At 57.1% G+C, this 115,343-nt stretch carries 93 protein-coding genes (1 of these 93 running past the window's edge); 22 read left to right on the top strand and 71 right to left on the bottom strand.

From position 1 onward, the window contains the following. Positions 1-212 precede the first annotated feature (212 nt). From leuS to DQG13_RS11205, 3 genes are all read right to left on the bottom strand, one after another. On the bottom strand, positions 213-2,666 hold the full coding sequence (gene leuS, locus DQG13_RS11195) for a leucine--tRNA ligase (protein ID WP_113019847.1): 2,454 nt from the start codon (positions 2,664-2,666) through the stop codon (positions 213-215). A gap of 490 nt (positions 2,667-3,156) precedes the next feature. After that, positions 3,157-4,047 (bottom strand): RpnC/YadD family protein, encoded by an 891-nt coding sequence (locus DQG13_RS11200; RefSeq protein ID WP_181592706.1) that lies wholly within the window; start codon positions 4,045-4,047, stop codon positions 3,157-3,159. Between the two features lie 267 nt (positions 4,048-4,314). After that, positions 4,315-5,352, bottom strand: a complete 1,038-nt coding sequence (locus DQG13_RS11205) for a helix-turn-helix transcriptional regulator (protein WP_113019849.1) — start codon at positions 5,350-5,352, stop codon at positions 4,315-4,317. Positions 5,353-5,498: 146 nt separating this feature from the next. Between DQG13_RS11205 and DQG13_RS11210 the strand changes: the two genes are divergently transcribed. Further along, positions 5,499-6,389, top strand: coding sequence for an SDR family oxidoreductase (locus tag DQG13_RS11210; RefSeq protein ID WP_113019965.1), 891 nt, complete (start codon positions 5,499-5,501; stop codon positions 6,387-6,389). Between the two features lie 116 nt (positions 6,390-6,505). On the opposite strand, the gene DQG13_RS11215 is transcribed toward DQG13_RS11210, so the two are convergent. The 25 genes from DQG13_RS11215 to DQG13_RS11340 all read right to left on the bottom strand — a co-directional run bounded on the left by DQG13_RS11215 (position 6,506) and on the right by DQG13_RS11340 (position 31,007). Further along, complete coding sequence (locus tag DQG13_RS11215; protein WP_113019850.1) at positions 6,506-7,306, bottom strand: class I SAM-dependent DNA methyltransferase; 801 nt, start codon at positions 7,304-7,306, stop codon at positions 6,506-6,508. Then, entirely contained in the window at positions 7,303-8,235 is a 933-nt protein-coding gene (locus DQG13_RS11220) for a CvfB family protein (protein ID WP_113019966.1), read from the bottom strand. Before DQG13_RS11220 ends, DQG13_RS11215 begins: the two co-directional genes overlap by 4 nt. Before the next feature lie 2 nt (positions 8,236-8,237). Continuing rightward, the gene (rsfS, locus tag DQG13_RS11225) at positions 8,238-8,585 is read right to left on the bottom strand and encodes a ribosome silencing factor (RefSeq protein ID WP_113019851.1); all 348 of its coding nucleotides are present in this window, start codon (positions 8,583-8,585) and stop codon (positions 8,238-8,240) included. Between the two features lie 22 nt (positions 8,586-8,607). Then, positions 8,608-9,183: a bis(5'-nucleosyl)-tetraphosphatase (symmetrical) YqeK gene (gene yqeK / locus DQG13_RS11230; RefSeq protein ID WP_113019852.1), complete on the bottom strand. Its 576-nt coding sequence runs from the start codon at positions 9,181-9,183 to the stop codon at positions 8,608-8,610. Then, the gene (locus DQG13_RS11235) at positions 9,176-9,760 is read right to left on the bottom strand and encodes a nicotinate-nucleotide adenylyltransferase (protein ID WP_113019853.1); all 585 of its coding nucleotides are present in this window, start codon (positions 9,758-9,760) and stop codon (positions 9,176-9,178) included. The genes yqeK and DQG13_RS11235 overlap by 8 nt, the downstream gene beginning before the upstream one ends. Before the next feature lie 18 nt (positions 9,761-9,778). Further along, entirely contained in the window at positions 9,779-10,072 is a 294-nt protein-coding gene (yhbY, locus tag DQG13_RS11240) for a ribosome assembly RNA-binding protein YhbY (protein ID WP_113019854.1), read from the bottom strand. A 39-nt stretch (positions 10,073-10,111) separates the two neighbouring features. After that, positions 10,112-10,996 carry a shikimate dehydrogenase gene (gene aroE, locus DQG13_RS11245; RefSeq protein ID WP_113019855.1) on the bottom strand — a complete coding sequence of 295 codons (885 nt, stop codon included), beginning with the start codon at positions 10,994-10,996 and terminating at the stop codon, positions 10,112-10,114. Positions 10,997-11,022: 26 nt separating this feature from the next. Then, positions 11,023-12,141: a ribosome biogenesis GTPase YqeH gene (gene yqeH / locus DQG13_RS11250; protein WP_113019856.1), complete on the bottom strand. Its 1,119-nt coding sequence runs from the start codon at positions 12,139-12,141 to the stop codon at positions 11,023-11,025. Positions 12,142-12,159: 18 nt separating this feature from the next. Then, the gene (locus tag DQG13_RS11255) at positions 12,160-12,654 is read right to left on the bottom strand and encodes a YqeG family HAD IIIA-type phosphatase (protein ID WP_113019857.1); all 495 of its coding nucleotides are present in this window, start codon (positions 12,652-12,654) and stop codon (positions 12,160-12,162) included. A 174-nt stretch (positions 12,655-12,828) separates the two neighbouring features. Next, positions 12,829-15,114 (bottom strand): DUF4129 domain-containing transglutaminase family protein, encoded by a 2,286-nt coding sequence (locus tag DQG13_RS11260; RefSeq protein ID WP_113019858.1) that lies wholly within the window; start codon positions 15,112-15,114, stop codon positions 12,829-12,831. After that, positions 15,107-16,354, bottom strand: a complete 1,248-nt coding sequence (locus tag DQG13_RS11265) for a DUF58 domain-containing protein (protein ID WP_113019859.1) — start codon at positions 16,352-16,354, stop codon at positions 15,107-15,109. Before DQG13_RS11265 ends, DQG13_RS11260 begins: the two co-directional genes overlap by 8 nt. 2 nt (positions 16,355-16,356) lie before the next feature. Then, on the bottom strand, positions 16,357-17,316 hold the full coding sequence (locus DQG13_RS11270) for an AAA family ATPase (protein ID WP_113019860.1): 960 nt from the start codon (positions 17,314-17,316) through the stop codon (positions 16,357-16,359). A 269-nt stretch (positions 17,317-17,585) separates the two neighbouring features. Beyond that, complete coding sequence (locus tag DQG13_RS11280; RefSeq protein WP_113019862.1) at positions 17,586-18,968, bottom strand: ABC transporter substrate-binding protein; 1,383 nt, start codon at positions 18,966-18,968, stop codon at positions 17,586-17,588. 126 nt (positions 18,969-19,094) lie between these two features. Continuing rightward, positions 19,095-20,711, bottom strand: a complete 1,617-nt coding sequence (locus tag DQG13_RS11285) for a response regulator (RefSeq protein WP_113019863.1) — start codon at positions 20,709-20,711, stop codon at positions 19,095-19,097. Next, positions 20,704-22,542: a sensor histidine kinase gene (locus DQG13_RS11290; RefSeq protein ID WP_113019864.1), complete on the bottom strand. Its 1,839-nt coding sequence runs from the start codon at positions 22,540-22,542 to the stop codon at positions 20,704-20,706. The genes DQG13_RS11285 and DQG13_RS11290 overlap by 8 nt, the downstream gene beginning before the upstream one ends. A 136-nt stretch (positions 22,543-22,678) precedes the next feature. After that, entirely contained in the window at positions 22,679-23,515 is an 837-nt protein-coding gene (locus tag DQG13_RS11295) for a carbohydrate ABC transporter permease (RefSeq protein ID WP_220094362.1), read from the bottom strand. 28 nt (positions 23,516-23,543) lie between these two features. After that, positions 23,544-24,494, bottom strand: coding sequence for a carbohydrate ABC transporter permease (locus DQG13_RS11300; protein ID WP_258525626.1), 951 nt, complete (start codon positions 24,492-24,494; stop codon positions 23,544-23,546). 184 nt (positions 24,495-24,678) lie between these two features. After that, complete coding sequence (locus DQG13_RS11305) at positions 24,679-24,879, bottom strand: hypothetical protein (protein WP_113019866.1); 201 nt, start codon at positions 24,877-24,879, stop codon at positions 24,679-24,681. Between the two features lie 218 nt (positions 24,880-25,097). Next, the gene (gene spoVAE / locus DQG13_RS11310) at positions 25,098-25,448 is read right to left on the bottom strand and encodes a stage V sporulation protein AE (protein ID WP_113019968.1); all 351 of its coding nucleotides are present in this window, start codon (positions 25,446-25,448) and stop codon (positions 25,098-25,100) included. A 10-nt stretch (positions 25,449-25,458) separates the two neighbouring features. Further along, positions 25,459-26,475, bottom strand: coding sequence for a stage V sporulation protein AD (spoVAD, locus tag DQG13_RS11315; RefSeq protein ID WP_113019867.1), 1,017 nt, complete (start codon positions 26,473-26,475; stop codon positions 25,459-25,461). Between the two features lie 5 nt (positions 26,476-26,480). Then, entirely contained in the window at positions 26,481-26,960 is a 480-nt protein-coding gene (gene spoVAC, locus DQG13_RS11320) for a stage V sporulation protein AC (RefSeq protein WP_113019868.1), read from the bottom strand. 94 nt (positions 26,961-27,054) lie between these two features. Next, positions 27,055-27,783, bottom strand: coding sequence for a DUF421 domain-containing protein (locus DQG13_RS11325; protein ID WP_113019869.1), 729 nt, complete (start codon positions 27,781-27,783; stop codon positions 27,055-27,057). A gap of 283 nt (positions 27,784-28,066) precedes the next feature. Beyond that, positions 28,067-28,264 (bottom strand): aspartyl-phosphate phosphatase Spo0E family protein, encoded by a 198-nt coding sequence (locus DQG13_RS11330; protein ID WP_113019870.1) that lies wholly within the window; start codon positions 28,262-28,264, stop codon positions 28,067-28,069. Positions 28,265-28,522: 258 nt separating this feature from the next. Then, entirely contained in the window at positions 28,523-29,185 is a 663-nt protein-coding gene (locus DQG13_RS11335) for a class II aldolase/adducin family protein (protein WP_113019871.1), read from the bottom strand. A gap of 34 nt (positions 29,186-29,219) precedes the next feature. Next, a complete protein-coding gene (locus DQG13_RS11340; protein WP_113019872.1) occupies positions 29,220-31,007 on the bottom strand; it encodes an L-fucose isomerase in 1,788 nt (595 codons plus the stop codon). Positions 31,008-31,139: 132 nt separating this feature from the next. Here DQG13_RS11340 and DQG13_RS11345 point away from each other — a divergent pair, with 132 nt between their 5' ends. Beyond that, on the top strand, positions 31,140-32,162 hold the full coding sequence (locus DQG13_RS11345; RefSeq protein ID WP_113019873.1) for a LacI family DNA-binding transcriptional regulator: 1,023 nt from the start codon (positions 31,140-31,142) through the stop codon (positions 32,160-32,162). Positions 32,163-33,177: 1,015 nt separating this feature from the next. After that, on the top strand, positions 33,178-34,368 hold the full coding sequence (locus tag DQG13_RS11350) for a MalY/PatB family protein (RefSeq protein ID WP_113019874.1): 1,191 nt from the start codon (positions 33,178-33,180) through the stop codon (positions 34,366-34,368). 374 nt (positions 34,369-34,742) lie between these two features. Here the strand turns inward: DQG13_RS11350 and DQG13_RS11355 are convergent, their stop codons facing one another. The 16 genes from DQG13_RS11355 to DQG13_RS11430 form a co-directional block, all read right to left on the bottom strand. After that, positions 34,743-35,981, bottom strand: coding sequence for a metallophosphoesterase family protein (locus tag DQG13_RS11355; protein ID WP_258525627.1), 1,239 nt, complete (start codon positions 35,979-35,981; stop codon positions 34,743-34,745). A 273-nt stretch (positions 35,982-36,254) separates the two neighbouring features. Beyond that, on the bottom strand, positions 36,255-37,214 hold the full coding sequence (locus DQG13_RS11360) for an acetylxylan esterase (RefSeq protein ID WP_113019970.1): 960 nt from the start codon (positions 37,212-37,214) through the stop codon (positions 36,255-36,257). Between the two features lie 116 nt (positions 37,215-37,330). Beyond that, positions 37,331-38,710, bottom strand: coding sequence for an FAD-dependent oxidoreductase (locus tag DQG13_RS11365; protein ID WP_113019875.1), 1,380 nt, complete (start codon positions 38,708-38,710; stop codon positions 37,331-37,333). Between the two features lie 108 nt (positions 38,711-38,818). Continuing rightward, entirely contained in the window at positions 38,819-40,357 is a 1,539-nt protein-coding gene (locus tag DQG13_RS11370) for an FAD-dependent oxidoreductase (RefSeq protein ID WP_258525628.1), read from the bottom strand. Between the two features lie 110 nt (positions 40,358-40,467). Continuing rightward, positions 40,468-42,279 (bottom strand): sensor histidine kinase, encoded by a 1,812-nt coding sequence (locus DQG13_RS11375; protein ID WP_113019877.1) that lies wholly within the window; start codon positions 42,277-42,279, stop codon positions 40,468-40,470. 30 nt (positions 42,280-42,309) lie between these two features. Beyond that, the gene (locus DQG13_RS11380) at positions 42,310-43,938 is read right to left on the bottom strand and encodes a response regulator (protein WP_113019878.1); all 1,629 of its coding nucleotides are present in this window, start codon (positions 43,936-43,938) and stop codon (positions 42,310-42,312) included. A 140-nt stretch (positions 43,939-44,078) separates the two neighbouring features. Next, entirely contained in the window at positions 44,079-45,617 is a 1,539-nt protein-coding gene (locus tag DQG13_RS11385; RefSeq protein ID WP_113019879.1) for an extracellular solute-binding protein, read from the bottom strand. Between the two features lie 121 nt (positions 45,618-45,738). Continuing rightward, positions 45,739-49,530: an S-layer homology domain-containing protein gene (locus DQG13_RS11390; protein ID WP_113019880.1), complete on the bottom strand. Its 3,792-nt coding sequence runs from the start codon at positions 49,528-49,530 to the stop codon at positions 45,739-45,741. Next, on the bottom strand, positions 49,527-54,122 hold the full coding sequence (locus DQG13_RS11395) for a cadherin-like beta sandwich domain-containing protein (protein ID WP_113019881.1): 4,596 nt from the start codon (positions 54,120-54,122) through the stop codon (positions 49,527-49,529). The genes DQG13_RS11390 and DQG13_RS11395 overlap by 4 nt, the downstream gene beginning before the upstream one ends. A 115-nt stretch (positions 54,123-54,237) precedes the next feature. Continuing rightward, positions 54,238-55,110, bottom strand: a complete 873-nt coding sequence (locus DQG13_RS11400; protein WP_113019882.1) for a carbohydrate ABC transporter permease — start codon at positions 55,108-55,110, stop codon at positions 54,238-54,240. A 19-nt stretch (positions 55,111-55,129) separates the two neighbouring features. Further along, positions 55,130-56,101, bottom strand: a complete 972-nt coding sequence (locus tag DQG13_RS11405) for an ABC transporter permease (RefSeq protein WP_113019883.1) — start codon at positions 56,099-56,101, stop codon at positions 55,130-55,132. 30 nt (positions 56,102-56,131) lie between these two features. Continuing rightward, positions 56,132-57,346 (bottom strand): glycoside hydrolase family 130 protein, encoded by a 1,215-nt coding sequence (locus tag DQG13_RS11410; protein ID WP_113019884.1) that lies wholly within the window; start codon positions 57,344-57,346, stop codon positions 56,132-56,134. A 189-nt stretch (positions 57,347-57,535) separates the two neighbouring features. Further along, the gene (araA, locus tag DQG13_RS11415; protein WP_113019885.1) at positions 57,536-59,026 is read right to left on the bottom strand and encodes an L-arabinose isomerase; all 1,491 of its coding nucleotides are present in this window, start codon (positions 59,024-59,026) and stop codon (positions 57,536-57,538) included. Between the two features lie 49 nt (positions 59,027-59,075). Continuing rightward, positions 59,076-60,674, bottom strand: a complete 1,599-nt coding sequence (locus DQG13_RS11420) for a xylulokinase (RefSeq protein ID WP_113019886.1) — start codon at positions 60,672-60,674, stop codon at positions 59,076-59,078. 17 nt (positions 60,675-60,691) lie between these two features. Beyond that, positions 60,692-61,384 (bottom strand): L-ribulose-5-phosphate 4-epimerase, encoded by a 693-nt coding sequence (gene araD, locus DQG13_RS11425; RefSeq protein WP_113019887.1) that lies wholly within the window; start codon positions 61,382-61,384, stop codon positions 60,692-60,694. 74 nt (positions 61,385-61,458) lie between these two features. Then, positions 61,459-62,544: a GntR family transcriptional regulator gene (locus DQG13_RS11430; protein WP_113019888.1), complete on the bottom strand. Its 1,086-nt coding sequence runs from the start codon at positions 62,542-62,544 to the stop codon at positions 61,459-61,461. A gap of 223 nt (positions 62,545-62,767) precedes the next feature. Here DQG13_RS11430 and DQG13_RS11435 point away from each other — a divergent pair, with 223 nt between their 5' ends. From DQG13_RS11435 to DQG13_RS11455, 5 genes are all read left to right on the top strand, one after another. Then, positions 62,768-63,097, top strand: a complete 330-nt coding sequence (locus DQG13_RS11435) for a hypothetical protein (protein ID WP_113019889.1) — start codon at positions 62,768-62,770, stop codon at positions 63,095-63,097. Between the two features lie 157 nt (positions 63,098-63,254). Then, positions 63,255-64,070, top strand: a complete 816-nt coding sequence (locus tag DQG13_RS11440) for an alpha/beta hydrolase family protein (protein ID WP_113019890.1) — start codon at positions 63,255-63,257, stop codon at positions 64,068-64,070. 188 nt (positions 64,071-64,258) lie between these two features. Next, complete coding sequence (locus DQG13_RS11445) at positions 64,259-65,011, top strand: DeoR/GlpR family DNA-binding transcription regulator (protein ID WP_113019891.1); 753 nt, start codon at positions 64,259-64,261, stop codon at positions 65,009-65,011. Positions 65,012-65,061: 50 nt separating this feature from the next. After that, on the top strand, positions 65,062-65,817 hold the full coding sequence (kduD, locus tag DQG13_RS11450; RefSeq protein WP_113019892.1) for a 2-dehydro-3-deoxy-D-gluconate 5-dehydrogenase KduD: 756 nt from the start codon (positions 65,062-65,064) through the stop codon (positions 65,815-65,817). Between the two features lie 666 nt (positions 65,818-66,483). After that, complete coding sequence (locus DQG13_RS11455) at positions 66,484-67,332, top strand: hypothetical protein (protein ID WP_113019893.1); 849 nt, start codon at positions 66,484-66,486, stop codon at positions 67,330-67,332. A gap of 95 nt (positions 67,333-67,427) precedes the next feature. Here DQG13_RS11455 and DQG13_RS11460 read toward each other — a convergent pair whose 3' ends face one another. Genes DQG13_RS11460 through DQG13_RS11470 form a run of 3 tightly spaced genes read right to left on the bottom strand, consistent with a single transcriptional unit; the run spans position 67,428 to position 70,022 of the window. Beyond that, on the bottom strand, positions 67,428-68,567 hold the full coding sequence (locus DQG13_RS11460; RefSeq protein WP_113019894.1) for a response regulator: 1,140 nt from the start codon (positions 68,565-68,567) through the stop codon (positions 67,428-67,430). Beyond that, positions 68,564-69,376 (bottom strand): pyruvate, water dikinase regulatory protein, encoded by an 813-nt coding sequence (locus DQG13_RS11465; RefSeq protein WP_113019895.1) that lies wholly within the window; start codon positions 69,374-69,376, stop codon positions 68,564-68,566. Before DQG13_RS11465 ends, DQG13_RS11460 begins: the two co-directional genes overlap by 4 nt. 1 nt (position 69,377) lies before the next feature. Then, positions 69,378-70,022, bottom strand: a complete 645-nt coding sequence (locus DQG13_RS11470) for a CBS domain-containing protein (protein ID WP_113019896.1) — start codon at positions 70,020-70,022, stop codon at positions 69,378-69,380. A gap of 182 nt (positions 70,023-70,204) precedes the next feature. Here DQG13_RS11470 and glpX point away from each other — a divergent pair, with 182 nt between their 5' ends. Then, entirely contained in the window at positions 70,205-71,215 is a 1,011-nt protein-coding gene (gene glpX / locus DQG13_RS11475; RefSeq protein ID WP_113019897.1) for a class II fructose-bisphosphatase, read from the top strand. A 797-nt stretch (positions 71,216-72,012) separates the two neighbouring features. On the opposite strand, the gene DQG13_RS11485 is transcribed toward glpX, so the two are convergent. The 7 genes from DQG13_RS11485 to DQG13_RS11515 all read right to left on the bottom strand — a co-directional run bounded on the left by DQG13_RS11485 (position 72,013) and on the right by DQG13_RS11515 (position 82,002). Beyond that, a complete protein-coding gene (locus DQG13_RS11485) occupies positions 72,013-72,771 on the bottom strand; it encodes an RBBP9/YdeN family alpha/beta hydrolase (RefSeq protein ID WP_181592707.1) in 759 nt (252 codons plus the stop codon). Then, positions 72,737-74,008 (bottom strand): M48 family metallopeptidase, encoded by a 1,272-nt coding sequence (locus DQG13_RS11490; protein WP_258525629.1) that lies wholly within the window; start codon positions 74,006-74,008, stop codon positions 72,737-72,739. Before DQG13_RS11490 ends, DQG13_RS11485 begins: the two co-directional genes overlap by 35 nt. A 307-nt stretch (positions 74,009-74,315) precedes the next feature. Continuing rightward, on the bottom strand, positions 74,316-75,920 hold the full coding sequence (locus DQG13_RS11495) for an ABC transporter substrate-binding protein (RefSeq protein ID WP_113019901.1): 1,605 nt from the start codon (positions 75,918-75,920) through the stop codon (positions 74,316-74,318). A 94-nt stretch (positions 75,921-76,014) separates the two neighbouring features. Then, positions 76,015-76,968, bottom strand: coding sequence for a carbohydrate ABC transporter permease (locus DQG13_RS11500; protein ID WP_113019971.1), 954 nt, complete (start codon positions 76,966-76,968; stop codon positions 76,015-76,017). Positions 76,969-77,008: 40 nt separating this feature from the next. Further along, positions 77,009-77,986 carry an ABC transporter permease gene (locus tag DQG13_RS11505; protein WP_258525630.1) on the bottom strand — a complete coding sequence of 326 codons (978 nt, stop codon included), beginning with the start codon at positions 77,984-77,986 and terminating at the stop codon, positions 77,009-77,011. A gap of 649 nt (positions 77,987-78,635) precedes the next feature. Further along, positions 78,636-80,267 (bottom strand): response regulator transcription factor, encoded by a 1,632-nt coding sequence (locus tag DQG13_RS11510; protein ID WP_181592708.1) that lies wholly within the window; start codon positions 80,265-80,267, stop codon positions 78,636-78,638. Next, positions 80,242-82,002 carry a sensor histidine kinase gene (locus DQG13_RS11515; protein WP_113019903.1) on the bottom strand — a complete coding sequence of 587 codons (1,761 nt, stop codon included), beginning with the start codon at positions 82,000-82,002 and terminating at the stop codon, positions 80,242-80,244. The genes DQG13_RS11510 and DQG13_RS11515 overlap by 26 nt, the downstream gene beginning before the upstream one ends. Positions 82,003-82,423: 421 nt before the next feature. On the opposite strand from DQG13_RS11515, the gene DQG13_RS11525 reads away from it, so the two are divergent. Continuing rightward, positions 82,424-83,485, top strand: a complete 1,062-nt coding sequence (locus DQG13_RS11525) for a LacI family DNA-binding transcriptional regulator (RefSeq protein ID WP_113019905.1) — start codon at positions 82,424-82,426, stop codon at positions 83,483-83,485. A gap of 617 nt (positions 83,486-84,102) precedes the next feature. After that, the gene (locus tag DQG13_RS11530; RefSeq protein WP_113019906.1) at positions 84,103-86,538 is read left to right on the top strand and encodes a glycoside hydrolase family 94 protein; all 2,436 of its coding nucleotides are present in this window, start codon (positions 84,103-84,105) and stop codon (positions 86,536-86,538) included. Positions 86,539-86,741: 203 nt separating this feature from the next. Here DQG13_RS11530 and DQG13_RS11535 read toward each other — a convergent pair whose 3' ends face one another. From DQG13_RS11535 to DQG13_RS11570, 8 genes are all read right to left on the bottom strand, one after another. Continuing rightward, a complete protein-coding gene (locus DQG13_RS11535) occupies positions 86,742-87,197 on the bottom strand; it encodes a GNAT family N-acetyltransferase (RefSeq protein ID WP_181592709.1) in 456 nt (151 codons plus the stop codon). A gap of 145 nt (positions 87,198-87,342) precedes the next feature. Further along, the gene (ptsP, locus tag DQG13_RS11540; RefSeq protein ID WP_113019908.1) at positions 87,343-89,067 is read right to left on the bottom strand and encodes a phosphoenolpyruvate--protein phosphotransferase; all 1,725 of its coding nucleotides are present in this window, start codon (positions 89,065-89,067) and stop codon (positions 87,343-87,345) included. 48 nt (positions 89,068-89,115) lie between these two features. Further along, positions 89,116-89,388, bottom strand: a complete 273-nt coding sequence (locus DQG13_RS11545; RefSeq protein ID WP_113019909.1) for an HPr family phosphocarrier protein — start codon at positions 89,386-89,388, stop codon at positions 89,116-89,118. 24 nt (positions 89,389-89,412) lie between these two features. Further along, a complete protein-coding gene (locus DQG13_RS11550) occupies positions 89,413-89,865 on the bottom strand; it encodes a PTS sugar transporter subunit IIA (RefSeq protein ID WP_113019910.1) in 453 nt (150 codons plus the stop codon). Between the two features lie 113 nt (positions 89,866-89,978). Continuing rightward, positions 89,979-91,370, bottom strand: a complete 1,392-nt coding sequence (locus DQG13_RS11555; protein WP_113019911.1) for a PTS fructose transporter subunit IIC — start codon at positions 91,368-91,370, stop codon at positions 89,979-89,981. Between the two features lie 45 nt (positions 91,371-91,415). After that, on the bottom strand, positions 91,416-92,360 hold the full coding sequence (gene pfkB, locus DQG13_RS11560; RefSeq protein WP_113019912.1) for a 1-phosphofructokinase: 945 nt from the start codon (positions 92,358-92,360) through the stop codon (positions 91,416-91,418). Between the two features lie 4 nt (positions 92,361-92,364). Beyond that, positions 92,365-93,147 carry a DeoR/GlpR family DNA-binding transcription regulator gene (locus DQG13_RS11565; RefSeq protein WP_258525631.1) on the bottom strand — a complete coding sequence of 261 codons (783 nt, stop codon included), beginning with the start codon at positions 93,145-93,147 and terminating at the stop codon, positions 92,365-92,367. 575 nt (positions 93,148-93,722) lie between these two features. After that, on the bottom strand, positions 93,723-94,658 hold the full coding sequence (locus tag DQG13_RS11570; protein WP_113019913.1) for an aminoglycoside phosphotransferase family protein: 936 nt from the start codon (positions 94,656-94,658) through the stop codon (positions 93,723-93,725). Positions 94,659-94,791: 133 nt separating this feature from the next. Between DQG13_RS11570 and DQG13_RS11575 the strand changes: the two genes are divergently transcribed. The 5 genes from DQG13_RS11575 (at position 94,792) to DQG13_RS31205 (ending at position 97,618) form a co-directional block, all read left to right on the top strand. Continuing rightward, positions 94,792-95,226 carry a NucA/NucB deoxyribonuclease domain-containing protein gene (locus tag DQG13_RS11575; protein WP_113019914.1) on the top strand — a complete coding sequence of 145 codons (435 nt, stop codon included), beginning with the start codon at positions 94,792-94,794 and terminating at the stop codon, positions 95,224-95,226. 254 nt (positions 95,227-95,480) lie between these two features. After that, on the top strand, positions 95,481-95,807 hold the full coding sequence (locus tag DQG13_RS11580) for a PadR family transcriptional regulator (RefSeq protein ID WP_113019915.1): 327 nt from the start codon (positions 95,481-95,483) through the stop codon (positions 95,805-95,807). 4 nt (positions 95,808-95,811) lie between these two features. Beyond that, positions 95,812-96,786, top strand: a complete 975-nt coding sequence (locus DQG13_RS11585) for a permease prefix domain 1-containing protein (protein ID WP_113019916.1) — start codon at positions 95,812-95,814, stop codon at positions 96,784-96,786. A gap of 207 nt (positions 96,787-96,993) precedes the next feature. After that, positions 96,994-97,107, top strand: a complete 114-nt coding sequence (locus tag DQG13_RS31200) for a putative holin-like toxin (protein ID WP_220094363.1) — start codon at positions 96,994-96,996, stop codon at positions 97,105-97,107. Between the two features lie 397 nt (positions 97,108-97,504). Further along, entirely contained in the window at positions 97,505-97,618 is a 114-nt protein-coding gene (locus DQG13_RS31205) for a putative holin-like toxin (protein ID WP_220094363.1), read from the top strand. A gap of 198 nt (positions 97,619-97,816) precedes the next feature. Here DQG13_RS31205 and DQG13_RS11590 read toward each other — a convergent pair whose 3' ends face one another. Continuing rightward, positions 97,817-98,179: a sensory rhodopsin transducer gene (locus tag DQG13_RS11590; RefSeq protein WP_113019917.1), complete on the bottom strand. Its 363-nt coding sequence runs from the start codon at positions 98,177-98,179 to the stop codon at positions 97,817-97,819. 250 nt (positions 98,180-98,429) lie between these two features. Between DQG13_RS11590 and DQG13_RS11595 the strand changes: the two genes are divergently transcribed. From DQG13_RS11595 to hisS, 3 genes are all read left to right on the top strand, one after another. Then, positions 98,430-99,914 carry an alpha-N-arabinofuranosidase gene (locus tag DQG13_RS11595; protein ID WP_113019918.1) on the top strand — a complete coding sequence of 495 codons (1,485 nt, stop codon included), beginning with the start codon at positions 98,430-98,432 and terminating at the stop codon, positions 99,912-99,914. Positions 99,915-99,946: 32 nt separating this feature from the next. Next, positions 99,947-100,207, top strand: a complete 261-nt coding sequence (locus tag DQG13_RS11600) for a DUF6171 family protein (protein ID WP_113019919.1) — start codon at positions 99,947-99,949, stop codon at positions 100,205-100,207. 290 nt (positions 100,208-100,497) lie between these two features. Further along, positions 100,498-101,802 carry a histidine--tRNA ligase gene (gene hisS, locus DQG13_RS11605; protein WP_113019920.1) on the top strand — a complete coding sequence of 435 codons (1,305 nt, stop codon included), beginning with the start codon at positions 100,498-100,500 and terminating at the stop codon, positions 101,800-101,802. A gap of 36 nt (positions 101,803-101,838) precedes the next feature. Here the strand turns inward: hisS and DQG13_RS11610 are convergent, their stop codons facing one another. Together DQG13_RS11610 and DQG13_RS11615 are read right to left on the bottom strand one after the other, a co-directional pair. Then, positions 101,839-102,474 (bottom strand): class I SAM-dependent methyltransferase, encoded by a 636-nt coding sequence (locus DQG13_RS11610; protein ID WP_113019921.1) that lies wholly within the window; start codon positions 102,472-102,474, stop codon positions 101,839-101,841. A gap of 228 nt (positions 102,475-102,702) precedes the next feature. Next, positions 102,703-103,284, bottom strand: a complete 582-nt coding sequence (locus tag DQG13_RS11615; RefSeq protein WP_146767145.1) for a GNAT family N-acetyltransferase — start codon at positions 103,282-103,284, stop codon at positions 102,703-102,705. 402 nt (positions 103,285-103,686) lie between these two features. On the opposite strand from DQG13_RS11615, the gene DQG13_RS11620 reads away from it, so the two are divergent. Beyond that, positions 103,687-105,015, top strand: a complete 1,329-nt coding sequence (locus tag DQG13_RS11620) for a hemolysin family protein (protein WP_113019923.1) — start codon at positions 103,687-103,689, stop codon at positions 105,013-105,015. Positions 105,016-105,248: 233 nt separating this feature from the next. Here DQG13_RS11620 and DQG13_RS11625 read toward each other — a convergent pair whose 3' ends face one another. Continuing rightward, a complete protein-coding gene (locus DQG13_RS11625; protein WP_113019924.1) occupies positions 105,249-106,535 on the bottom strand; it encodes a Gfo/Idh/MocA family protein in 1,287 nt (428 codons plus the stop codon). Between the two features lie 198 nt (positions 106,536-106,733). Between DQG13_RS11625 and DQG13_RS11630 the strand changes: the two genes are divergently transcribed. Beyond that, positions 106,734-107,630, top strand: a complete 897-nt coding sequence (locus DQG13_RS11630; RefSeq protein WP_113019925.1) for a helix-turn-helix transcriptional regulator — start codon at positions 106,734-106,736, stop codon at positions 107,628-107,630. A gap of 38 nt (positions 107,631-107,668) precedes the next feature. On the opposite strand, the gene DQG13_RS11635 is transcribed toward DQG13_RS11630, so the two are convergent. Further along, on the bottom strand, positions 107,669-109,504 hold the full coding sequence (locus tag DQG13_RS11635; RefSeq protein WP_113019926.1) for a hypothetical protein: 1,836 nt from the start codon (positions 109,502-109,504) through the stop codon (positions 107,669-107,671). Between the two features lie 208 nt (positions 109,505-109,712). Between DQG13_RS11635 and DQG13_RS11640 the strand changes: the two genes are divergently transcribed. After that, positions 109,713-110,864: an SLC13 family permease gene (locus tag DQG13_RS11640; RefSeq protein ID WP_220094365.1), complete on the top strand. Its 1,152-nt coding sequence runs from the start codon at positions 109,713-109,715 to the stop codon at positions 110,862-110,864. A 51-nt stretch (positions 110,865-110,915) separates the two neighbouring features. On the opposite strand, the gene DQG13_RS11645 is transcribed toward DQG13_RS11640, so the two are convergent. From DQG13_RS11645 to DQG13_RS11660, 4 genes are all read right to left on the bottom strand, one after another. Then, positions 110,916-112,871 carry an S-layer homology domain-containing protein gene (locus tag DQG13_RS11645; protein WP_258525632.1) on the bottom strand — a complete coding sequence of 652 codons (1,956 nt, stop codon included), beginning with the start codon at positions 112,869-112,871 and terminating at the stop codon, positions 110,916-110,918. Positions 112,872-113,046: 175 nt separating this feature from the next. Further along, positions 113,047-113,889, bottom strand: a complete 843-nt coding sequence (locus tag DQG13_RS11650) for a carbohydrate ABC transporter permease (protein WP_113019927.1) — start codon at positions 113,887-113,889, stop codon at positions 113,047-113,049. A 15-nt stretch (positions 113,890-113,904) separates the two neighbouring features. Further along, on the bottom strand, positions 113,905-114,846 hold the full coding sequence (locus tag DQG13_RS11655) for a carbohydrate ABC transporter permease (RefSeq protein WP_113019928.1): 942 nt from the start codon (positions 114,844-114,846) through the stop codon (positions 113,905-113,907). A 355-nt stretch (positions 114,847-115,201) separates the two neighbouring features. Next, positions 115,202-115,343 carry the 3' portion of an ABC transporter ATP-binding protein gene (locus tag DQG13_RS11660; RefSeq protein WP_113019929.1) on the bottom strand. Its footprint extends 1,643 nt past the window's final position, so 142 of the gene's 1,785 nt are visible here — the last part of the coding sequence; its start codon lies off the right edge, out of view; the stop codon is at positions 115,202-115,204.

The raw sequence follows: 115,343 nt of genomic DNA on the forward strand, positions 1-115,343 counted from the left end.
CCATTATTTCCAAATTAACCTACGTTGAAGCAAACTGGATGTCGGTTTCGTTCATTATAACTATTCCTGCCGCACAACCCTTTTCCCCGGAGATAACGGCAGGAATTTTCCGCGCCCATCTTCCCCACATCTTCCCGAAAAAAACAAACCCGGGAACCTGTCTCGTCCCCGGGCCTCCTCAGCAAGGCCGCATCGCTGCGGCCCGCGTATCCTTAATTTGCGACAATATTGACCAGCTTGCCCTTCACCCGGATCACCTTGCGCACGGTTTTGCCTGCGATGGCCGCCTGCACCTTTTCCAAAGCGCGGGCTGCTTCCTCCATGGCCTCCTCCGGCAGATCGGCTGCAATCTTCAGCCGCTCCACAATCTTGCCGTTGACCTGCACCACGATCTCCACCTCGCTGTCCACGGTCCAGGCTTCATCCGCCTGCGGCCAAGCAGCATAGGTAATGCTTTCGGCACCGCCGAGACGCTCCCACAGCTCTTCGGCAATATGCGGCGCGATCGGCGCCATCAGCTGGGCAAAATCCCGCATCGCCTGAAACGGCAGCACATCCGTCTTGTACGCTTCGTTGACAAAGATCATCATCTGGGAGATGGCGGTGTTGAAGCGCAGCGCTTCATAATCCTCGCCGATCTTCTTGATGGACTTGTGCCACACCTTTTTGAACGCGTCAGTGGTTTCGCCATCCTTCACAATCTTCTCCTGAAGCTGTCCGTTCTCGTTGATGAACAGACGCCATACCCGGTTCAGGAAGCGGTGGATGCCCTCCACGCCGGTGATGCTCCAGGGTTTGGTGGATTCCAAAGGTCCCATGAACATTTCATACATGCGCAGGGTGTCCGCGCCAAACTGGCTGACAATATCGTCGGGGTTGACCACATTGCCTCTGGACTTGGACATCTTCTCATTGTTCTCGCCCAGGATCATACCCTGGTTCACCAACTTGTAGAAGGGCTCCTTTGTGGGCACGACGCCCAGATCGTACAGCACCTTATGCCAAAAGCGGGCGTACAGAAGGTGCAGCACGGCATGCTCGGCGCCGCCGATGTAGAGATCCACCGGCAGCCATTTCTCGGCCAGCTCCTTGGAAATCAGAGCTTCGCTGTTCTTCGGGTCGATATAGCGCAGGTAATACCAGCAGCTGCCTGCCCATTGGGGCATGGTGTTGGTCTCCCGGCGGGCCTTCATACCCGTCTCGGGGTCCACAGTGTTCACCCAGTCCTCCAGATTGGCCAGCGGGGATTCCCCTGTGCCAGAGGGCCGGATGGCATCCGTGTGTGGCAATACCAAGGGCAGCTCCGACTCGGGCACCGGCTTCATGGTGCCGTCCTCCAGATGCAGGATCGGGATCGGTTCGCCCCAATACCGCTGGCGGCTGAACAGCCAGTCCCGCAGGCGGTAGGTGACCTTGCCCTTGCCTTTGCCGTTCTGCTCCAGCCATTGGATCATCTTGGCGATGGCCGCTTCGTTGTTCAGGCCGTCCAGGAAGCCGGAGTTTACATGGGCACCGTCTCCGGCGTAGGCCGCCTCCTCCAGGTTGCCCCCCTGCACCACTTCCACGATAGGCAGGCCGAACTGCTTCGCAAACGCATAGTCCCGCTCGTCATGGCCGGGCACCGCCATAATGGCGCCGGTACCGTAGCCGGCCAGCACATAATCCGCAATCCATACGGGCACCTTGCGTCCGTCTGCGGGGTTAACCGCATAAGCTCCGGTGAACACGCCGGTTTTATCCTTGGCCAGATCCGTCCGCTCCAGATCGCTTTTGCGGGCGGCCTTGTCCTGGTATTCCTTCACCGCAGCCCCCTGCTCGGGGGTGGTGATCCTGGCAACCAGCTCATGCTCGGGAGCCAGCACGCAATAGGTAGCGCCGAACAGGGTATCCGGGCGGGTCGTGAAGACGGTCAGCTCCGCGCCATCCACGCCGTCGATGGCAAACCGCACCTCGGCCCCCTTGGACTTGCCGATCCAGTTGCGCTGCATGTCCTTGATGCTTTCCGTCCAGTCCAGCTCCTCCAGATCCTCCAGGAGCCGCTCCGCGTAAGCGGTAATGCGCAGCACCCATTGACGCATGGGCTTGCGGATGACGGGGTGGCCGCCGCGCTCGCTTTTGCCGTCGATGACCTCCTCATTGGCCAGTACGGTGCCCAGAGCGGGACACCAGTTCACAGGCACTTCGTCCACATAAGCCAGGCCTTTTTTGTACAGCTGGATAAAAATCCACTGGGTCCACTTATAATAGTCCGGATCGGTTGTGCTGATTTCCCGGTCCCAATCATAGGAGAAGCCCAGGGACTTGATTTGCCGCTTAAAAGTTTCAATATTCTTCTTGGTGAAATCCCGGGGGTCATTCCCCGTATCCAGCGCATATTGCTCCGCCGGCAAGCCGAAGGCGTCCCAGCCCATGGGATGGAGCACGTTGAAGCCCTTCATCCGCTTGTAACGGGAAATAATATCGGTAGCCGTGTAGCCTTCCGGATGGCCTACATGCAGCCCGGCTCCGGACGGATACGGAAACATATCCAGCGCGTAAAATTTCGGCTTATCGCTGTTCTCCAGCACCTTAAAGGTTTTCTCCCGGTCCCACCGGTCCTGCCACTTGGGCTCCATCACCTGGGGATTGTAGCCCGTTTCCTTCATCTCTTTCACTTCTTCTGCCATACCTGCTTCCTCCCGCCTTTTCATTCCTGAATAATCCCATCGGGAACCATCCCGCACACAAGAAAAGCCCCCGCCTCCAGCATAAAAAACCTGCTAGGGACGAGAGCATCGGCTTCCCGCGGTACCACCCTGCTTGATAGGCAACCGGCCGCCGGCTAATCGCCGCATTGCCTTGCCCACCCACTTCATCGGCCCTTAACGCGGGCTTAGCTCGGTCAGACTTAAGGCTCACCGGACAGCTTGACGCCGGTGCCTCTCATCCTCCTGGCTCCAAGGCGAGTTCGCCAGAGGCGCGACATGCCGGATTCCACCGCTACCGGCTCTCTGTAATGTCTCCCCGTACGCTACTATTCCTTATCCAAGCCTCATTTAAGCAAATTGTGCATATATGGTGAAATTATATGATTGTTGGACCGTCATTGTCAAGAAAGCACGATAATGCCGCACAATCTCCTGAACCGAAAGGGAATGGATTGCCCCCGCCAGCAGCCTATTGGTCCAGCCGGTTGATTTCATCCAGGGAGAAGCCGGTGACCTTGGCGATGAGGGCCGGGTCCAGACGCTCTGCCAGCATATGCCGGACTACCTGAAGCTTGCCTTTTTCAATTCCCTGCTCAATGCCTTTCTCGATGCCTTCCCGAAGTCCTTCTTCCTTGCCCTCTTCCTTGGCATACCGTTCAAAATGCGTTTTCCATTCCATCACTTCTGTCCCTCCTACGCCATAAATTTGCTTCACCTCACGCCACACCTGCTGCTCCTCTTCCTTCGTCAGCGGCAGGTAGGTGTCGAAAAAAACAGCCAGCAGCTCCATTCTGGCAGGATCAAGCTGAAGCTGGGCCATCATCCGGATAAACTCCAGCTTCAACCGGATCTTCTCCTCCTCATTATAGCCCATACTGCTGAGCAATGCAGCAGCTACCGGATTAACCGAATGGACATAATTTCGCCAGTTCAGCTTGCGCAGCTGCAGCCGGTGATACCGGAACCGCAGCACCTCAAGGCCAGGCAGCTCCCAGCCGAAGCCCTCCGGCTCCGCAGTCTGCCGGCTGTGGCTGATAATGGCGATGGGCAGCACCCGGAGCCGATACTTCTCGTACAATCTGGCAGCATAAATAAACATCCGCTCCGGAAACTCCTCCTGGTAATAGGCCTGCGGCTCCTGGTGGACCAGGATGAAGGCTTGCTCATGCTTCAAGCGGGTCTTGACAAGCACATCCAACCGGCTTTTTTTGCCCCCGGCAATATCCACCACAACCTCCTCCGAAAGAAATTCCACTTCCGTAAAATCCATAAACACGGCAGTTTCCGGGAAAAAAAGCTCCATAAAATCCTGGAAGAAGGTTCGCAGCAATTCCTTGTACAGCGCATCATGGTCGGTCAATGATGGATCATCTCCTTGGCGATAGATAACTTGTTCACCAGGGAAAGCAAAAACACACCCGCCAATTCCCTTCATGGGAAATCGACAGGTGTGCTTCACCCGGTAACTATATGTTACAAGAAGCATAGCATATGCAATCTCTCCATGGCAAGCCAAAAGTCAAATCATGAACTCATTTCCGTTTAGAATGCGAACAGTCGGATTTTCGGCGTATAAGCGCCGCTGAATTCTGCTACGCAAAGCCGGAGGCGCAGCATTCACTCTCAATTACGTTGCCGCCTCAACATTTCCCTCAGCAGCCAGGTCCTGCCCCGGCAGACCGTGCAGCCCTGCCAACCTGGCTGCCTTGGCCGCAACATCCCGCACCAGCTCCGCGGGCTCTACGGCAGCCACAGCCCCCTGCAGCCCCAAAATGATGGATGCGGCGGATTCCATGGTGTTGAACTCCACCTGGGCCCGGACCTGGCCGCCCTCTCCCCCCTCCGTCCGGAGAAGCCGGACAAAGCGGGTCTCCCCCAACTGCCGGATTCCCTCCGGGTCGCCCTCTACTACGGCGGGATACACGGGAAGCTGCTCCCGAAACCTGACGAGGGAGGCCTCCCAATAAGCTGCCAGATCGAAACCGGGAGGGATCGCCGCCGCAGCCATTTCCGTCATACGGACATGGCGGATGCGGGACACCCGGTAGGTGCGGAGCGCTTCAGCAGCAACCACTCCCGTGTCGCCATCCCCGTCCGGCGCGGCAACCAGATACCAGACGGTGCCTTTGACCACCAGTCCGCATGGGCTGGCCGTCCGACCGGTGGCCTCCCCATCCCCCGCGCCGTATAAAAACTCCACTTTTTTGCCCGCCCACAAGGCATCCTGCAGAACGGACAGCACCGTTTCCTGTTCATCGGGCGTCCGGGCATACCAGCCGGCTCCGTCCACATAAATGCGCTGCCGGACCAGCTCCGCCTGCTCCCGCCACCCTTGAGGCAAAGCGCCCAGCAGCTTTTGCGAAACCCGCTGGAACGCCTCCCCCCACCGGGAATCCATTCCTCTTGCGGCAAGCTCCGGCATCAGCAGAACCTTAATATCGCTCCGGTTCATCCCGGTCAATAGACTCCGGTAGCCCTCCTGCAAATACCAGCCTCCGTTGGCGCCCCGGTCCGCCAATACGGGAAAGCCTGCCATGGACAATGCCTCCATATCCCGGTGGACCGTACGTTCAGAAACCTCCAGCCGCGCCGCCAATTCCTTCGCCGTCCATTTTTCCGACTGCTGAAGAAGCACCAACAGCTGGATCAGCCTGTCTGCCCGCATGGATAAACCCTCCCTGCAATCCGCTTTATATTTAATTTAAGCTTACCACAGAAATATGACAAAGGTTGTCTTAATTAACATGATAGCATAAGATCAGTCAGACATTTTACAGACAGGATAACTTACGAATGGAAGGAGCCGATGACATGAACAAAACGTTGGAAGGAAAAATCGCTGTAGTGGCAGGCGGTACCCGCGGCGCAGGCCGCGCCATTGCGTTGGCGCTGGGGGAGCAAGGAGCAACGGTCTATGTGGCAGGCCGGAGCACCAGAGGCAACCCGTCCCCCATGCAACGTCCGGAGACCATTGAGGAGACGGCGGAAGAAGTAACAGCCCGGGGAGGCCAAGGCATTCCGGTACGCGCCGATCTGACGGTTCCGGAGGACGCAGAGGCATTATTCGCCCGGGTGAAGCGAGAGCAAGGAGGGCGGCTGGATATTCTCATCAATGATATTTGGGGCGGCGATATGCTGATGGACTGGGGCAAGCCCTTTTGGCAGCAAAGTCTCAGCCAAGGCCTCCAGATGCAGAAGCAGGCGGTGTCCGCCCACTTGATTTCCGCCTACTATGCTGCTCCCCTATTAGCGTCGGGAGACAAGGGGCTGCTGATCGAAATTACCGACGGCGTCGGCTACAAATTCCGGGGCAATCTTTTCTACAGTCTCGCGAAAATTTCCGCCGTCCATATTGCAGAAGGGCTGGCTGAAGAGCTGAAGCCTCACGGCGTTACCGCTCTCTCCCTCACTCCCGGCTTTCTCCGCTCCGAGGCCATGCTGGATCACTTTGGCGTTACAGAAGCCAACTGGCGGGACGCCGCGGCCCAAGATCCCCATTTTATCGCGTCGGAAACCCCCGCTTATATCGGCAGAGCAGTAGCCGCCCTGGCTGCTGATCCTAATGTGGCCCGGAAAAACGGCCTCTCCTTAAGCACCTGGGCGTTATCCGAGGAATATGATTTTACCGACGCCGACGGCAGCCGTCCCCACTGGGGCCGCTATTTCGCCGCTACCTTCCCCGGGCAGGACGGACAGGCGTAACGCACTCCATTCCCAAAAAAAGCCGCCCCTGCAACGCGCCATCCTCCTCCCCGTCACAGGGGAGAAGAATCAGCGCGGCTGCAAGAGCGGCTTCTTTATATCCGGCTTCATCCGCATCAAGCCGGCTTCACTGCAACAAAAAACGCCCGGGCCGCCGATTCATCCGCTTCCTGCCAGGTGAAATCCGCGAACACGCGGATATCCTCAAACCCGGCGGCAGCCAGCAGCCTGCCAAGCAGCTCCAGCGGATACGCCCGCTGCTCGTGGGTCTCGTCAAAGCGGCTGTACAACCCGCCCTGCGGCTCCTTCACAAAAAACGCCAAATCATGCCGGATCAGGCAAAGCTCCTCGTCCAGCTCACACTCCCAGATGTACGACAGATCCTCTTCATTGTACACGAAGGGCTGATTTTCCGCATAATCCAACAGCGTCTTTTCCGTATGCACATCAAACAAAAACACGCCGCCCGGCTTCAGCCCTTCAAAGGTCCGGCTGAATACGGCCGCCACATCCTCTTCCTCCGTCAAATAGTTCAGACAGTCGCAAAAGGAAACCGCCGCATCCGCCTGCTCGTCCAGCTCCCATTCCCTCATATCCTGGGCCAGCCAAACCGGGCCCGGGACGGAACCCCGGGGTCCGGCCAGAAGCTCCCGGCTTTTGTCCGCGGCAATGGAAAGCATGGCCTCCGACAGGTCGATGCCGTAGACCCGGTAGCCCTGCAAAGCCAGGGGAATGGCAATGCTGCCCGTCCCGCAGCCCAAATCCGCCACCACAGGGCGGACGGCCTCCGCTCCCGCTGCTCCCGGCTTGGCCAGCCCCTTGCGTCCAAAAGCCTCCAGGGCAAAAGCAACCCAATCCTCGTACGGCATATCCTCCATCAGCCGGTCATACACCAGCGCAAATTTGCCGTAGCTCATGCCTCTTCCGGCCCCTTATCCGCCTTCGCCTCCAGCCCTTTCTCCGCCCCCGCTTCCGGCTTCAGGTAGGTCCAGTTTTCCTTCTGGTAAACCAGCCCCTCCTTCATCAGCTTGCCCAAGGCCCGCTTGAAGGCCGCCTTGCTGATGCCGAAGCGCTTCGTGATAATATCCGCCGGCGTCTGGTCCGAATACGACATGCCGCCGCCCTCACGCTGGCGGAGCACCTCCAGGAGCCGCTCCGCATCCTCGTCGCGGCCGATTTGCTTCAGCGGCTTCATGGACAGGTTCACCCGCCCGTCCTCCCGGACATGGGTTACCCGCACCTTCACCACCTCGCCAACCCGCAGGAGATGCGTCCGCTCGGAAGCATGGATCATGCCGAAGGCTCCAAAACCCAGCACCCCGCCCTCTACAATAACGAAGGTTCCGTCCTGCAAGGGCTTGTACACCCGGGCCTCCATCCACTGGTTCTTCCAGGATTCAGGCGCATGGAATACCAGCTCCGCCAGTCCCTGCTCACCCGCCAGCCGCCCCAGCATCCGGCCTTGCTTGTCATGATCCAGCAGCACATAGAGCTTGTCCCCCACCTGGGGGCGCAGCTCCGGCAGGTCGGGAAGCTCGCGGAACGGCAGCAGCAGATTCCGGCCGATGCCGATGTCCAGGAAGCAGCCGAAGCGGGGATGGATATCGGTCACCTCCAAAAGCGCCGTCTCCCCTAGCAGCAAACGAGGCCGGCGCATGGTCGCCGCCAGCCGATCCTCCGTATCATGGAACAGATACACCTCAATCTGCTCCCCCTGCTTGACGGTTCCTACAACCTCCGTGTAGTGGAGGAGCACATCCTGGCTCCCGTCGGTAAGAAAATAACCGTAAGGCGCCTTTTCTCTGGCCACCTGGAGCTTTACCGCCGTTCCGGCCTGCAAAGTCAAGGTCATACCCGCTCAACCACTTTCGCGTCGGACCACAGACGCTCAATATTGTAATATTCCCGGTCCTCCCGGTGGAACACGTGGGCTACGACATCCCCCAGATCCACAAGCACCCATCTGGCGGTGTTGACGCCTTCGATCCCCCGAACAGGAACGCCGTGCTCGTCGGCCCGCTTGCGGATCTCCGTAGCAATAGCCTGCACCTGCGTCTCCGAATTGCCGTGGCAGATAACGAAATAATCTGTCACCATGGACAATCCCTCCAGGTTCAGCGCAACCAGATTCATGGCCTTTTTATCCTCCGCGGCATCCATTACCAGGGACATCACGGCTTCCGGCTTTATACTCATTCATTTATTCCTCCCCTATTGTTTACGAATCCCTACCGTTTACAAGTCCAATCAAAGCATTGCGGGATAGAACCGTCAACGGATAGATGGGCTGCCCCTTTTCCAGCAAAAACGAAATGGTCGAATCGAACCCGGCCACAAGCGCCTTCTCGAGACTATGTTCGGCCAATTGGCGAATCTTATGCACGCCGGGGAAATCCCGGTTGGGTTCGATGTAATCCGCCAAACAGACGATTTTGTCCAAAAGAGTCATGTTTACCCGGCCCGAGGTATGCCACCGGACAGCGTCCAAAACTTCCGCATCCGTAATTCCCGTTTCGGCAGGCAGGACAGCAGCCGCGGCAGGTCCGTGCCATAAAGCGGCTTCGTAATCCAGCAAATCCTCTGCGGCATTATGGTCAAGCAAGGCCTGGCGCTGCTTGTCCACCGGCCAATATTTGCAGTAGTCATGGAGCAAGGCGGCCAGCTCGGCTTTTTCCCGGTCCGCTCCAAAGCGCTCCGCCAGCACACAGGCGGATTCCATCACACCCAGAGTATGGGACCACCGTTTGGCAGGCATTTGGCTTTTGACCTTTTCCAGCAATTGATCATTAGGCATAAAGTCCTTTTCCCTCCATATAAAGCCGCACCGGCTCCGGCACCATGTAACGGACGGTCTCGCCGCTTCCTAGCCGCCTGCGGATTTCCGTCGACGACAGCTCCACAAGGGGCATCGCGGCCAAGGTCACCCGGCTGCGGATCACTTCAGGCAGCTCCTCCAGAGCCAGCGTGTAGCCCGGCCGCGCCAAGCCCACAAAGCGGATGCGGCGGACAATATCCTCAATCCGTCGCCAGTGGGGCAAATACATTACCATATCCGCCCCGATGATAAAACAGAAGCTGTCCGCGGGATAACGCCCGGTTAACAGCTCTACCGTATCGATGGTATAAGACGTATCCTGTTTGGCAATTTCAATATCCGTTACCTTAAAATGGGGATTGCCCTCTACCGCCAGCCGGGCCATGGCCAGCCTGTCCTCCGGCCCCGCCACAGCCCCGTTCTGCTTGTGGGGAGGGACAAAGGCGGGCATAAACCAGACCTCGTCCAGCTGCTCCGCCTCTCTGGCCAGCTCCGCCGCCAGCAAATGCCCTACATGAATAGGGTCAAAGGTGCCGCCCATAATACCGATCCGCATGACCGATTCCCCCTCGGATTACCGCGGAAGCTCAATGCGTTTGTTGTCTGTGGATTCCTTGTACAAAATCACGGTTTTGCCGATAAGCTGCACCAGCTCCGCTCCCGTTCCCCGGGCCAGCTCCTCCGCCACCTCATGCTTGTCATCCGTATTGTTGGTCAGGATGGATACCTTCAGAAGCTCCCGGACCTCCAGCGCTTCGGCGATGCTTTTCAGCATATGGTCGTTAACGCCGCCCTTGCCAACCTGAAAGATCGGGTCCAAATGATGGGCTTCCGACCGCAAATACCGTTTTTGTTTCCCTGTAAGCATGCTTGCTCCTCCACATTCTCGTTCAAATAAAATCGTTGTTCAGCTTCCAAAAGCCTCTTCCACGGCCGCCCGCATGGCCTCTACCGGCGCCGGACGGCCTGTCCAATATTCGAAGGCATAAGCGCCCTGGTAAATAAACATGCCTAGCCCGCTATGAATCTGCGCGCCTGTTTCTGCCGCATGCTTCAGGAGGGCGGTGATCCGCGGATTGTAGACCAGATCGCTTACCATAAGCTCCCGGTGCAGAAGAGACGGGTCCAGGTCCATGGGCAGCTCATCCACATTGGGATGCATCCCTGCGGCGGTTGTATTGATCACCAGCTCCGTCCGGTCCATAAACCCTCCGATTTCCCTGATGCCGATACCCTCCGCAGGCACATATGCGGCCATATCCCGGGCCAGCTCCCGGGCACGCTCCTCGGTCCGGTTGGCAATGACAATCCGCCCGACGCCCTCCTTGGCCAAGGCATACACAATCCCCCGGGCCGCCCCGCCTGCGCCAAGCAGCAATACTTCTTTGCCTGCCAGGGAAACGCCGGTTTCCTCCTTCAGGGACCGCACATATCCGATTCCGTCCGTATTGTAGCCGGTGAGCACCCCGTTATCGTTGACGATGGTATTTACCGCGCCGATAGCCTGGGCGGCCTCGTCAATTTTGTCCAGGTAGCTCATAACCTCCACCTTGTGGGGGATGGTTACGTTAACGCCCCGGAAGCCCAAGGCGCGGATGCCCTCTACCGCCGCCCGGAGTGTGCCCGGCAGAATATGAAAGGCTCCGTAAGCGCCGTTGATTCCGGCCTCCCGGAATGCCCGGTTCAGCATCAGCGGCGATTTGGAATGGCCCACCGGATCGCCGAAGACGCCGAAAAGGATTGTTTTGGTATCCAATATTCCCTCTGCCCAGCCTGTTTTCTCTTCTCCCATGCGCCTAACCTCTCTTTGCCGTATGCTTACAAAACCGGAGTGCGGACCGCGATTTTGACGCCCCGCGGGGCATGAACCACCAAATCCGCGCCGCTTTTGTTATTCACGGTAATCCAGCCCAGCCCGGAGATCAGCACTTCCGTCTCCGCACCGGCTTTGGCCCGGACATTATGCTTCACCCAAGCCGGTAGGGCCTCCACATCCTCCAACACCGGAGGAGTCAGCAGCTCGCCCTTATGCTCCGCATACAGCTCATCCGCCCGCTCCAGCTTGGTGCGGTGGATTTTGACCCCGGCGGACACGTAGCAGGTAAAGGACTGGCGCTCCCCTTTGATAAAATCAAAGCGGGCCATTGCTCCGAAAAACAGGGTCTGTCCCTCATTAAGCTGGTAAATCATCGGCTTCAGCGGTTTGTCCGGCAGCACCGTCTTCAGATACTGCTTGGGCAAAAGCTCCGTCAGCCTGTGCCGGTACACAATGCCCGGCGTGTCGATAATCGATCTGCCGTCCTCCAGAGGAATTTCCACCAGATCCAGAGTCGTACCCGGATATTGGGAAACGGTCAGCTCCGATTCCAGATCGCTGTAATCCCGGATCAGCCGGTTGATGAAGGTGGATTTGCCCACATTGGTGGCGCCCACCACATAGACGTCACGGCCCTCCCGCAGGCGTCCCACCAGATCAATCACCCGGTCAAAGCCCTGATTGTTCCGGGCGCTGACCAATACCGTCTCGGCTACCTTCAGGCCGTTTTCCTTAACCTGCTTCTGCACCCAGTTGCGGATGCGGTTCCAATTGCTGACCTTGGGCAGCAAATCAATCTTATTGACCACCAGCAGCACCGGATTATTCCCGATAAAACGCTGGAGCCCGCCGATAAGACTGCCTTCAAAGTCGAACACATCCACAATGTGGACCACCAGCGCCTTTTTGTTGGCAATGGAGCCCAGCATCTTCAGAAAATCATCCTGATTCAGCGTTACGCTGGACATTTCATTATAATTCTTGATCCGGAAGCATCTTTGGCAAACCACCGGAATTTTGTTCAGGGCCGCCTCCGGGATATACCCGACGGACCCCGGGTCCTCCAGCTGCAGGACGGCTCCGCATCCCTCGCAGCGCAAGACTTCTTCTGTGTCGAACATACCGTTCCCCCAATATTCTTATTGCTTCATAAACCGGACAACCACACGCTCAATCGCACGGTTCACCTTGGTAAAAAAGCCTTCATCGGCCACCGCCATCGGCGCCACCAGAATGGTGTACAGCCCCAGCCGGTTGCCTCCCAGCACGTCGGTCAGCATCTGATCCCCCACCACTGCCGTTTGGGCTGGGCCAAGCTGCATCAGCTTCATGGCTCTGATAAAGGAAGCGTTCATGGGCTTCTTCGCACTGGATATATACGGAACAACAATAGGGTCAGCAAAAGCGCTCACCCGCAGCTTGTTGTTATTGGAGACAATCACCAATTGAAAGCCCCTGTCCTGCACCTTTTTCAACCAGTCCACCAACTCCGGGGTGGCCAGCGGCACCTTGGCGCCAACCAGCGTATTGTCCAGATCGGTGATAATTCCCCGAATTCCCTGCCTCCACAATTCGTCCAGCGGAATCTCGAAAATGGAATGGGCCGCAAGCCGCGGCTTCAACTTGTTAAACAACCGATAATCACCTCAAAATTCCATACAAGCTATAGGAGAAACTATACCATAATTCTTCAATTTGATGCAAAAGGGAATCTCCTGATCATGGAAAAAACGTAGACTCCGAAATCAGTCCACAAAACAAGCCGCTTCCTCCCTGCCGGGTAAAGAAGCGGCTTTGTATGGGAACAATCAGGTAGCTTTTTTCAGTTTGTCGACAATCCGGATTGCGCGGCCGCTTTCCTCCGGGGTTACCCGGCGGGGGCTGTACTTGGCTTTTTCGAAGAGCGTCAGCAGATCATCCAGATCCTTGGACAGCCAAACGTCCTTGCGCTTCAGCCGCTCGATGGTTTCCCGGGCTGTTTCATAGTCGTGGATGGGAACGCCTCTGCGGCGGTATAGCTTTAACATCCGCGCATATTCGCTGACAATCCGCTGCTCCGGATTGTAGGAGCGCTTCACGCCAAGCAGCCGGTTTTTTTTCGCCCAGGCGAATAGCCTCTTCCGGTACCACCAGCCTGCCGCACCGGCCGCAAGCACTGCCGCCGCAATAATGGCCGCCGCCAGATACGGGTGTCCTTTCCCTTCCCCCGGGGTGGCCGTTGCCCCGTCTACAGCGCTGCTGTCCAGCGGGTCTGTGGCGATGTCCGGCAGAGCGGTCTCTGCAGCCGGCGCAACTGCCGGAAGCGTAAAGCCGGAAGTGGCCTCAAAGGGAATCCAGCCGTAGCCGGGAAAATACAGCTCCACCCAGGAATGGGCGTCGGAGTTGCGCACCGTGTATATTCCCATGCCGGTTGGGTCATCCGTAGCGTCTACGGGAAAATCCCCGAAGGACGGGTCCTGGATATCCTGCTGGCCTGCGGTGTAGCCTTTCACCCAGCGGGACGGAATGCCAATGGTACGGCTCATAACAGCCATCGCGGACGAAAAATAATCGCAATAGCCCTCTTTAATCTCAAACAGGAACCGGTCTACGAAATCCGCGCTTTTCGCCGACTCCGTCTGGGGCTCATTGGTATACGGGAAGCTTGACTGCAAATACTGCTCCAGCAGCTTGGCCTTGTCGTAGGGAGTGGCTCCCGCTGCAGTGATCTGCTGGGCCAGCTGCCGGACCCTCTGGGGCAAATCCCGGGGCAGCTGGAGATATTCCGAGAACTGGGCAGGATTGGGCAATGCGCCTGCCGACCGGAGTTCATCGCCGGTGAAGGTGGGCATTTCCGATTCAATGGTATAGGTTTCCGGATAGCTGTCGCGCCGGGTGCCGCTCCATCGCAGCTCCATCTGCCGCGGCGCCCATCTGAGGCGGTCGGCGCCGGAGGCTTCGTCATTGATGGCCTCCACCTTGTTGATGCCAAAAGCGCCAAACAAAACCGGGTACGTATCGTCCTCTTTCAGCCGCTTCACAATCTGCTTGACGGTAACGGTTTTCAGCTTGCTGACATTAAAGCGCTGATCCCTGGCCAATAGATTGCCCGGAACCACAGGTCCGTTGGCGGCTTGTTTGTCTCCGTCGCTCATTTCCCAGCCGTTTCCATTATAAAACGAGCGGGTTTCTCCCCGCATATACGCCCGATGGGTAGTGTCCACGCTGAAAACGGGAGAATAATCAAAGCTGAAGCTTCCTCCCAAGCTGCTGTCATCCCTGCTGTAGCCTGAAACGGAGCTGGCTGAGGAGCTGCTCGCAAGGCCGGCGATAGTTTTCCCGTATGCCGGAACTTCTTCCCCTTTCCACTGCATATAGGCGGTGTACGGATCGGTGAGAATGGGGCGGATGGTGGGCATCACTGTTCCCGGAATCATTGTAATTCCCAACAGGAGCAGGATCGTGGCAATCAGGGTAGCGGGATATTCCATCAGATACGCCCAGCCGTACGGATTCTTCCGTTTGACCTCGGCGAAATGGCTGACCACCAGCAGCATCAAGCCGCAAAATATAACCAATGCGGTTTCCTGCCACAGGTACAGGGTGGAAAAGGAATCCCTTACGGCAAAGATCAGAACGGATAGAATCACCGCCGCGCCGATTCTCCATCTGGATTTCAGCCACCAGGACATGGCGGAATAAATGGCCCATGCGCCCAGACTGAACCAAACAAAGGGATTCAGCTGCCAAAAATTATCATACACCCAGTTGCCGAAGTCCTGCATGGAATGCAGCTTGTAGAGCACCGGCTCATAACCGCTGTAAATGCCGTTGATGATGATCAGGAGCCAAAGCTGGATACATTTGCGGAGCCAGATATTTACTCTTGGGAGAATATCGACGGCAAAGCTGATCCAGAGGGAGGCCTGCACCATGGCCACTGTTTCCGGCCACCACATGTTTTCTTCGGCTGCAAACCAGGAGACATATTGCAGCAGAAGCAGCACGGCGAACAGGCAGGTCAGCTTGCGGTGCCAATCCTCGGTCAGAAGCGCCCGAAGGGAGAATCCGCCGCTATTTCCCGGGATGCCAGTCTGTGCATTGGCTTCATCCATTGGAGACCCCCCTTAATGCCATTGGCAGTTCATCCAGGGTGCGGACCGCATAACCCATGTAGCCCATTGTCCGCAGCTGTCTGCACCACTCCGCTCCTTCATCCGCCTGGGGAGAAAGCCAGATATGGCAAGGCACCATTTGGCGCTGCTGGAGCCATCCCATGGCCTTGAGAATGCCGTCCCCCTTCTCGGGGCTGATAATAATCATGCAGGTTCCCGGATCAAACAGCCTGACCCGGTCCTCCAGAATACGGAGCATGGGATATTGGCCGTCTGCCGAAACCTCAATAAGATGGTGAACCATATTTTTGGTGCCGTTTTGAAAGCTTTTGGGCTCGAAATAGACCGAATCCGTTCCTACGGAAAGCAGGCCCAGGTTAATCTCCCGGTTCTTGCCGTACTGGAACAGGGATGCGGCCACCGAGACGGCGAGCTCGAACTGGTCCGCATTGCGGTAGCTTTTGGTCTGGCGGTCCAGGAAAACAATGGTTTTGGGCAGGGATTCCTTCTCGAATTCCTTGGACTTTAGCGTCCCGGTACGGGCGGTAGCATTCCAGTGAATCCGGGATAACCGGTCTCCGTAGCTGTATTCACGCACGCCGTTGATTTGCGTGGTTTCCCGGGTAGCCCGGGTGGTTACCGCGTGGTGGTTGGCCCCCTTCATCAGCTGCTGGAGCTGCTTCCATTCCTTGATGCGGGCGGTCTGGGGATATACCTTGAAGGAAACGGGCAGCTCCAGCGTTCCGGTATGCTCGAACAAACCGAACACATCCTTGGTGGAGCAGGCGGCTTGCCCAAATTTGTAGAAGCCCCGCCTGAGCGGAGGCGTAATATATTCCAACTCTCCTTTGCGGCTCCAGTCCGGAATCAGGGATGCCTCAAAGTCATATTCAATTCCGTTTTTGTGGAGCAGCCGATCCCGCACAAGCACGTAGGGCACCGGCCAGAAGCCGGGAATTTGCACCTTCAGCTTGACCTTCACGGGATTGCCGGCTTCGATCCCTTCTTCGGCTTGCTCCGGACCGAGGAGCCGCTGCCCCTTGACCCGCCGGATGCCGCTCCATCTGCCGAGCACCAGGTAAATATTCAACACGAGAACGATTACAAAAACCATCAGCGCCAGCTTGCCTCCCTGAAACAGGACAAACATCAAACTGGCCGCAAAACAGCTGAACATGACCAGAATTTTGTACGAGGAGCGATCCGGCTGGCGGACGCTGGCGGGTGCGCGGGCGTTCATGGTCAACGCTCCAGCCGGACAGGCGCACGAACCTGCTGCATAACGGATTCCAGCACCGTGTGGACCGTGGCTCCCTCCATCCGGGCTTCCGCATGAAGCAGAATCCGGTGTCCCAGCACATAGGGAACCATCTTTTTAATGTCGTCGGGAATACAGAAGTCCCTTCCCTGCAAGAAGGCATACGCTTTGGCAGCCTGGACCAGAGCGATGGCCGCCCGGGGACTGGCGCCCAGGAAGACGGACGGATGCTCCCGGGTTTTGCGGACGATGGAGACGGCATATTCCCCTACAGCCTGATCCAGATGAAGCTCGCGCACCTTCCGCTGCATCTCCAGAATTTTATCGGCGGTGGCCACAGGCTCCAGGGTCTCCAGCGGATGACCGGCCGTTTGGGCAAAAATCATCCGGACCTCGGTTTCCTCATCGGGATAGCCCAGGCTGAATTTCATCATAAAGCGGTCCAACTGGGCTTCCGGCAGCACATAGGTGCCCTCGAAGTCAATGGGGTTCTGAGTAGCCAGAAGCAGGAAGGGCTGCGGCAGCATATATTGCTCGCCATCCACTGTAATATGGCGCTCTTCCATAGCCTCCAGCAAAGCGGATTGGGTCTTGGTGGTGGCGCGATTGATTTCATCGGTCAGCAAAATATTGGTCATGATGGGGCCGGGCCGGAACAAAAAGGTTTCATTCCTGGGGTGAAAAATGGAAACGCCGGTAATATCGGTAGGCAGCAGGTCCGGGTTGCATTGGACCCGCCTGTATTCGCCGTCAATGGACTTGGCCAGCGCTTTGATCAGAACCGTCTTTCCGGTACCGGGAACGTCCTCCAAGAGCACATGTCCTCCGGCAAGAAGTGCGGTGATCAATAGGCCGATTTCTTCGCTCTTTCCCATTATGCATGCTTCCAGATTGGATATGAGTCCTTGAAGTACGGACCGGTCGTCTTGCAGAACAGCCTCCATGTGTAACCTCCCGTTGGTTTATATCTGATGCTAAGCGCGACATCATGCCCTAATTATATCATTTTTTTCTATCATAGGTGGACTTCTAGTGTTTCAATACGATTACAAGTATAAGGAATGGGCTCCTGATCCGGCAAACGGGAAACAAAACAAGGATAAGGAAGCACCCTCAGCCGGATGCTTCCTTATCCTTGTTATTCCTATGCGGCGGCTCCCCGGAAATATCCGAAAATCCGCTGCAGATTCCCCGTTGCTTTTGGGGGATGCTTTTATTTGGCAAGACTCTTGCTGGGGCTGGCCGGATTGAAGTCCGGGTACTGGATGCGCTTGGTTTTGCCGTCGGCCACCGCCTTGTCCAGCGCCGCATTGTAGCGGGTGTTCAGATCGGCGATAACCTTGTCCGCATCCGTACTGCCGGTGATGACCGCGGTCATGGAGAAGTACATGTCATTGCCCTCCGGCTTCACGGCGGTGGGAACCGGCGGCCATACCTGATCCTTGTCGTTGAACTCCAGGTTGGGCCACTTTTGAATGAAGTCGGGTTTTTTGGCCTTGGCCACAACGCTGGGCACCATCACCATGCCGAGGCCCTGCTCATGGTAGCCCGCCAGCACCTCATCGCTGTACAGGTACTCCATCACCTTCCAGGCCTGGTCCGGATGCTTGGACTTGGCGTTCATCAGGAACCATCTGCCCGCCAGGTTGATATGCTGGGTGCCCTTCACATCCTTCTCCACCGTAGGCAGCGGCGCCACATCCCATTCCTCCTTGGTGGGGAACTGGTTCTGGTAGACGCCGGGCTCGGAATGGGTCCAGGAGATGTACATGCCGATCTTGCCTGCGGCGAACTGGGTGCGCAGCGGATCGATGTCCAAGGAGATGGAGCCGGGGAAGAAGGCTCCGGAGACGAACATGTCGCGGTAGGCGTTGAGAATCGGCTTGTAGCTGCTGAAATCGTATTTGCCCGTCTTGAAGTCATAGCCCGATTCCACGCCGCCGCTGCGCATCAGGATATAATCCAGGGAGCGGGACAGGGCGGAGGTGGGGCTTTTCAGATTGGCGGCAAAGCCGTAAATGCCGTCCTTCTTCAGCTTTTCGGTAATCAGCTTGGCGTCCGCCGCCATCTCGTCCAGGGTAGCCGGCGGATTGGCGATCCCGGCCTTGGCGAAGATATACTTGTTGTAGAACAGCCGGGGCGTGGTGCCGATGGCCGGCAGGGAATAAATTTTGCCGTCCTGCATGTTGATGCCCTCGATAAAGACGCCTTCGCCGAAGCGCTTCTTGTAGCTGTCCGTCAGATACTTGTCCAAGGGAGCCAAATCCCCTTTGGGCAGATGGTCGGTATACGCCGTGCCGCCGTCGAAGAACACGTCGGGACCTTCATTGGTGGACAGGGCGATGTCCAGGGACTGGTTGAAATTTTCCGCATACACCTGATAGTCCGCTACGATGTTGTCCTTGTTCTCCTTGTTGAATTTCTCAATGGCGGCTTTCATGTAGTCCTGGTCGTGGCGGTTGATGGTCCATACCTTAATGGTGGTTTTTTCTCCGCCCTTCGAGGCAGCGCTTACATTCGGCGCCGCAGAGGAGCAGCCTGCCAGCGCCGTAACGGCCATCATGGCGGCTACCGCACAGGAAACAGCCTTTTTCATTGTTCGATCACCCTTCATCTGTAGGTTTGAAAGCCCTTACGGGAATCTATAGGTAGTGTACCAAAGGCTAGCACCCGCCTGAATCGAAAATCCGCAGGTCCCATGTGCAAGTTTCGAAGATTCTTCTTACCTGATGCTCTCCCGGTACTCCGTAGGCGTAAACTGATAGAACTTCTTGAAGCAGCTGGAGAAATATCGCTGCTCCTCAAAGCCCACCTTCTCCGCCACATCCTGGATTTTCAGGGTTGGGTCCTTCAGAAGCTCCAGCGCCCGCTCCATCCTCAGTCTGGTCACATACTCCACAAAGGATTCCCCCGTCTGCTGGCGGAACAGCTGCCGCAGGTAATTGGGGTTCAAGAACAGACGGGAGGCCACATCGGCAATGGACAGCTGGCTGTCGGCAATGGCAGTCTCCAGGTAGGCTTTTGCCTTTTCGATATAGCCGGCGCTTTTGTTCATTCTCACCTTGGCAATCTCCTCCTGGCAGGACTGCAGAAAGCCGCTCATCCAGTCCGACAGCTCCGCCAGCCCTTTGGCATTGTGGATGGTGACATACGGATTGTTCTCCTGCCCGGCAAAAAATACCGCCGCGTTGATGCCCCATTCCTCCAGCAGGTGCAGAAGCGCTCCCGCCAGCTCCATCAGCTTCAGCTTCACCCAATAGGGGTTGGTGCCGGGGGACGAAGCAAAATAGTCCACAATCTCCGACAGAGCGGCCAGGGCAGCCTCCTGCTCCTGCAGCTTCACATGCATCACCAGACGCCGGAACATGGCGTCGGCCGTCTGGTCCCCGGGAATCCGCCGGGCCCCGGCAATTTCCTCATAGTGGATAATCGGCTGGGAATGGGCCGTAAAATGGTATAATTTCGCCTCCTGGGCCTCCTGATGGGAGCGGTGGATTCCCGGCGGCCCCGGATGCACATTGCCTGCGGAGATGGCTGCCTCCATGCCGGCCTGCTTCTGCAGGGCGATGCCCAGATCGGTCAAGTAACGGTGAAAATCCTTGAAGCTGCCCTCCCGGCTGGAGCGGTTGCTGCCGAGAATCAGGACCAGCTCATAGTCGCTGGAAAACAGGGCATGCACCTCCTCCACCCCCGGCGCCGGCCGCTTGGCCAGCTGTTCGGCAATGGCCGCCGCCAGGGTCTCGCTGAAGCGGCTGTCCGCCTCCCGCCTGCCGGCCAGCTCCACAATGGCCACGCCATAATAGGCCCCGTCCACCCGGCACTCCACCGCCCGGGCCTGCTCGGCGATCCGCTCCTCCGGCACGCTGCCGCCGATGAGCTGGCGCAGGAACCGCTCGCGGAAGAGGGCCATTCCCTCCCGCACCTTCTGCTGCATCTCCTCCATATCCTGGAGGAACACCCGGCGCCGGCCCAGCTCCCGGGCGATGGCGTTCAGCCGCTCCGCCAAATCGGCAGAGTCCACCGGCTTCAGCAGATAGTCCTTGACCCCCAGCTTCAGCGCATTCTGGGCATATTCGAAATCGTCGTAACCGCTGATAATAAGCACCACAATCTCCGGATTCTCCGCCCGGAGCTGCCGGATGAACTCGATTCCTCCCAGCCTGGGCATCTGAATGTCGGTAATAATCACATCCGGCATCTGGTTCATGGCCGTGGTCAGCGCCTCATCCCCGTCCGCAGCCTCGTACACCGTGCCGTAAGCCGGGCAATGCAGCCCGGCCACCCGCCGGATGCCCTCCCGGATCATCGGCTCGTCGTCCACAATCAACAGCTTAAGCATATTCCTCCTCCTTCACGCCCCGGGGAACTCTCGCCCTGACCACGGTCCCCTTCCCCGGGGAACTTTCCATTTCCAGCCCGTAGGGCTCGCCGAAATAAAGCCTGATCCGGTCATGGACATTATAAAAGCCGTAGCCCTCATCCCCGCCGGTCCGGGTCTCCCGGAGCCGCTTGCGGATCATGGCCAGCTTGACGGGATGGACGCCGGCGCCGTCATCCTCCACTGTCAGGACCATATCCTCCCCTTCGCCGGCTGCCGAAATCCGGATATGCCCCTGGCGCTGCAGCGGCTTGATGCCGTGGTAGATGGCGTTTTCCACCAGCGGCTGGAGCAGCAGCTTGACCGTCCGCTCCTCCGAAAGTCCTTCCTCCGCCTCCATGCTGAAGGTGAAGCGGTCCCCGTAGCGCATTTGCTGAATGGTCAGATAGCATTCCGTATGGTGCAATTCCTCCCGCAGGGCAATCAGCTCCTTGCCGCGGCTTAAGGCGATCCGGAAGAAGGAGGCCAGCGCCGTCACCATCCGGCTGATTTCCATCTGGTCATTTTTCTCCGCCATCCACTTGATGGAATCCAGGGTGTTGTAAAGAAAGTGGGGCGTCATCTGGGATTGCAGCGCCTTCAGCTCCGCCTTGCGCTTTAAGTGCTGCTCCGTCTGGACCCGCTCCTTCTCCTGCTGGAGGCTGCTGATATACCGGTTGGACTGGTAAATCAGATCCTGGATCTCCTCCACCATGAAGTTAAAGGATTGGCCCAGCTTGCCCACCTCATCCTCATAGGGATAATGGAAGCGGACATTAAAGTTGCGCAGCCGGATCTGCTTCATGGAGCGCTCCAGATTGGACAGCGGCCTGCTCAGATTCCGCGAGATGTAATAGGCCACGGCAATCCCCAGGACGATGCTCCCAAGCAGCGCCGCCACCACAAATACCTGAATGCTGCGCAGCCTCGCCAAAAGACCGTCCTCCGATTGAATATGCACCAGAACCCAGGGAGCGACGGAGGTGCTCTGGTAATTGACGAAGTAGCGCTCCCTGCCCAGGGACAGCTTGGCGTTCATGGAGCCTGCGGCCATCACGGCGCCCCAATCCCGGGGCAGCTCCATATACCGGGCGGCGGCCTCCGACTGGTCCTGAGCCACAGCCTGCCCCTTGTCGTTGACGATAATCGTGAAATTGCCCTCCTCATGGTCAATCTGCCGCAGATAATCGAGAATTTTCTGCTCCTTAAGATTAACCACCATAAACAGCTCCTCCGGATACCCCATGACGGTAAACTTGAACACCAGCGGAATGACCCGGCCGGATTCCCGGTACATTTCGCCTGCGGAGTGGGGCTGCCAATAGAGGAAGGAATCCCTCTCCTTCATGATTTCTCCGTACAGCCGGCCCTCCTTGAAGCTGTAGGGATTGTTGATGGTCAGGGACAGGTCGAAAAACTCCCCTTTGGGCGTATACAAAAATACCGACGAGATAAACGGCTCCGAGAACCGCAGCTCGGCAAACAGGTTGGAATAATAAGTAAGCGCTTCCGCGTGATAACGGGGATCATCGTTCAACAGAAACTGGGTGGTAGTGGAATTAAAGGCGCTGTCGGTGCGCAGCCCGTACAGGCGGTTAATAATCACCTTCAGCTTCTGGTCCAGAAAATTGCCCACATTCAGCATCACCTCCTTGGAGTAGGTGGCCGAGGATTCCCGGACGATATCGGCAAAATACCGGTACAGCAGAAACCCGAAGGGAAGGGTTGTGCACAGGATCAGCACCATGCACAGCAGGGCGATTTTTTGCTTGAGCCTCATGTTGCGCAGCATGGGAAGGAAACGGTGTCGCATGGCGCCGGCCTCCTTGGCGTTGGAATGGCAGGGTGCAAAAGAAGCCGCCGGTTCTCTGGAAGAACGGCGACCGTATGCTTGTATCAGTATATCACAGCTTGCGCCGGAAGCCAGGGGACGGTTCCGCCCCGCGGCGTCAGCCCTTCACGGCCCCGGACGTAAGCCCGCTGATAAACTGGCGGTTGGTGAAGATATATACCAAGAGAATCGGGATCAGGGCAATGGCCGCCCCCGCCGTCATGATATGCCACTCCGCCGCGGCATTGGCCGAGTACCGGAGCCCCACCACCGCCACCGTCAGGGGTTTGATGGCCGGGTTGGGGATGCTGAAGACCAGCGCCGTAATATAGTCGTTCCAGGCCAGGCGGAAGGAAAACAGGGCCACGACCCCGAGAATCGGCCGGATCAGAGGCAGCATGATGCTGCAGTAAATCCGGAAATGGCTGGCGCCGTCCATCAGCGCCGATTCGTCCAGCTCCTTGGGCACGCTTTTGATAAAGCCCGTCACCAGGAAGATGTTGCTAGCTTGTCCGCCGGTCAGCACCAGGGCAAGCCCCAGCAGATTGCCCGTCAGCCCCACGGCATTCATCAGGAGATACTGGGGATAGAGGGTAATGGGACCCAGGGCGATGAACATGACGGACAGGTAAGCGGCCACCAGCGCCTTTTTGCCGGCAAACTCGTACCGGGCAATAATAAATCCGGCCATGGAGGAGGTGAGCACGGAGGCCACCATGGTAAGGGCGCTGAGCACCACGCTGTTCCAGGTGTAATCAATAAACTGCGCCTCTTTGAAGGCCTTCACATAGTTGGAGAACATCCATTTTTCCGGAAAAAAGCTCCCTCCCGCCTGCAGCTCCATATTGGTTTTGAACGATCCCAGCAAGGTGTAGATGACAGGGTAAACGGTAAACAGCACAATGGCCGCCATAAACAGGACGATGGCCGCAATGCCCAGGAATTTTTTGATCACGGACACACACCTCGATTCAGTCGTAGAATCAATACACATCTTCAAGCTTTTTGGAGATATACAGATACAGAAGCGTCACGAATCCCAGTATGATGCCGGTGACGACGCTGGCCGCCGCCCCGTAGCCGATCTCCGGCTGGATGGAGGAGGTAGTGGATACCGGGAAGAACAGCTGGTACATGTAGAGGAACACCACCTGGGTTTTGCCCAGCGGGCCGCCCTCCGTCAAAACCATAATGCTCTGGATGTCCTGGAAGGTGGTAACGATGGAAAGCATCAGGATCACCCGCAGCACCGGACCCAGCATGGGCAGGGTAATCTTGAACAGCCGCTGCCAATAGTCCGCTCCTTCCAAATCCGCGGCCTCGTATACATCCTTGGGGATGGTCTGCAGCCCGGCCAGGAAATAGACCATGTAATTCCCCAAGCCCCCCCATACGGCGACAATCACCACCGTGAGCATGGCGAATTTGGGCCCCAGCCATTCGATGGGCTGGTCGATAAGCCCCAGAGTCATCAGATAATGGTTCACATCGCCGTTGTATACGTTGAACAGGAGATAGAAAATCAGGGCCATCACCGAGGCGCTCATAATGGTGGGGCTGAAGATGACCGCCTGCAATAAAGCGCTTCCTTTAAAGGAGGCATTCAGCACCACGGCCACCAGGAAAGCCAGGGGCAGAACCAGTGACAGCTTGCCGAAGGCGTACACCAGGGTAACCCACAGGGATTGCCAATAGATGGGGTCCCGGGTAAAGATGCGGACGAAGTTGTCCAGCCCGGTGAATACGGCCTGGTGAATCCCGTCATAGTCGAAGAACATGTACCGCAGGGACCAGAGAATGGGGAATACAGCCAGGGTGGTAAACAGAATCAGATTGGGAAGAAGCATCAGGTAAATCTGGCTTTGCCGGAACAACCGGCGTTTGGAAGGGCGCGGGGCGCCGGTCTCCGATGTTGCCTGCTGCATTGCTTGCATGCGCTTTCACCTCGCGTGGAATGAGTATGTACGAACTATACCACGGAGCTGTAAAAGCGGTAATAAATAAAACGAAGGCCGGATGTTCAAAATCTGCAGTTTTTTAAAAGGGGGACAAACGCAAAAAAATTCCCGCCGCAGCGGGAATTTCAGGCAGTATGGGACAAACGCCGTCCTTTACAGATTAGAAAATAGCCTTTTCATACATGCTGTAAGAGGTCGGTACAACCACACTGCGTCCCAGCCTGGATTTCACCAGGGGATAAACCTCGCTGTCCACCTCGCACAAAAGCCCGCGGCGCCTGACCAGAAGAACGGCTCCCGACTCAATCAATTCATCCAAGATTGGCGCGTCATCCTTGTGCAAGACAATTCCCAGTTTCATTGCTGATCCTCCCCGTTATCTTTTTAGGGACTGTCTTAAGCTATAAGACAGTCCCCGGTGAACCAGTATCTCCTAACCTTATTATATGCATGGGTTATTCCTCTTGCAAGCGTTTTCATGGTAATCTGGGTAATTTTTCCGGTCACGAAAATATTCCAGCCAAAAGGCCGCAGCCCCGGCTGAATATGGGCTGCGGCCTTGCTTATGCCGGCTTGGATTCATCCCTTGGGGCGGAAAAACAGCGCAGCCAGGAACGAGAAAATAATCGCCGCCGATATCCCCGCGCTGGTCAGCTCGAATATGCCCATGACAATGCCGATAAACCCGTATTTGTCGGCATGCTCCAAAGCGCCGTGCACCAGAGAGTTGCCGAAGCTGGTGATGGGCACTGTGGCCCCGGCCCCGGCAAATTTGACGAAAGGGTCATACCAGCCCAGCCCGTCCACAATGGCGCCAAGAACCACCAGAGCACTCATCGTATGGGCAGGGGTCAGCTTGATGACATCCATCATAATCTGCCCCAGCACACAGATGGCGCCTCCCACCAAAAAAGCCTTGAGGAACATCATTGCATCCATCTTAATCCCCCCTTCCGCCTTCAATGGCCACTGCATGGGCGATACACGGAATGCTTTCTCCCTGTTGATAGGACAGCGGGGACAACAGCGCGCCGGTGGCCACAACCAGAATCCGCTTCAGCTTCCCTTCCGCCAACTGCTTCAGAAGATAACCGTAGGTGACGGTTGCACTGCAGCCGCAGCCGCTGCCTCCCGCCTGGACATCCTGCTTCTCCCGGTCATAGATCAGAATGCCGCAATCCTGGAAATTCATCTTATCGATGGGAAACGCATGCTGCGTAAACAGCTCCCGGGCAATCTGATGGCCAACAGTGGCCAAATCCCCGGTAATGACCAGATCGTATTCATCCGGCTGCAGATTGAATTCGCGGAAATGGGCCTCAATGGTGTTCACCGCCGCGGGAGCCATGGCTGCCCCCATATTGAAGGGGTCCTTGATTCCCATATCCACCACCTTGCCAATGGTTGCCCGGGTAACCCGGGGCCCCAGCCCTTGGGGGGCAAGTACGGCGGCTCCGGCGCCGGTTACGGTAAACTGGGCGGTAGGCGGTTTCTGCGCTCCGTATTCGGTGGGGTAGCGGAATTGCTTCTCCACGGTGCAGTTATGGCTGCAGGTGCCGGCCAGCACATACTGCGCCGAGCCGGTGGAGACAATGAGCGACCCCAACGCCAGTCCCTCCATGGCTGTGGAGCAGGCGCCAAATATGCCCAGGTAAGGGGCCTCCAGCGTCCGGGCTGCAAAGCTTGAGCTGATAATCTGGTTCATCAGATCTCCGCCCACGAAAAAATTAATGCTTTTTCCTTCCACATTGGCTTTTTTCAGCGCCTCCTGGGCAGCGGTTTCCATCAGCTTTTTCTCCGCCTTCTCCCAGGTCTTCTCCCCTAACCGAGTATCGGGGAAGGCCACATCAAAATGCTTGCCCAAGGGTCCTGCAGCCTCATCGGGACCCACTGCCGTGGCGGCTCCGATGATGACCGGCGGCCTGTCAAAATTCCAGCTTTGTTGCCCGACCAGCATCCCCCTCAACCTCCATATGTAAAGATCCAGTGTAATAAACCGACAAAAAAGGCAGCCACGGTGCCAAAAACAATAACGGAGCCTGCCAGCTTGAACATATTTCCGCCCACTCCCAGCACAAGACCTTCACTCCGATGCTCCAGCGCCGCCGAGCACATGGAGTTGGCAAAGCCCGTTACCGGCACCGCGGAGCCGGCTCCGGCCCATTGGGCGATTTTGTCATAAACCCCGAAGCTCGTCAGAATAACCGAGATCAGAATCATGGTAGCCACCGTGGGATTGCCGGAGGTTTCCTTGTCGAAGTGAAGCCACTTTTCGTAAATGAACGTGAAGCATTGTCCGATGACGCAGATAAGCCCTCCGATCAAGAAGGCCCGCACGCAGTTTTGGGCTACCGGCCGTTTGGGGGCTACCTGCCCGGCAAGCTTCTGATAGTCCTGCTGCTTCTTGGCTTTTTTTTGTGCGTCATATGCCTGATTGGCCATTGTGAACCCTCCTCAGGGCTTTCCTTCAGGAAAGCCAGCATCGTAAGCATCAACTTGGGCTTTCCTTCAGGAAAGCCAGCATCGTAAGCATCGGCTAATTTTTCCGCCCCCGTACTTTCCGCCGTTTGCCGGGAGTTTTCAGCCTGTCCTTGTAAAAATCCGTATACAATCCGCCGTTTTCATCCGCAACCGCCAAAAACACATCATCCAATTTGATCCCGGACTGCTTGAGCCGCCGGTCCAGCCATTGCTGGTTGAAGCCCAACGCATCCAATCCCTCTTCCTGAACCGTACCATCCATAATAACCGCCTGGGGCGGACGGATTCGCTTGGGATGCAAGCCAATCGCCATGGGCGTCAGGGGCTGGTTCTCCTCCTTCAGCATCACGCTCAGGTCGCCGCTTGGCTCCAGAACGGCAAATTCCACATCCGCCGGATTAAATACGCTTTTGGTCCGCAGCTGCTCCAGAAGCTCATCTGTGGTGTAGCGTTCCTTCTTGAGATTTTTTTCGAGAATTTTACCGGCTTGGATAAATACTGTCCCCTTCCCCTCCAGAAGGATGCGGATCAGCTTGCTCTTCATGGCAAGCAGCTCCGCCAAGAGGGGAATGGAGAACCAGACAATCATGGCAATGACGCCATGCATGTAGTTGGCCTCTACATCCGTGGACAAAAATCCGGCCAAATCGCCGATGACGATTCCCGTAATATACTCGAAGAAGGTGAGCTGGGAGATCTGCTTTTTTCCCAGAATGCGGGTCATCGCAAAAAGGATGATCAGAGCGCCAATCGCCCGAATTGCAATCTGGCCCCATCCGGACATAAAAACCTCCTCCATTCCAAGCCTTGAGCTTCATGACAAATTATGTGTCAAACCGCCGCAAAATATGAGAAAAAAACAAAAGCCCCGGGAACCGGACAGGTCAGGCCTGTCGGTCTCCGGGGTTACCGCTTGATGATGTTACATAAAAATCAGCAAAACCAGCACCAGCAAAATAAATAAAACCAGAATCAGAATCATGGAATCTGCAGCTGCCATACGCAATGCTCCCATCTGTACCGGAATACAATATATGCTATGCCGGGCGAATGGGAAGGGGAACCGGTTAGGCCAACTGAACGGATACGGAGTCCTGCTGCCGCGCCCGCAGTTGGGCACGCTGGATGCTGACGATCAACCCGTCCATCTCCTGGCTGACGGCAACGACGCCAGGGTCGACCAGATTGCCGTTCTTCTCGTCCACAAGGCGGTACAACCGATTCGTGAGAGCCTCCAGGCGCTGGTGAATATCGTGATCCGGCATACACTCACATCCTTTGCGCGGCTTTGTTCAATCCGTTCCTTATATGGACAAGTATATGATGAAAAGAAAATCAGCAACCGTGACACTTCTCACACTTGCCGAATGATCGGGAAACGGAGAAGGAATCGTCTATTTTTCGCCATAATTCATCCATTTATTTGAAAGTATTGTCGATTTCAGTTTTTTCCTGAAAATGAAAAAAATTGCCGGATAAGCGGCGGTCCGCCTCCGGCAATTCTGCTTGAAACTGGGTATGGTTTACTGCTGCTGCAAAAGCTTAATGCGGTAGCTTTCCGTTTCCAAAGCGCGGATTTCGTCCAGTTCTTCCCCGGTCAGCACCTTCGGAGCTCCGGCGGCTTTCGCCAGAAGGTAAATGCGTGCGCTCTCCTCCACAACCTCCGTGCGGTAATATGCCTCCCGGAGATTGCGGCCCACCGCCACCAGACCGTGGTTGCCAAGAAGAAGCGTGCTGTACTGGTTGATTTTTTCCTTTACCGCATTGGCCAACAGCTCCGTGGTAGGCACCACGTAGGGCACAAAGCCGGTTTCCCCCGTCAGGGCCGCCTGATCGGGAAACATGATGGGCAGCTTCTCGCCAATCAGCCCGAAGGCAATGGAATTGGCGGGATGAGTGTGGATCATGGCTCCGATGGAGGGGTTGGTCTGATAGCCGTACAGGTGCATCAGCACCTCGGAAGAGGGGCGCAGGCCGGGGGCGGCCTGGATGGAGCCGTCCGAAATGGAGACGGCCACCCACTGCTCGGGGAGAATCTCCTCCAGAGCGAAGCCGCTGGGCGACACCAGCATGGTGTCCCCGTCACGGGCGGAAATATTGCCGCCGGGGCCCACAACCATCCCCTTCTCCACAATTTTTCTGGCATATTTGCACAGTTCCTCACGAACCGGTACAGGCTGGGTCATGCGAGCACCTCCTAAGGGTTTTGCTTCAGCGATCTTATTTGTACAACGGGCCGAAGTTCTGGCAAGCGCGGTAGTCTGCGCCTTCCGCGTCGGCAGTGCCGAGCAGGCCCCAGACCTTGGGACGGTAAATCTTCTCCTCCGGCACATTGTGCATGTTTACCGGGATACGCAGCATCGAAGCCAGGGTGATCAGGTCAGCCCCCACATGGCCGTAGCTGATGGCGCCGTGGTTGGCCCCCCAATTGTTCATCACATCATACACGCTTTTGAAGGCGCCTTCCCCTGTCAGCACGGGAGCAAACCAGGTGGTGGGCCAGGTGGGATCGGTGCGCTTATCCAGAGCATCGTGAACCGCTTCCGGCAGATCCACGGTATAACCTTCCGCAATCTGGAGCACCGGGCCAAGACCCTTGACCAGGTTGATCCGGGCCATGGTCACCGGCATGCCGCCCTTGGTCAGGAAATCGCTGGAGAAGCCGCCGCCGCGGAAATAGCCGGTGGATGCGGGACGCCAGGAGGTAGCGGAGAGACATTGGTTGGCCTCGTCCTGGGTAATCTCCCAATGGGGCTTCATGGCCGGCTGGCCGTTTCGGGTTTGCTCCCCGGAGCCGTCCAGGGCCGCTGCGCCGGAGTTGATCAGATGGATAATGCCCTCGGCCGCTTTTCCCTCCAGGGTGTGTCCGGTAACCCGCTTCACTGCATCAGGGCTCCAATAGGTGCGGACATCGGCGAAAATTTGCGCAGTATGGGTCAGCAGATAGCCAAACAGCATGGTCACGCCATTCAGGCTGTCGTTCTCAGTCGCTACAATATACGGGGAGCGGATGCCGTTCCAGTCAAAGGAGCTGTTGAGGATCGCTTCCATAAAGTCCCCGTTGGGGAAATGGTCGGTCCATTGGCGCTGCCCCTGGAAGCCTGAAGCGATGGCATTATGGCCGTTGGCCTCCTCTTCAAAACCAAGCTCGGCAAGCCGGGGATTGCCGATCATCAGGTCGCGGGCGATAATCGCCATTTTGACCACGGTCTCCCAATCCTTGTCCTTGGCCTCGCGGCTCTTCTGCCCTTCGGGTTCATTGTTGTCGGGGCCTTCCTTGCAATTCGTCTTCACCCAGGCCAGGGCTTTCTCATATTCGGCGGGGTCATAGATAACTTCATCCATACGGCGGACAAACTCGCTCATGTCCACATACTCATTGCGCATGCCCAGGTATTCCTGGAAAAAACCTTCGTTGACGACGGAGCCGGCGATCCCCATGGAAACCGAACCCATGGACAGATAGGATTTGCCCTTCAGATTGGCAACAGCCAGGCCGGCCCGGGCAAAAGCCAGCAGCTTCTCCTGGACATCCTCCGGGATGCTGTTGTCGGCCAGATCCTGCACATCATGGCCGTAGATGCCGAAGGCAGGGATGCCCTTCTGGGCATAGCCGGCCAGCACAGCCGCCAGATAGACGGCGCCGGGGCGTTCCGTGCCGTTAAAGCCCCACACCGCCTGGGGAATGGAGGCGTCCATATCCATGGTTTCGGTGCCGTAACACCAGCAAGGCGTCACTGTTACCGATAACCCGACATTTTCCCCGGCGAACTTCTTGGCAGCCGCCGAAGCCTCCGCCACCCCGCCGATGCAGGTGTCCGCAATGACGCATTCCACCGGGCTTCCATCCGGATTGCGCAGGCTGGAGGCGAAAAATTCCGCCACATTCCGAGCCATGGTCATGGTCTTCTCTTCCAGGGACTCCCGCACTCCCCGGCGTCTGCCGTCAATTGTGGGACGAATGCCGATTTTGGGGAAACCGCCCTGCCATCTGTATTGCTCGATCATTGCCTGATCCCTCCGTATAAATAAATGAGTTACCGATAACTCCAAATTAGCAGTTTCCCCCCTTGCTGTCAATCCTTTTGTTCAGTACAATAAGTGTCATATCTGACAGACCGAACAGAAAGGAGGAGCCTCGTGGTAACCATCTACGATATTGCCAAAAAAGCCAATGTTTCCGCCATGACCGTGTCCCGGGTGATCAACAACAAAGGCCGGATCAGCGAGAAGACCCGCAACAAGGTGAAGCGGATCATGGAGGAGCTGAATTACGTGCCCAACGAAATGGCGCGCAGCCTGGTTTTGCGGGAAACCCAGGTGCTGTTTTTGCTGGTGACCGATATTACCAACCCCTTCTTCACCACCCTGGCCAGGGGGGCGGAGGACGCCGCCAACAAGCTGGGTTACCGGCTGCTGTTCGGCAACAGCGACGAAAGCCTGGAGAAGGAACGGGAATATGTGGATACGATTCTCAAATCCCGGGTGGACGGAGTGCTGCTGGCTCCCGCCGGGGACGGCTCCCTGCCCCATCTGGAGAGCCTGCGGGCCCACGGGGTGCCGTTTGTGCTTCTGGACCGGGAGGTGCCGGGCATCGGCAGCGATGTGGTGCTGGGGGACAGCCGGGAGGGCACCCGCATGCTGATGGAGCATATGATCGCCCTGGGGCATAAGGAAATCGCCCTGGTCAACGGCTCGCCGGAAGTGTCCAGCGCCCGCCTGAGAGCCACGGCCTACAAGGAGGCCTTGAAGCTTAACGACCTGGCCGCCCCGCCGGAGCGGATTCTGGAGCTGAGCTATGCCCCGCGGAGCAGCCTGGCCCGGATCGGAGAATGGCTGGACGGGCTTCATCCCCTGCCCACCGCCATTCTGTGCGGCAACAATATGATGGCCATCCAGACTATTCAGGCCATCCGCAAGAAGGGGCTGCGGGTGCCGGAGGATATCTCCGTATGCTGCTTCGACGACCTGGGCCCGGTGGGCGAGATCGACCCGTTCCTCACCGTAGCCGCCCAGCAGGCGTACCAGTTCGGCTACAAGGGCATGCAGCTCCTGATCGGCCGCATCGCCGACAAGGAAAACGACGGCGGCGATGATGCCTGGACACGGGTGCTGCTGCCGGCGGAGCTGGTGGTCCGCCGCTCCGTGGCGGATTTGCGCTAGGCTGTGTTTGCGCGGGAGCAGCGCGGGTGGGGCGGCGCCTCCTGGCGGCGGTGAGCGGCGCCATTTCGGGCTGCGGCACCTGCCGGAAGCAGCCGCAGCCCGGCAGCAAGGGTCAGCGGCGCTGGCCGCCGGACGCTTGCAGGCGCCGGACGCTACAGAAGCTGGAAGCCAGACGCCGAATGCCGGATGTTTGCCGAAACCAGACGCTTACGAAAGCTGGACGCCGATGCTGGACGTTTGCCGGAAACCAGACGCTTACGGAAGCTGGACGCCGAATGCTGGATGCTTACGGAATTATCAGACTCTTATTGCCTAAAATCCGGCTTGGAGAGCAGATTGCGGAACTGAGGAGCGCTTATTGCAGGTTTCCGGCAGTTTCGAGATTATTTTGCCTGCTCAAGCCTCCGTAAGAGTCTCCAAGTTCCGTTAATTCGGAAAAATCCGATTTTATCGCAATTAAGCGCTTCTCAGTTCCGTTGCCACGTTGCGCAGCGCCTGCAGATGGCCCTGGATACCGCGCAGGTTGTCGGCTCCCCTTTGGTTTAACACAACTCTACTTTAAGCCCTCCTCGCCCCGCCATTCTCCCGGCGGATATAGGCGTCTGCTATTCGAGCTGCTCCACCTGCATCCTATTACACCTACCTGCCTTTCACCATACTCATCTGCCTTCCACCGCTTGTATCCGCATTTCACCATACTCATCTCTCGCCCGCATCCGCATCCACTACACTCGCCTGCATCCCATCCCGCCCACTCGCATTTCACCTTAGTCCTCTGCCTCCCACCGCTCACATCCGTATTTTGTCACACTCATCCGCCTTCCATCGCCCGTATCTGCCCGCCACACCCACCTGTTCTCCATTCCCACCATCCACACCTACGATTCCATCCCGCCCATCTGCTTCCGCTGTGTCCGCCGCTTTTCCGCCGCATAGGATTTCCCCTTGAAAAATCCCTTGTTTTCCTCCATGATTAAGGGATAGTTTGTTTCCATTGGAGGAGGCCCTGTTATCCATGAGTTCCGTATTCGATCATGTGCCAAACCGCAGCAATACCCGGTCCTACAAGTGGGACCAGTCGGAGAAATTGTTCGGCAACCCCAATATTCTGCCGCTTTGGGTGGCGGACATGGATTTCGAGAGCCCGCCCGCCGTCAAAAAAGCCATTGAAAGCCGCGCCGCCCAAGGCATTTACGGCTATACCGTGATGCCCGACGAGGGCTGGGACGCGATTACCGGCTGGTTCAGCCGCCGCCATCAATGGCCCATCCAAAAAAGCTGGCTGTCCACCGTTACCGGCGTGGTCACCGCCCTGAGTCTGGCTGTGGAGCTGTTTACTGAACCGGGCGGCGCGGTTATTCTTCAATCGCCCGTTTACTACCCTTTTTATGATGTGATCAAAATGAACGGCCGCCAGGTGGCCGCCAACCCTCTCCTGCACCACAACGGCCGCTACGAAATGGATTACGCCCATCTGGAAAAGCTGATGCAGGAAGGCGCAAAGCTGCTCCTGCTGTGCAGCCCCCACAATCCCGGCGGACGGGTCTGGGAGCGGGAAGAGCTGGTGAAGCTGGGCGAGCTGTGCCGCAAATACGGCGTCATCATCATGTCCGACGAAATCCACGCCGACATGACCTATCCCGGGCATAAGCATATTCCCATCGCCTCCATTTCACCGGAGCTGGCGGAGATTACCGTCACTGCAATTGCGCCCACCAAAACCTTCAACCTGCCCGGTTTGCCGGCCGCTTTTATGGTGACTCCCAATCCGGAGCTGAAGCGCAAAATCGATTACCGGATTAAGACGCTTTCCCTGCATATGACCGGTTTTTTCAGCCCGGATATGATCCTGGCCGCCTACAATGAAAGCGAAGCCTGGCTGGACGAGCTCCTGGTATACCTGAAAAGCAATCTGGACTTTGCGGTGGATTACCTCCACCGGCATTTGCCCGCCGTAAAGCCCATGGTGCCGGAGAGCACCTACCTCCTGTGGGTGGACTGCCGGGGACTGGGGCTGGATGTGGCCGGCCTCAAGGACTTGATGTACCACAAGGCCCAGGTAGCCTTTAATGAGGGCTCCACCTACGGCCCCGAGGGCAAAGGCTTTCTGCGGATCAACCTTGCTTGCCCGCGGGCAACCCTGCAGGAAGGGCTGGCCCGGTTTGCAGAGGCGGCAAGCGCCCTGGCAGGAAGCAAAACAGAGTAAGCCCTGTTGTTTATCCGCCGCAAGCAAAAGAAAAGCCGCCTAATCGGGCGGCTTTTTTACTTTTACGCACTATGGCAGCGGCGTGACAATAGGAATCAGTATGATGGCGATAGCGACTCGGTGGTGGAAGCGGCGCAGCAATAGTAACGGTATAATTGGGGCGGGAACGTATGGATAGCAATAGCGGCACGGCAGCGGCATGATGGGACTAAAAATAGCGGAAAATAGATGGCCCTATCCCGGTGAAAACGGCCGGGCATCCCATTAGCGGAAATTTGCTTTCCGCTATTCTGCCGCCCCCAAGTTTGCGGCAGTCACATGCCGCCTCTCCCCCGACAGTTTAGCGGCCGCGCCACATCCTCCTTGCTTCCCGTTCACGGCTCCACCGTGTAGCTGGCCGCCGGAATCCAGTCGGCTGCCGTAAAGTCCCGTCCCCGGATGTGCACCTTGTTGCCGCTGACCTCTACCACCAGCCCCTCGCTTTTCTGCTCCTCCGCCGGGATCGGGGTGTCCGACGTATCATACGGAGACTGGACCGACGACGTATTCACCATCGTGAAGCCGTCCCGGATCAAGGTGCCGGGAGAGCCCAGCTCCCAATGGGAATGCCCCGAGAAAAAGACTGTTTGGGGATAACGCGAAAGGATTTCCTTCAGACGTTCATGCTGGATCACCGCCCTGCTGTTAAAATCGGTAAAGCTTCCGGCCACCGTATAAGGCAGCGGCTGATGCAGAAACACAAAAATGGGCTTGCCCTCCTCCGCCCTCTCTGCCATAGCCCCCTCCAGCCATTGCAGCTGCTTCTCCGACAGCCAGGCGTCCTCGGCGAAGCTGTCATCCGTCTGGCGGTAGGTTTCCGAACCTAGGAAAATAAAATGGTACCCTTCTATCCACGAATCATGGTACACCTTGTCATAACCGGTAAACTGGAGAAACCGGCCGATGGAGGCCTCCGGCGTTTCCCCATTGGGAAAATCCGCCTCATTCCATTTTCCCGCCGCATCCGTCCAAGCCTTGTAAAACTCATGGTTGCCGATGGTGTACACCACCTGCCCCGGGTAGGGAATCTCCCGCATAAGCTTGCCCAGCGTCTCGTAATCCCCGGGCAAGCCGTTGCCCAAGTCTCCGTTGATCACCAGCGCCTGTCCGGGCACATTTTGGCTTAGATCGGTTAAGGCCTTGCGGAGCTTGGTATGGGATTCCTTGTTCCACGCTTCCACATGGATATCGCTGATCACGGCAAACCGGAAAACAGACTGGTTCCCTACGGCGGGAGCTGAAGAGAGCTCCACCCTCTGGACCGAAGAGAACTCCCACGCTGAAGCTGAAGAGTGCTCCGTCCCCTGGACCGAAGAAGACGCCTGCGCTGAAGCAACTGCGGCGGCACCGGGAGCGGCGGCGACAGGAAGAACCCTCTCCAGCTTGGGCGAACCCGGCGGAAGGATCAGTTTGGGGGCGCCCGGTACCGGAGTATTTATAAAAGTGGTATCCCAACCCTGAGCCGCAGAAGCAACAGTCTCCGTTTGAGCCCCAGGCTCTCCGCCCATGCCGGATGAAGTAAGAGCCAGCACGGCAGCGAGAATAACCTGCCAGGCGGCGATATACAGTTTCATAGAGAAGCCTCCTTTTTTCAAAAGTCTCAGAAGGGTATATAGCGGGAAAGCGGCTCGACTTCTTGACAAACGCAGATGGCCAAAGGACGCCGATAGGCGCTTATCCTTGTGAGGTAGTTTTAAGTCTTTTACCCATAAAAATTCAAGCTTCCGCAAAATCTCCGAAAATTTTGTCCGAATTGTGTCTTCCCCTAACGCAGACGGCGCGGACAAACGCCAAAAAAGGCCTGCGGATAACCGCAAGCCTGCAAAGCTGTAAACCTATGAAACAGCCTAAAGCTGCTGCATAAAGGTATAGATCTTGTCATACATACCCGGCAGGCCCTCATGGCCAAAGTCCGGGTAAATCTCCACTTCCACGGGAGCCGTCATTTTGTTGATGGCGGCAAATTGGGTGGACGGCGGGCAAATATTGTCCATCAGCCCCACCCCGATCAAGGTTTTGGCCCGGATCCGGGGAGCCAGATTCTGGATGTCGATATAGCCCAGACGGGTGAAAATTTCATCCTCCCGCTTGTGCTGGGGATCGAAGTGGCGGAAGAAGGTCTTAAGCTCCACATAGGCGTCCTTGGCCAGGTCCATCTCCCAAACCCGCTTGTAATCGCTCAGGAACGGATACACCGGCGCCGCCAGCTTGATCTCGGGCACCAGCGCCGCGCAAGCGATAGTCAGAGCGCCGCCTTGGGACCAGCCTGTTACCCCTACCCGGGAGGCGTCCACCTCATCGAAGCCCATCACGATTTTGGCCAGCAGAGCCGTATCCAGATAAATATGGCGGAACAGCAGATTCTCCGGCTTGTCGTCCAGACCGCGGATAAAATGGCCGTGGTGGGTATTGCCCTTGACGCCGCCCACATCCTCGGACAAGCCGCCCTGGCCGCGGACATCCAATGCCGCGAAGGAATAGCCCATTGCAGCGTATTGCAGCTTGTCCTGCCAGTCGCCGGAATGGCCGGTGTACCCGTGGAAATGGAGAACCGCCGGGTGAGGAGCCGCCGCCTGTTTCGGGCGGATATATTTGGCGTGGACGCGAGCGCCGCGGACTCCCGTAAAAAACAGGTCGAAGCATTCGGCAAAAGGAGCGGAGAAGGCGGCCGGCACCAGCTCTACCTGCGGATCAACCGCATTCATTTCCTCCAGCGCTTGTTCCCAATAAGCGTCAAAATCCCCGGGTTTGGGGGTGATTCCCTGGTAGAGCTTCAGTTTCTCCAGGGGCATATCCAGCATAGGCACTAAGATCATTCCTTTTCGTATGGGATGATAATATTCCACCTTACTGTACAGGCCCCCCGCGCGGAATTCAATACCCTTTTTGGGTCAAATGTTAGCCGATTTGGACACCCCGCCCCTCAATCGGCCAGATAAGCTCCCTGCTCCCGGAGCTTCGCCCGAAGCAGCTCCGCAGGAACCAAGGCGGCTTCATAGCCGTGAAGCGCCGCAAGAGCGGCGGCCGCCCCGCCGCCGTGGCCGATGGCCCCGGCAATGGGGGTCACCCGGATGGCCCCCTGGGCCTCGAAGGTGGCGGAGATGGAGCGGCCCACCGTCACCAGATTGGCGATGCGCCCGTTTACCAGCGAGCGGTAGGGGATGCTGTAAATTTCCCCGGACTTCAGGTGCTTGATGGCCTTCACCCGCTCCTTAAACGCCTCCTCCCGCTCCCCTTTGGGAGGATGGATGTCCACGGGATAGCCGCCATGGGCGATGGTATCCGGAAAGGTCCGGCAGGCCAGCAGATCCTCCAAAGTCAGGGTATACAGCCCCTTGATCTGCCGGGAGCTGCGAACACCCACGGAAGGCCCGGAGGAAACAAGAACCGCATCCTCGAAGCCGGCTACCCGTTTTTTCAGAAAAGCCTCCAGCTCCCGGACATGCTTCCGGCCTTCTATCTCCGCCAGACTCAGGCTCCAGGGATCGGTGCTGTCGAAGCCGCTGATCCGGGAGGTATTGACAATCACCTCGCCGGGATAATTGGTCTCGAAGAACAGAAGATCATCCCGCACCCCCGACAGCTCTCCCAGCTCCATGGCCTCATGCATAGTGTTCACATAACCGCCGATGGACAGGCGCGGGGCCCGGTCAATCTTGTCCAGATCCCCCTCCAGGCGGGGAAATTCCTCCGGGTGCTGCCGGATATACGCCTTCACCCGGGCAATATCCACATTCCGCACCTTCATGTTCATGGTCATGGGCTGGGAGGCCCCGTCGGTTTCCCTGCCCTTGGCAAACTCCACCCCGGCCCAGGCGGACAAATCCGCATCGCCGGAGGCGTCCACGAACACCCGGGCTTCGATCCGGCCAAGCCCCGCCTTGTTGCACACGTCAATGGAGCGGATGCGTCCGCCCTCCGTCTGCACCCCCGCCAGCATAGTATGAAACAGCGCCTGCCCGCCGCTCTCCAGAAGCATCAGGTCCAGCTCATGCTTCATCCCTTCTGCGTCAAAAGGGGTCACCGTATAGGTATAGCCGGTGGTATCAAAGATATGGCCCGGGGATTTCCCCTTGGCCACCAGGCGGTCGATCAGCTCCCCGGTAATCCCCTGCACCACCTGGGTATTCCGGGAGTGGAAGGTCATCATCGGCCCTACCCCCGCCGCCGTCAGCATACCGCCCATAAAGCCGTACTGCTCCACCAGCAGCGTACTGGCCCCGCAGCGGGCGGAGGCGATGGCCGCCATAGCGCCGGCGATGCCCCCTCCGATTACCGCCACGTCAAAAATCTTCTCCTTCATGCCCCGTCTCCTTTCTTGTTCCAACAAGCCAAATCCAAGCCGGAGCGCCGCACAAGGGATGGATCTCTCCCGAATCAACCGCCTCTGCGCCTCCGCTCCGGCAAACCATCACAAGGGATTGCCCGTCACCTCCGGAGGCGTTATATAATCCGGGTCCAGCTCCACCACCAGCCCTTGGGCATCCAAAAGCGGCCGCAGCCGGTCATAAGGCACCTCCTGCACGCTCGTCCCCCCCTGCGCCGCAAGAGCCGCAGCGGTTCCCGCCGCCTGTCCCATAACCATGAACACAGGCTCCATTCGGATGGAGCCGTAGGCCGCATGGGAGGAGGACAGACAGACGGTCACCAGCAGATTGGCGCATTCCTCCCGGCGGGGCACCAGCGCCTTGTAGCTGATGGGAAAAGGGGCCGGCACCCCGGCCATAAAGCCCCCTTCCGTACAAAGCCGGCCGTCGCTGTCCAGGCAATATTGCGTGGAGTGGGAATCCATGGAGTAGGAGCCCATTCCTACGGAATCGCCCACCGTCTCCAGACGCTTCACCGTCCGCTCCGTCACGACCGCCTCTCCCCGCATCCGTCTGGCCTCCCGGACATACAATTGGGAGGGCCAATGGCCGCTCTCGGGGAATTCATCCTTGGGCAGCCCCCAAGGGGCATACTTGCGCCTTACCGCCTCCGGTACCCGGGGATGATGCTGGAGAGTCCAAATCAGCCCCTTCTGATAGGTTTCATGGGCCGTGGCAATTTCCTGCCGCCGGGCATACCCCGCCTCCGGATAATCATGGTTCATGCCGATGTAATCCGTGGAGAAGGAGCCGGTGTTATTGGAATCCGTCTTCTCCCCCGGCATCATGGTCAGCTTGAACACCAGCCCCTCGTAGCCCTGCTCCAAAAGGCGGAACAGAATCTCGTAATCCGCCTCCCGGTACCCCTCCGGCCGCTCCACGGGAACCCGGTTATCCGGATTGGCCGTGAGGCACATCCGGTAATTGTACGCCTGGGTTTTGCCGTCCCCATCCCCCATGGCGCCTCCGGAATCGGGGTTGATCCGGTCCAGCAAGCCGCTCTCCGGCGCCCCCGGAATCCGGTACGGGTCCACATGCGGAACAAGGGGAGTCGGCTTGCGGATGCCGTTATTGGATTCCCCGTAAACCCCGTTGCCCTCTCTGCCCACCGTATAGGACACCCCGGCCCAGGCCATCAGATCCCCTTCATAGGTAGCGTCGATAAATACTTTGGCTTTGTATACCTCACCCGACTCCAGCTCCAGCGCCGCAATCCGCGTTCCGTCCATAACCACGCCGGAGCGCTCCTTCAGACGCCGCCCGGTGAGCACCTCCATGCCGCTCTCCCGGATATAATCCTCCAGCACCCGCAGGGCCGCCGAGGGTTCAAAGCGCCACACGGGGCCGGGCCGGCCGTAATACTCCCCCAGCCTGTTATAAAATTCCCGCGACAAGCCGCCGATGGCCGCCGGGTCTCCGGCATCCGTCGCTCCCAGCCCGCCTGTGGTCAGACCGCCCAGCCGGATGCCCGGCTCCACCACAAGCACCCGCATGCCCATGCGGGAAGCCTGCACTCCCGCCATAATCCCCGCGGCGCTGCCGCCGTAAACCACCACATCATATTCACGCATATGCTTCTGCATCGCCACTACCTCCTGTGCTCCTCGCAAAAATCTCGTCTTCTCCTCTATTGTAGCGGCAGCGGCAGGCAAGACGAAGGTTCATTCCTTTTATTCCTTGTCGTATCCTATACTTATTTGGGCAGCTCCACACAGATGTCCACTACCGTTCCCTCGCCCGGAGCGGAATGGACGACAAGCCCGGAGCCGGGTCCGGCAAAAAGCCGTATCCGTTCCTGAACATTAAACAAGCCGTAGCCGCCGGGCTGGGAGCCTGGCGAAGGCTCCCTCAGAATGCAGCGGGCCGTTTCCTTGTCCATGCCAACCCCGTCATCGGCCACCGACAGCCGGTACCCGTTATCCGTTGCGGAGCCGGTGATAGTCACCATCCCTTTGGGCGTCTCCTTGTTCTGGATGCCGTGGAGCAGGGCATTCTCAATCACCGGCTGGAGGCTCAGCTTGGGAATGGGCAGCCCCAGCACCTCCTCATCCACCTGAATCCGGGACACAAACATATCGGAAAACCGGCTGGCCTGAATCTCCAGATAGGCCTTGGCCAATTCAAGCTCGTCGGATACCGTCACAATATCCCGGCCCTTATTGAGGCTCAGTCGGAAATATTGGGCCAGCGCCCCCACCGTCTGGCTGATTTCATCCGCATCCCGCCGGATCGCCATCCAGTTGATGGTATCCAGGGTATTGTACAGAAAATGGGGATTGATCTGGGCCTGGAGCGCCTTCAGCTGCGCCTCCCGCTCCCTTCCTTTGGCCTCGTAGGACTCTTCCATCAGACTGCGCACCGTGTTCACCAGACGGCTGACATTCGTCTCCAGACTGAACATCGGCCCGTTGGCCTGCAGCAGCTCTCCGTCCAAATTGGACAGCCCCTCCTTTTGGACCAAGGCTCCGATTTGCCGGATACGGCGGATGGTACTTTCCGTGATGATGGCGAAGATCACAAAAACGGCAAAAAACACAACCAGCAGAATGGTGATGATGCCCACCAGATTGGCTGCCGTCGCACTTTGCTTGACATGGCCGGACATAAGGGCGCTGTCCTGAATTTTGGCAGTTATTTTCCATCCGGTGACAGGAATGGTCTTATGGATCACATAAGCTCCTTCATCACGGAGCGCTTCAACTCCCTCCTCCCCCCGGGCCACAGCCTTCTGAATACTGTCTGATTCCGTAGTGCCGATGCGGCTTTTGTCCAAATGGGAAATCACCCGCCCCGAATTGTCGGCCACATACAGATCCATCCCCGGAAATTGGGCCGTCTCCAGCACCGAAGAAAGGATGGTTTCCGGCATATCCAGAGCCAGGACGCCGGCAATCTGCGAGAAGTCCTGGGGATTCTTGATCACCCTGGCGCAGGACAGCACATACATGCCCTCGGGATCATCCATGTACGTCTGGTAAGCCGTATCCACCCAAAAGATTTTCCCGTTGTTGGCGGCGGTCCGGCGGTACCAGTCCTGGTCGGCCACGAGGCCGATATCGAAGAAATTATTGTTATCCGAGGCGTAGATTTTGCGCCCGTCCACAAACAGCCGCACCTTCCGCACCTCGTCCCTGTTTTCCAAGCCGATAATCATTTTATAAAGCTGGCGTTGATCGTCGATCTGCACCGGCAAACCTCCCTCCGCAGCGGAACGGCCTACCAGTGTGTGAAAATCCGGGTTCATGAACAGCAGATCGGACATCTCCTTCACATTGGACATCCGGTAGGAAATATTCGCCTCCACCTGGCGGATGGCCTGGAGAATGGAGTTGGTCACCTCCGTCTTCATGGCCGTGGCGGAGCGGTCGGAATAAATCTTCTGGAACAGCAGCGCGGGTACCAGCACCAACACGAAATAAGCGATCCAAATCCGCTTGTGTCTGGCCAACAGGCTGAGGAAAGGACGGATATTGCGGAAGAGCTTTGCTGCCGCATGATTGGGCATGGTATGCTTCTCTCCTTGGGAGCGCCCCTGCTACCCATGCATGTTGCGGTACTCGCTGGGGCTTAAACCCGTATATTTCTTGAACATTTTGCTGAAATAGCTGGGTTCGGAATAACCGATGGCATAGCAAATGTCATGCAGCTTGCGGCCCGGGTCCTTGAGCATCCCCATGGCTGCCTCCATTCTCATTTTGGTGAGATAATCATTGATAGTGTAACCGGTTTCCTGTTTGAAAATGAGACAGACATAGGTGGTGGTCAGATACACCTCCTTGGCAACGTCGGAGATGGTGAGATTTTCATGGAAGCGGGCCTCGATGACGGCTTTGATCCGTTCGATGACGTTTCTGGATTTGTTGGTTTTCCGTTCCCCGATGTGGCGGCAGACCAGGCCGAGATACCCGGTCAATGCCTCCTTCATGTCGCCGATGGTTTCCAGCTTCATAATGCCGTCGCGGAGTGTCTCCTCCGCCTGGTCCAGCTCCTCATGGGCCAGATCGATGTCCAGCAGAAACTGGGAGGTCAGGAGCAGCAGGTCCAGACAAATCAGGCGGCAATACTTGAGATTCAGCCTGCGGTTGCGGAGCAGCTCCTTAAACAGGCCGTCCACATAGGCCATCATGGCCGATTCATCCGAACCCTTCAGAAGGGCGGGCAGCTTGTCGCAGGTTTTGCGCACGGTCCGGAAATCCCAGTCCCCGGGCATATCCAGCTGGTCAATCAGAATCAGCCGGTTCTTGCCGAGAAAAAGCTTCTGGTGCAGAGCGTCTCCGGCATGGCCGAAGGATTGGCTCAATTCCTCCAGCCGCCGGACGGAGCTGCCCACCCCGATGGAGATGCTGAGATTCATCAGCCTTTGCAGAAAATCATCCAGACTGTTTTTGATTTCCGTCAGCATTTCATACAGGGAATCCTTTTCCGCCTCTTCCTTCATACACAGAATGGCGGCAAATTCCCCTTTTTGATGCTCGAACACATATCCGTGCATATAACGGCTGACAATTTCCTGGCAAATATTCTGGATGGAAAAGGAGGTCAGCTCCACCTCCCGGGGAGACAGCCGCTCGAAGAGGATTTCCTGGTCGTCCAGACTGATCAGAATGGTGGAGTACACCGCCTCCCGGGGAAAGGACAGCTCCAGAAAGTCCAGCTGCTTCTCCACATCCCCCGGCTGCGTCCCGCCATCCTGCAATAGCCGCGCCAAAAAACGCTCCCTTAACAGCGGAAGGCTTTGGGCAAGGCGGGCGTTCATCCGCCCCAGCATTTCCTGCTGCTCCTTTTCCGAGTCGGCCAGCTTCACCACCTTATCGAAAACCGTGGCCATTTCATTGCGGTTAATGGGCTTCAGCACATAATCCACCGCATCCATCCGCAGGGCGGACTTGAGATAATCCACATCGTCGTAGCCGCTGATGAACACAATCTTCACATCCGCGTCCAGCTCCCGGATTTTCCTGGCGAATTCAATTCCGTTCATCTTGGGCATCTTAACATCCGTCAGCACAATATGGGGCTTCAGCTTGTGGAACAGCTCCAGACCGCTGGCGCCGTCCCCGGCCTCCCCCACCACCTCGATTCCGTAGACGGACCAGTTGAAGCAGTCCCTCAGTCCGGAGCGGGTTGACACTTCATCATCCACAATCATCATCCGGTACGCCATGCTGCTCACCCCTTTTTCATCATTGTAGCAAAAACAGCGCCCCAAAGTCTGTTCCGTTTTTTTGCGGCAGGGCAGTTCGGTTAAAGCTGCAGAAGGGACCGGCAGCTGCTGACGGTCCCCTCTTCTTATTATGGACGCAATCAGAATTTCATCGCGCTTTTATTCTCGGCATACCAGGCGTTGATGGCGTTGGTCATTTCCGTTCCGCCCTGCTTCTGCCACTCGGCAACGAAATCCGCATACAGCTTGTTCAGATCCTTGGTCTCCACCATAGCCTTGACCAGGAAATCCTTCTCCATTTTATCCAGGGAGAGCCTGTATTTCTGCACCTCCGGCAGGTTGGTGGCGTAGTTGGTATAGTCCGGATGCACCCAATCCTTCTTGATGGTGCTGTTCATTTTCTCATAGGAGGCAGCCATTTCCGGTGTTTTCCGGGCACGGGCCTGCCACATGGAAAATTCCTTGCCGGCGTTGACGGTTCCGGTAAACTGCTTGGAATTCTTCAGCTCGTCGAAGGCGGGCAGTATGGGGAAATACTTATTGTCTTTAATCTCGTAATGAACGCCCTTTTCTCCCAGATAGGTGCTGACGAAAATCTCCGGATCAGCCCGCAGGTTCATGAATTTCATGGCGTGCTCGGCGTTTTTGGAGGTTTTCGGGATGGCCTCATAGGTTTGGGCCTCCTTCCTCTGGGTCAGGTAGGGTTTGCCGTTTGCCCCCGCCAGCACGGTAACGAAATCCATCTCCGCTTTGGGGTTGTTCTGCGCCAGCGCCGGAAGCAGGTCGGGTATGTCGTAGAAGTAGGAAGGTACCAGCGATGCCGCTTTGCCGGAGGTAAATTTCTGCTTGGCGTTCTCCGACTTGTTGATGGGGAAATCCTTATCCATCAGCCCTTCGCTGTATAGCTTGTTGATAAACGCCAGATACTCCTTGTATTGGGGCATCTGCACCCGGGGCACCAGCTTGCCGTCCACCTCGTACCAGGTGGCCGTGCCCAAGCCAAAGGCGCTTCCAATGATCGAATTGAAGCCGTCCTCCGCCCTTCCTGTCATGGGAACGATATTTTTTGCCTCCTTGATCTTCTTCAGAAAGGCGTAGAAGCTGTCCAGGTCTTTGGGAATCTGCAGACCCAGCTCGCTCAGCACATCGGTCCGCACCCCTACTCCGCCCTGGAGCAAGCCGTAAGGATTGTCAATGTCTCCGCCGCCCTCGAAGGGGATGCCGTAGGTTTTGCCTCCGGCGGAGGCCGATTTCCAGCCCATATCGGAGACGGCGGCCTTGATGTTCTTGCCGTCCTTGGCCAGCAGCTCATCCAGGGGAGCCAAGGAGCCGTTGCCTGCCAGTTGGGAGAACTGGGCCGTGGACAGCCGGACAATATCGTATTCGCCGCCGGAGGCCATCTCCAGCATCAGCTTCTGGTCCGCATTGTCCTTGGGCAGGAGGAAATATTCCACCTCATAGCCGGTTTTCTCCTTAATCCGCTTCACCGCCGGGTCTGTATTGGGGTCAAAGGTCTGGTAGGGCATCAGCACCTTCAGCACAGGCTTCACCTCTGCGGTAGGGACCGCAGTAGGCGAGGCTCCCTGCTCCGTTTCGCCGGAGCTGCCGCAGCCCGCCGCCAATGCTCCGAACAATGCCGCTGCAGTCAGAACGCTCACCAGGGATTTCATCTTTTTCATTTGTCGACACCTCTTTTTGTTTTTGTAAGTGATTTCATTATAGTGATTTCATTATGACGGGTTTTCCCCGTTCGGGGTAGAGCAAAGCTTTCGATTTCTGGTTCAATCGTATAGTTTTGCATCAGGGATTCATGAAACGGGCCTTCACCAGCAGCCGTTTGACCATAACGGCGGCCTCCGCCCGGGTGGCTTCACCCTTGGCGGCCAGAAGACTGTCCGTCCGGCCCTCCACAATTCCGGCCGCCGCTGTCCGGGCTATGGCCTCTGCCGCCCAGTCCGAGAGGAGACCGCGGTCTTCAAAGCGGGCAAGAGCGGCTTCGGAGCTGTCCGCCGGAACGGTTACTCCCGCCCAGGCCAGGGCGTTGTCCATCATCACCGCCAGCTCTTCCCGGGTAACAGGGGCATCGGGGCGGAAGCTGCCGTCTCCGTTGCCATGGATCAAACCGGCGGCCAAGGCGGCTCCCACTGCTCCGGCCTGCCAGCCCTCCCCGGGCACATCGGTGAAGCCTGCGGCGCTGCGGAGCTCCTCCTTCAGCCCCAGGCCGCGGACCAGCATGGCGGCCAGCTCCGCCCGGGTCAAGGACAGGTCCGGCCCGTAGCTGCCTTCGGCTTGGCCCCGGACAATCCCTCTGGCGGCCAGCATGGCGATATCCTGGTTGCCCCAATGGGAGACGGTATCGGCAAAGGGTTGCCCGGAGGAAACTGCCACCGCATAGAAGCCGCTTCCGGCCTCAAACAATTCCCCGCTCCAAACCGTGCCTTCACGGTGGAAATAAGCGGGCATATAACGGATGGAGCCGTCCGCCTCCACCTTCACGCCCGCCGCCAGCTCCGGAGTGAAGCCGGGCAGGGTTACGGGCAGGGTCCGGGAGGCCGATGAGCTGCCGTGGCTGCCCACAGGCAGCTCCAAGCTCCGTTCCCCCTCTGCAGTGGATACCGCCGCCCGGAATTCCGTCACTGGAGAGGCCAGCGCAAACTGGGCGCGGAGCGTCTCCTCCGCCTTTGAACCGGCGGCGGATGCGATTATGAGCCGCAGCGTCGCTGCCTGCCCCGGTGTTTCCGGCAGCTTCGGAAGCGTGCCCAGGGGAACGGTATAAGCGCCCAGGGGCGAGGAAACGGTGAGACGGACAGGCAGAGAGCGGGACGACAGCTCCGCAAGAGCGGATAAGGGCAGCTCAACCGCCGCCTGGGTCAGGGTCCGGCCTTCCGGAGCGGAAACCGGTATGTCCACCTGGCTGCCATCCTCCCCCAAAGCCTGCCGCAGCTCCTCTGCCGTCACCCGAACCAGGGCCTCCAGCCGGTTTTCCCGGCCGGGGGAAAGCTCCGGGCTCTTTTCAATGCGGCCGGGGACGATCCTTGCGGCAGCCTGGCCGGCAGCGGCACCATTGCCGCCACCGGAGGGGCCGCTGCCGCTATCGCCGGAGCCGCCGCTCTCCCCTCCGGAGGCTTCGCCGACGGTAACGGCGCTGTGCTGCCTGCCCGGTATCCACTCCATGCCATTGGCCTCCGCCGCCGCCGTTTGCTCCAGGGTTACGGCGGTTTGGCCCGGGGCTTTGGCCAGGAAGGTGAACCGGAGAAGGGGACCGTCCCGGTCAATGGCGCTGTCCGCCCCCAACGCCGCCGCCATAATCCGCACCCGGCCAGGCGATTCCTGGCCCGCATACGTGATCCGGGTGACGCTGTTCAATGCTGCGGCATCCTTCCATTCCAGCATTTGCGGGTCAAACCCGAGGACAATATCCTGGGCCTGGATGCCCCGGGCAACATGCCGCAGACTGTAATCCAGCGCCAGCTCCTTCCCTGTCCCTACCGCCGCTTCGGGCGTCAGGGCGGCGGTGAGCTCCCGGGCAAATTCCACCCGGTAGCTGGCCTGGGATGAACCGTCCGGCGAGGACACCCGGATCTGCGCCGTGCCAGGAATGGAGTCCGCTTGGGTCACCTCCACCTGGAGGCGCGGATCATTGACTATGCCCTCAATCACCGGAGACTCTGCCGCATCCACGGGAAGGAACACCTTATATCCGGCCACCGCCGGATCAAAGGCCTGCGGAACCTGCGGCAGGGAATCATCATACGGGTATTTCACCAGCATCAACGAATTCCAGGCCTGAAGAGGCTTGCCGTCCAGCAGCAGACCGGTCAGTTCGGCGGGATTGTAATAAACCGAATGGGGATCGGCCAGGCCTTCCTCCGAATTGATCTGAATGCCGGACAGCTCCAGGCTGCCCGCCGTATTCCCCTTCAGCACCGCCCTCAGATAGATGCTGTCCGGCGGAAGCGCGGAGGAGCCTGCAAAGGCGCTTTGCCAGCTTCCCGGCTGTCCGGCAGCTCCCGGAGTGACAGCCGTCTCCACGGCAGTCCAGTCCGTTCCGTCGGCGGAGGCATAGAACTCCAGCTTGCCTGCCAGCCCATCCGTATGAAACAACTTGGCGGAGAAGGAGGAGATGGGTTTGGCCAGGCGGTACACCAGACTTCCGTCCGCTCCGCTTGAATTCACCGCCCGGGAGGTATCCCCTTCGGCACGGGAGGCTGCCCCTTCACGGACAAATTCCAGATTAGAGGTGCGGGAATAGGTTCTGCTCCAGTCGTTCAGGTAATCGGTAACGGTTTTGGGATTGTACAGGTTGGCGAAATAATGCCAGGTCGGCGTATAGGAGCCGTCCTGCCGGACCAGCCACACTCCTCTCAGCTGCTCCATCCGGGCCACCTTATAGCCCCGTTCGTCGGGAGTGAGACTGTCCAGGGTAATGCCGTCCTTCAGTCCATTGTCGTACAGCTCCCAGTAGAGGGCAAAACGGACGCCCATCTGAAGGGCATATTCCAACTGCTTGCGGTTGGCCACAAGCTGGGCCCGCCCGGTGGTTTCATTGAACTCATTATCTCTGCCCGGACTCAGGGTAGCCTCGTAGTTGTTCTGCGGGAAGCTCTCCGGCTTGTTGTAGGTGGTTTCGTAGGCGCCGAATTCCCCCAGCATCAGATTGTCGGCTCCGTAAAGCGCGCTGTCCGGGGCTTTATCCTTGTAATAAGCCAGCTTCGCCAGAAGCTCCTGCTCCTCTCCCGGCAGCCGGGTTCCCCAGGTGGACAGGGAATACAAATCCATATGGGTGTGAGGCACCACCTCATCCACCACCAGCTTGTGGTCGAACACCTCACCGCCCGCGGGAATCCGCGTTACCTCCAGAGCTCCTGCCACCGTCACGCCTATGTCCCCCGCTTCCAGGCGGGCCCGGTTAATTCCGTCCTGACGGGCGTTGGACCAGTCGATCATCCCCTGAATGGCCGTGGGAAGCTGGGCAGGCGGGGTTTCCCAGGCCCGGAGGGCATTATCCCCCTCCCAGTTCTGGAGCAGGAAGGTTTTGCCCGTGTGGGCAAATCGGGTCAGCAGGTAACGGGTCAGCTCATAAAACTGCTCCTCCACCCGCTCCTTTTCCGCCGGGGAGAGGCCATCCTTCCAGATGGTGGTCAGCTCCGCGCCGCCGCCGGAGCGAAGGGGCCCGAACTCGATGGCCTCAAAAACAAACACCTGAAAGTCCTTCTCCAGGAGCTCCTGGTAATGGGGCAGCATGAGTATCTCCAACAGCGACTGCGGACCGTCCGGCTGGCCAATGTTGGCCGGCCACTCCGAATTGTAGGGATAGGATTCCTGAGGTTTGGCGGACAGCCACACCTTGATGCTGGAGGAGCCCAGAGACAGCATCCGCTCTGCGCCTTCGTTTAAGAAGTCCTCCTCCCCGAAATAATATCTGCCGCTGGTATGGGTGGAGCCGAGCACCTCCTGCAGGGGCGGAGTGACAATAACCTGCGGGGTTTCAAGGGCCGCCGCTTCTGCGTTCCTGACCCCGCCGGGAAGTCCCGGCAGGCCGGAAAACAGCAGGGCCACCGAACTCAGCAATGCAATAGCCTGCCTTCTCATGGCTGCGCTCCTTTCTCTGTATGTTCGGGAGCAGAGGCGGCCCGGATGGACAGGAAATCCACATCAAACTCATCCACCCGGCCGTCCTGGTTAAAATCCGCCGCAGATGCGGTTAACCATCCGGCCGAATCCGCATCCTTGCCGTAAGCGGCGGCGGCTATGGCCACATCCCCCACTGCACCCCGTCCGTCTCCGTTAAGGTCTCCCGTGGTTTCCGATATAGCCATCCGGCCGAACACCTGGAGGGCGGTCTGCAGGGTGGAGAGCGCCTCATTGATCTCCGCCTGGCTTGCCTCCCCGCGGACGGCGGCCAGAACGGCTGCATCATACGGCGCCTGCAGCCTGGCCCTGGCGCCTGCCACATATTGGCCGGGCAACGTTCCCTCGACGGCAGCCTCCAGCAGCCCCTCCGCTTCTTCAATCGCGGCCAGCAGGTAGGTTTTGTCCGCAACAGGGGTCACTATGGCGGTCATCCGCTGCGCTGTTCCGTTCACGCCCACGGCCATGTACTCCTCACCAGACAGGGTTGCCGCCCGGAGGTCCTCGGAGGTGCCGGAGGCAGGATGCCGGAACCACATCACGCCGTCATCGGAGAGCAGCACGGTTCCCTTGCCGCCCACCGCCACAAAACGGCCGTCGAGATAAGCGGCGCCATAAAGATTCTCTGTGGTGCCGGACTGCCTGCTCTGCCAGTTTGCTCCGTCCGGGGAGGTGAGAATGACGCCATTGTCGCCCACTGCCGCAAACAGTCCGTTTCCGAAGGCAATGCCGTTCAGCGTGGAATCGGTGCCTGTAGACGGGACAGAGGCTTTGTCATATTTGACAAAGGTGAGAAAATCGTCGGTGGTGAGAATAGTTCCCCCCAAGCCGGCGGCTACGAACCGCCCATTGCCATAGGCGACCGCGTACAGATCCTTGGAGGTGTTGGTTTTCACCCCTCCGTAAGAATACTTGGAGTCATTGTTGTACATCCGGAAGCCCATGTCCTCTCCATAGTGAACCAACGTTCCTCCCTGTCCCACGGCGAGGAACCGCCCGTCTCCGTAAGCAATCCCGTACAAATGCTTGTTGGTGCCGGTTTTGAGGCCGCTGCTCTCCTTGGAGTACAGGGTCCAGGAAGCCGGGTCGGCGGGAGTTTTGCTTACCAGCACAGCGCCGTTGTGGGCTGCCGCCGCATACAGGCCGCCTCCCGAGGCAACGCCATTGATGGATGAGGCGGCAGGGAATTCAGGCTGCAGGGCGCGGCTCACAGTGGTCCACTCCTCCCCATCCCGGGAGAGCCGCAGGATTCCGTTGGCGGTATCCTGCGGGCCGTCCGCTCCAACGGCCAGAAACCCGCCGTCAGCCGTCAGCACATCCTTCAGCACACTTGCATCCGTCTCTCCGCCTGGGCCCGGTCCCGGCTCCCCGCCGCCGTAGAAGTAGGCCGCCAGCTTAGGCATCCACCGGGCTGCATGCTCCCGCTGCCCCGCTTCATTCAGATGACTGGGCTCATCCGTGCGCCGGTAGCCCTCCCGCAAATCATCCGTATCCGCCCCCAGGAAGGTGTGGGGAACATGCAGCACCGTATTGCGGTGCCCCTCCGCCACCGCCTCCATTCGCTCCGGCCGGGAGACGGAATAGGGGGAATAGGAGACCACGGCAATGCCCCAGGGCAGCTCCGGATTCCACCCGGCGTCGGCGCGGGATTGCAGGATAATCCGGGTCAGCCGCTCCTCGTATTCCAAAGCGGTGGTGGCCCTGTCCGAATCTGTCTCTCCCTGGTGCCACAGCACCGCTTTGGCGCCTCCCAGGCGGTCTGCCGCATGAAGCGCCTGCTTCAGACGCGAATACAGGGAATTCTCCGCTTCCGGCAGCCACTGGGCGACCACCGTGCCGCCCTGGCCGAAGCCGATGATGCCCACGGGAATATTAAGCTCGCCAACCAGCTTTTCGCCCAGAAGAGACCAGGTAGAGCCCATATTGCCGTTCACCCCATGAAGCGGGTCCTTGGCAAAAGCGGCGTCTGCGCCCAGACGGCTGATGGCGGCCACCCGGTCATCGGCGGGAATCATGCGGGTGCCCCCCGAGTTTCCTGCGTTGGACTGGCCTCCCACCAGATAAACATCGCCGACCCCCACCTTTTCCCGGGAGAGGCGGAACACCTCCCCGCCGCCGCTCAAGCCTCTGACCTCCAGCAAATACCAGCCGCCCGTCTGAGCCCGTACGCTGTCACGGAAGAAAATATCCCCGGTTTCCGCGTTCTTCTGAAAATCCAGCGGAGTCCAATCCACAGGTGCTCCGCTCCAGTCGGCCCCTGCCGCTTCCATCACGGTCAGCCTGGCCTCCACCCGGTCCGCTGCCGGAGCGGCGGCAAACCCTTCCACCCGGACATTCCCCCATCCTTCGGCATCCCGCTGGAACACGGCGTAGGAGCCGGGAAAGCTAATGGCGCCGGATACCGCGCCGGATTCGGACAAAGGTTCGATGCGCATATGATCCGCCAGCATTTCGTGCTGGGTGCGGAAGCCCGCCTTGCCCCAGCCCTGCCAGTCATTGGCGGGATTGGTCCATTCCACTGCCGGGATGCCGTTCACATAACCCTTGACCGTGTTCCCCAACACCTCTACCCTGAGCCTGTTCCATTCTGCGGGGTTAACGGCCAGCACTTGGCTTGCCGCCAGTGTCCGAGTAGCCTCTCCGCCGGTTCTGCCCTGAATCTCCGCCTTGCCCGTTGCCCCGTTCAGGGACAGCGTATAGAAGTTATTTTCGTCCAGCACCTTGAAGGCCAAACCGCCTCTGGACGAAGCCGCATTCAGCTTCACATCCGCCTCATAGCTGTAATCCGTCCAATAGGAACCGTCCGGATAATAATAGGCAATGGAAATATCTCCGTTGTACTTCAGCCGGTAAACCCGGTTGTCCGGCTGGTCCGGGTCCGCCTCCACACCGCCGATGCCGCCGTATGCAAACCAGCCTTCATTGGCCCCGGCTCCCTGGAAATCCTCACTGAAATATCCGGGTTTCTCCCGCTTGACATTCACTGTATAAGCCTCCTTTGCCGTTCCGTCCTCGGCCGTCACCTCCAGGCGGATTTCATTGTTCCCGAGGGACAGGGGAAGCTCTGCCGCTTTCCCCCCGGCCGCAGGCTGGCCGTTGATGCGCAGCTCCGCCCCGCTGTGCCGGGTGGTTCCCGAAACCTTGACATACTCTGCCGGAAAATGAGCGGCCGCCGCATATTCCTTCACCCCGCTGTCAAAAGCCGGCGTCAGAGCCAGCCCCGCCAGGTCTATCCCAGCCAAAGCCGCATCGGCGGAGGCCGCAGCCTCCCGGTGGATGTGCAGGGTATAGGTCCGGCTTACCCCCGGCGCTTCCGCATACACCTCCACAACCACCGTATTGGGACCGGTGGCAAGGGGGAGGGTCCAAGCGCTGCCGGGAGACGGCGCCTCCAGGCCATTCACCTTCACTGCGGCCCGGGGGTCCTCCGCCAGGGCTGCAAGCTGCAGGGTTTCGACGGTTTTGGATGCGCTTCCAGAATAGCTCAGAGCATCGGGATGAAAGGCGGGCTCCAGGGTTACGCCGCTCCCCGGCTCCAATGCCGCCAGCCGGGCATTGCCGGACAGGGTATGGACGGTTATTCCTCCGTCTCCCACGGCCACAAATCTTCCCTGGCCATAAGCCACGGACCGCAGACGGCCGCTTGTTCCGCTTGCCTCCGCCGTCCAGCCAAGGCCATCCGGCGAGGACAGAATCGTGCCGTTGTCCCCGACGGCCATATACACCCCGTCACCGTAGGCCACGGCCCGCAGGGACTGCTCCGTTCCGGTCTGCTCCGGCGTGAGTACGGTCCACGAAACGCCGTCTTGGGACAAAGCCACAATGCCGCCGTCGCCCACCGCGATATAGCGGCCGTTCAAATAAGCCACGCCGTTCAGTTGGCCGTTGAAGCCCGGCGGAGTCCGGCTGATCCAGGCGCCGGAGGCGGTTTGGGCATCCGTATTGGTCATCACAAGCCCTTGGGCGCCTACAATGACAAAGCCGTTTTTGGTTCCGCCTTCATCCGTGACCGGCCCCGAAGCTGCACCGTACACGCTGGCTGTAACCCCGGCGGGGCTTTTGTTGGACCAGCTTGCCCCAACAACCCCCGTATGGGCGCGAATTTGGCCATTGTCTCCCGCCGCCAGGAACTTGCTGCCGCCGGAGCTTGCCCCGTAGACAGCCGTCCGGTAGGCAGTGGCATTGGAGGTGAAGCTGCTCCAGCCGCTTTTGCCGTCCACGGATAATTGCAGGGTTCCGTTTTCACCCACTACCAGATACTTGTAGGCTCCCTCCGGAGTGCTGCCGTAAGCCGCCCCCAACAGGTGGCGGGTATTGGTCCCCGCTGCAGCGGCGGTCCAGGAAGCCCCGTCCTCCGAGGCGGCTACGCCGCCGGATTCTCCCGCCGCAAAAAATTGCCCGCCGCCGAACACCACCGCGTTCAGGCCGGAGGCGCCTGCCGTGCCTGGACTCCAATGCGCCGCATAAGCCGATGCCGCAAAGCAATAGCTGAAGAGCAGCCCGGCCAGCAGCAGGGACGGCCATTTCCGCAGGGCGCAGTTTGTTGCCGACATGCTTCTCCTCCCTTTTCCGCTCAAATAATGTATGATCTACAAGAGATTGGGAGGACCGTCCAGGGACATGCTCCACTCTGCAGGTGAAGGATCATGTCCCCGGCGGACAGTCCGGTTATCCCTTGACGGACCCGATGGTAATGCCCTTGACGAAATACTTTTGCAGGAACGGATACAGGCACAGAATGGGCAGGGTGGACAAAATAATCGTCGCCGCCCGGATGGACTCGGGGTCGCTGTTCATGGCCCGGTCAATATCCAGATTCCCGGATTCGGTTACGGACTGGCTGATCAGCTCATACAGGAATTGCTGCAGGGGCTTCAGACTGGGTTTGGTGATGTACAGCACCGCCGCGAAATAGCTGTTCCAGTAATGGACGGCGTAGAACAGTCCCACCGCAGCCAGCACGGGCAAGGCCATGGGCAGCACAATCCGGAAGAGAATCTTGAAGTTGCTGGCTCCGTCCATCCGGGCCGACTCCTCCACACTTTCCGGAAGCTGCTCGAAAAAGGTTTTCACCAAAAGCATGTTGAACACGGACACCAGGCCGGGAATAATCAGGGCCCACATGGTATTCAGCAGCCCCAGGGTTTTGTACAGCAGGAAGTTGGGAATGATGCCGCCGCTGAACAGCATGATGAAAATGTAGCACATCATGAAGAACTTCCGTCCCTTAAGCTGCGGCTTGGATAACGGATAGGCCGCCATTACCGTCAGAATCAGCCCCATTACTGTTCCCGCTACCGCGATGATGACGGAGTTGCGGAAGGAGTTGAGGAACTGGGCCTGGTTCAGCACATATTGGAAGGTGCCGAACTGGATGCCTATGGGGAGAAAGGTGACCTTGCCCAAGCTGACGGCCACCTGGCTGCTCATGGACTTGGCCACCACATGCAGAAACGGCAGCAGCGTGGCGGCTCCCAGCAGGGTCAGGAGCACAATATTGAATGTATCGAAGATTTTTTCGCCCAGCGTGGTTTTGCGCAATTTGCGTCCCTCCTTTCGTTTACCAGATGCTTCTGCCCATGAATTTCCGGGTCAGGCCGTTGAAGCTGACAATGAGAATAAAGGCCACCACGGAATTGAACAGCCCAATGGCCGTTCCCAGGCTGAAGTTCATCTGGCCCAGGCCGATCCGGTAAATATATGTGCCGATAATGTCCGCCACCTCATAGACGGTGGGATTGTACATGATGAAGATTTGCTCGAAGCCCGCGTCCAGGATATGGCCGATTTTCAGAATCAACAGCAGCACAATGGTAGGCGCGATTCCCGGAATGGTAACGTAGATAATCTTGTGCAGCTTGTTGGCCCCGTCCACAGTGGCCGCCTCATACTGCTCCTGGTCAATGCCGGTAATGGCCGCCAGATAGATGATGGAGCTCCAGCCGATTTCCTTCCAGCCGTCGGTGACCACCAGCACAGAGCGGAAAATCCCGGTATCCATCAGAAAATTGATGGGATGGCCGATGAGCGCCTCCAGCATATTATTGACAATGCCGGTTGAGCCCAGGAGGGTTACGAAGATGCCGCTGACTACCGCCCAGGACAGAAAATGGGGCAGATACAGCACGGTTTGCAGCACTTTTTTGAAGGTGACGATCCGCAGCTCATTGAGCATAATGGCCAGAATAATCGGCAGCGGAAACAGAAACACCAGCTTGTAGACACTGATAATCAGAGTGTTGGCCAGCACCCTGTGGAAATCGGACATGCCGAAGATATGGTTAAAATGGTCCATCCCCGCCCAGGGGCTTTTCACAATGGACAGAAACGGGTTGCTGGCGGCGAACATGTTGAAATCCTTGAAGGCCAGCGTAATGCCGTAAAGCGGCAGATAGTTGAAGATCAGGATGAAGATCAGGCCGGGGATGAGAAGCAGATACATATCGTAATTCATTTTGATATACGACCAAATTCGTTTCTTCCGGCTGGACCTTACAGCGCCCGGGCCGATCTCTGCCAACGTTTTGCTCATGATGGATTCCCTCCTTTCCAGTCAATTCCTTTACCCCAGCTTCCGGCCTTCGGCGTCGAAGCCGCGGATATGCTCCACCAATTCCCCGAAGTTGACCCAGGCGATGCCTACCTTCTGGTCGGCTGCGCCGTAGGACATGATCAGCTCCCCGTCCACGATGATGCCCGCGGTGGTGAACAGGCACGGGGTGGGATAATCCGAAGGCATTTCCCAGTCCTGCTGGGCGTACATCAGCCGGTCGGGACAGCGGTGGATCACCTTGGGGAAAGCGCCCTCCTCTTCCTTGACGATCATAAAGGACTGGGTATAGCCGAAATGAACATCCTTTTTGCCGTGGTAGGCAATAAGCCATTCCCCGCCGGAGAGAGGGAGCGGCGGCCAGCTTGCGCCGATGCGGTTCTCCTCCCAGTCGAAGATGCCCGTAGCCATCAAGGTGTGAACCGCCCGGGGTGAGGCGAAGTCCTCCAGCCGCGGCGCGGCGGCCAGGAAGATGGACGGCGTGGACACCGCCGGGTCGAAGGGCTTGGGCTTCATCGGTCGGTGAAGCATCACATATTGGGGCGTACCGCCGATGTTCATTTTTTCGGGGAAGAGGAATACATCCCGGTTGTCGCTGACATGCCCTTCGGTGAGGGGACAGACGTAGGTGAAGGCTTCCTCGTAGCGCTGTTCCTTCAGCTTGTTCAGATCCAGCCGGTACAGCACGGTAACGGTATCGTTGGCCCGCGCCACCTGATGGAACATGTCCTCTCCGGAGGCGGTCCAGTCCGGCACATATTCGTACTTGGTAAAGACGGGAGGATTCTGGTCGGCCAGCCAATAAGGCCCTGGGGGAAACATGCGGCAGGCTACAGACACATAATATTGGCCCTCTACCGGAAAAATCCGCGGGTCCTCGATGCAGCCGTTGGCATAATCCCGCACCCGGTTGCCGTGAATGTCCGTGGTATAGATGTCCTCCTCCGCCAGGCTAACGGCAGGGGCAAGGGCGGGGCGGGAAAAATCCGCATCCCAGGTTTCCCCGTTGTCCTCGCTTTTGGCGTAGCCGAGAAAAATCGGGTAGGGGTCTTGGCAGCCCTCCCGGCGCTTCTGCGGCCAAGGGCCCGTAGCGCGGAACAGCATGTGCAGGGTATCGGAATCGGGATCTTTGACGATGGCGGGGTTCAGCACCATTTTGCTGGCCCATTCGCAGCCTGGAACCGGCTCCAGGGCAGGCTTGGGCGAATAGCGGAATTGTGGGGGCATGTTGTTTCCTCCTTGGCAGATGGTCCGCGGTGGCGGATGATATGCTCTCATTGTAGCGGCCGCCTGCCAAAAGGCGAATGCTCTGGATTCGGATTTCTGATGTATTCGTATGTTTATTTGGTTTCATGCCAAAAAGCGCCCCGCCTGAAAAACCGGCGGGGCGCTGCTGCCTCCGGGGAATGGGGAGGCTTATTTCAGCTTAAACGCTACGTCATTCCACAACAGCTCGTTGCGGAAGGCGCGCAGGTTGGTGTCCTTGTCGATAATGACGCATTCGATGCCCGTCATGTCGGCGAAGTCGGCCAATTGCTCGGCTGTCACCACATAGGAGAAGCCGGTGTGGTGGGCGCCGCCTGCATAAATCCAAGCTTCCGTCGCCACCTGCAGGGACGGCTGGGTTTTCCACAGCACCCGGGCTACCGGCAGCTTCGGCATGGCATGGTCCTGCTTCACTGCATCCACCACATTGACGATCATCCGGAACCGGTTGCCCAGGTCCACAAGGGTGGCGTTCAGGGCAGCGCCCTCCCGGCTGTCGAACACCATCCGGGCCGGATCGGCCTTGCCGCCGATTCCCAGAGGATGCACCTCCAGACGCGGACGGGTGGAGGCGATGGTGGGGCAAACCTCCAGCATGTGGGAGCCCAGCACCATTTCATTTTCCTCGTCCATATGGTAGGTGTAGTCCTCCATGAAGGAGGTGCCCACGTTGCCGGCCATAATCTTCATCAGGCGGACCAGGGCGGAGGTTTTCCAGTCCCCTTCGCCGCCGAAGCCGTAGCCATCCTCCATCAGCCGCTGAACCGCAAGCCCGGGAAGCTGCTTCAAGCCGTGCAGATCCTCAAAGGTGGTGGTGAAGGCGGTGAAGCCGCCCTCCTCCAGGAAGCTGCGCATGCCCAGCTCAATCCGGGCCTGGTACTTGATGGAGTCCTGGTAAGCGCCGGGTGTTTGGGCTTCCTCTGGCAGCTCGTAGCGCTCCGCGTACTTGGCGAACAGCGCATCCACCGCTTCCTCGGAGACGGCGTTCACCCGCTCCACCAGATCGCCTACGCCATAGCCGTTGACGGACCAGCCGAACTTGATTTGCGCCTCTACCTTATCGCCTTCGGTTACCGCCACCTGACGCATATTGTCGCCGAAGCGGGCCACCTTGAGACAGCGGCTTTCAATCACGGCAATGGCCGTCCTCATCCAGGCGCCGATGCGCTCCTGGGTAGCCGCGTGCTCCCAATACCCGTTGACCACCTTGCGGGCCACGCCCATACGGGTATTGATAAAGCCGTATTCCCGGTCGCCGTGGGCGGCCTGGTTCAGGTTCATGAAATCCATGTCAATGGTATCCCAGGGAATATCCCGGTTGAATTGGGTGTGCAAATGGAGCATCGGCTTTTGCAGAATGGACAGGCCGGCGATCCACATTTTGGCGGGGGAAAAGGTATGCATCCAGGTAATAAGACCGGCGCAGTTGGGATCATTGTTGGCTTCCGCAATCAGACCGCGGATTTCGTCGGGAGTCTTCACAACCGGCTTGAACACCACCTTGCCAGAGATGGCGGCGGAGGCATCCAGCTTCTCGGCGATAATCCGGGAATGGCGGGCGACTTCCTCCAGCGTTTCCGGGCCGTACAGATGCTGGCTTCCGGTCACAAACCAAAATTCATAAGCTTTCATATTCAACATGTGTTATGCCTCTTTTCTTATAGATAGTCATTTCCTTATAGATAGTGAATTAGCTCAAATGCTCCACTGCCGCCCGTTCAATGGCCAGGCCCTTGATATAGCGCTGCATAAAGGCTTCAAAACCCTCCACATCCATGGGATCGGGGGAGATGGAGGATACCGCTTTGCCGGCGAATACCTTCCCGCTAAGATATTCCTCCAGGGTTTCCTGCTCCGCCTTCCGCACCATATAGGAGGCCAGCAGCGCAATTCCCCAGGCCCCGCCTTCACCGGCCGTTTCCATGACGGAAACGGGAACATTCAGCGCGCCGGCCATGAGCTTCTGGCCCACAATCGGGGTTTTGAACAAGCCGCCGTGGCCGAGAATTTCATCCAATCTGACCGCTTCCTGCTTCAGCAGAATATCCATGCCGATTTTCAATGCGCCCATAGCCGTAAACAAATGGACGCGCATAAAGTTGGCCAGGCTGAACTTGCTGCCCGGCGTCCGGACAACCAGGGGGCGGCCTTCCTCAAAATGGGTCATATGCTCGCCGGACAAATAGCCGTAAGCCAGCAAGCCGCCGCAGTCCGGGTCACCCTGAAGAGCCAGATTGTACAGGGTTCCGTACAGCTTATCCGCATCCGGGGCCAGCCCCATGGACTTGGCAAATTCGTCAAACAGCCCGACCCAGGCATTCAGATCCGAGGAGCAGTTATTGGAGTGGGCCATAGCCACGGGACTTCCCGTGGGCGTTGTCACCAGGTCGATCTCCTCATACGGCCGGGACAGATCACCCTCCAGAACCACCATGGCAAATACCGAGGTTCCGGCGGAAACATTCCCTGTCCGCTGGGCGACACTGTTGGTGGCCACCATTCCTGTTCCCGCATCCCCTTCAGGAGGGCAGAAGGGAATCCCGGGGGCAAGCTCACCGCTTACATCCAGCAGCTTTGCGCCTTCCTCCGTCAGTGTGCCTGCATGTTCTCCCGCAACCAGCACCTCAGGCAGAATATCCTCCAGCCTCCAGGGGAGATTCTTCGGGGCAATCAGGCTGTTGAACTTCTCTACCATACCTGCGTTGTAAGTCTTCGTGTGCATATCAATTGGGAACATGCCCGATGCTTCGCCAACGCCCAGAACCTTCCGGCCCGTCAGCTTCCGGTGAATATAGCCTGCCAGCGTGGTCAGATAATCAATCCGGCCCACATGCTCTTCCCCGTTCAACACCGCCTGGTACAGATGGGCAATGCTCCAGCGCTGGGGAATATGAAAATGAAAGCTTTCGCTGAGCGCCTGGGACGCCTGCCCGGTAATGTTGTTCCGCCATGTGCGGAAGGGCACCAGCAGCTCCCCGGATTTGTCAAAGGCCATATAGCCATGCATCATGCCGCTGAAGCCGATGGCTCCGAGGGTGCGCAAGGGTACGCCGTAGCGGGCCTTCACATCATTGGCCATCTTCCGGTAGCTGTCCTGTACGCCCTTCCAGACATTTTCCAGACTGTATGTCCAGATTTGGTTTACATAGCTGTTTTCCCAGTCGTGGCTGCCGGAGGCGAGGGGTTCGCCATTCTCTCCGATCAGGACAGCTTTAATGCGGGTGGAGCCAAGCTCGATTCCAAGAGCGGTTCTGCCGCTCTGAATCTGGTCTTTCACATCATCCTTCATAAGCATTCCTCCTGATATTATTGGCCGTAATAGGCGTTGGCGCCGTGCTTCCGCAAAAAATGCCGGTCCAGAAGCGTTTGATCCATCGGCTCGATCCCGGGGTTCAATTGGAAAGTATGGAAGGCCATCTTGGCCACTTCCTCCAGCACCACTGCGTTATGGACCGCGTTATGGGCGTCCTTGCCCCAGGTGAAGGGCGCATGGCAGTTGACCAGCACGCCGGGAATTTGCAACGGGTCCAAGCCGAGACTTTGGAAGGTTTCGATGATGACATGGCCGGTCTCCAGCTCGTAAGCGCCTTTAATCTCGGCTTCCGTCATGGGGCGGGTGCAGGGCACCTTGCCGTAGAAATAATCCGCGTGGGTAGTTCCCAGCGCCGGAATCCCCCGGCCTGCCTGAGCCCATGCCGTGGCCCAGGGAGAATGGGTATGCACAATGCCCCCGATGCCCGGAAAAGCCTTGTACAGCGCCACGTGGGTAGCTGTATCGGATGAAGGCTTGTACTCCCCCTCCACTGTCTTCCCGTCCAGATCCACAACCACCATGTGCTCCGCTTTCATAACCTCATAGGATACGCCGCTTGGCTTAATAACCACCAAACCGCTTTCCCGGTCGATACCGCTTACATTCCCCCACGTAAATGTAACCAGGCCGTGCTTGGGCAGGTCCAAATTGGCCTCCAGCACCTCTTCCTTCAGCTTTTCCAGCAACTTCTTCACTCCTATCCTGAAAATTCCCCGTAGCTAATTATACAATTGTACGTACAAGTTTGCTATAGGTTTGATTATTTTTTTGTTGAAGACCGTACAATTAATTCCGGTGTGTAAAGCTTGCCCCTGGGCTTTTTGACTTTCCCTTCAATCATCCGCAGGAGCAGCTCCACCCCCTCCTGGCCCATCAGGGATTTGGGATGGGTCAGCGTGGTCAGCTTGGTTTCGGTGGCGGTAGCCAGGCTGGAGTCGTCGAAGCCCACCACGGCCACATCCTCCGGTACGAACAAGCCCGCTTGCCGGATGATCTCCATCAGCTGCACCGCCAGCTCGTCGTTGTAGCAGACAAAAGCGGTGGGCCGGGCGCTTTCCCGGGACAAGAGCCGCACAGCCGCCTCCGCGGGTTTGGTCCCCTTTTCCTCCGTGGCGTATTGGACCACCAGATCGGGCTGAATGGCCACCCCCTTCTCCCGGTAGGCCTGACGGAAGCCCTTCAGCCGGTTCACACCCTGCATATCATCCATCTTGAAAAAACCGGCGATCCGCTCATGGCCCAAAGCCAGCAGATGGCGGACCGCCAGGCAGCCGCCCAGAACATCGTCTGTTTTGAGGCAGGGCCCGTCCAGCTCCGGGTATTGCTCATTTAACATAATATACGGAATCCCCCGGTATTCCAAGGCCAGGTACAGACTCAGATTGGGGTTGCCCTCGGCGCTTTTGGTGGGTTCGATAATCAGGCCGCTCAACGGCTGGCCCAGCATCATCTCCAGCGCCTCCCGCTCCCGCTCCTTGTCGTTGTCCGTGCTGGACAGGAGAAGCCGGTAGCCCTTGCTGCGCAGGGCAGCCTCCGCCCCTCTGACAATATGGGGGAAAATATAGTCGGAGATGTACGTGGTGATCAGCCCCACCGTCCGCACCGTCTCCCCACTGCCCGCCTGGGGCGCGGACACAAAGGTTCCTTTGCCCTGGATGCGCGACAGCCGGCCTTCTCTCTCCAGCTCTCCGAAGGCTTGCCTCACTGTTTGGCGGCTGACGCCAAAACGTTCCGCCAATTCGTTCTCCGAGGGCATCAGATCCCCGGGCTTCATCGCTCCGCTGTGAAACCAGGCTTGAATCTCCTGCTTCACCTGCATATATTTGGGCAGCGCTTTTTCTTTCACAACAAACCTCCAATGCGTGATAGACGCTGACAGGCGTCCTTTGACACCGTGCAGTTGTATGGTTAATAGTATATCATCATTTCCTGTTGTATGTACATGTTTCATCAAAAACAGCAGCATACCGCCCCCGCTCAAAAGTAATTTGTTCGCCCACTTGAAAGACCAACAATTCCAAGTATAATACTAAGTATATAAACCCATGACATAAAGGAGCGTGGCGCAGATGAATGTGACGCACCCTCATTATACCTATCAATGGATCAATGACCATTTGGACTTATATAATTATGCCGGGGAACAGGGTGACCGGGATTGGCAGCAGGAAATCCTGCAGGCCCTGGCGGAGAAGGAGCAGCGGATCGCCTCCGAATGGAAGGCAAAAACAAGGGATGAGCTGTGGCGGCAATATGATGAAGTGAACGGGCTTTTGCTGGAATTGTATGCAGAGCTTAGGGGAAGGGACAAACAGGCACAGCAGGAGCTGATTGAGCGTCTTCTGCTCCTGAAGCAGCAGCGGCTGGAGATATCCCGGCAGCTGGCGATTATCAGCTAAGAAATGAAGAAGGCGGACTCTGCTGCCCACCGCGGGCTGCAGAGCCGCCTTTTTTTGCCAGGTGGCCTGCAACCGGATTGCTTTCATCACAGGCGCATGGTACAATAAATTTAATCATAGTATTATAATAGGAATTATTATATATGGAGGGGTTGGCATGGAGCTTCAGCGCATCGTCAAAACAGAACACGCAGACCTGGCCGTTACCATGCATTATCCCGAAAAAGAAGGCAAGGAGGAAACCCTGCCCTTGATTCTGTTCTGCCACGGCTTTACCGGCAACCGGATCGGCGCGGACCGGTTGTTCGTTCAGGCAGCCCGCCATTTCAGCGAGGCCGGTTACCTGGCGGTCCGCTTCGATTACGGCGGCTGCGGCGAAAGCACAGGCAGCTACGGGGACGGCGGCATGGAGCAGCTGGTCAGGGAAACCCGCATCATGCTGGACTACACCCTCTCCTTCGATTGCGTGGATCTGTCCCGGGTCACTCTGCTGGGCCACAGCCTGGGCGGCGCCGTTGCCGTTCAGACCGCCTTCCGCGACAGACGGGTGAAACGGCTGGTGCTGTGGGCCCCGGTTGCCCATCCCTTGGCGGATATCGTCCGGATCATCGGTCCCGAAGCCCATCGGGAAATCATCGCGGCCGGCAAAACGGATTACCTGGGCTACACCCTCACCGGCCGGTTTCTCCAATCTCTGGCCGACTCCCATCCTCTTCAGGAAACCAGGCAGATTCGCGGCGATGTGCTGGTTCTCCATGGAGCGGAGGATGAAGTCATCACAAGCGAGTCCGCCTATCTGTACCAGAGAGCCTTCTGGCTGCGGAGCGACGGGGTGAGCGACAAGGAGATTCTGCCCAAGGCCGACCACTCCTTCACGGGCCAGGATGTGAGGCGCCGGCTATTCGGATTGACTGCGGATTGGCTGCATATCCACGATCCCAAAAACGGCGAGTGGAACCATTATGTCATTTAAAAAGCAGGTCTTGCATGGATTAACTGCAAAACAATCATACTAGGGTGTGTGCAAAAAAATGTTCATAATGTTCATTAAGGTTTATTTACGTTCATTTGGAAGTGTGATATAGTATATTCAAACGTTGATGTTTGCCGGGGGAGAGCGGATTGTGTTGCTTCCCCGATTCTCTCCTCGGAGGCAAGCTTATGTCCACCATCAAGCGTCACGAGCAAATTTTGGAAATTCTGATTACCGAGAAGGAAGCCAACGTATCCAGACTCAGCGAGGAATTGGGCGTATCCGGCAAGACTATCCGCGAGGATTTGGAGAAGCTGGAGAAGAAGGGGCTGCTTCGGAGGTTCCACGGCGGAGCGGCTTTGGCCAATGAGGGATTTGCCGGGCTGTTTCCCGACTCCCTGCCCAATTCGAAGAACGAGGATGCCAAGGCCCAGGCGGCCAGACGGGCGCTGGAGCTTGTCAACACCGGAGAAGTAATCGCTCTGGACGGGGGCAGCACCACGCTGGCGATGGCCAAGCTTTTGGACAACATCCCCATTACTGTCATCACCAACGACCTGTTTATTATCGGGGAGCTGGTGAAAAAGGACAAGGTTCGGCTTGTGGTGCCCGGCGGCTACCGCAACCGCAACCAGCTGATCAACGAGAATTTCGCTTCCATTATCGGCAACATGAATATTCAGAAGGCGTTTATCTCCGCCACGGGCATTCACGAGGAATATGGGCTTACGGTTTTTACCCAGGCCATTGTGAGCCAGAAGCGGGCCATTATGCAAGCCGCGGCAGAATGCTACTGCGTGGCCGACCACACCAAGTTCAACCAATGCGCCCTGCTTACCTTCGCCAAACCGGAGGAATTGACGGCCATTGTGACGGACCCCGGGCTGCCGGACGAAACCGTCCAGCGTTACACGGCAAAAGGGATACAGCTCATCCGCTGATTCCATACATTTAACCACAATCCCTATTTAAATTTAAAGGAGATGTCTTCATGAGCGCGTTTGATCTCACAGGAAAAGTAGCATTGGTTACAGGCGGTACAGTAGGTCTCGGAGCCGGCATGTCCTTGGCTCTGGCCAACGCAGGCGCAGATCTGGTATTGGTTACCTATACCGATAACGATGACACCGTGTTGAACGAGTGCAAGAAGATTGGCCGCCGCTGCACCGTTATTACCGCCGATCTGAGCAAGGAAGAAGAGCTTCCGGGTGTTGTCGAGAAGGCGATCGCCGCTTTCGGACAGGTAGACATTCTGGTGAACAATGCCGGCATTATCCGCCGCGCTCCCATCGCCGAACACTCTGCCAAGGACTGGCATGATGTCATCAACCTGAACCTGAATACTGTGTTCTTCCTGACCCAATTGGTTGGCCGTCACATGATCGAACGCGGATCAGGCAAAATTATCAGCGTCGCTTCCATGTTGTCCTATGAGGGCGGCATTCTGGTTCCCGGCTATACCGCCTCCAAGCACGGCGTTGCCGGCCTAACCAAGGCATTCGCCAACGAATGGGCGTCCAAGGGCGTTAACGTCAACGCTATCGCTCCCGGATACTTTGAAACCCGCAACACCGCTCCGATCCGTCAGGACTCCGAGCGCACCGAAAGCATCACTGCCCGTATCCCGGCCGGCCGTTGGGGCCAACCGGAAGACCTGGGCGGACCTGCCGTATTCCTGGCTTCCTCCGCTTCAGACTACCTGCACGGCCATATCCTGAACGTGGATGGCGGCTGGCAAGCCCGCTAATCCCGCGTATAATACATGCTGCCTGCGGTTTATCCGCGGCAGCTCCAAAAACCCGGTCCCGCTTTGGCGGGGCCGGGTTTTTTTGACATGTACGGTATATCCCATGGATGACCGATTGCGAACGGAGCGCCTGAAGCGCCTGATGGGGGCAGAGGACGGACTATCTGATGATTGCTCCAATATGCCTGATGGGGGCAGAATCTGCTGGTCTTTGAGAACCATGCGCCTGATGGGTGCGGACAGAGCATCCGTTATTTTCCCCATTTAGCTCTTGTCCCGATTTCCACGGACAGACGATCCGCTATTTCACTCTGGAAGCATGAAGAATCCCCGTTTTTTCACACTTAACGGATCGTGAGTCCGCGGGGGAGAAAATAAGGCGAATTTTTGTGAAATAACGGAACCAGGGTCCGCCAAATTACACGCTTAACGCAGCGAGTTATGTTTTCCGGAGTGCATCGAATTTGCTTTGGAGCAGCTCGCCATTTTTGAAGGGTTATTTCCCCAGACGGAGGGTTGTTCGCAGCACCGCTGCTTTTTCGGGGGGTATTAGGGGAGGGAATGGTACTTTAAGGGAACATTAAGCGGGTGCTCAGTGGGGTTTAAGCTTGGGACTTTATCCTGAAGAAGCAAGTCAAACCCACTTCGGAAAGGATGAATCCTACTATGAAAAAATCCGCAAACAAAACCATTATCTCCGGTGTATTGGCGGCAGCCGTTCTCGTTGGCGGCGCAGGTCTGGTACATAATCAGGTTTTTGCCGCAGCCTCCGGCGACAGCTCCGCCCCTGTTACAGATAACGCGCAGCACCTCCGGGCGGGCGGCCAAGGTCAAGGCCAAGGCGGCTTCCGCGGCGACTTCGGCAAACGGGGCGGCGGTATGGAAGGGATCGGCAGAGTCGATCTCCTGAAGCAAACCGCAGCCATTCTCAGCGTAGAGGAATCCGCAGTGTCCGCCCAGTTGGAGCAGGGACTTACCTGGGTCCAAATCGCCGCAGCCGCCGGTCTGTCGGAAGAAGACTACCTGGCCAAGCTGGTAGCCGCTCAAACCGCGGCAATCAGCGAAGCCGTCACCGCCGGCAAGCTGACCCAGGAGCAGGCGGACAAGCTGACGGGCAGCCTGTCCGAGCAGCTGAAAAATCAGATTGAGCGCACCAATCTGAAGCAAAGAGAAACCGCCGGCGCCAATGCCGATACCAGCGTCCAAAATAACGCAAAAGGCATTCGCCCGGATCATGGCCTTAGAGGCGGTTTTGCCAGCAATGCGGATCTGGCCGCTATCCTGGGCATTACCGAGGAGGAGCTGGGGACCCTTCAGCAGGAAGGCAAATCCCTGGCGGAGATTGCCGAAAGCAAGGGCATCACCTCCGACGAGCTCATCGCCAAAATCAAGGACAGCCTCACCGATGAGCTGAAAACCTTCATCGAACGCAAAGGAACAGATCGCCCAGCAGGCGGCAAAATGAAGGCCCCTGCCGCTTCTCCTGCCGCAAGCAGCACGGACAGCGTATCCTGATGGCTGCCGAAATACGCAAAAAGCCGGAGCAATCCGGCTTTTTTTTGACCACCTCAAAATGTTTGCTTTACCTCAGGTTGTGTTGAGAGATTGTTTTACAAGGGCTCCGACCCGATTTGTTCCATCATGCCGGCATACAGCCTTTCTACCGCCGGTTTTGGAGGAAGGCCCAGCTCCGAGAGCAGAACTCTTTTGAGCAGCTCGTACTGGTTCCGCAAGGCAATCCTGTCATTTCGCCGGAAATGGATCTGCAGCATCATCTCATGGGCTTCTTCGTCGATTTCCGATTGGGCCAAAAGCTGCCGGGCGGCTCTTGCCGCAGCCTCCGGTTCTCCCCTGTCCAGATAATAATGGCATAACCGGATGCAGGCCTGCCGAAACAGCCCAAAGCACATTTCTCTGTAAGGGGAGCTCCATGGATAATCCAGTCTGGCAAACAGCTCTCCCTGATAAAGGGCAGCCATCGCCTGGTAAGCCCCCTCCGTCTCCTTGGTCAGAGCCGGAAAGCTCCGTTCAAATTCCCTGTACACCCGCAAAGGATTTGCCATATCCCCGAAGCCGGCGTGATACTGTCCAGACAAGTAGTGGATTTGACCGTTTCCTCCGGCGTCCTTCAGCGCTTTTTTCAGGTTATAGAGGGTCGTGTGAAGATAGGTGCGGCTCTGCTCCTCATTAAGCTCGGGCCATAAATCGGCCATCAGCTCCCATTTTAAAACCGGCTGGCCTTCCTTCACCAGAAAATAGGCCATCATTTCCTTGGTTTTCAGCGTCCGCCACTTGATGGGCTGACCCGCCGCATCCAGAATGTCGAAGCCGCCGAACAGGACGGCCTTCATTACCTCCGGATGCGCAGGCGCCGTCAACGGCCCTGCGGGCTGCCTTCTTTTGAACAGGCGGCTGATCGTTTCGGATACGGCATCCAATGTCAGCGGCTTCAGAAGATAATCCAAGGCGTTGCGGCGGAAAGCGTCAATGGCATATTGGGCGTAGGCGGTGACGAACACAATCTCCACGGCCTCCTGCTGCTCGTGAATCCGCCGCGCCAGCTCCAGCCCGTTCATTTGGGGCATATCCACATCCAGGAAGGCCACATCCGGCCGGGTTTCCTCCAGCGCGGCCAGAGCCTCGCCGGGTCTCCTGTAGGCGCCGTACAGCCGGGTCCTGCCGTCCCGCTCCAGCAGCAGCTTGAGCAGATCCAGGGAAGGCTGCTCGTCATCCACAATAATGGCCCTCATGTAGCCCTCCTGACAGCTTCCATAATCAGCCCGGCCGTCTCCTCAATGGCCCGGTTGGTGACATCAATGATGCGGCAGCCCAGCGTTTTCATCAGCTCATCCGCATGGCGCAGCTCCTCCTGCACCCGCTCCGCCGAGGCATACCGCGAGCCGCCGGGGAGACCGACCGCCTTCAGGCGTTCCGTACGGATATGCTGCATATGCTCCGGGTTCATGGTCAGCCCGAAGATTCTGGACGGGTCGGCCCGGAACAGCTCCACAGGCGGCTTCACCTCGGGAATGACAGGCAGATTGGCGGCCTTGATCCCCTTGTGGGCCAAAAAAATGCACAGCGGCGTTTTCGAGGTCCGGGACACCCCCACCAGTACCACATCCGCCGCAAGCAGGCCGGAGGCATCCTTCCCGTCGTCGTATTTGACCGCAAATTCCATAGCGTCCACCCTGCGGAAATAATCGTCGTCCAGCTCATGGAGAAGCCCCGGCTTCCACTGGGGAGAGTCGTTGAAGGTATCTGCATAGGCCTGCATCATGGGTCCAAGGATATCCACAATCCTGACCTCCAGCCGGATGGACTCCGACTTGATCATCTCCCGCAATTCAGGCTGGACCAGGGTGTAGCCCACAAAGCCGCCCACTGCCGCCGCTTCCTCCATCATCCGGCGGATTTCATCCTCATGGCGGATTTGGCCGAAGCGCTTGATCCTCGCCTCGCCTCCCTGAAATTGCCGCAAGGTAGCCTTGGCTACCGCCTCCGCGGTTTCGCCCACGGCATCCGAGCATATGTAAATCCACTGCTGCTTCTCTCCCACCCTACTCTCCCCTTCCGATCCGTTCCGCCCAATCCACCAAAATCCGGGTCATAGTGGAATTGCTGACCCTGCCGATCACTTCAATTTCGCTTTTGTCCGGTACCGCCACCACCACCGGCAGGCTTTCCACCTCGTGGCGGACCATCCTGCGGGCCGCTTCCAGCGCAGGCTCCTCCGGCCCCACCGTAACCAGATTGGCCTTGCGGGTCATCACCAGACTCACCGGCATGGCTGCGCTTCCCGGATTGCCAAGCACCACCTTCAGCAGATCCTTGCGGGATACAATCCCCTGAAGCCAATTCTGCTCGTCGGTGACGAAGATGCTTCCTGTATTTTCCAAAAACATCGCCACTACCGCATCCTGAACGGTGGAGGCCTCGCGGATGTTGGCGGGCCGGGATTGGATATCCTTCACCTTGAGGTCCAAAAGCATCCTGCGCACCTCGCCCTGGGGCTGTGCGGCGGCGCCGGGGAAATACCCCACCTTGGGCTTGGCGTCCAAAAGCCCCAGCATAATCAGCACCGCCAAATCCGAGCGGATGGTTGGGCGGCTTAAGCCCAATTGCTCGGCAATCTGCTCGCCGGTGACAGGAGCCGATTTGCGCACCAACGCCAAAATTTCCTTTTGCCGGGATGTCAGTTCGATAGGTCACTCACCTCTCGCCAGGTTCCATTACTTCTTATTCATTGATACCATAATTAAAAATAGGTTGCAATATGGCTTGAAAAGTTGATATATAGTATGTCATAATTAAAATATATTACGTTATATAAACGGGAAATCAGACAATTAGACACTCTTATTTGTGGAAAAAGGAGCGGATGGACATGGAGAGAGAATTGGCATTGGAAATGGTACGGGTAACGGAGCTGGCGGCTTTGGCCTCCTCCAAGTGGATGGGGCGGGGTTCGAAGACGGAAGCGGACGGAGCGGCTACGGCCGCCATGCGTTCCATGTTCAATTCGGTCTCCATTCAGGGAACGGTGGTCATCGGCGAGGGCGAAATGGATGAGGCCCCTATGCTGTACATCGGTGAAAGGGTGGGGAACCGCCAAGGCCCCGAGGTGGATGTGGCGGTGGACCCCCTGGAAGGAACGGACCTGGCGGCCAAAGGCCTGCCCGGCGCTTTGGCGGTGATGGCCGTAGCCCCCAAGGGACATTTCCTCCATGCGCCCGACATGTATATGGAGAAGCTGGCGGTAGGGCCGCAGCTGAAGGGCAAGGTTTCCCTGGCCGATCCGCTGGACGTGACCATTCAGAAGGCGTCCCGGATTCTGAAGAGAGCCGTCTCCGACCTGACGGTATCTATCCTGGAACGTGACCGCCATGCGGAAAAAATCGCCATTCTCCGGGCAATGGGCGTGCGCGTCAAGCTGCTGCCCGGCGGAGATGTGGCCGGAGCTATGGCCCCGGCGTTTGCCGAATCGGGGATCGATATGTATGTAGGCTCCGGCGGAGCGCCGGAGGGGGTGATTGCCGCAGCGGCCCTGAAATGCCTGGAGGGCGATTTCCAGGGCAGGCTGATGCCGGCAGACGCGGCCGAGTTTGACCGCTGCCTGTCCATGGGCATTGCGGACCCGAGGAAGATTCTGACTATGGACGATCTGGTGGGCAAAGGGGATGTGCTGTTTGCCGCCACCGGGATCACCCCGGGCGAGTTCCTGAAAGGCGTCCGCTTCCTGCCCGGCTGCCGGGCGGAGACGGAATCCGTGGTCATGCGGGCCAAAACCGGCACCGTACGCACCATCCTGGCCAACCACTACCTGCCGGGCAAACCCTTTCTGCAAGCCTTGGGCGGATACTGGGCAGATGAACAGGAGGCGGCCTCCGGGCTGTAAGAACCCTTGGCCACAAAAAAGCTCCTTCTCCGGCATGAGGCCGGGAGGAGCTTTTTTTGTCGGGCTTGCGTTCCAACGGAAAAAATCCGCTGGAGCGGCTGCCCGTTCCTGCGGATTCTATCCGGTCTGTACGAAGTGCAGCGCTTTCCCTGCTCTTCATGTCAATAGGGCCTGGCTCCGCTGTCGGACATGATTTTGTCTGCTGCGTTTTTGATCAATGAGCAGCTGACTAGAACCGGTTTGGATTCGCATACAAGAACAAGGGTGCCAAACCGTACATCCCAGGAATACGAAAACCCTACCTGAATTCCAGCTACCTTCAACGAAAACCGCCCGGACGGGGTGCCGGGTATCGCAGCGCCATATTGTCTGCCCAGGTTCTGCAACGTCTGATAAACGGATGGGGTTACATTTCTGTATTTCCACGCGCCGCATGCTGCCATTTTGCTCACTCCTTGTAAGAGGCTTCTCTTCAAGTGTATGAGCTTCGGCTTGACCATCGTGACACCCAATTTGCGGGAGACTGCCGTTTCGGCCATCATATGTGAAATTTCAAGTATAATTTCCAGGAATGACCCCATTTGCAGGATTGAGTATGAAATTTCGCATACAATTTCTAGAAATAGCCCCCGTTGGGGCAATTGGATATGAAATTTCGCGTACAATTGCCCAAAACACCATTTCGTGAGCGAATATGTATGAAATTTCAGCTATGATGGCTGATGGTTTGCCCACGAAAACCCCTTCGTTCCCCGGTTTCCCGAAGTGAAGGCGCGCAGCGAGGGTATTCACCGTGGTTAGGAGAACGGAGCCCGCTCCTCCTCCCCGAACAGCTGCGGCCACAAGCCCTGGATGTGCTTCTCCACCGTCTCCAGCGCCAGCTCCAGATTGGACGCTCCCCCGGCTGCGCGCAGATGCCCCCGGAAATAATCCGGGTGGCGTCCGGCTATGGGCAGCGGAACCAGCTGCCCGGGCTTGCGCCAAACCGCGCGGCCAACAGGCAGCCGGCCGCGCGGCTCCCCCGCCGCCCGCCAGCTGCCCAGGCGGCACACTGGGTCGCGGCCCCTGCCGTCGGGGCCGCAGGCATAGCAATAGACCGTTGCCTCCTGCAGCACAGGAGGCACAGGGCTCCGCGGCGAGCCGATCTGCACAACGGCTACGGGCCGCTCCGGGTCTGCCGCCAGCAGCATGTCGGCGGCATGGACAGCGGCAGTCCCCCCGCCGCTGTGGCCCACAAGCACCACCGGCCCGCTGCCCCGGGCCGCAGGCTCCAGCTCCCGGCGCACCGCGGCTACGCCATAGGAGCGCGCCCACGCCCCGGCAGGCAGGCGGATATCCCGCCACACCTCCCAAATCTGCCTGCGGACGGAACGGCTCCACTCTCCGTACGGATACAGCAGTCCGCCTGCCGCCGTGAAGCCGGTGCTTGCCGCAAGCCGCCGGGACAGCTCACCATGAAATTCCTGCATGAACCCGGGAGCAGTCCCGATGCCCGCCAGAGCGTATACATACAGGCGGCTGTCATTTCCGGAAGCTGCGGGCGTATTCATCGGCATGATGGATTCTCTCCATTGAAGAAGGATGGGTGTCCCGGAACAGGCGCACCAATAAAGGGGAATACACATCATCATAGGTGGCGGCAGTGAGCTTCTGATTCATGCTCACCACCCCTTCGGGAGTGTGGGCCAGCTTCAGCCCATATTCATCCGCCGCCCGCTCCGCCTGCCGCGATACCAAATTAGAAAAAGGCAGCGAGGCAAAGCTCAGCACCGACAACAGCAAAAGCAGCGCCGCAGCGGCTGCCGGATCTCCCGGACCGCGCAAGCCCCAGGCCTCTCCCCAGCGGCGGTACACATACCGGTAAAGCGCCTGGCCGAGATAGAGCAGAACCAGAGCCGCGCCGACGAGCCCAAGTGTGCTCCATTCCAGATGATGCAGCACATAATGGCCAATTTCATGGGCCACAATGGGCAGAATTTCGCTTTCATCCAGCCGGTACAGCGTGTCCCAAACCACAATCCGCAGGGTTGGTCCGATACCGTTGACATAGGCGTTGTAAGCATTGGTTTTGGCGGACATGTTAGCCTCGTAAACCCGCTCCGCCGGTACCTCCGCCTCATCGGCCATGGCGAGAATATGGGCTTCCAGAACCGGATCGGACAGCCGGCTGTATTTGTTATAGAGGGGATCAATAAAAACCGGCTGCACCACCATCATGAACACAATGAAGGGAATGGACACCAGCCACAGCTTCAGCCACCACCGTCCGCCCCGCCGGATCAGCCACATGGCCAAGGCCAGCCCCAGAGCAAGCGGAATGGCTCCCACGGCAAATTCCACCAGCTTATCCCGAAGCCATCCCCCCATACCTTGAGTGGAGATGCCATAGAAGCGGGACATCCGGTAACCGGCAAACCGCAGCGGCAGACAGCCGAAATAGGCAACCGCCTGCACAGCCAGGGCATATACCGTAAACCGGAGGAGTGAGGGCCAGCGCAGGTTCTCCATCCGGCTATAGAGCCGTTTGCCCCACCCGGAGAACAGAAGGATGACATACAGCCCCCATTCCCAAGGGGAAAGCAGAAAAAACAGCCAATTCCGCCAAGCGGGGTAGGTTTCGCTGACCCGAAGCTCCCGGGCGCTCATAAAGGTGGCCGGGTCGGCAGGAGTGCCCCTGTATGATTCGGGCACACCGTTGCCCCGGGTCAGATACAAATAAACTCCCATGGCTGCCGCGTACACGGCAAACCACATCCAGTAACGGCGAATCGCTGGCGCTCCCGGCTTTGACACAATATCCACTCCCGTCTCCAAAATATTCCTTTAGGACGTGTCTGAAAACCCGCTTGAGGGCATCTTTCACCGCCTTTTCGCCCCTTGCTGCGTTACTTTCGCTTGACGTACCCCCGGTACGCCTTCACGAAAAGTGCCTTGCCTGGAACGAAAATTCGGCCAAATCTGCTCCCCTCGGAGTTGTCAGACACGCCCTAGCCTCATGATAGCATACTGCCGGTTCGAGTTCATCCTCCCGCTACAGCTGTCCCGCCTCCATTTCCCCGCAAAAATGCAAAAACGGCCCCATACCAGGGCCGCCATTTGCTTATTTATTTTTGGCGAGGAAGGCGTCGAATTGCTTTTGCTTCTCGGCGATAATTTCATCGACTGCGGAGGATTTCATCTTGGCCGCATACTCCGGCAGCACCTTGTCAGGGTCCACGGAGCCGGTATCCAGAGCCGGGTCGTATTGCTTGCGGATGGTGATGGAGGCCGCCACCTTGTTCTTGATGGCCTCATTCACATCGAAGGTGAAGCCCAGCCCTTTGGAATAGTGGGAGCCTTCATTAAACTTCTTGAACTGCTCCCACTTGTCGGCCGCTTCGCCCTTCCAGATGTAGTTCAGGAACTGGCTGCCGAACATCCACGCTGCGCCGGGGCTGTAGTCGCCGGTTTTTTCCGAGGGTTCGACTGTGTTGTCTCCGGTTTTCTTATAGTGGACACCTTCAATGCCGAAGTTCAGCAGATTGTTCAAATATTTGTCGGAGTACAGCAGGTTGATAACCATCATGGCCCGCTCGGGATCGGAGGAGGTGCTGCTCACTGCCAGCATGGAGCCTGCCGTTTCACTGGTAGCGGTGGTTTTGGTGTTCAGGGCCAGCTGCTTCAGATTGCCCACCAGCCCTACCTGGGAAGCAATTTCCGTATCCTTGCCGGGCTTCAGAGGGCATACGATCATGAACACCTTGCCGGATTTCATCGCATCATTGGTGGACAGCTGGGTTGTGGACGCATCCTTGTTGATCAGATCCTTGGTGAACATTTCCCGGGTAATCTTCAGTGTGCTCTTATAACGCTCCTGCTCCAGCCGGTTCATGACCTTGGTGTCGTTCCCGTCCTTGAAGATTACGCCTTCAATATTGCCATCCCCCAAATAATCCCAGTTAGCAAAAAAGTGGGCATTAAAGTTTTCACCGTCACGCAGGAACAAGGGGGTGATGTCCGGCTTTTGGGCCTTTACAGTTTCCAAAATGGGAATCAGGTCGCTGATGCTCTTTACGGCCTGGATTTTTTCCTCCAGTCCCAGCTCCTTGGCAATGTCCGAGCGGTATACAATGCCGCCTTGCGAAGCCATCTCCTTCAATGCCGGAACGCCGTAATTCTTTCCGTCGATTTGGGAGCCCTTCAGAATCTGGTCGTCAAAGGATTTCAGAATATCCGGCCCGTGTTTCTTGAGCAGGTTGCCGTATTTGCCGGAATCGTCATTGAGCGCTAGGAAAGCTCCTTTGCCTGCATTCACGGCGTATTGGGACCACTGGGCGGTAAACATAATGTCCACGGCCTCACGGGAAGCCACCATCAAATTGACCTTGTTGTCCCATTGCCCCCATTGAAAGGATTCAATCGTAAGGGTAGTATTCAGCTTGCTCTGAAGATACTTGTTGATTTCTTCCGTAACCGCTGCCTGGTCCTTCTGAGGGGAGCCAGGGTACACCAGTCTGAGCTTTGCGGGCTTCAGGGAGCTTGCCGTTTCAGCCGCAGCCGGAGCGGTTGCAGCCACGCTTGCCGCAGGTGAAGCTTTTGCGGCATCGGTTGGGGAAGCGCTTGCGCCGGAGCCGGAATCACTGCTGCCGCAGCCGGCCAGACCTGCCGTCATCGCCAGTGCTGCCGCCGCCGTCACTGCCAATCCTGCTTTTTTCCATTTGGCCATTTTTTTCTTATCCTCCCTTATATGTCCAACTTCTATGCTAACCGGAATTTCCGGATATAGCTACTGCTAATTTCCAAAAAATTTCGTCCGATCACTACCCCTTTACCGCTCCGATGGTCAGGCCTTGGATGAAGTACCGCTGGAAAAAGGGATACGCAATCACAATGGGACCGATGCCCACTACCGCCATCGCCATCCGGACAGTTTCCGTAGGGATATTCAACAACCCGCCGCTTTGGCTTAACCCCTGGGCTGCCGACGTATTGGAGGACAGGAACTGGATATCCAGCATGGTCCGGTACATCAGGAATTGCAGACTGACCATGCCTTTGCCGCTTTCGCCCGAAATGAAAACCAGGCTTAGAAACCAGTCGTTCCAATAGTTTACTGTCTGAAACAGAGCCACCGTCGCCAGCACCGGCAAGGACAACGGCAGCACAATCTGGGCGAACACCCTGCTTTCACTGGCTCCGTCAATAGTAGCCGCCTCCATCAGCTCCATGGGAATGGTAGTGCTGAAGAAGGTCCGCATCATCAGGACGAAGAAGCCTTGGACCAGCAGCGGGATAATCAGGCTGGCCAGGGTGTTTTTCAGATCGGCCAGTTGGGTGTATACCAGATACCAGGGCACCAGGCCGCCGTTGAACAGCATGGTGAAAAAGATGAAGAAGCTGAAGATATTGCGGTGGGGAAAATCCTTGCGCGAGATGGGATACGCATACAGCGCCATAATGAGCAGGCTGATGGCGGTTCCCACAATGGTCACGAACAATGATACGCCCAAGGACTTGGTAATCTGGCGCCAGTCCTCCAGCAGGAACTGGTAGGCCGAGAGACTGAATTTTTCCGGGAAGAAGCTGTAGCCGTTAATCAGAACTGTTCTTTCATCCGTAAAAGAGATCATGATAATCAGAACAAGCGGCATCAGGCACAGGATCGTATATATGCTGAAGAAAATATTAATGGCAATGTTGGAGCCTTTGGAAATGGCCAAGGGTCCTGTAGTGTAATGGGGCGTTTTGGGGGCCCTGGGATTCTTAACAGACATTGAAGCCTGCCCATCCATGTGCATCCACTCCTATGTTGAATTAGAATAAGGCGTCTTCCTTGCTGATTTTGCGGATAACCAGGTTGGTGCCCAGCACCAGCAGGAAGCCGATAACCGATTGGAACAAACCCGCCGCCGAGGACATGCCGATATCGCCCATGACCATGAAGGTCTGATACACATACGTATCAATAACCTGCGTCACCGGATACAAAGCTCCGGCATTCTGGGTCACCTGGAAGAATAATCCGAAGTCCGCGTAGAAAATCCGCCCGATCTGCAGCATGGTCATGACGATGATAACGGGACGCACCAGAGGAATGGTGATCATCTGGATCTGCTGGCGTTTGGTGGCGCCGTCAATAACCGCCGCTTCGTAATACTCGGGATCAATACCCAGCATCGAGGCCAGATAGATGACGGCGAAATAGCCGACGTTGCGCCAGGTGTTGACGAGGGGCAGGATCAGGGGCCAATAGGTTTTGTCCGTATACCATTCCACCGGATTCCAGCCCAGCTTGGGAAACAGCCACGTATTGAGCAGCCCATGCTCCATGCCGAGAAAGGCAAACACCAGATAGCCGATGACCACCCAGGAGAGCAGGTAGGGCAGGAACATGGCGCTTTGGTGGAGCTTAGCCGCCCGTTTGTTGCGCATTTCCGAGAACAGTACGGCCAGCCCTACGCCCATCACCAGGTTCAGCAGAATAAACACTGTATTGTACAAAAGAGTGTTGCGGATCAGCTCCCAAGCCACGTTGGTATCAAACAGAAAGCGGAAGTTGTTGAAGCCGCTCCAGGGGCTATGGATGTAGCCGTCCGTATAATTGATGTTCTTGAAGGCAATCAGCACGCCGATCATGGGCAGATAATTGTTGAACAGCAGAATCAGAATCGCCGGCAGCATCATGAAGTAAAACACCTTGTATTTCCTCAGGATGTGCAGGGTTCTCCGCTTCGCCGTTCTGGATGCGGGAGCCGGGGCGACACCGGCAGGCGTCTTGAGCTCCATGGCCATGGGGAACCACTCCTTGTCTTTTTTATACGAAAATGCACACTGCTGCATTTTCATCGGGGGTTCCCCCAAAAGTATCCGGAATTTTGCTTCGAAGCGTTTCGTCACTCTTGGGGGATTGTTTGGTTTGTAGCTTAGGGAATTGTTTGGTTTGTAGCTTTATTGTATGGTTCTTGACGTCCGCAAACTATATAATGGCGGCACCTAAGCAGCACTTTTGTGACTTCATGGAATGAGCTGGAAAAGCTCCTCGGAATATCTCCTCCAGAGTCGCCCTCCTGCTGTGCGCTCCTTCAACTGAACTCTTTCTCCTGACTTCGTGCTGGCGCTGTGCTGCACCGTACTGGCATCGTGCTGGTGCTGTGCCGCACCGTGCTGGCACCATGCGACTCATCAGGCGGACCCTGGTTCCGTTATTTTGCAAAAATCGGCCTTTTTTTCTCCGGAGCGGACACAGGTTCCGTTAAGTGTGAAAAAACAGGGGTTCTGCACACTTCCAGAGCGAAATAGCGAATCGTCGGTCCGTGAAAATCGGCAAAAGGGCCAAATGGGGGAAATAACGGATTCTCTGTCCGCGACCATCTCCAACCCTTCGCTAGATTTTAAAAAAAAGCCGCCTCCCTCCTGTGCAGGAGCGGAAGCGGCATTGGCGTCAGGGCAAACGGCGGTGCTTTTTGCGATATTCGTGGGGGGATAGGCCGGTCATTTTTTTGAACAGCTTGGCAAAATAGGAGAAATGGGTGTAGCCGATGGCCTCCGCTACCGCGCCCACCTTGAGGTTGGACTCCTCCAGCAGGCGGCGGGCGTGGCCGATCTTCACCTCCAGAACATATTCCGTCAGGGACTGGCCGGTTTCCTTGCGGAACAGCCGGGACAAGTAGGCCGGATTCAAAAACACATAGGATGCCAGCTGCTCCCTGCCCAGCTCTTCTTGGGGATGCTGCTGGATATATTCCTTGATTTTGGCGATGATGGAGGATTGCTGCTGGGACTGCTCCCCGGAACCAGCCGCCTTGGCCCAATACTGCTCCAAAAGGCGGGCACACCACTGCCGCAGGGCTGCCAGGGACTTGACGGGAGACAGGGCCAGCCCTTCTTCCCTGCCCTCCAGCACCTCCCCCAGGGAAATCCCCTGCTTGACCGCGGAATCCAGACAGAGGTGGGCCAATCCGAAGTAAACGGCCTGCAGGGTCTCCACAGACAGCTCTTCCTTTTCCAGACGGCTAAAATACCGGTTCAGCTGGTCGCTCAGCTCCCCCTTGCGCCCATTGTCCAACAGCAGCGCCCACTCTGCCAGGGGCGGCGGAGGAGCAGGGCGGGCGGCGGGTTTGCCTGCCGCGTTGGGGATAATGACGCTGCCGGTCCGGGTGACGTTGGCCCGCTCCGCCTCCAAAAGCCGCTGGTAAGCCTCCTCCAGCCCTGTGATGCCCACCTCGCCGCCGATATAGCAGGACAGCCGGCAGTGAAAATATTCATTGCAGGAACGGATGAAGGCCTCGCATTTCTCCTCCAGCGAAACCCCATTCTCCGCCGCTGCCGCCTCCCCGGCCGCAGACCGGTAAAACAGGATCAGCCCGCTGCCGCTCCGCTCCCCCACCACCATCCCGGGGCTGCCGTCCAGCACAAGCTCCTCGGCGGCCTTGCGGATGGCATACTCCATAATCTCCTCATCCCGCGCGCCGAAATCCTGCTGCCATTGCTCAATGCTGATCAGCACCGGGAACAGCCGGTCCTCCGAGGCCAGAGGAATATCATACTGGCGGAGCGCGGCATCCAACTTGCCGCTCAGGAATGCGGTGCGCCCCTGGATTACCTCCTGCCAGAACCGCTCGACCAGGAGCGGCTTTTGGCTTTCCCAGAGGCTGTAATACTTCCGGTACACGCTGCGGTAATCCTGCAGCTCCCGCTCCGAGCGGATTTTGTCCAAAAGCTGCACAAGAATCTCCGACAGCCGGTCATGGTCCACCGGCTTCAGCAAATAGCGGAACGCCCCCATGGAGAGGGCCTGCTGGGCGTAACTGAAGTTGGCGTGGCCGGTGAGGAAAATCAGCTCCGCATGAGGCTGCTGCTCCCGGAGCCACTCCGCCAGCTCCAGACCGGACTGGCCCGGCATTTCAATGTCCAGGATGACAATATCCGCCTCCCGTTGGGAGAGCAGCTCCTTGGCCTGGTCCACATCATAAGCCTCCAGCACCGCGGAAATCCCCAGCGCCTCCCAGTCCATTCCCGCCGCCAGCCCTTTGACCGCATATTTTTCATCATCCACCAGAAGCACGTTGTACATGGTTTTCTCCGCCTTTCCCAAGTCTGGTCTCCAGAGGCAGCGCGATCAGCACCTCGGCGCCGCCGCCGTCCGCATTCTGAAACCTCACCCTTGCTTTATTGCCTGTAAAAATAGACAGCCGCCGGAGCACGTTCCAGATCCCCACATGCTCATCCTGAATGGTACGCCAATCGGTTCCGGCGAATTTCTCCAGCCACTCTTGGGAGAAGCCCACCCCCGTATCCCGGATGGAAATCTGCGCCTCCCGCTCGCCTGATTGCTCCGCAATCTGTGCATGGATGTACAGGTGAAACGGCTGGTTCCGGTTCTTAAACCCGTGAATTATCGCATTTTCGGCAAAAGGCTGGATGGAGAGCGGCGGGATTGCCGCCCCCCTCAGCTCGTCGCTGACGCTGATTTCAAACGCCAGATTATCCGGATAACGGAGCCGCTGGATTTCCATGTAGTTGGCGACATGCTTCAGATCCTCCTCCAGCGTAATGTGGGGACGGCTGCTGTGGATGGTAAAGCGGAAATAATCCGCCAGATGCAGAGCCAGCTTCTTTAAGGTCTGGTAGTCCTTCAGCACCGCCAGATTGTAAACGATATTCAGGCTGTTCATGTAAAAATGCGGATTGATCTGCACCTGCAAATGCTTATATTCCGCCTGCTGCACGCGTAGCTTTTCCTCGTAGACATTGATCTTGAGGGAGCGGATCTGGTCGGCCATGTCGTTGAAGACAGCCATCACGTAGGCGAATTCCCCCTTGCGGGCGGTGGGCAGCCGGGTATCCAGCTTGCCTTGGCCGATACGTCTCATACCTTTGACCAAAGCCGAAAACGGCCCTACCAGAATCCGCTGCAGAATCAGAAAGTAGATAACCAGCGCAGCCAGCACGCCGAAGGGCGTCACATAAATAGCCTTCTGGAAAAAAGGCAACCCACGGAGAATGGTGGTTTCCGGAATAGCCAGCATCAGCCGAAGGCCGGTAGCGGCGGAATCCGCCTTGACCAGCAGCATTTTTTCGCTTAGCCGGGGGTCGTCGATCAGGAGATAGTTGCCCTTCTGGCTGGCTTTTTTCTCCGCATACCGGCCCCAGATATCGGCGCTGATGCGGGTATTGGAGAGAAGGGTGTGCCTGCTGTCCATGGCGGCGACCTCTCCCCCCGGCCCCAGATTCCAGCTGCGCAGGGGCGCAATCAGCTTGTCCGGATGCACCAGAACACCGGCGATCAGCTCAGAGGAAATGGGTGCGATCATCACCATGGCATAACCGTCGGGAGTCTCCATCAGATGCCACTTGCCGTCGTCATTCTCCGCCAGCTTGTCGGCCATGAGGGTAATATTTTGGGTCTGGCGGTTGTGATCCTCGGAGCTGGCCAGCAGCAAGTCCTTATAAACCGGCGAGTAGATGAAAATGGAGCTGGTGACGTTGAAGTAGCCGATGCCGGAGGTGAGCTTGCTCATGATGCGGATTTTGGTCAGGTAGTATTCATTGGAGGCTGTGCCGAAGGCGTAGAGGGTGGTGAAATCCGGGTCGTTGACAAACCGGTACAGATACAGGCCGGTTTCGTTCAGCATCTGGTCGGTGCTCTGAACATACTGCTGGAGCAGGTTGTCATAGTTGCTGGAAATCTGCTCGCGGACAATCCGGATGGAGTACATGTTATTGTAAAACAGAAAAACCACAATGGGCACGATGACGACGGTAAAGCCCAGAATAATTTTCAGCCTCACGGAATGGTACCATTTCATGGCAGGTCCTCCCTTGGAGAATGAAGCCGGAGCGCTGCTTCACGGCGGCGGCAATATCCTGTCCGGTGGCAGGTACGGGTACAGGTACAAGTGCAGGCGCAGGCACAAGTGCAGACACAGGTACAAGTGCAGGTACAGGCACAGAGCATGGTTGGATGCCTCAGCCGCATTGCGCTGTCAATCTCCGCGTCCGTTTTACGCTGCCGCTCCTGGTATCATCATGCCATGGTTTTCCAAAAACGTCCAGACGAACATTTTTCCGGCGGGTATTCCTTGAATGCTGCCGCTCCCGACCAATGGATAGACTAGGGACCGGTGATGCGCCGCTATTCCCGCCATCCGAAAAAGGTATTGCCAGCGCTTCCGGGAATGGTTACAATAGCCTTGTAAACGCGTGTTCACGAAAGGGGCTTTTCAGCACATGCGCAGTGAGGACATTGCCCGGCTGGCGGGTGTTTCCAGAAGCACCGTTTCCCGGGTGATCAACAACTATTCCAACGTGCCGGAGGAAACCCGGCAGCGGGTGCTGAAGGTGATCGAGGAGCATCATTACGAGCCCAACACCTCCGCCCGTGTTCTGGCAGGCAAAGGAACGGACACCATCGGCCTGTTTGTGGTCAGCACCGCCGAACGGCCCGAGGTCAGCCGCATTTACGATAACAGCTATTTTGCCCGGTTCGTGGATGCGGTAACGGATCACGCCAATGCCAAAGGCAGCTATGTGCTGATCCATACGGTCTATTCGCCGGAGGATTTCCTCCGGGTGAAGCAGGCGTTTCTGCAGAAGCGCATCGACGGCGGGGTCATTGTCGGCTCGGGGCGCGACCCGCAGATGGTCAGCGAGCTGGCGGAGCTTCAGGCTCCCATTGTGCTCATCGACTACGACATTGCCGAGATTATCGGCAGCCGCCTGAATAAGAGCAGGCTGGCCGTGGTCAATTCCATGGATTATGAAGGCGCCATGGCGGTGATGGAGCATCTTATCGGCCTGGGCCACAGGGAAATCGGCATCCTGGCCGGACGGCTGGACACCTATTCCGGCCGGGAGCGCTTCAAGGCTTATGAAGCGGCGCTGCAGCAGCACGGATTGCCCATGCGGGAGGAATTTATCCTGCAGGGCCAGTTTCTGAAGGACGCCGCTTACGCGGAGGCCGAGCGGCTGGCCCGCTCAGGCAGGCTGCCCACGGCGCTGTTCTGCGCCAACGACGATATGGCCATCTCGGCGCTGCAGGCGTTTACCCGCTCCGGCATCCGGGTGCCGGAGGATATATCTCTGGCAGGCTATGACGATGTGCCCTCTGCGGCGCTGTTATCGCCGGGCCTGACCACCGTCAGGCTGCCCATCTACGAGATGGCCCGGGCCGCCGTGGAGTCCATCAGCCGCATGCAGCAGAAGAAAAGCGGCTCCGGCTCCAGCTTCGAGACCGTCAGCTTTCCCGCGGAGTTCATAAGCCGCGGCTCCTGCCGGGCAGTGGGGCCGTAGGCCCGCGGGGGCCCGACATCTGCGGGGGCACGCCATCTATGGGGGCCCGACCATCTGCGGGGACCCGATCATCTGCGGGGGCACGCCATCTGCCTGCGGGAAGGCGGTCAGGCGGCGGCGGGCGATCAGATGGGACAGCTGGCAGCCCCTGCTAGGGCGTGTCTGAACCCCCCTCGGAGTTTGCACACACCCTAGTGCCGCCCCTTGAGCCAATTCCTCTGGCATGATGGGAGATGGTTACTGTGATAGCGAACCTCAAATGTACGCTATTTCCGCCAAATACCCTTTTTGAGGCAAATAGCATACACAAAATGTTTGCTAAGCCACTTAAAACCACCGTTTTGCATCAAAATATTCCAATTAACATACATTTCATGTATGCTATTTGTCCATTTGACCTCCCTTTCGGGGAATAGCAAACAATTTGTGACGCTTACATTTCTCTGTGCCGGCTGCCCTCTGCGTTTCCGTAGTTAATTATGGCCGCCCCATCCGGCTTTCCGCTTCAGGCAATGTCCTGCTCCCTGGGACACAGTTTTTTTCACCCCAAAATAAACGCGCGTTCACAAAACGCCCGTTTATCATAAATCCTTCCATCCCGAAAGGAGTCGAACCCTTTGAAATTTGGTCATTTTGACGATCAGCGCAAGGAATACGTCATTACAACGCCCCAAACCCCCTATCCCTGGATCAATTACCTGGGCAACGAGAGCTTTTTTGGCTTGATTTCCAACACCTCCGGCGGCTACTGCTTTTACCGGGACGCGCGTTTACGGCGGCTCACCCGCTACCGCTACAACAATGTCCCCCTGGACAACGGCGGACGCTACTTCTACCTGCATGACAACGGCGACTTCTGGACACCGGGCTGGATGCCGGTAAAACGGGAGCTGGATTTTTACGAATGCCGCCATGGTCTGGGCTATACCTCCATCACCGGCGAGCGGAACGGCATCCGCGTCAGCCAATTGGCCTTCGTCCCCTTGGGAATCAACGGGGAGGTGTATCAGGTCAAGGTGAAGAACACCGGCACCGCCGCCAAAACCGTCACTCTTTTCTCCTTCATCGAGTTCTGTCTCTGGAATGCCTATGACGATATGACCAACTTCCAGCGGAATCTGAGCATTGGCGAGGTAGAGGTGGAGAACAACGCTATTTATCACAAGACCGAATACCGGGAACGCCGCGATCATTTCTCCTTTTTCTCGGTAAACCGTCCCTTCGACGGCTTCGACACCGACCGGGATACCTTCCTGGGCGCGTATAACGGTTTTGACCGCCCCGATGCGGTAGCCGCAGGAGCATCCTTCAATTCCGTCGCCAGCGGCTGGTGCCCGGTGGGCTCCCACTCCTTCAAGCTGACCCTTGCTCCCGGCGAAGAGCAATCCCTGGTGTTTGTGCTGGGTTATGTGGAGAATCCCGAAGAAGAGAAGTGGGAAAAGCCGGGTGTTATCAACAAGTTCCGGGCCTACGACATGATGAACCGTTTTACCGACGATGAAGCTGTTGACCGCGCTCTTGCCGAGCTGGCTTCCTACTGGGACCGTCTGCTGGGCAAATACACCCTCGCCACCGGCGACGAAAAGCTGGCCCGCATGGTCAACATTTGGAACCCGTATCAATGTATGGTCACCTTCAATATGTCCCGCTCCGCCTCTTACTTCGAATCAGGGATCGGCCGGGGCATGGGCTTCCGGGATTCCAACCAGGATCTCCTGGGTTTTGTGCATCAGATTCCGGAACGGGCCAGAGAGCGGATCATCGATATTGCCTCCACCCAGTTCGAGGACGGCAGCGCCTATCACCAGTACCAGCCTCTGACCAAAAAAGGCAACCACGAGGTAGGCGGCGGCTTCAACGACGATCCCCTGTGGCTGATCGTGGGCACGGCGGCATACATTAAGGAAACCGGGGATTTCGGCATTCTGGACGAACAGGTGCCTTTTGACTGCAACCCGGATAATACGGCAACCTTGTTCGAGCATCTAAAACGCTCCTTCTATCATGTCATCCACAATCTGGGCCCCCACGGGCTGCCGCTGATCGGGCGGGCGGACTGGAACGACTGCCTGAACCTGAACTGCTTTTCCAAGGAGCCGGGCGAGTCCTTCCAGACCACCGGCAACATCGACGGACGGGTAGCGGAATCCGTCTTTATCGCCGGCTTGTTCGTGTTTACGGGACCGGACTTCGCCGCCCTGTGCCGCTTCCGCGGTCTGGACGGGGAGGCGGAGGCAGCCGAGGCCGCTACTGAGGAAATGCGCAAAACCACCATGGAGCACGGCTACGACGGCGATTGGTTCCTGCGGGCATATGACCATTTTGGAGATAAAGTGGGAAGCAAGGAGAACGCCGAGGGGCAAATTTTCATCGAGCCTCAAGGCATGTGCGTCATGGCCGGCATCGGTACAGAGGACGGCTCTGCCTTAAAGGCGCTGGAATCCGTCCAGGAGCGTCTGGAAACGCCGTACGGCATCGTGCTGCAAAATCCGCCCTACTCCACCTACTACCTGAACCTGGGAGAAATCTCCTCCTATCCGCCGGGCTACAAGGAAAATGCGGGCATCTTCTGCCATAACAATCCGTGGATCATGATCGCGGAGACGGTGCTGGGCCGGGGAGACAGAGCCTTCGAGGTTTACCGGAAGATTGCCCCCGCCTACCTGGAGGAGATCAGCGAAATTCACAAGATGGAGCCCTATGTCTATTCCCAAATGATTGCGGGCAAAGACGCGGTGCGCCACGGCGAAGCCAAAAACTCCTGGCTTACCGGCACCGCCGCGTGGAACTATATCGCCATCACCCAGGCCATTCTCGGCATTAAGCCGGATTTCGGCGGCCTGCAGGTGGACCCTTGCATCCCTGTGGATTGGGACGGCTACACGATTACCCGGGAGTTCCGGGGCAGCACCTACGTCATCGCCGTCAGGAATCCGGAGCATGTGTCCAGCGGCGTCCGCTCCGTAACCGTTGACGGGCGGCCTGTAGAGGGCAATGTCCTGCCCGTATTCGCAGAGGGCGGCGTCCATCAGGTGGAGGTTGTGCTGGGATAAAGAGGACAATATTTGCCAGGACGATTTTAAGCCAATTTTAAGGATGTGCTCATTTTTTCTTAAGCTTCCTCCTGTAGACTGGCTTCATAGACGAACCTTAGAGAGCAACAGCAGGAGATAAAAAGGACAACGCAAAGAGCCCTTATCCGTTCAAGCCGTCAAGGCTTGCGGGTAAGGGCTTTTCGATGAAGGGCAACCGCCGCTTAAGCCAGCGCTTTTTCCAGTTGGGATTGGCCGGAAGCGGCCTGATAGCCATACCTGCGGAAGAACCCGGCATTGGCAAGCCGCCCGGAGACGCTCATCCGTTTGGCCCCCAGCTCGCCTGCACGTTTTTCCGCCGTTTCGATCAAAAGCTCACCGATGCCTTGCCCGTGGAACTCGGGAGCTACACACAACGCCTCAATGCAGGATATCCCCGCTTCGCCCTGGGACAGAATCACCACGCCCACTACCTTATGGCGCAGCACAGCCACATAGCTCAACCGTCCGGGCATATCCCGGATAATCCGCTCCCAACTGAAGGCGGACACAGCCTCTTCCACCTGCTCGCCGGGATTGGCCAGGCCCGCAGTCCGCCATGCCTCCTGCACAAGCTCCGACACCGCTTCCGCATGCGCATTCGCGCAGCAGGTGACAACCACATTTTGCTCCAGTCTCATGCTCAGGATCACCCATTTCAATTTTATATTCATTATAAAACAGCCAGCAAGAAATGGGAATAAAGGTTGTCACTTTTTTCACAAGCTATCGGGCGATTGGCACAAATCCGCCATACTCGGATGAGCAGGCGGATGGCGTCATTCCCTATTTATCCAGAAAAGCGGTGAGCGCTGCGCGGATTTCCTCCGGCGTTTCCAGTTCCAGAATCTCCTCAGTCAGCTTCACGCAATCGGCGCGGCTGCATCCGGCTATCGTTTCCTTCACCTTATGGAGGGAGCCGGGAGACATGCTCCATTCATGGAGACCCAGCCCCAGAAGCAGCGGCGCTGCCAGCCTGTCTCCGGCCATACTGCCGCACATGCCCGCCCATTTGCCGTGGGCATTGGCTGCGTCGATCACATTCTTGATCAGCCGGATCACCGCGGGGTGGAAATAATCGTAGAGATAGGAGACCTTTTCGTTCATCCGGTCCACTGCGACCGTATATTGAACCAGATCATTGGTGCCGATGCTGAAAAAATCCACTTCCTTGGCAAAGCTGTGGGCCAGCACCGCGACGGACGGAATTTCCACCATGATGCCCAGCTCCACCTTGTCCGCCATGGGGACTCCTTCCGCCTCCAACTGGGCCCGGACCTCTGTATAGATGGCCTTGGCCTGCCGCCATTCCCCAAGTCCGGAGATCATGGGGAACATGATCTTCAGATTGCCGAAGGCGCTGGCCCGGAGCACCGCCCGCAGTTGGGTGCGCAGAAGCTCCTGCCGGTCCAGGCAAAGCCGGATGGCCCGGTAGCCCAGGAACGGGTTCATCTCCTTCTCCAGCTCCAGATACGGCAGCTCCTTGTCTCCGCCGATATCCAGCGTCCGGATCACCACCGGCCGGCCCTCCATGGACTGGGCCGCAGCCCTGTAGGCCTCAAACTGAAGCTGTTCGCCGGGCATGGTGCTGCTGCCCATAAACAGGAATTCCGTCCGGTACAGGCCAACAGCCTCCGCTCCCTTGGCGATCAGTCCCTCCGCTTCCGCCGGGGTGCCGATATTGGCGGCAATCTCCACCCGGAAGCCGTCGGCGGTGGCCGCAGGCCGGGCGGCAAAAGCAGCCAGCCGCTCCCGGTCGGCCCGCTCCGCCTCCATCAGCCGGATGTATTGCTGCCGCACCGTCTCCTCCGGACGCACCAGGCATTCGCCTGTGGAGCCGTCCAGAATGACCAAGTCTCCATTCCGGATTTCGTCCAAGCCGCCGCCTACCCCCAACACTGCGGCAATCCCCAGGGATTGGGCAAGAATAGCGGTATGGGAGGTTTTGCCGCCGATGCGGGTGATGAAGCCCTGCACCAGGGAACGGTCCAACTGCACCGTATCCGAAGGAGTCAGGTCGTCGGCTACCAGCACCACCTCATCGCGGATGTCCGACAGCCTGGCCCCGCTGTGTTCCAACACTTGGGCCAGAAGGCGGCTGCCCACGTCCTTAATGTCCGCCGCCCTCTCCTGCATATAGGCATTGTCCATCTTTTCAAAAATACCGGCGATCTGCAAGGCTACGCGGGTGACAGCCGTCTCCGCACTCCAGCCTTCCTTCCGGATCAGCTGCTCCATGGGCGGGAAAAAGGTAGGGTCGTTCAAGAAGCTGACCTGCCCTTTCAGAATGGCTGCCTTCTCCTCCCCCAGCTTCTGCCGCGTCTGCCCAATAAGCTCCTCCAGCTCCTCCAGACAGCGGGCCTTGGCCTGGTGCAGCCGCTTCAGCTCCGCTTCGGGAGCATCCGTCTTCCGTTCGGCCCGGTCCCCCAGCTTCAGAGGGGCATACACATACGCCTTGCCCATCCGGATGCCCTCGGAAACTCCCAGGCCCTTGATGATTGTGGATGTCATGCCGCGATTCCTCCTGTCCTTCCGCTTTTATGCCGGCTCCGGCTGGCTTTACGCCTCGCCGAAGCCCCCCTCCACCAACCGGGCCAGGGTTTCCACAGCTTCCTCCTCATCGGAGCCCTCTGCCGTAATAATCATCCCTGCGCCTTTGGACAGCCCAAGGGTCATTAAGCCGAGAATGCTTTTGCCATCGATGCCGGCGTCCTGGCCTTCCGGCTTCACGTGGATGGCCGACTGGAATGCCCCCGCCTTTTCCGTGAACAATTGGGCGGGACGGATATGAAAGCCCGCTTCGTTTCTGATGGTGACTTGTCTTTGCTGCATGGAAATCCTCCTCTTCTATGGAGCTTAAATGCCGGCAAGCAAGCCGGCAAGCTCTTCATAATCCGCAACCGCCAGCAGCTTGCCGCGGAACTCGTCATCGATGAGCTTGCGGGAGATGGCGATCAGAACCTTCAAATGATCATTGCCCGCCGCTTCTTGGGGAACGGCGATCATAAACACCGCCTGGACGGGATTGCCGTCCAGCGAGGCCCACTCCAGCGGCCGGGCCAGCTTGGCAAAGGCAATGCCCGCTTTGGCCACGCCGGGGGACTTGCCGTGGGGAATGGCTACGCCGAAGCCGATGCCGGTGGAGCCGGTGGCCTCCCGCTGCAGAACAGCCTCCAGATAAGCGGCTTTGTCGCTTAAGCTGCCGCTTTCGGCAAGGCCGTCCGCCAGAAGGCCGATGGCCTCCTCCTTGGACTGGGCGTCTAGGGGAATCAATACGGATCTGGAATCTAACAGCTCGGTTATGGTCATGGCAATATCCTCCTGGTTATGGGGTTTGGGCGTGCTTCCGGCTAAGGTTTGTATGTCCGGCGCAGGTCTTCCTTATACTTAGGGCTGCGGAGAAATCAGCATTCTTTTTTCTCTTAGGCGCTTTGGGATTGCAGCGGTTTTTTGAGGACGGCCAGCAGCAAGGCGGATACCAGCGTGCCGACAATGATGGACAGGGCGTACCAGGCCACATGGTTGACTGCGTTGGGGATCGCCAGGACGAAGGCGCCGCCGTGGGGAGCCCGCAGGGTGACGTCAAACATCATGGACATGGCTCCGGTCACTGCCGAACCGGCGATAATGGAGGGAATGACCCGGAAGGGGTCCCCCGCGGCAAAGGGAATGGCGCCTTCCGTAATGAAGGCCAAACCCAGCACCGATGCGGCCTTGCCCGCATCCCGCTCCTCCCGGGTAAACTTGTTCTTGGCGATTAATGTCGCCAGCCAAAGAGCCAGGGGAGGGGTCATGCCCGCGGCCATTACGGCGGCCATGGGACCGTATACATTGCTGGCCAGCAGGCCAACCGAGAAGGTGTAGGCGGTTTTGTTCAGCGGTCCGCCCATATCAAAGGCCATCATGCCGCCCAGAATCAGACCGAGCAGAACGGCATTGGTGGTGCCCAGATTTTGCAGCCAGCCGGTCAGGCCGTCCATAACATATTTAATCGGTTCTCCTATCACGTAAACCATCATCAGGCCGGTAATGCCGGTAGCCAGAAGGGGAATGATCAGAATGGGCTTCAGTCCCTCCAAATTCCGCGGCATCTTGATATATTGCTTCATCCATTTGGCCACATAACCTGCCAGGAAGCCGGCAATAATGCCCCCCAGAAAGCCTGCGCCGATCTGGGAGGCCAGCATGCCGCCCACCAGCCCTGGAGCCATACCCGGCTTTTCGGCAATGGAGAAGGCGATGAAGCCCGCCAGAATGGGTACCATCAGTTGAAAAGCGGCGCCGCTGCCAATGTTCATCAATGCCGCGGCAAGAGTTCCTTCCTCTTTGAAGGCTTCGATGCCGAACACAAAGGACAGCGCAATCAGAAGGCCACCCGCCACAACCAGCGGCAGCATGGCGGACACGCCAGTCATCAGATGCTTGTAGGCTCCCTTGCGGGCCGCGCCGCGCTCTGTCTTGACCTTCTCCACCTGGTCGGCCAGACCGGAATCGGCCTTGGCGGGCGCAGCTTCCAGACCCAGCGCCTCCTCCAGCAGTCCGGCCGGGTTCTTGATCGCCTGGGCAACGGGCACCTTCACCACCGGCTTGCCGGCAAACCGCCCCTCCAGCACATCCGTATCGGCGGCAATAATAATGGCGTGAGCTTCGGCAATCTCTTCGTCGGACAGCTCATTTTCCACCCCTACGGCGCCCCGTGTCTCCACCTTGATGGGAATATCCTTCTCCCGGGCAGATTTCAGAAGCGATTCCGCCGCCATATAGGTATGAGCGACGCCGGTGGGGCAAGCGGTGACAGCCAACAGTTTTTTCATACATGTCATCCCCTTTTTATCGTTATGAGGGCAAAATATCAGAACTCAAATGGAGGCTAACCCAACCCTTTCCATAGCGGCCTCCACTTCTTCAATGCCGCAAACCTGGGTGCCGGGTTTGGATGCGGTGATGGTACCCGCAGCGGAGGTGATTCTGGCCATTTCCGGCAAGGTGCGTCCGCCGAGCAGACTGTACACCATGGCGGCTACCATGGAATCTCCGGCGCCAACCGTGCTTAACGGACGGATGGGAAAGGGCCTGGCCCGGTAGGCCTCCGTCTCATTGACAAGAATGGAGCCGTCGCCGCCCATGGAAACCAGCACCAGCCGCACCCCTTTTTCCCGGATCAGCTCCCGGGCCGCCGATACCAGCTCCCCATCATCCGGCAGCCTGCGGCCAAAATAAAGCTCCAGCTCGTGAATGTTCGGCTTGATGGCGAAGGGCCGCGCCTCCACCCCCTGGGCGAAGGCGGTACCGTCCGCATCCAGAACCACGGGCACGCCCCGCTTCCGCGAAGCCTCAATCAGGGTCCGGTAGTATTCCGGTGGGGCTCCCGGCGGCAGGCTGCCTCCGATTACCGTATACGCGGCGCCTTCAAGGGCTTCCTCAAACCGCCGGGTAAAACGGTCCAGAACAGCAGCGTCCACCCGGATTCCCGGTTCGTTGAACTCGGTGGTCTGGCGGGTGCTCTCATCCACCACCTTCAGGTTGACCCGGGTCTCTCCCTCCGCCTCCTCGAAGCTGCAGGGAATGCCTGCCTGCTCCAGCTTATCCCGGAGCAGCCTGCTTTGATAGCCGCCGGCTACAGCCAGTGCGGCTGCTTTTACCCCAAAGCCTGCCAGGACCTTGGCTACATTAATGCCCTTGCCTCCCGCGTCAATCCGGACCTCCTTGATCCGGTTCAGCCCGGCCAGCTCGATTTTATCCACACTGACTGTTTTGTCCACTGCCGGATTCATCGTCACTGTAACTACAGAAGGGGTTATCATGATGTCATTCTCCTTTTTCCGCCGCAACGGTCAACTGTACGCCCGCATCCTCCAGCCCCTGTCTGGCTGCTTCCGGCAGGAGGGAATCGGTGATCAGGCGGTCGATGTCCTTCAGATCCGCCACCTTGGCAAACACGGACTTGCCATATTTGCTGTGGTCCGCTAACAGAATGACCTCACGGCCGGCATGGATCATTTTCCGCTTCATTTCCGCTTCGGTGATGCTGGGAGTGGTTAATCCTGCAACCGGCTCGATTCCGTTGATGGCCAGGAAGGTTTTATCCACCTTCAGCTGCTCCAGCGCCCGCTCCGCCATCGGCCCCACCATAGCCAACGTCTCATAACGCACCGTTCCGCCGGTAAGCACCAGACTGATGTTGGCCTGCTGGGCCAGCTCCCGGGCCACCATAATGGAATTGGTGACCACCGTAAGCCGGGGAACCGATTTAATGGCTTTGGCCAGGTAATAGGTAGTGGTGCCGGAGTCCAGGATAATGGTGTCTCCCTCCCGGACCAGCGATGCGGCTTCACGGGCGATAGCCTCTTTCTGCAGCCGGAAGCGGTCTTCCTTCTCCACGAAGGACGGCTCCGCGTTATCCGCCTGGATAATGGCCACTGCGCCTCCGTGAGTGCGTCTGACCTGACCGCCCTCCTCCAAATCCTTCAAATCCCGCCTGACGGTGGATTCGGATACCTGAAAAAATTGAGCCAGCTCCTGGACGGAAGCCCGTCCGGAGGTTTGTATATAGTCGCATATCTGCTGCTTGCGTTCTTCTTCATATAGCAAAACGGCTTCACCCCCTGCATCTATCATGCTCATTTGCAGTCATTTCATTGCCAATTGGAGATTATGATGATCGTTTGCTCTCACTTATGATAATATATGATCATTAATCTTTTGTAAAGCGCTTTATTGAAAATATTCTTTCACAAACGATCATATGTGAGCACAAACATTGATCCAATCCGGCGTATAACACGCGAGGCCGGGCTATCCGGACCGAGAATCCGTTATTATGCCAAAATGCGGACTTCTGATGATTTCGCGGACACACGGTACGTTATTTGTCCCCAACTGACGGCAAACCGCCTTTTTTTCGGCACATAACGAATCGTGGGTCCGCTCAGGTGAAAAAACACCGTTTTTCCGCCTAATAACGGATCGTGAGTCCGTTTGTTTGGGCTAGCCGAATCTGCGTGCTTTCTTGGTAAAAAGGCTCAAGTCAGACCACTGCCGGAAATTGGTGGAATCCGGCTCGCTCAAATGTCCGGTGAAGCAAATGACAAGGTGTGCTTAGCTCGAAAAAAAGCGCTTTAAGCCTCATTGGCTCAAGCGCCTTCCTTACATCATAAGTCTCCCGGCTAACCTTGCGTCCCCGCATCCGGCTGCGCCAATGGATTCGCCCCTGCCTCCGCCATCAGCGCCTCCGCCAACTCCACATGGTCCATGGATGGAGTCATGCCGCTTTCCACATTCCAGCATTGGGACATGGCCGTTTCAATGTAGAGGCATTGGCGGATGACGGCTTCCGGAATATTCAAAAGTCCAGTCAGCTTGACGATAACCGTGTTCAGCCTGCCGTATGTATCGGGAGCGATAGTCTCATCCATTTCATTCAGTATAAACCGCGGAACGTCAAACACGGGATCGCCCACCACCCCCTTGGGGTCAATAATCCGGTAGGCTCCGCCCTCCCCCAGCAGGATATTATCGTGGTGCAAATCCCCATGGAGCAAAAGCCGCCGGGGATAAGCCGCCCACAGCACCCGGCAGAGGGCCTCGGCTCTTTGCATATGTCCGCTGAGTTCGCGGAAGTCCTCCTGACCCTGCATAAAGTAGGCGATACGGCTGACCCAATCCAGATACGAGGGATACGCCCCGGGATCGGAGGGCTCCTTATGCAGGCCGGAAACCAAGCCGGAGTAGACGGACAGTCTTTTTTCCGTAGACTGCTCCGCTCTCAACGGAGTTCCCGGAAGAATGCGTTCCTCAAGAATAGCTCCCTCGGCCAAATCGGCAGTATATAGCCTGCAAAACCGCCCGCCGTTGTACTCCTGCAGTGCCGACGCCTCTGTGCTCCGTTCCCTGCCGGGAGGGCCCAGCTTCAGGATAGCCTTGCCGAATGCGGCGGACTCGCATGTAAACACACAGTTGGCCGAAAAGGAAGGCAGCAGCTCCATCCGCTTAAGCTCCCACCGTTCTGCGCACCGGTCCAGCTTTTCCCCCAGCCGGTCATAAAAGGCCTTGCCGAAGCGCCCTTCAATCTTCACCGCTTCTTCTGGCGTAAAATTGTACATGAATCATTCCTCCGGCAGCTTAGGCATTTTATTCATTATAACGCCATGGGCTGCAGGCCTCAATCAGAGGGAATACAAGGCTTTACAATATCTGCAGCTGCCCCTACAATATTCCTTGAGGTGAGGCCGCTTCATGAAAAAATACATAAGAATCGCCACTCTGCTGCTTATTGTGGGTATCCTTTGGTATGCCCAGCTTAACGGGTACATCGATATCCGCACGGATAGTCAAACCGGCGCAGGAGAGACCGTAACGCTTCACTTCCCGGCAGACCGCTACCCGGAAACAGCCCGGCACATTAAAGAAGCCATCGCGGCGGGGGAATCCTCCATTTGTACCCTGGACAGGAATGGGGCTGAGGAGAACCGCAAGGAATCGCTGAAGGGAATTCCCACCAAAACAGGGTATGACCGGGATGAATGGCCTATGGCTATGTGTGCGGAAGGCGGGGCCGGTGCGGATATCCAATACATTGACCCCTCCGATAACCGCGGTGCAGGCAGCTGGGTCAGCAATCAGCTGGAGCAATATCCAGACGGAACCCGCGTGCAATTTGTGGTGCCTTAGGCTGCAAATAATTATCTGCTTTCCCTTCATAATTTATGAAGCCTTTTGAATAACCTGCCCTTCATGCTGCCTGTAACCTTGCAGCAGCTGCGGCAGGTTTATTTTTTACCATATCAGCCTATACGAAATAAATCATTTAACTACTTTATCTGTCGTAGTATTTATGCTACAATGATTTTACTACGACAGTCGAAGTACGACAGATGCAGTAAAGGAAATGCAGCACCACCGATGATGAGAAAGGAGGCCGGCGTTTGATCAGCAGCGATGTGATCCGGGGGTATAACGACACCATGATCCTGTATATGCTTCTCCATGGAGAGTCCTATGGCTATGAAATCTCCAAGAACATCAAAAAGCTCTCGGAGGAGAAATACATTATGAAGGAAACCACGCTCTATTCCGCTTTCACCCGCCTGGAGAATAACGGTTATATTGAATCCTTCCATAAAGATGAGAGTCTGGGCAAAAGGCGCACCTATTACCGCATTACTCCATCGGGATTGGCTTATTACCAGGACAAATGCAGAGAATGGCTGGTTACCCAAGAGGTTGTCAACAAATTTATAAAGGAGCTGTGACGGCATGGATACAATCGCCAGCTATCTGGATAACATGTTTGCTTCCCTCCCCCGCACCCGGCAGATGCTCACTCTGAAGGAAGAAATGCTGGCTACGATGGAGGAGAAGTATCAGGAGCTGAAGCAAGAGGGCAAAACGGAAAACGAAGCGGTAGGCATTGTCATTTCCGAGTTTGGCAATATCGATGAGCTGCTGGCGGAGCTGAATATCCCGCTGCCCGCAGAGGAAGCGGCTCTGCCGGTTGTAACGGAGGAAGAGGCTTTGGACTTTATGATGATGAAGAAGAAAACCGGTCTTTTGATCGGATTGGGCGTTTTTATGTGTCTGGCGGGTGCGGCTCTGCTTGTGCTAATTTCCGCTTTGGTAAAAGACAGCTTGGTGGGCTGGGAGCTTTCGGAGGATGCCGGCTATATGGTGGGGCTTGCCGCCATGTTTGTTTTGGTTGTGCCGGCCATTGGCATTTTTATCTACACGGGCATGAAGCTGGAAAAATACAAGTATTTGCAGGGAGACTTCGTAATTGCCTCTTCCCTGAAGGGTATGATTGAAAACAGGAAATCGGCCTTCGCTCCTTCCTATACCGTTTCCCTGATATCCGGTGTTTGTCTGGCCGTTCTTTCTCCGGTTGCCATTTTCATCGCGTCCGCCGTTGGGGATAGAGCCACCGCTTATGGAGTGCCCGTCCTGCTGATGTTTGTGGGCATTGCCGTATTCCTGTTCATTTATTATGGAACCATCCGTGAAAGCTACAATATGCTGCTTCAGAAAGAGGAGTTTACCAAGGAGAAAAAAGAGGAGAATCGGGTGATCGGGGCGGTTGCTTCGGTGGTGTGGCCTTTGGCTGCCTGCATTTTTCTGGTCAGCGGTTTTATCTATCACCGGTGGGACATCAATTGGGTGATCTTCCCCGTCACCGGCATCCTGTTCGGCACCTTCTGCGGCGCGTACAGCATCTTGAAAGGGCGGGGCCATGCGTAACCAGAAATTAGGTCGCTCTGCACTGACAGAGCGGCCTGTTTTTTTGCAGCGGATACGCCATAGCGATCATCAGGTTTATTCGCCGCGGAGTCGCGTGGGATAAGAATTTTGGGACTTACTGGAATGCCGCGGATGTGGTAAAATGCAAGAGCAATAGAATAGGCTTGCAAGGGCGGTCGGCTAATCTCCCGGAAGGGAGGGATGCCTGTGGAGGTTAAAGACGCTTTGACACTCATGATTAGCTTCGGTGCGCTGCTTGTTGCGCTGCTGACGTTGGTCGTGACCATCGTCGTAGCGGTTAACCATAACACAAAGAAATAGACCGCCCTGGTCAAGGTGACGGTCTATTTCGCCTAAACCTAACTCCTTAAGCCGACCGCCTTTCAAGCGGCTGTTGCGCATGAGAGTCGTGTTAGCAGCACGGCTCTCTTTGCATTGTTCGCTGTTTCTACGTTCAGTATACCACAGCGTATATCAAATTCTCAATGCCCGGCACCGGTTTTTAACACCGCGCTTGCGGATATGCCAGGATGACCAACGGTTGTTCTTGGCCGGTGAAGCTCCTGGCTTATCAGCGCGTTTTGAGACTTACTGGAATACCGCGGATATGATATAATCGCAGAGCAATAGAATAGGCTTGCAAGGGCGGTCGGCTAATCTCCCGGTAAGCATATGCTTACGAAGCAGGCTTTCTCACGAAAGCCCTCGGGTGATGCCTGTGGAGGTTAAAGACGCTTTGACGCTCATGATTAGCTTCGGTGCGCTGCTTGTTGCGCTGCTGACGTTGGTCGTGACCATCGTCGTAGCGGTTAACCATAACACAAAGAAATAGACCGCCCTGCGCTAAGGGGAACGGTCTATTTCTCTGACTAAATAACCCCGTAAAGCCGACCGCCTTTCAAGCGGCTGTTGCGCATGAGAGTCGTGTTGCGAGCACGGCTCTCTTTGCATTGTTCGCTGTTTCTACACTCAGTATACCACAACGCATATCAAATCCTCAATGCCCGATGCATCGGCTTTAACACCGCTTTTACAGCGGATACGCCATAGTAGTCATCAGGCTGTTCTCGGCCTGGGTGGAATCCAACCGGCTGTATTGCACGATTACCGGCACATTGCTTTCCACTTCCATGGCATAGGGAACGCCTACCGGAATGCCCACGCCGTCTTTGATCAGGGAGCTTGTCCGGATATGCTTTGTCCGTTTAGCCGGACATACAGCCGGGACCTTCTCCAGGGGAGCCTGATCCTCGTAATATACAGTTACCAAAATTTGCGCGTCCTCGTCTCCGCAATTCAGCACGCAAATGGATTCATGGCTCAGCAGCTCACCCTTGCTTACCGGGGGGATAAAGCCGTCCGGAATATACCAATTCAATGCACCCTTGCCCATGTTCAAAAAGCACCTCCGCAGGTAATGGTCGTTCTCGTGTTCATACCGTTTCCCCTCTATCATAACGGGCTTACAGAAGCGAATCAATAGCCCCCAGGAATATTTCACAGAAAAACAAATAAATTCGGAAACAAAAACAGATCGCTCAAGAAAGCAGGATATTGCGGTAAAAAAGCAGCTTTGGTTATGTTCGTCCCATTTTTCCCGTGATAAGGTAAGGGTATTCCAAGGTATAAGGAGCCATATGCCAATGACTGAGCTGAAGATCGACGCCGCCACAACCGCCGGCACCATCAACCGCAATATTTACGGCCATTTCGCCGAGCACTTGGGCAGATGCATCTATGAAGGAATCTGGGTCGGGGAGGACTCTCCCATCCCCAATACCAAGGGATTGCGCAATGATGTGGTCGCCGCTTTGAAAGCGCTGGACATTCCCGTGCTGCGTTGGCCGGGAGGCTGCTTCGCCGACGAATACCACTGGATGGACGGCATCGGGCCCAAGGAAAACCGGCCGCGTATGATCAACACCCACTGGGGCGGGACGGTGGAAAACAACCATTTCGGCACCCATGAGTTTATGGAGCTGTGCGAGCAGTTGGGCACGGAGCCGTATATCAACGGCAATGTAGGCAGCGGAACCGTATATGAAATGCAGCAATGGATGGAGTACCTGACCTTTGACGGAGAATCCCCCATGGCCAATCTGCGGAAGCAAAACGGCCGGGAGCAGCCCTGGAAGGTGAAATATTTTGGCGTGGGCAACGAAAGCTGGGGCTGCGGCGGCAACATGCGGCCGGAATATTACGCGGATGAGTACCGGCGCTATGGCACCTACGTGCGCAACTACGGGGATAACAAGGTCTACAAAATCGCCTGCGGAGCCAGCGAAGGCGATTACCACTGGACCGAGGTGCTGATGCGGGAAGCGGGCAGACATATGCATGGCCTGAGCCTGCACTATTACACGCTGCCTACGGGGATTTGGGCGGATAAGGGCTCGGCCACGGATTTTGACGCCACCGCCTGGTTCGAAACTCTGCGCCGCACCCTGTACATGGATGAGCTCTTGACCAAACATTCTGCCATTATGGACAAATACGATCCTGCCAAACGGGTGGGACTGATCGTGGACGAATGGGGCACCTGGTACAATGTGGAGCCGGGCACCAATCCGGGCTTCCTCTACCAGCAGAACTCCATGCGCGACGCTCTGGTAGCGGGCATCAACCTGAATTTGTTCCATAAGCATTGCGACCGGGTGCACATGGCCAACATTGCCCAGACCGTCAATGTGCTGCAAGCGATGATCCTCACCGAGGGGGAAAAAATGGTGCTCACCCCCACCTACCATGTGTTCGAAATGTACAAGGTTCACCAGGACGCCGAACTGGTGCCGGTGGAGTTGGACAGCCCCGCCTACACCCTGGGCGCCGTCAGCATCCCGCAGCTGTCCGTCTCCTGCTCCCGCAATGCGGAAGGCAGGCTGCATTTGTCCCTGTGCAATTTGCACCATGCCGAAGCCGCGCCGGTGCAGGTGAAACTGTCCGGCCTGACCGTTGCCGCGCCGAAGCTGAGCGGACGGATTCTGGCCCATGACTCGCTGCAAGCCCATAATACCTTTGCCGATCCGGAGAATGTGAAGCCTGCCGCGTTTACGGCGATGGAATGGAAGGACGGCGTACTGTCGGCCACTTTGCCCCCGGCTTCCGTTGCGGTTATAGCCGTCGGGTAAGCTTTCCGTAATTGAAAGGAGTGCGGCAACGGATGGAAGCAGGCTGCAAAGGCTGCATGGAGGTAGACGCGGCAGCGGAGGTGGAGCGGCTGTGGAAGCGGATGAAGCTGCGGGAGGGGGAAGCCGTCAGCGATGCGGTATATGCGGCGCGGCTTGCCGCATGTGAAGCCTGCGCAGCCTTGCAGGGCGGCTCCACCTGCCGCCACTGCGGCTGCCTGGTCCGCTACCGGGCCCGGCTGACGGACGGGGTTTGCCCTTGCCCCGGCGGCTCCAGGTGGGAGGGACTTCTGTAGGGCAAACACGCAGCGTTTGGACAAAAACAGGTTGCATCTGCCGGGAGATAGCGCTATAATACAGCTTAATTCGGATTGACGCGAGGAGAATCTGTCATGAACAGCGCGAAATTCCAATGCAGGAGCAACCATTATTACCACAAAAAGCGTTAGCACCCCTGAAGGCAATATTCAGGGAGGGCTAACGCTTGACGCGTTGGCCTCCCTGCGGCATAGGAGCGCGCGGGACCAAGAGGTCCTGCGCGTTTTTTGTTTGCTCCGGCAAATTTATTACCGGGAGGGGTTCAACCATGCAAAATGTCAAAGGCACGGCGGACTATGTTGGAAGCGTGGAGCAACTGCGCGGACAGGTAAGAGAATGGCTCACGGAGCTGTTCCGGATTTACGATTTTGCGCCGATGGAAACAACCGTCTTAAACGAGATGGAGCTGCTGGAGGCCAAATACGGGGGCGGCGAGGAAATTTTGAAGGAAGTCTACGCTTTAAGCGACCAGGGCGGACGGAGTTTGGGACTGCGTTATGATTTGACCCTGCCCTTCGCCAAGGTGCTGGCGCTCCAGCCGGGCCTCCCATTGCCCATCAGGCGTTACGAAATGGGAAAGGTGTTCCGGGATGGACCAGTGAAGAAGGGCCGTCTTCGGGAATTTACCCAATGTGATGCGGATATAGCCGGCATAGCGGGGCCGATGGCGGAACTGGAGCTGTTCGGACTGGCCCGGGATGTGTTTGAACGCGTTAACCTGCCGGTCCGGATTCACTGGAACAACCGCAGACTGCTCCAGGAGCTGCTGGAGGCGCTTCAGGTGCCGATGGAAGACATGCCCGGCGTCATGCTTGTAATGGATAAGCTGCACAAGATCGGCACCGGTGGGGTAAGGCAGGAGCTGCTGCAAAAAGGGCTGGACGAAGGGACGGTGGAGCGGCTGCTGAAGCTTTCGGAAGCGTCGGAATGGACACCGCATAAGCTGACCGCCGCTTTTGGACTGAAGGCCTCTCCCGGGGCGGAAGAGGCCTTGGCGCTGTTGGAGCTTCTGGAGGAAGCAGGACTTGCTTCCATCTGCCGGTTTGAGCCTTTCCTCACCCGCGGGCTGTCCTTCTACACGGGAACGGTGTTCGAGGTGTTTGACGCCACAGGCAAATACCCCTCCAGCCTGGCGGCAGGAGGGCGCTACGATGCCATGGCCGGCAAGCTCGGCGGCAATCCGGAACGGGATTGCCCGGCAGTGGGCATCTCTTTTGGCTTGGAGAGCATGATGGCGCTGTTGCATGAAGGGGATGCTGGATTAGAAGTCCCCGCCGCCATCGTGCTCCCTATAGGCGACGAAGCGCTGCCTGCAGCGGCCCGGGCGGCAGACGGCCTGCGGCAAAGCGGGATCTGCACCCGGGTGGAATACAGCGGCAGAAAGCTGGCCAAGGCTCTCTCCTCCGTTGCCAAAAGCGGCATCCGGTATGCGGTGCTGGTCGGTCCGGAGGAAGCCGCCTCGAATCATGTGCGGCTGAAGGACCTCACTGACCGGTCGGAGATGGTCATGCCTCTGGACCAGGCGGTTTACATGATTGAAAAAACCACGGACCAGCGTCTGTTTGCCTGGTGACCAGACTGACTGTCCGCCCGCAAGGGTTGGTGCATATTATAAGTCGCGGGGCTTTCTGGCGGCAATAATCCGCAGCCTGTATTGCTTGGAGCCTCCCCCCTCGTAGCGGAGAGTCTCGTCCACTTGATCCAGGGACAGAATTTGAAAGGAACGGAAATGCTCCCGCAGATCCTCCTCCGAAAAAAAGTGGGCGTATTTTCCCGGCGTATATTCGTACGTTCCGGGCTCCAGGCACCGGCCGGTTCCGTAATGGCTGTCCTCATCCGAGAAGCATGTGGCATACACCAGGCCCCCGGGCTCAAGCCAATGAAGGAGATTGCCCATCAAACGCCGTCTGTCCCCTTCCAGGAATAAATGCAGGATATCATAGGCAAAGATGCCGCCGGCCTTTCCTTTCATCGCCGACCGGTCCAGAACGGACCCCATGCGAAAGTCGGTCAGGGGGTCCCACTCTCTCCCCAGCCGTACTGCCTCCGGGGATAATTCAAGGGCCTCCGTCCGGAATTCCCGCGAGAAGGCTTTGGTATTCCGGCCGTAGCCCGCTCCCGGCACCAGCACCTGCGCGATTCCGGCTTCCCGGAACAGTGCCGCCGCGGCGAGGGCTGTAGGACTGGGCTCCGTACCCCAGATTTTGCCCTGCTTGCGGAAACGTTCACTCCAATATTGCTCCATATGCAGCCGCCTCCCGACGGGATTGATTTTGCGTTCCCATACATGTAATCGAATTGTAATAATGCCTTCATGTTGCATTAATACAAGCCGGGTAATATAAAAGCAACCCCCCTTTTTGAATATAATATATCTTAGACCCGCAGCCCCGTGGCCAGCGGGTCCTTTTTTTGTGCAAGTGCTCCGGACCCAGTTTCCGTCATTTCGCAAATAATCGGTCTTTTGCCCCCTTCACTTCCGGTACGCCCGCTCGTGAAACGCGGTGATGGCTTTGAACAGCTCCCGGCCGTCCAGGCTTAAAGCCTCCCGGCCCGGGAAGGACAGCGCCAGGGCGCGGTACGGCTCCGGCACCCAGATATAATGATGCACGTAGCCGGTTAGCTGAAAGCCGCAAGCCTGCCAGAAGCGGATGCGGGCCAAATTCACTTCCGTTTCCTCCGCTTCCGCCTCCACCACAATGCCGCGGCACCAGGGAAACGCCTCCGCCTCCGCGCGGATATCATCCAAAAACCGTTTGCCTATCCCTTGGCCGCGCCAACTGTCCGCCACAGCCAAATAATCGATGACCCAAATCCCCCGGCCGGTGTCCGGCCCCGACAGGGCCATGGCCGCAGGCTCCCCATTCAGCCTTGCCGCATGAAGCCGGCACATGCCCTTCCGGAACATGGCGCGGACAATCCGCTCCGGCTTGCGGCCATGCTCAGGAAAAGCCGCGGCATAAATCGGCTTAGCCTCTTCCCACAGGCCCCCATCCCATTCCCCGGAGGAGCAGTACGAATAATCCGGGTTTCCATCTTTTATTTCTTCCGCCATGCGCCCGCCTCCGTCCACTTTCACCGCCTTTTCGCCCCCTGCTTCGTTACCTTTCCTAAATCTGCTCCCTTCGGAGCTATAAGACGTCCCTAATTGTACGGGTTTAAGCAGGGAAGTTCAATCCTTCCCGCAGACGCCGAATTTGCCCCCGGGCTTGCTTGGAGGACTTGTATATCGGTATACTAGAATTCAATACATCATTTTCCCATTGGAGGCGATAGCGCGTTATGGACGATGACCCCGAGCCCCGAGAGGTGAATCATTCACTTCTTGCTTACCGGCTTCGTCAGAGGATTGTTTGTGTGAGCTTCAGGACAAGATATTACAGAAGAATCTGATGCCTCATTTGAGGGCAGTGATGAATGCAATCGCAACTTTCAAATGATGGAGGAGGATTTACTGATGGCTGTTGAAATCATTATATTGGTGCTTCTGATTATTCTGAATTCCTTTTTTGCCGCTTCGGAAATGGCGCTTATTTCCCTAAACGACAACCGCATCCGGGCAATGGCCGACAACGGGCACAAGAAGGCCATCAAGCTGCAGGCGCTGCTTTCCGAACCGACGCGCTTTTTGTCCACCATCCAGATCGGCATTACGCTGGTGGGATTCCTGGCCAGCGCCTTCGCCGCGGAACGGTTTGCCGGAGACCTGGGACAGGCGCTGTACAATTGGGGAGTTCCGCTGCCGCTTTCCGTGCTGTCCACCCTGTCGGTAATTGTGATTACCCTGGTGCTCTCCTACTTCACCCTGGTCATCGGGGAGCTGGTGCCCAAGCGGATCGCCATGCAAAAAGCGGAGCCCATCGCCATGTTTGCCGTCGGACCGTTGACGGTGCTGTCCAAAGCCACCCTTCCCTTCGTTAAGCTGCTGACCGCCTCCACCAATGTGCTGCTGCGGGCGGTGGGCGTTGATCCCAACGCCAACAAGGAGGAGGTCACCGAGGAAGAAATCCGGATGATGGTGGATGTGGGCAACGAAAACGGCAGTATTCAGGAATCCGAACGGATCATGATCAACAATATTTTTGAATTCAACAATAAAGTGGTTTCCGATATTATGACCCACCGCACCCATGTTATCGCCATTCCGCATCATATTTCCCTGGCCCAACTGGTGGAGCTGGCTTCGGCGGAGAAATACAGCCGTTTCCCGGTGTATGAGCATGACTTCGACAACATCATCGGCATTCTTCATACCAAGGATCTGATTCCTTATCTGAACCTGGCTGCCCAGGAGGACTTCAAGCTGGAGAAGCTGCTGCGGCTTCCCTACTTTGTTCCCGCGGCCAAGCGGATCGACGAGCTGTACCGGGATATGCAGAAGAACAAAATCCATATCGCCATTGCCATCGACGAATACGGCGGAACCACCGGCATTGTGACCATCGAGGATTTGCTGGAGGAGATTGTGGGCAATATCTTCGACGAACACGACGAAGAAGAGCGGGAATATGAGAAGCTGGATGACCATACCTACGTATTCGACGCCCTGTCCAACATCCGCGATGTGAACCGCTGGCTGGGAAGCAAGCTGCCGGAGGATGACCATGATACGCTCAGCGGTTTTATTATCGGAGAGCTGGGCCGCATCCCCAAATCCGATGAGCGTCCCGTAATCGAGTTTGAGAATCTGGTCATCAGGGTGCAGGAGGTTGTGGAAAACCGCATCGGCCAGGTGAAGGTTTACATTACCCCCGACAAAAACAGCGTGGCGCAAGAGGCGGATTAATATATAACGACCCCTATGTAAAAATGCGGTTCCCCGCATGTATATAAAAGAACGCCCGGCCGGCAGCGGATGCTTCCTTCCGGGCGTTCTTTTTAATATGAACCGTTTATACGGATTAGCGTCTTTTCGTGAGAATTCTTGTATATCAATTCATCTTTTGCGGGACTCCAGCACAAAAAGCTCTCCTGCCGAGAGAAGCGCCAAGGCTTCAGGCAGAAGAGCCGCAGAGCTTATTAGATCTTAATCAGGTCGGAAATCCGGACTGGCAATCCGGTTTTGATCGCCTGGTTGGCGGCAATACCGGTCATGATAGAGCGGGCGCCGTCCACATGGTCGGCCGCGCGGTTGTAGATGTCTTCGTCCGGCTCGCCGAACAGGTCGTTCAAGAGCACAGGGTCGCCGCCGCCATGTCCGCCGGCCTTCTCCTCCACCTGCACCTCATACGGAGCGTCGAACATGGGGTGAACCACCAGATGTTTGCCCACGATAGCGCCTTCCAGCGCCCGGTCGCCGCCGGCGTTTACATAAGAGGTTTCGACGATGTTCATTTCGATCCGGCCCTTGGAGCCGTTGAAGGCGATGCGGTAGCCTTCCCAAGGCATGTAGGCATTCAGGGAATAGGTGAGGATGGCCTTGTTTTTGTACCGCACCATAACGCCCATAGTGTCCTCAATGTTGATGCCGTCGCCGAACACGCTTTGATCGCGCTGATAGCCGTCGTCCTTTTCCGCATCCAGATACATCGCCTTCAGGTTCTCGTTCTCGTCCATATGCAGTGCGAAGGGATCACCCTTGGCATTGGCGCTGCCGGTAGCCCGTTGGTAGAAGGAGGTGACGCCGCGCTTCTCGGCGTTTTCCCGGCCGTAGAACATCAGGTCGCCAAAGGCAAATACCGTTTCCGGCTCGGAGCCGATCCAGAAGTTCACCAGGTCGAAATGGTGGGTGGACTTGTGAACCAAGAGGCCTCCGCTGTTGCGCTTGTCCCGGTGCCAGCGGCGGAAATAGTCGGCGCCGTGTTGGGTATTCAGCAGCCACTCGAAGTGGATGGAATGAACATCCCCAATGACGCCGCTGGCGATCAGCTCGCGGGCCTTGGTGTGATGGGGCGCATAGCGGTAGTTGAAGGTGACGCGCACCTTGCGGCCTGTGCGTTCCACAGCATCATAAATTTCCTTGCATTTTTCCACATCCACGGTCATGGGTTTCTCGGTGATGACATCGCAGCCCAGCTCAAGAGCGCGGATAATATAGCGGTGATGGGTCCGGTCCACGCTGGTGACAATGACTACATCCGGCTTTTCAATCTCAATCATTTTGTCGAATTCTTCAGTCTTGTAGGTATTGACCGAATGGTAGTTATATTTCTCCTGCAACAGCTTGTTGGCATAATCCATCCGGGTCTGGTTGATATCGCAGAACGCGGTCAGCTCCGAGGTTTCCCGGTAGCTCTCGGCAATCGCCCCATAGAAAAACTGCGCTCTTCCGCCAATGCCCACCTGCACATACTTCTTCTTCGCCATGTAAATAACCCTCCTAATGGTCTATTTCCTGCTTTATTGGCATCCAGCATGGTTACGTTCACAAGCTCATGGTATCACAGTAAAATGATAATATCTCCGCATTTCTAAGGATTTATTACTTCAACACCGCATATTTTGCTATAATAAAAGCAATCATTTGAACAATTATAAGAACCCAAAAAAAGGAGTCCGCCTTCCATGGAACTCTCCAGGCTGCCCGTTTCCTTGCATTTCGGCAAAACCCCCAACCCGCGACCGGTTCAGGTGGAATTTGACCGCCGGTCCCAGTCTTACACCATGACCGCCAACCATTTTCACAGCGAATATGAGCTGTATTACCTGTTTAACGGCGAACGCTATTATTTTATCAAAGACCGGACCTATACCATTCTGGCAGGCGATCTGGTGATGATCGATTCGGAGGAGGTTCACAAGACAGCCAACCGCAACATCCCCAACCATGACCGGCTGGTGCTTTATTATCAGCCCGCTCTGTTTGCCGCCCTCCAGGAGGAGGAGCGGGAGCTTCTCCTGTCCGTGTTCCGGCGGGACTACCCCGTTCTCCGCCTTAACCTCCAGGAGCGCCTGATGGTGGAGGAGCTGCTGCTGTCCCTTCTGGAGGAGGTGGCGGAGCAGCCTCCCGGCTACAGCCTGCGGGTGGAGCATTTGGCGGTGGAGTTTCTTTTGCTGACGGCGCGGATTCTCCTGAAGAAGGAAACAGTGGCCGCGGAGGCTCCCTCCCCTTCCCAACTGAAGCTTACCGAAATCGTCCGCCATATCAACACCCACTACAGCGAACCGCTGGATCTGGAGGGGTTGGCTGCCCGTTTTTTCATCAGCAAAAGCCATTTAAGCCGGACCTTCAAGGAATTTACCGGCTTCGGCTTCAGCGAATACCTGATTTTGACCCGGATCAAAGAAGCCCAGCAGATGCTGCGGGGCTCCACAAAAACCATTACGGAAATTTCCGAAGCCTCGGGCTTCGATAACTTTTCCCATTTCGGCAAAACCTTCAAAAAAGCCACCGGCATGTCTCCCCGGCAATACCGCGCCATCCACCAGAACAACAAAACCGGCGGAGGGCAAGGGGCATAAGCAGCTCCGCCTCCACCGGCAGCTTTTCCATCATCGTGTCAACCTTCCGATTCCCGCACTTTATACAGTCCGTCGGGGCCTCTGACCGGCTCAGCCCCTTTCTCTCCGTTTGGCGGACTCCATAACGGCCATGCATCGAGCTTGGCGTCATAGCGGTAAAAGGCCTCTTCCAGACTGAGAATCAGCTCGCTGCCCGAAACGAAAAAGTGGCCCTGGCCTTGACCGGGGGGCTCCGCCATCGCCCGCTCCTTCTCCCCGGGACGCCAAAACCTCCATCCCGCAGGAATAATGTTCTGGCCGCCATCCTTGTACAGCTGGAGATAAACTCCTCCGTCGGCAGCCAATCTGGCAATCCCATCCGCCGTATAACGCGATCCATCCGTACCGATATATTCGGTATACGGAAGACCCTCCCTGGTCTTGGTCCGATAGATGCCGTCTGCAACAGGAAGAACGGATAAATCCAGCAGGTGGTATTTGTTAATCAGCGCCGACCGGGAAAAATCCTCCTCCGTTTTGAGCAGTTCTCCGCCACCGTAGGTAAAGAACGAAACCATACCGGACTCCATCCGGTTTTGAAAAGCCAGAACATAGCTCAGCTTCCGGAAAGGGTCCCAGACGGCAAAATGTATATTGTCGCTTTCGTCCCTCTGATGGCTGCGAAGAATTGTTTTGGTCAAGGAATTGATGTCATACGTGAACACACCGGCATAGGAGGTATACATAAGGGAATCGGAACCGGTCCAGGAAATAGGGGCATCCCCGGGCTCCACCGTGGAGTAGAAAACATGCTCCAACACGGCGGGCTCTTTGCCCTCCCGCTCCAGAATAAAGGCGTAGCTCCACCCATCTCCGTCGCCCATAGGGCCTCCAATGCTGACAACTCCCACATAGCTTCTTTTGTCCGGAGAAATAATCAATTGATCATACAAACGATCCCGCGGCCCCATGGGAAGGGCCTCGCCTGAAAGACTGTCCTTCCAGACACTGGAGGGCATACGGCGGATCACCAGGCTCCCCTCCTCATAGTACAGCCGGTTTCCGCTTACTGCCTCCAGGGTATCCAACCGGAAATAACTCTCGGTATATGGCTCTTGAGCAGAACCGGCCTCCCCAAGTGCAATCCGGAGCTTCCGCATATCCTCCCATTCCGCCTGCACCGGCCTGCCATCCCGGTCAACGGGCAGCGCGGGCAGCATATCCTCGGAAAACTGAAGCGCCACACTGTCCCTCTCCGCCGGAAGCAGCAAATGTACGCCGTATTCCCTTGCTCGCAACAGCAGGGCGTCCGAATCTCCCTTGCCCGCCGTTTCTGCCGGCACATAACCCAAAGTCTCCCGGCGCTCGATGATTATATCCGGCAGCCCTCCCAGGCTTAACGGAGCGGAGGTCCCCACGGGGAGCAGCAGCTTCACTTGGATCTGCTTTTCATCGTGGGCCATCGGGATGATCTCCGCTTTTTTCCCGCCCAGCTCGATCCCGTCCAGCACAGCGGACATGCTCTTGGCATCGGCTTCGGCAAATTCGAGAACAATGAACAGCTTTTCCCAATGATACACCACCTTTAGCGGCCCCTCGGGAAGCTCTGCAGTCTCCCAGGAAACCAGCATCCTGTTGGTGGTTTCATTCTCCTCCGTGAAGGCGATCCGCTTTATCAGGCCCGCAGCCGCCGTATCCGGGGCGTTTGGCGATGGGGTTGGGGAAGGGTCACCTGCACCTGCACCTGCGGCGGCGGAGGCTGCAACGGTTGGGCTCCCATTCCCCGCTCCGGGGGCAGTCATACTTGCGCCGGGCTGCTCCGAAGCGGAATCACAGGCAACCAAGGCAAACACACCAACAATCATGATAACAATAAGGGCGAAGTTCCGAACCAAGCCTCTCCCTCCCAAAAATGAATTTGTACAATGATATGGAGATCCTTTCCATCTTAACATAAAGCCATTTTGTTTACGAAAATGCCGTATACTGCGCATTTTCATTCGGGGGAATGTTTTTGTATTCAACATCACCCGCTTATGCTATAATTTGCTCGTTTTGTACGATTGCTTTATGCCATCTCCCTACGAAGGAAGTTGTCCCGACATGATGAAAACCGACATTCCATTATTCAACCTGCGCACCCCGGCCAGGCTGTGGCCTGCGGTCAAGCAGGAGGCGGTGCTGGCAACCGCCTTCGTCTGCGCCGTGCTGACCATGTTCTTCGTCCCGCCGTCCCCCGCTTATGTGGGCTATATGGACTTTCGGGTGCTGGCCCTGCTGTTTTGCCTGATGGTTGTGGTAGCCGGGGTGCAAAGCTGCGGCTTATTCGATGTTCTCGCCCAGAAGCTTCTGTCCGGGTCCAAATCCATCCGGTTGCTCTGCCTGTTGCTGATCCTCATGCCCTTTGCCGGCTCCATGCTGATCACCAATGATGTGGCTTTGCTGGCCTTTGTGCCCTTCGCCATCGTCGTCCTGGACATGATCGGACGCCCGCAATACCTGATTCTGGTGATTACCGCCCAGACCCTTGCCGCCAATTTGGGCAGTATGGCTACACCCATAGGAAACCCGCAGAATCTGTTTTTGTATTCCAAATATCATATTTCCATCGCGTCATTCCTCACGGCCATGCTGCCGTATACGCTTCTCAGTCTGCTGGCGCTGGCGCTAATGGTGTTTCTGTTTAAAAAAGAAGCCATCGAAGTCCGCTTCGACACTCCCCGAACCATCAGCAATCCGCGTCAGGTATATCTCATGTCGGGGCTGTTTCTTTTATGCCTGCTGTCCGTTCTGCATGTGATCCATTACGGCGTCGTGCTGGCGCTTGTTCTGGCGGCTATGCTGCTTTTTGCGCGGGATCTGTTCCGCAAGGCGGATTACAGTCTGCTGGCCACCTTTGTGTTCTTCTTCATCTGTGCGGGCAATATCGGACAGATGGAGCAGCTCCGGCATTTTCTCAGTTCCATTATGGCTAAAAGCACCCTGGTTTCCTCCGTTCTGGCCAGCCAGCTCATCAGCAACGTCCCCGCCGCCGTCCTGCTCTCCGGCTTCACCGACCGCTGGAAGGAGCTGCTGATCGGCGTGAATGTAGGCGGCTTGGGCACCCTCATCGCCTCCCTGGCCAGCCTGATTTCCTTCAAGCTCTACCTCAAAACCCCCAAGGCCCGGCCGCTCAAATATTTGGGCGTGTTTACAGCGGCCAATGCCGCGGGACTGTTAGTGTTAATGCTTGCCGCCGGGCTGTGGAATCATTAAGCACAGGAACCCCCTGCAAAGTCCGCTATGGCTCTGCAGGGGGTTGGCTTTTTAATCCTGATATACGCTTCGGGTGACGGAGATGGATTTGCCGTACTTGTTGGTGGTGAGGATGACAAACACGTTCTCGCCCTTGTTCAGACTGATATCCCTCGAAAACTCTCCGTTCCAGTTGGGAAAGAGCTTCTCATCGTTTAGATACACGTTAGGGCTACTATCATTAGAGTCTTTTACCGTTCCAGACAGTGTGATTCGCTTGAGGGTAGTCCGCAACGGCAAATAATCAACAGTTAGTGTAGGGGCCGCAACAATATAGAATATTGTTCTTTTTTCTATCACAGTCTTTCCTGAGGCGTTTACCGCCCGGATTATCAACACATTATCCCCTTCTGTCAATGTAACGGTTTTGCTGAATTCCCCATTCCAGTTCACAACCAGCTTTTCATTATTCAAATAAACCACGGGATCATTGTCATTTTTGTCTTTAACTTTACCGGTTAGAGTAACATTGCCTACATTTACCGTCAGCGGAACATCATAAACCCTCAATTCCGGTCCATCGGATTCAAAAATGACTGTTTTGACAATGGTGGTAATTTTGCCTTTATTACTCTCGGCTCTGAAGGTCAAGGTGTTCTGCCCGTCGGAGAGGGTCAATTCCTTGGTGAACTCCCCGTTCCAGTTCACGTAAAGCTTCTCCCCGTTCAAATAAACCACGGGATTCCGGTCATTGGCATCCTTTACACTGCCGGTGATGGTCAGCTTGTTATTGCTGGTGCTTTCCGGTATATCGCCCAGCTTCAATACCGGAGCGCCCGAGTTGAAGCTGATGGTTTTGACCACTTGCGTAACCTTGTCTGAGGCATTGACCGCTTTGAAGGTCAGGGTGTTCACACCCTCCTTCAGCTTGACGGTTGTGGAGAACTCCCCGTTCCAATCCGGGTAAAGCCGCTGCTCATTCAGATAAACATACGGATTGCGGTCGGTCGTATCCGTTACTGTACCGGTAATGGAGACAGACTCTTTATCCGAAGTCTCCGGGATGTTGTGCAGCTTCAGTTGGGGACCGGCCACCTGGTAGGTGATCTGCTTGCGCACGGTGGAGGCTTTGCCGCTGGAGAGCTTGGCAACAACGGTTACACTGTATACCCCTTCCTCCTCCAGGCTGTACCCTTCCTTAAAGGCTCCATTCACCACATCCACTGCGGTTCCGTTAATGGTAACCTTCGCCCCTTTGCTGACTGTGCCGGAAACATAGAAGGTGCCGCTGTCCGTTTTTTCCGGCATGGTGACTGCCAGGGAAGGACCGTCGGCCTGATCCTGGACAGAGGACTTGATGACCTTGTAAAGCAGGGTGGCCACCTCAGCCCGGGTAATGGGATTCTGCGGCCGGAAGGTTCTGTTCTCATAACCGCTGATCAAACTGTTTTCCGCGGCAATGGCCACATAATCACGGAGACCGAAGGAAATGTCCTCCACATCGACAAAGCTTCTTCGCAATACGTTGGAATCCCTAAGGTCATCAGTGGTGTAGCCCAGGATTTTGACCAGCGCTACGGCCACGTCCTCCCGGGTGGCCCGGGTATCCGGGCTGAAAAACGCCTGCCCCTTGGGCGGATAATAGCCTGTCAAATATTCTTTGGTCGCCTCTATGTAGGAATAAGACCATCTGTCGTTCTGGACATCGCTGAAGGTCGGCGCGTCCTTGTAACCCAGATTCAACGAAAAAGTAGTGGCGATAAGCTTGGCAAACTCCTCCCGGGTAATGGAATTCTCCGGCTTAAAGGAAGAATCGTCATACCCGCTGATAATTCCCTTCTGCGCCATGTCATAGATGGCATCATTGGCCCAATGGTTGGATACATCCACAAACACAATATTCTGGTTGATGGTTCCTCCATCCACGGCCTGGTTTTGCAGCACGTTGCCTTCCGCGTATGCCAAGGGCATCACCGGCAACAGGCAAAGCGCCAGCATGAGCAACAGCACCCTCTTCAAATTCTTCACTGCACATTCTCCCTCTCTGTTTAAGTGGTACATGGATAGCCGGAATGGAAATAATCGGCATCATCCATATATTTCAATATAACGCATTTCCGCCCGTCCGGTTTCATTTTCGCAAAAAAAGCAAAATACCCCATCAGCCCGGCTTGCGGCGGATGGGGCACTTGGTTTTGGCGGTTTATTGCTTCAGGCCGCTGGTGCTGATGCCGTCCACAATGTACTTTTGGAAGATGAAGAAGATGGTGCAGATGGGTACCAGAGAGAGCGTCGCCATGGCGAACATTCCGCCCCAGTTGTTGACGGATTCTGCGTCCAGGAACAGCTTCAGAGCCAGTGAAACGGGATAATTCTCCGGACGGTTCAGGTACAGAAGCGGTGTCAGGAAGTCGTCCCATCTCCAGTAGAAGGAGAAGATGGTGGCGGTAATCAGCGCCGGCACAATCAGCGGCAGAATAATCCGGAAGAAGATGCTGTACTTGGTGCAGCCGTCAATCTTGGCCGCCTCATCCAACTCCCGCGGGATGGTGCGGATGAACTGCATGATCAGGAAGATGAAGAAGGGTGTGCCGAAATAATGGGGGAGAATAACCGGCTTGAAGGTAGACAGCCACCCCAGCTTGGCGTACATGATGTACTGCGGAATCACAACCACATCGTTGGGCAGCATCATCACGCCCATAACGCAGGTGAACAAAATGGCGCTTCCCTTAAAGGGAATGCGGGCCAGGCCATACGCAACCAAAGCCGAGGAGCAAACGGCTCCGATGGTGGAAAAAGTGGCGATAAACAGCGAGTTTTTGAAGAAGGTGGCAAAGGTAGTGTTGGCGAAGCCTCTCCAGCCGGTTACGTAATTGTTGAATTCCAGACGGCTGGGAATCAGGGAAAAGGCATTGCCGAAGATTTCATCATTGGGCTTCAAGGAGCTGGAAATCAGCCACAGGATCGGATAAAGCATGATGATGGCTATGGCGCCGATAATGATATGGTACAGGTACGGTTGTATTTTTTTGTTGAATGTCATGGCCTCTTCCCCCTCCTATTCGTAATGGACCCACAGCTTGGACAGCCTAAACAGAGTGAACGTGATAAGCGCGATAATAATCAGCATCACCCATGCCATAGCCGAGGCATAACCCATGTCGAAGAAGCGGAATGCCTTTTGGTACAGGTACAGCGAGTAAAGCAAGGTATTGTCCAGGGGACCGCCTTCGCCTCTGGAAATGATGTATGCCGGCGTAAAGGTCATAAACGCGGAGATAGTCTGCATGATCAGGTTGAACAGGATGATCGGGCTTAACAGCGGCAGAGTGATATTGAAGAACTGGCGCACCTTGTTGGCTCCGTCTACGGATGCCGCTTCGTAATAGGATGCGGGAATATTCTTCAGACCGGCCAGAAAGATCAGCATGGAGGAGCCGAACTGCCAGACGGACAACGCAATCAGTGTGTACAGTGCCGTTCCGGGATTGCCGATCCAGTTGGTGGAGACATCGATGCCGATAGCGCCCAGCGCCGAATTAACCAAGCCCTTGTCACCGAAAATTTGCGACCACATGATGGCCACGGCCACGCTGCCGCCGATCAGGGAAGGCAGATAGTAGGCGGAGCGGTAAAAGCCGATGCCCTTGATGGCGTTTTTCAGCAGCATAGCCACGATCAAGGCGAAGGTGAGCCGAAACGGCACGCTCAAGAATACGTAGGTGAAGGTCACCTGGAAGGACTTCATGATCTTGGCGTCGTCGGTGAAAATCTTTTGGTAGTTGTCGAAGCCGACCCAGTTGGGAGACGACATCAGGTCGTAATTGGTGAAGGAATAATACAAGGAAGACAGGATGGGATACAAAGTAAAAATTAAAAACCCGAGAAGAAAGGGAGCCGCGAATACGTATCCGACGACATTATCGTTATCCAGAAACCGGGCCAGGCGGCCGGTTCTGCGAGCACCCGCTTTCAGTTGCCCGGCGTTTGCTGTTTTCATGTGACTCAACTCCTTTGAAGGTATGTCGGCCTGCTTGTTTGCTGTCTCTTCATACTTTTATTATCCGTTAAAACGGCTCTTGTTAGAATTTAAAAAACCGTTTACTTTGTACAAAAAACAGAGAAAAGAACGGGGAGCCGGCGGGATGGCCGGAGGGCGGAGAGCGGGGTTCAAATCCGCTCTGTTTCACGAAATAACGGCTCCTCAGTCCGCAGAAATGAATATCTAGTGGTTTTCTGCCAAATAACGGCTTCTGAGTCCGCACAAAAAAATCCGCCCCCCGCGATTTGCGGAAGTGCGGATCATCTTTAATTTTCTGCTGTCTCTGCTATCTCTGCTGTCTCTGCTGCCTCTGCTATGCCTGCAATTGCTTCAACTGATAAAACTCTCCCCGCCGCTCCAGCAGCTCGCTGTAGGTGCCGATTTCGGCTACCCGGCCGTTTTTCATGACGACAATCCGGTCGGCGTCGCGGATAGTGGACAGGCGGTGGGCCACA

This window comes from Paenibacillus sp. YN15 (genome assembly GCF_003285005.1).
Lineage (GTDB): Bacteria > Bacillota > Bacilli > Paenibacillales > NBRC-103111 > Paenibacillus_AR.

Excerpts from the sequence above, each read along its gene's own strand:
- leuS (WP_113019847.1), bottom strand. The coding sequence starts at position 2,666 with ATGGCAGAAGAAGTGAAAGAGATGAAGGAAACGGGCTACAATCCCCAG.
- DQG13_RS11205 (WP_113019849.1), bottom strand. The coding sequence starts at position 5,352 with ATGCGGGCAGACAGGCTGATCCAGCTGTTGGTGCTTCTTCAGCAGTCG.
- DQG13_RS11210 (WP_113019965.1), top strand. The coding sequence starts at position 5,499 with ATGAACAAAACGTTGGAAGGAAAAATCGCTGTAGTGGCAGGCGGTACC.
- DQG13_RS11215 (WP_113019850.1), bottom strand. The coding sequence starts at position 7,306 with ATGAGCTACGGCAAATTTGCGCTGGTGTATGACCGGCTGATGGAGGAT.
- rsfS (WP_113019851.1), bottom strand. The coding sequence starts at position 8,585 with ATGAGTATAAAGCCGGAAGCCGTGATGTCCCTGGTAATGGATGCCGCG.
- yqeK (WP_113019852.1), bottom strand. The coding sequence starts at position 9,183 with ATGCCTAATGATCAATTGCTGGAAAAGGTCAAAAGCCAAATGCCTGCC.
- DQG13_RS11235 (WP_113019853.1), bottom strand. The coding sequence starts at position 9,760 with ATGCGGATCGGTATTATGGGCGGCACCTTTGACCCTATTCATGTAGGG.
- yhbY (WP_113019854.1), bottom strand. The coding sequence starts at position 10,072 with ATGCTTACAGGGAAACAAAAACGGTATTTGCGGTCGGAAGCCCATCAT.
- aroE (WP_113019855.1), bottom strand. The coding sequence starts at position 10,996 with ATGGGAGAAGAGAAAACAGGCTGGGCAGAGGGAATATTGGATACCAAA.
- yqeH (WP_113019856.1), bottom strand. The coding sequence starts at position 12,141 with ATGTTCGACACAGAAGAAGTCTTGCGCTGCGAGGGATGCGGAGCCGTC.
- DQG13_RS11260 (WP_113019858.1), bottom strand. The coding sequence starts at position 15,114 with ATGGATGAAGCCAATGCACAGACTGGCATCCCGGGAAATAGCGGCGGA.
- DQG13_RS11265 (WP_113019859.1), bottom strand. The coding sequence starts at position 16,354 with ATGAACGCCCGCGCACCCGCCAGCGTCCGCCAGCCGGATCGCTCCTCG.
- DQG13_RS11270 (WP_113019860.1), bottom strand. The coding sequence starts at position 17,316 with ATGGAGGCTGTTCTGCAAGACGACCGGTCCGTACTTCAAGGACTCATA.
- DQG13_RS11280 (WP_113019862.1), bottom strand. The coding sequence starts at position 18,968 with ATGAAAAAGGCTGTTTCCTGTGCGGTAGCCGCCATGATGGCCGTTACG.
- DQG13_RS11285 (WP_113019863.1), bottom strand. The coding sequence starts at position 20,711 with ATGCTTAAGCTGTTGATTGTGGACGACGAGCCGATGATCCGGGAGGGC.
- DQG13_RS11290 (WP_113019864.1), bottom strand. The coding sequence starts at position 22,542 with ATGCGACACCGTTTCCTTCCCATGCTGCGCAACATGAGGCTCAAGCAA.
- DQG13_RS11300 (WP_258525626.1), bottom strand. The coding sequence starts at position 24,494 with ATGCAAGCAATGCAGCAGGCAACATCGGAGACCGGCGCCCCGCGCCCT.
- DQG13_RS11305 (WP_113019866.1), bottom strand. The coding sequence starts at position 24,879 with ATGAAACTGGGAATTGTCTTGCACAAGGATGACGCGCCAATCTTGGAT.
- spoVAE (WP_113019968.1), bottom strand. The coding sequence starts at position 25,448 with ATGATGTTCCTCAAGGCTTTTTTGGTGGGAGGCGCCATCTGTGTGCTG.
- spoVAD (WP_113019867.1), bottom strand. The coding sequence starts at position 26,475 with ATGCTGGTCGGGCAACAAAGCTGGAATTTTGACAGGCCGCCGGTCATC.
- spoVAC (WP_113019868.1), bottom strand. The coding sequence starts at position 26,960 with ATGGCCAATCAGGCATATGACGCACAAAAAAAAGCCAAGAAGCAGCAG.
- DQG13_RS11325 (WP_113019869.1), bottom strand. The coding sequence starts at position 27,783 with ATGTCCGGATGGGGCCAGATTGCAATTCGGGCGATTGGCGCTCTGATC.
- DQG13_RS11330 (WP_113019870.1), bottom strand. The coding sequence starts at position 28,264 with ATGCCGGATCACGATATTCACCAGCGCCTGGAGGCTCTCACGAATCGG.
- DQG13_RS11335 (WP_113019871.1), bottom strand. The coding sequence starts at position 29,185 with ATGACCCAGCCTGTACCGGTTCGTGAGGAACTGTGCAAATATGCCAGA.
- DQG13_RS11340 (WP_113019872.1), bottom strand. The coding sequence starts at position 31,007 with ATGATCGAGCAATACAGATGGCAGGGCGGTTTCCCCAAAATCGGCATT.
- DQG13_RS11350 (WP_113019874.1), top strand. The coding sequence starts at position 33,178 with ATGAGTTCCGTATTCGATCATGTGCCAAACCGCAGCAATACCCGGTCC.
- DQG13_RS11355 (WP_258525627.1), bottom strand. The coding sequence starts at position 35,981 with ATGAAACTGTATATCGCCGCCTGGCAGGTTATTCTCGCTGCCGTGCTG.
- DQG13_RS11365 (WP_113019875.1), bottom strand. The coding sequence starts at position 38,710 with ATGAAGGAGAAGATTTTTGACGTGGCGGTAATCGGAGGGGGCATCGCC.
- DQG13_RS11370 (WP_258525628.1), bottom strand. The coding sequence starts at position 40,357 with ATGCAGAAGCATATGCGTGAATATGATGTGGTGGTTTACGGCGGCAGC.
- DQG13_RS11375 (WP_113019877.1), bottom strand. The coding sequence starts at position 42,279 with ATGCCCAATCATGCGGCAGCAAAGCTCTTCCGCAATATCCGTCCTTTC.
- DQG13_RS11380 (WP_113019878.1), bottom strand. The coding sequence starts at position 43,938 with ATGGCGTACCGGATGATGATTGTGGATGATGAAGTGTCAACCCGCTCC.
- DQG13_RS11385 (WP_113019879.1), bottom strand. The coding sequence starts at position 45,617 with ATGAAAAAGATGAAATCCCTGGTGAGCGTTCTGACTGCAGCGGCATTG.
- DQG13_RS11390 (WP_113019880.1), bottom strand. The coding sequence starts at position 49,530 with ATGAGAAGGCAGGCTATTGCATTGCTGAGTTCGGTGGCCCTGCTGTTT.
- DQG13_RS11395 (WP_113019881.1), bottom strand. The coding sequence starts at position 54,122 with ATGTCGGCAACAAACTGCGCCCTGCGGAAATGGCCGTCCCTGCTGCTG.
- DQG13_RS11405 (WP_113019883.1), bottom strand. The coding sequence starts at position 56,101 with ATGAGCAAAACGTTGGCAGAGATCGGCCCGGGCGCTGTAAGGTCCAGC.
- DQG13_RS11410 (WP_113019884.1), bottom strand. The coding sequence starts at position 57,346 with ATGCCCCCACAATTCCGCTATTCGCCCAAGCCTGCCCTGGAGCCGGTT.
- araA (WP_113019885.1), bottom strand. The coding sequence starts at position 59,026 with ATGTTGAATATGAAAGCTTATGAATTTTGGTTTGTGACCGGAAGCCAG.
- DQG13_RS11420 (WP_113019886.1), bottom strand. The coding sequence starts at position 60,674 with ATGAAGGATGATGTGAAAGACCAGATTCAGAGCGGCAGAACCGCTCTT.
- DQG13_RS11435 (WP_113019889.1), top strand. The coding sequence starts at position 62,768 with ATGAATGTGACGCACCCTCATTATACCTATCAATGGATCAATGACCAT.
- DQG13_RS11440 (WP_113019890.1), top strand. The coding sequence starts at position 63,255 with ATGGAGCTTCAGCGCATCGTCAAAACAGAACACGCAGACCTGGCCGTT.
- DQG13_RS11445 (WP_113019891.1), top strand. The coding sequence starts at position 64,259 with ATGTCCACCATCAAGCGTCACGAGCAAATTTTGGAAATTCTGATTACC.
- kduD (WP_113019892.1), top strand. The coding sequence starts at position 65,062 with ATGAGCGCGTTTGATCTCACAGGAAAAGTAGCATTGGTTACAGGCGGT.
- DQG13_RS11455 (WP_113019893.1), top strand. The coding sequence starts at position 66,484 with ATGAAAAAATCCGCAAACAAAACCATTATCTCCGGTGTATTGGCGGCA.
- DQG13_RS11460 (WP_113019894.1), bottom strand. The coding sequence starts at position 68,567 with ATGAGGGCCATTATTGTGGATGACGAGCAGCCTTCCCTGGATCTGCTC.
- glpX (WP_113019897.1), top strand. The coding sequence starts at position 70,205 with ATGGAGAGAGAATTGGCATTGGAAATGGTACGGGTAACGGAGCTGGCG.
- DQG13_RS11485 (WP_181592707.1), bottom strand. The coding sequence starts at position 72,771 with ATGCCGATGAATACGCCCGCAGCTTCCGGAAATGACAGCCGCCTGTAT.
- DQG13_RS11495 (WP_113019901.1), bottom strand. The coding sequence starts at position 75,920 with ATGGCCAAATGGAAAAAAGCAGGATTGGCAGTGACGGCGGCGGCAGCA.
- DQG13_RS11500 (WP_113019971.1), bottom strand. The coding sequence starts at position 76,968 with ATGTCTGTTAAGAATCCCAGGGCCCCCAAAACGCCCCATTACACTACA.
- DQG13_RS11505 (WP_258525630.1), bottom strand. The coding sequence starts at position 77,986 with ATGGCCATGGAGCTCAAGACGCCTGCCGGTGTCGCCCCGGCTCCCGCA.
- DQG13_RS11510 (WP_181592708.1), bottom strand. The coding sequence starts at position 80,267 with ATGTACAACGTGCTTCTGGTGGATGATGAAAAATATGCGGTCAAAGGG.
- DQG13_RS11515 (WP_113019903.1), bottom strand. The coding sequence starts at position 82,002 with ATGAAATGGTACCATTCCGTGAGGCTGAAAATTATTCTGGGCTTTACC.
- DQG13_RS11525 (WP_113019905.1), top strand. The coding sequence starts at position 82,424 with ATGCGCAGTGAGGACATTGCCCGGCTGGCGGGTGTTTCCAGAAGCACC.
- DQG13_RS11535 (WP_181592709.1), bottom strand. The coding sequence starts at position 87,197 with ATGAGACTGGAGCAAAATGTGGTTGTCACCTGCTGCGCGAATGCGCAT.
- ptsP (WP_113019908.1), bottom strand. The coding sequence starts at position 89,067 with ATGACATCCACAATCATCAAGGGCCTGGGAGTTTCCGAGGGCATCCGG.
- DQG13_RS11545 (WP_113019909.1), bottom strand. The coding sequence starts at position 89,388 with ATGCAGCAAAGACAAGTCACCATCAGAAACGAAGCGGGCTTTCATATC.
- DQG13_RS11550 (WP_113019910.1), bottom strand. The coding sequence starts at position 89,865 with ATGACCATAACCGAGCTGTTAGATTCCAGATCCGTATTGATTCCCCTA.
- DQG13_RS11555 (WP_113019911.1), bottom strand. The coding sequence starts at position 91,370 with ATGAAAAAACTGTTGGCTGTCACCGCTTGCCCCACCGGCGTCGCTCAT.
- pfkB (WP_113019912.1), bottom strand. The coding sequence starts at position 92,360 with ATGATAACCCCTTCTGTAGTTACAGTGACGATGAATCCGGCAGTGGAC.
- DQG13_RS11570 (WP_113019913.1), bottom strand. The coding sequence starts at position 94,658 with ATGTACAATTTTACGCCAGAAGAAGCGGTGAAGATTGAAGGGCGCTTC.
- DQG13_RS11575 (WP_113019914.1), top strand. The coding sequence starts at position 94,792 with ATGAAAAAATACATAAGAATCGCCACTCTGCTGCTTATTGTGGGTATC.
- DQG13_RS11585 (WP_113019916.1), top strand. The coding sequence starts at position 95,812 with ATGGATACAATCGCCAGCTATCTGGATAACATGTTTGCTTCCCTCCCC.
- DQG13_RS11590 (WP_113019917.1), bottom strand. The coding sequence starts at position 98,179 with ATGGGCAAGGGTGCATTGAATTGGTATATTCCGGACGGCTTTATCCCC.
- DQG13_RS11595 (WP_113019918.1), top strand. The coding sequence starts at position 98,430 with ATGACTGAGCTGAAGATCGACGCCGCCACAACCGCCGGCACCATCAAC.
- DQG13_RS11600 (WP_113019919.1), top strand. The coding sequence starts at position 99,947 with ATGGAAGCAGGCTGCAAAGGCTGCATGGAGGTAGACGCGGCAGCGGAG.
- hisS (WP_113019920.1), top strand. The coding sequence starts at position 100,498 with ATGCAAAATGTCAAAGGCACGGCGGACTATGTTGGAAGCGTGGAGCAA.
- DQG13_RS11610 (WP_113019921.1), bottom strand. The coding sequence starts at position 102,474 with ATGGAGCAATATTGGAGTGAACGTTTCCGCAAGCAGGGCAAAATCTGG.
- DQG13_RS11615 (WP_146767145.1), bottom strand. The coding sequence starts at position 103,284 with ATGGCGGAAGAAATAAAAGATGGAAACCCGGATTATTCGTACTGCTCC.
- DQG13_RS11620 (WP_113019923.1), top strand. The coding sequence starts at position 103,687 with ATGGCTGTTGAAATCATTATATTGGTGCTTCTGATTATTCTGAATTCC.
- DQG13_RS11625 (WP_113019924.1), bottom strand. The coding sequence starts at position 106,535 with ATGGCGAAGAAGAAGTATGTGCAGGTGGGCATTGGCGGAAGAGCGCAG.
- DQG13_RS11630 (WP_113019925.1), top strand. The coding sequence starts at position 106,734 with ATGGAACTCTCCAGGCTGCCCGTTTCCTTGCATTTCGGCAAAACCCCC.
- DQG13_RS11640 (WP_220094365.1), top strand. The coding sequence starts at position 109,713 with ATGATGAAAACCGACATTCCATTATTCAACCTGCGCACCCCGGCCAGG.
- DQG13_RS11650 (WP_113019927.1), bottom strand. The coding sequence starts at position 113,889 with ATGACATTCAACAAAAAAATACAACCGTACCTGTACCATATCATTATC.
- DQG13_RS11655 (WP_113019928.1), bottom strand. The coding sequence starts at position 114,846 with ATGAAAACAGCAAACGCCGGGCAACTGAAAGCGGGTGCTCGCAGAACC.